This is a genomic window from Pseudomonas citrullilanati (assembly GCF_030580855.1).
GTDB lineage: Bacteria > Pseudomonadota > Gammaproteobacteria > Pseudomonadales > Pseudomonadaceae > Aquipseudomonas > Aquipseudomonas citrulli.
Genome location: NZ_JAUQOP010000029.1, coordinates 1 through 81,108, shown reverse-complemented (window position 1 = coordinate 81,108; position 81,108 = coordinate 1). Strand labels below are relative to the sequence as shown.

General features: G+C 63.0%; 70 protein-coding genes. 34 read left to right on the top strand and 36 right to left on the bottom strand.

All coding sequences use genetic code 11. From position 1 onward, the window contains the following. Positions 1-304: 304 nt before the first annotated feature. Positions 305-2,206 carry a sigma-54-dependent Fis family transcriptional regulator gene (locus Q6A48_RS18545; protein ID WP_304555660.1) on the bottom strand — a complete coding sequence of 634 codons (1,902 nt, stop codon included), beginning with the start codon at positions 2,204-2,206 and terminating at the stop codon, positions 305-307. Positions 2,207-2,834: 628 nt separating this feature from the next. On the opposite strand from Q6A48_RS18545, the gene exaC reads away from it, so the two are divergent. The 9 genes from exaC to Q6A48_RS18500 all read left to right on the top strand — a co-directional run bounded on the left by exaC (position 2,835) and on the right by Q6A48_RS18500 (position 12,497). Beyond that, positions 2,835-4,355, top strand: a complete 1,521-nt coding sequence (exaC, locus tag Q6A48_RS18540) for an acetaldehyde dehydrogenase ExaC (RefSeq protein ID WP_304555659.1) — start codon at positions 2,835-2,837, stop codon at positions 4,353-4,355. Between the two features lie 276 nt (positions 4,356-4,631). After that, the gene (gene eat / locus Q6A48_RS18535) at positions 4,632-6,002 is read left to right on the top strand and encodes an ethanolamine permease (protein WP_304555658.1); all 1,371 of its coding nucleotides are present in this window, start codon (positions 4,632-4,634) and stop codon (positions 6,000-6,002) included. Between the two features lie 272 nt (positions 6,003-6,274). Continuing rightward, positions 6,275-7,669: an ethanolamine ammonia-lyase subunit EutB gene (locus Q6A48_RS18530; RefSeq protein ID WP_304555657.1), complete on the top strand. Its 1,395-nt coding sequence runs from the start codon at positions 6,275-6,277 to the stop codon at positions 7,667-7,669. A gap of 11 nt (positions 7,670-7,680) precedes the next feature. Continuing rightward, positions 7,681-8,505: an ethanolamine ammonia-lyase subunit EutC gene (eutC, locus tag Q6A48_RS18525; RefSeq protein WP_304555656.1), complete on the top strand. Its 825-nt coding sequence runs from the start codon at positions 7,681-7,683 to the stop codon at positions 8,503-8,505. Positions 8,506-8,612: 107 nt separating this feature from the next. After that, positions 8,613-9,074, top strand: coding sequence for a GNAT family N-acetyltransferase (locus Q6A48_RS18520; protein WP_304555655.1), 462 nt, complete (start codon positions 8,613-8,615; stop codon positions 9,072-9,074). Positions 9,075-9,463: 389 nt separating this feature from the next. Further along, positions 9,464-10,111 carry a DedA family protein gene (locus tag Q6A48_RS18515; protein ID WP_304555653.1) on the top strand — a complete coding sequence of 216 codons (648 nt, stop codon included), beginning with the start codon at positions 9,464-9,466 and terminating at the stop codon, positions 10,109-10,111. Positions 10,112-10,117: 6 nt separating this feature from the next. Then, the gene (locus Q6A48_RS18510) at positions 10,118-10,930 is read left to right on the top strand and encodes a M90 family metallopeptidase (protein ID WP_304555651.1); all 813 of its coding nucleotides are present in this window, start codon (positions 10,118-10,120) and stop codon (positions 10,928-10,930) included. A gap of 111 nt (positions 10,931-11,041) precedes the next feature. Beyond that, the gene (gene ppa / locus Q6A48_RS18505; RefSeq protein ID WP_007990564.1) at positions 11,042-11,569 is read left to right on the top strand and encodes an inorganic diphosphatase; all 528 of its coding nucleotides are present in this window, start codon (positions 11,042-11,044) and stop codon (positions 11,567-11,569) included. A 196-nt stretch (positions 11,570-11,765) separates the two neighbouring features. Continuing rightward, positions 11,766-12,497 carry a LexA family transcriptional regulator gene (locus tag Q6A48_RS18500; protein ID WP_304555648.1) on the top strand — a complete coding sequence of 244 codons (732 nt, stop codon included), beginning with the start codon at positions 11,766-11,768 and terminating at the stop codon, positions 12,495-12,497. A 599-nt stretch (positions 12,498-13,096) separates the two neighbouring features. Here Q6A48_RS18500 and Q6A48_RS18495 read toward each other — a convergent pair. After that, positions 13,097-13,303, bottom strand: coding sequence for an AlpA family phage regulatory protein (locus Q6A48_RS18495; RefSeq protein ID WP_304555647.1), 207 nt, complete (start codon positions 13,301-13,303; stop codon positions 13,097-13,099). Positions 13,304-13,650: 347 nt separating this feature from the next. Between Q6A48_RS18495 and eruA the strand changes: the two genes are divergently transcribed. Continuing rightward, positions 13,651-17,667, top strand: a complete 4,017-nt coding sequence (eruA, locus tag Q6A48_RS18490) for an NACHT domain-containing antiphage protein EruA (protein WP_304555646.1) — start codon at positions 13,651-13,653, stop codon at positions 17,665-17,667. A 250-nt stretch (positions 17,668-17,917) separates the two neighbouring features. On the opposite strand, the gene Q6A48_RS18485 is transcribed toward eruA, so the two are convergent. Beyond that, a complete protein-coding gene (locus Q6A48_RS18485; protein WP_304555645.1) occupies positions 17,918-18,277 on the bottom strand; it encodes a DUF6124 family protein in 360 nt (119 codons plus the stop codon). 459 nt (positions 18,278-18,736) lie between these two features. Continuing rightward, positions 18,737-19,909: a hypothetical protein gene (locus Q6A48_RS18480; protein ID WP_304555644.1), complete on the bottom strand. Its 1,173-nt coding sequence runs from the start codon at positions 19,907-19,909 to the stop codon at positions 18,737-18,739. A 118-nt stretch (positions 19,910-20,027) separates the two neighbouring features. On the opposite strand from Q6A48_RS18480, the gene Q6A48_RS18475 reads away from it, so the two are divergent. The 6 genes from Q6A48_RS18475 to Q6A48_RS18450 all read left to right on the top strand — a co-directional run bounded on the left by Q6A48_RS18475 (position 20,028) and on the right by Q6A48_RS18450 (position 25,931). Beyond that, complete coding sequence (locus tag Q6A48_RS18475) at positions 20,028-20,651, top strand: CDP-alcohol phosphatidyltransferase family protein (protein ID WP_304555663.1); 624 nt, start codon at positions 20,028-20,030, stop codon at positions 20,649-20,651. Positions 20,652-20,662: 11 nt separating this feature from the next. Next, positions 20,663-22,420 carry a bifunctional alpha/beta hydrolase/class I SAM-dependent methyltransferase gene (locus tag Q6A48_RS18470; protein WP_304555643.1) on the top strand — a complete coding sequence of 586 codons (1,758 nt, stop codon included), beginning with the start codon at positions 20,663-20,665 and terminating at the stop codon, positions 22,418-22,420. Continuing rightward, positions 22,420-23,757 (top strand): phosphatase PAP2/dual specificity phosphatase family protein, encoded by a 1,338-nt coding sequence (locus tag Q6A48_RS18465; protein WP_304555642.1) that lies wholly within the window; start codon positions 22,420-22,422, stop codon positions 23,755-23,757. Before Q6A48_RS18470 ends, Q6A48_RS18465 begins: the two co-directional genes overlap by 1 nt. Then, positions 23,747-24,202, top strand: a complete 456-nt coding sequence (locus Q6A48_RS18460) for a hypothetical protein (protein WP_304555641.1) — start codon at positions 23,747-23,749, stop codon at positions 24,200-24,202. Before Q6A48_RS18465 ends, Q6A48_RS18460 begins: the two co-directional genes overlap by 11 nt. Positions 24,203-24,376: 174 nt before the next feature. After that, a complete protein-coding gene (locus tag Q6A48_RS18455; RefSeq protein WP_304555640.1) occupies positions 24,377-24,997 on the top strand; it encodes a lysophospholipid acyltransferase family protein in 621 nt (206 codons plus the stop codon). A 1-nt stretch (position 24,998) separates the two neighbouring features. After that, the gene (locus Q6A48_RS18450) at positions 24,999-25,931 is read left to right on the top strand and encodes a phosphatidate cytidylyltransferase (RefSeq protein ID WP_304555639.1); all 933 of its coding nucleotides are present in this window, start codon (positions 24,999-25,001) and stop codon (positions 25,929-25,931) included. A 152-nt stretch (positions 25,932-26,083) separates the two neighbouring features. Here Q6A48_RS18450 and Q6A48_RS18445 read toward each other — a convergent pair whose 3' ends face one another. From Q6A48_RS18445 to Q6A48_RS18385, 13 genes are all read right to left on the bottom strand, one after another. Beyond that, complete coding sequence (locus Q6A48_RS18445) at positions 26,084-27,241, bottom strand: glutathionylspermidine synthase family protein (RefSeq protein ID WP_304555638.1); 1,158 nt, start codon at positions 27,239-27,241, stop codon at positions 26,084-26,086. A gap of 11 nt (positions 27,242-27,252) precedes the next feature. Beyond that, positions 27,253-27,951 carry a DUF1190 domain-containing protein gene (locus tag Q6A48_RS18440; RefSeq protein ID WP_304555637.1) on the bottom strand — a complete coding sequence of 233 codons (699 nt, stop codon included), beginning with the start codon at positions 27,949-27,951 and terminating at the stop codon, positions 27,253-27,255. Between the two features lie 18 nt (positions 27,952-27,969). After that, positions 27,970-28,398, bottom strand: a complete 429-nt coding sequence (locus Q6A48_RS18435) for a DUF350 domain-containing protein (RefSeq protein WP_304555635.1) — start codon at positions 28,396-28,398, stop codon at positions 27,970-27,972. A 15-nt stretch (positions 28,399-28,413) separates the two neighbouring features. Next, a complete protein-coding gene (locus Q6A48_RS18430) occupies positions 28,414-29,079 on the bottom strand; it encodes a DUF2491 family protein (protein ID WP_304555634.1) in 666 nt (221 codons plus the stop codon). Next, on the bottom strand, positions 29,066-30,100 hold the full coding sequence (locus Q6A48_RS18425) for an ion channel (protein WP_304555633.1): 1,035 nt from the start codon (positions 30,098-30,100) through the stop codon (positions 29,066-29,068). The genes Q6A48_RS18430 and Q6A48_RS18425 overlap by 14 nt, the downstream gene beginning before the upstream one ends. Positions 30,101-30,444: 344 nt before the next feature. Next, the gene (locus tag Q6A48_RS18420; protein ID WP_304555632.1) at positions 30,445-31,143 is read right to left on the bottom strand and encodes a PspA/IM30 family protein; all 699 of its coding nucleotides are present in this window, start codon (positions 31,141-31,143) and stop codon (positions 30,445-30,447) included. 21 nt (positions 31,144-31,164) lie between these two features. Then, the gene (locus Q6A48_RS18415) at positions 31,165-31,746 is read right to left on the bottom strand and encodes a YjfI family protein (RefSeq protein WP_304555631.1); all 582 of its coding nucleotides are present in this window, start codon (positions 31,744-31,746) and stop codon (positions 31,165-31,167) included. Positions 31,747-32,144: 398 nt separating this feature from the next. Then, positions 32,145-32,990, bottom strand: a complete 846-nt coding sequence (locus tag Q6A48_RS18410) for a YfaP family protein (RefSeq protein ID WP_304555630.1) — start codon at positions 32,988-32,990, stop codon at positions 32,145-32,147. A 3-nt stretch (positions 32,991-32,993) separates the two neighbouring features. Continuing rightward, on the bottom strand, positions 32,994-34,613 hold the full coding sequence (locus Q6A48_RS18405; RefSeq protein WP_304555629.1) for a DUF2300 domain-containing protein: 1,620 nt from the start codon (positions 34,611-34,613) through the stop codon (positions 32,994-32,996). Position 34,614: 1 nt separating this feature from the next. After that, a complete protein-coding gene (locus Q6A48_RS18400; protein ID WP_304555628.1) occupies positions 34,615-39,183 on the bottom strand; it encodes an alpha-2-macroglobulin family protein in 4,569 nt (1,522 codons plus the stop codon). Beyond that, positions 39,180-39,818 (bottom strand): DUF1175 domain-containing protein, encoded by a 639-nt coding sequence (locus tag Q6A48_RS18395; RefSeq protein WP_304555627.1) that lies wholly within the window; start codon positions 39,816-39,818, stop codon positions 39,180-39,182. The genes Q6A48_RS18400 and Q6A48_RS18395 overlap by 4 nt, the downstream gene beginning before the upstream one ends. An 8-nt stretch (positions 39,819-39,826) precedes the next feature. Further along, entirely contained in the window at positions 39,827-41,536 is a 1,710-nt protein-coding gene (locus Q6A48_RS18390) for a DUF2138 domain-containing protein (protein WP_304555626.1), read from the bottom strand. Between the two features lie 33 nt (positions 41,537-41,569). After that, positions 41,570-42,358: a YfaP family protein gene (locus Q6A48_RS18385; RefSeq protein WP_304555625.1), complete on the bottom strand. Its 789-nt coding sequence runs from the start codon at positions 42,356-42,358 to the stop codon at positions 41,570-41,572. Between the two features lie 373 nt (positions 42,359-42,731). On the opposite strand from Q6A48_RS18385, the gene Q6A48_RS18380 reads away from it, so the two are divergent. The 4 genes from Q6A48_RS18380 to Q6A48_RS18365 all read left to right on the top strand — a co-directional run bounded on the left by Q6A48_RS18380 (position 42,732) and on the right by Q6A48_RS18365 (position 47,900). Continuing rightward, positions 42,732-42,974: an exodeoxyribonuclease VII small subunit gene (locus tag Q6A48_RS18380; RefSeq protein ID WP_304555624.1), complete on the top strand. Its 243-nt coding sequence runs from the start codon at positions 42,732-42,734 to the stop codon at positions 42,972-42,974. Next, positions 42,971-43,858 (top strand): polyprenyl synthetase family protein, encoded by an 888-nt coding sequence (locus tag Q6A48_RS18375; protein WP_304555623.1) that lies wholly within the window; start codon positions 42,971-42,973, stop codon positions 43,856-43,858. The genes Q6A48_RS18380 and Q6A48_RS18375 overlap by 4 nt, the downstream gene beginning before the upstream one ends. 113 nt (positions 43,859-43,971) lie before the next feature. Next, positions 43,972-45,870, top strand: coding sequence for a 1-deoxy-D-xylulose-5-phosphate synthase (gene dxs, locus Q6A48_RS18370; RefSeq protein ID WP_304555622.1), 1,899 nt, complete (start codon positions 43,972-43,974; stop codon positions 45,868-45,870). A 149-nt stretch (positions 45,871-46,019) separates the two neighbouring features. Beyond that, positions 46,020-47,900 carry a TonB-dependent receptor domain-containing protein gene (locus Q6A48_RS18365; protein WP_304555621.1) on the top strand — a complete coding sequence of 627 codons (1,881 nt, stop codon included), beginning with the start codon at positions 46,020-46,022 and terminating at the stop codon, positions 47,898-47,900. A gap of 147 nt (positions 47,901-48,047) precedes the next feature. Here Q6A48_RS18365 and Q6A48_RS18360 read toward each other — a convergent pair whose 3' ends face one another. The 12 genes from Q6A48_RS18360 to nrdR all read right to left on the bottom strand — a co-directional run bounded on the left by Q6A48_RS18360 (position 48,048) and on the right by nrdR (position 56,920). Further along, positions 48,048-48,833: a cobalamin-binding protein gene (locus Q6A48_RS18360; protein WP_304555620.1), complete on the bottom strand. Its 786-nt coding sequence runs from the start codon at positions 48,831-48,833 to the stop codon at positions 48,048-48,050. Continuing rightward, complete coding sequence (locus Q6A48_RS18355) at positions 48,833-49,252, bottom strand: MFS transporter (protein WP_304555619.1); 420 nt, start codon at positions 49,250-49,252, stop codon at positions 48,833-48,835. The genes Q6A48_RS18360 and Q6A48_RS18355 overlap by 1 nt, the downstream gene beginning before the upstream one ends. After that, positions 49,249-49,866 carry a GTP cyclohydrolase II gene (gene ribA, locus Q6A48_RS18350; RefSeq protein WP_304555618.1) on the bottom strand — a complete coding sequence of 206 codons (618 nt, stop codon included), beginning with the start codon at positions 49,864-49,866 and terminating at the stop codon, positions 49,249-49,251. Before ribA ends, Q6A48_RS18355 begins: the two co-directional genes overlap by 4 nt. A 109-nt stretch (positions 49,867-49,975) precedes the next feature. Then, positions 49,976-50,734, bottom strand: coding sequence for a substrate-binding periplasmic protein (locus Q6A48_RS18345; RefSeq protein ID WP_304555617.1), 759 nt, complete (start codon positions 50,732-50,734; stop codon positions 49,976-49,978). An 11-nt stretch (positions 50,735-50,745) separates the two neighbouring features. Next, positions 50,746-51,249 carry a phosphatidylglycerophosphatase A family protein gene (locus tag Q6A48_RS18340; protein WP_304555615.1) on the bottom strand — a complete coding sequence of 168 codons (504 nt, stop codon included), beginning with the start codon at positions 51,247-51,249 and terminating at the stop codon, positions 50,746-50,748. Further along, the gene (thiL, locus tag Q6A48_RS18335) at positions 51,246-52,211 is read right to left on the bottom strand and encodes a thiamine-phosphate kinase (protein ID WP_304555661.1); all 966 of its coding nucleotides are present in this window, start codon (positions 52,209-52,211) and stop codon (positions 51,246-51,248) included. The genes Q6A48_RS18340 and thiL overlap by 4 nt, the downstream gene beginning before the upstream one ends. Positions 52,212-52,290: 79 nt before the next feature. After that, a complete protein-coding gene (nusB, locus tag Q6A48_RS18330) occupies positions 52,291-52,791 on the bottom strand; it encodes a transcription antitermination factor NusB (RefSeq protein ID WP_042729444.1) in 501 nt (166 codons plus the stop codon). Next, positions 52,788-53,264, bottom strand: coding sequence for a 6,7-dimethyl-8-ribityllumazine synthase (ribH, locus tag Q6A48_RS18325; protein ID WP_003206025.1), 477 nt, complete (start codon positions 53,262-53,264; stop codon positions 52,788-52,790). Before ribH ends, nusB begins: the two co-directional genes overlap by 4 nt. A gap of 244 nt (positions 53,265-53,508) precedes the next feature. Continuing rightward, the gene (gene ribBA / locus Q6A48_RS18320; protein WP_304555611.1) at positions 53,509-54,600 is read right to left on the bottom strand and encodes a bifunctional 3,4-dihydroxy-2-butanone-4-phosphate synthase/GTP cyclohydrolase II; all 1,092 of its coding nucleotides are present in this window, start codon (positions 54,598-54,600) and stop codon (positions 53,509-53,511) included. A 16-nt stretch (positions 54,601-54,616) separates the two neighbouring features. Beyond that, entirely contained in the window at positions 54,617-55,279 is a 663-nt protein-coding gene (locus tag Q6A48_RS18315; RefSeq protein ID WP_304555610.1) for a riboflavin synthase, read from the bottom strand. Between the two features lie 46 nt (positions 55,280-55,325). Continuing rightward, positions 55,326-56,459 (bottom strand): bifunctional diaminohydroxyphosphoribosylaminopyrimidine deaminase/5-amino-6-(5-phosphoribosylamino)uracil reductase RibD, encoded by a 1,134-nt coding sequence (ribD, locus tag Q6A48_RS18310; RefSeq protein ID WP_304555609.1) that lies wholly within the window; start codon positions 56,457-56,459, stop codon positions 55,326-55,328. Then, on the bottom strand, positions 56,456-56,920 hold the full coding sequence (gene nrdR, locus Q6A48_RS18305; protein ID WP_024778359.1) for a transcriptional regulator NrdR: 465 nt from the start codon (positions 56,918-56,920) through the stop codon (positions 56,456-56,458). The genes ribD and nrdR overlap by 4 nt, the downstream gene beginning before the upstream one ends. Before the next feature lie 127 nt (positions 56,921-57,047). On the opposite strand from nrdR, the gene Q6A48_RS18300 reads away from it, so the two are divergent. From Q6A48_RS18300 to trxA, 3 genes are all read left to right on the top strand, one after another. Continuing rightward, positions 57,048-57,512, top strand: coding sequence for a YbaY family lipoprotein (locus Q6A48_RS18300; protein WP_042729448.1), 465 nt, complete (start codon positions 57,048-57,050; stop codon positions 57,510-57,512). Then, positions 57,509-58,165: a class I SAM-dependent methyltransferase gene (locus tag Q6A48_RS18295; RefSeq protein WP_304555608.1), complete on the top strand. Its 657-nt coding sequence runs from the start codon at positions 57,509-57,511 to the stop codon at positions 58,163-58,165. Before Q6A48_RS18300 ends, Q6A48_RS18295 begins: the two co-directional genes overlap by 4 nt. 204 nt (positions 58,166-58,369) lie before the next feature. Beyond that, a complete protein-coding gene (gene trxA / locus Q6A48_RS18290; protein ID WP_304555607.1) occupies positions 58,370-59,242 on the top strand; it encodes a thioredoxin in 873 nt (290 codons plus the stop codon). Here the strand turns inward: trxA and Q6A48_RS18285 are convergent. Next, a complete protein-coding gene (locus Q6A48_RS18285) occupies positions 59,239-59,592 on the bottom strand; it encodes a hypothetical protein (RefSeq protein WP_304555606.1) in 354 nt (117 codons plus the stop codon). The two genes, trxA and Q6A48_RS18285, sit on opposite strands and share 4 nt — an antisense overlap. Positions 59,593-59,713: 121 nt before the next feature. Between Q6A48_RS18285 and Q6A48_RS18280 the strand changes: the two genes are divergently transcribed. The 5 genes from Q6A48_RS18280 (at position 59,714) to Q6A48_RS18260 (ending at position 63,887) form a co-directional block, all read left to right on the top strand. Further along, entirely contained in the window at positions 59,714-60,289 is a 576-nt protein-coding gene (locus Q6A48_RS18280; protein ID WP_304555605.1) for a DUF2796 domain-containing protein, read from the top strand. A 163-nt stretch (positions 60,290-60,452) separates the two neighbouring features. Further along, positions 60,453-61,163: an ABC transporter ATP-binding protein gene (locus tag Q6A48_RS18275; RefSeq protein WP_304555604.1), complete on the top strand. Its 711-nt coding sequence runs from the start codon at positions 60,453-60,455 to the stop codon at positions 61,161-61,163. Position 61,164: 1 nt separating this feature from the next. Continuing rightward, complete coding sequence (locus Q6A48_RS18270) at positions 61,165-62,430, top strand: ABC transporter permease (RefSeq protein WP_304555603.1); 1,266 nt, start codon at positions 61,165-61,167, stop codon at positions 62,428-62,430. 11 nt (positions 62,431-62,441) lie between these two features. Next, entirely contained in the window at positions 62,442-62,960 is a 519-nt protein-coding gene (locus Q6A48_RS18265; RefSeq protein WP_369811713.1) for a DUF3299 domain-containing protein, read from the top strand. 228 nt (positions 62,961-63,188) lie between these two features. Beyond that, positions 63,189-63,887, top strand: a complete 699-nt coding sequence (locus tag Q6A48_RS18260) for an OmpW/AlkL family protein (RefSeq protein ID WP_304555601.1) — start codon at positions 63,189-63,191, stop codon at positions 63,885-63,887. Positions 63,888-64,023: 136 nt separating this feature from the next. On the opposite strand, the gene pgnE is transcribed toward Q6A48_RS18260, so the two are convergent. Both pgnE and Q6A48_RS18250 read right to left on the bottom strand, forming a co-directional pair. Further along, on the bottom strand, positions 64,024-64,953 hold the full coding sequence (gene pgnE / locus Q6A48_RS18255; RefSeq protein ID WP_304555600.1) for a UDP-N-acetylglucosamine epimerase PgnE: 930 nt from the start codon (positions 64,951-64,953) through the stop codon (positions 64,024-64,026). After that, positions 64,946-65,830: a sugar nucleotide-binding protein gene (locus tag Q6A48_RS18250; RefSeq protein WP_304555599.1), complete on the bottom strand. Its 885-nt coding sequence runs from the start codon at positions 65,828-65,830 to the stop codon at positions 64,946-64,948. Before Q6A48_RS18250 ends, pgnE begins: the two co-directional genes overlap by 8 nt. Before the next feature lie 448 nt (positions 65,831-66,278). Here Q6A48_RS18250 and Q6A48_RS18245 point away from each other — a divergent pair, with 448 nt between their 5' ends. Then, complete coding sequence (locus Q6A48_RS18245) at positions 66,279-70,592, top strand: DEAD/DEAH box helicase (protein WP_304555597.1); 4,314 nt, start codon at positions 66,279-66,281, stop codon at positions 70,590-70,592. Positions 70,593-70,728: 136 nt separating this feature from the next. On the opposite strand, the gene Q6A48_RS18240 is transcribed toward Q6A48_RS18245, so the two are convergent. Next, positions 70,729-72,816, bottom strand: coding sequence for a mechanosensitive ion channel family protein (locus Q6A48_RS18240; RefSeq protein WP_304555596.1), 2,088 nt, complete (start codon positions 72,814-72,816; stop codon positions 70,729-70,731). Between the two features lie 310 nt (positions 72,817-73,126). On the opposite strand from Q6A48_RS18240, the gene Q6A48_RS18235 reads away from it, so the two are divergent. The 4 genes from Q6A48_RS18235 to Q6A48_RS18220 are packed head-to-tail and all read left to right on the top strand — an operon-like array spanning position 73,127 to position 77,145. After that, positions 73,127-74,053, top strand: coding sequence for a DUF72 domain-containing protein (locus Q6A48_RS18235; protein ID WP_304555595.1), 927 nt, complete (start codon positions 73,127-73,129; stop codon positions 74,051-74,053). Next, positions 74,050-74,862, top strand: a complete 813-nt coding sequence (locus tag Q6A48_RS18230) for an endonuclease/exonuclease/phosphatase family protein (protein ID WP_304555594.1) — start codon at positions 74,050-74,052, stop codon at positions 74,860-74,862. Before Q6A48_RS18235 ends, Q6A48_RS18230 begins: the two co-directional genes overlap by 4 nt. Further along, positions 74,859-76,157 (top strand): cardiolipin synthase ClsB, encoded by a 1,299-nt coding sequence (clsB, locus tag Q6A48_RS18225; RefSeq protein WP_304555593.1) that lies wholly within the window; start codon positions 74,859-74,861, stop codon positions 76,155-76,157. Before Q6A48_RS18230 ends, clsB begins: the two co-directional genes overlap by 4 nt. Then, positions 76,144-77,145 (top strand): lysylphosphatidylglycerol synthase domain-containing protein, encoded by a 1,002-nt coding sequence (locus tag Q6A48_RS18220; protein ID WP_304555592.1) that lies wholly within the window; start codon positions 76,144-76,146, stop codon positions 77,143-77,145. Before clsB ends, Q6A48_RS18220 begins: the two co-directional genes overlap by 14 nt. A gap of 94 nt (positions 77,146-77,239) precedes the next feature. Here Q6A48_RS18220 and Q6A48_RS18215 read toward each other — a convergent pair whose 3' ends face one another. The 3 genes from Q6A48_RS18215 to Q6A48_RS18205 form a co-directional block, all read right to left on the bottom strand. Continuing rightward, complete coding sequence (locus tag Q6A48_RS18215; RefSeq protein ID WP_304555591.1) at positions 77,240-77,998, bottom strand: alpha/beta hydrolase family protein; 759 nt, start codon at positions 77,996-77,998, stop codon at positions 77,240-77,242. Next, entirely contained in the window at positions 77,988-79,097 is a 1,110-nt protein-coding gene (locus Q6A48_RS18210; protein ID WP_304555590.1) for a DUF3182 family protein, read from the bottom strand. Before Q6A48_RS18210 ends, Q6A48_RS18215 begins: the two co-directional genes overlap by 11 nt. A 213-nt stretch (positions 79,098-79,310) precedes the next feature. Beyond that, positions 79,311-80,306 carry a GlxA family transcriptional regulator gene (locus Q6A48_RS18205; RefSeq protein WP_304555589.1) on the bottom strand — a complete coding sequence of 332 codons (996 nt, stop codon included), beginning with the start codon at positions 80,304-80,306 and terminating at the stop codon, positions 79,311-79,313. A gap of 98 nt (positions 80,307-80,404) precedes the next feature. Between Q6A48_RS18205 and Q6A48_RS18200 the strand changes: the two genes are divergently transcribed. Continuing rightward, entirely contained in the window at positions 80,405-80,962 is a 558-nt protein-coding gene (locus Q6A48_RS18200) for a cysteine hydrolase family protein (protein WP_304555588.1), read from the top strand. Positions 80,963-81,108: the final 146 nt, after the last annotated feature.

Sequence of the window (81,108 nt, the reverse complement as noted above, 5' to 3'; positions counted from 1 at the left end):
GAGAGGCGCTTTGGCCTGGCTCATGCTTGTTGTTCGAGGGCGGAAACTCAGTCAACTGTTCGAGCTTTGAGCCAAAGCGGGAAGAGTGGACAGCAGCTTGGCTCCCACACGTGCTTAGGGCACCGCGCCCCGTCAGCTTGCTGTCCACCCCTCTCACCTTTGACTTTATCCTGTCTTAAGACACAAGCGAGCTTGCTCGCGATAGCGGTGGGTCAGTTTGCATTGATATTGAAGGTGTCGTCGCAATCGCGAGCAAGCTCGCTCCCACAGTTGATTGCGTTCTTCCTGAGCTTTCGCGACGCGCTCAGCGGGCAATCGCGTGCTTGCGCAGCTTCCGGTAAAGGGTATTGCGGCTGATGCCCAGTTGCTCGGCGGTGTGGGTCATGTGCCAGCGGGTCTGCTCCAGGGCGTTGAGCAACGCCAGCCGTTCGGCGTCTTCCAGCGGATGTTCGGGCGTGGGCGCCTCCTCGGGCCGCGCCTGGCGAATCATCGCCGGCAAGTCCTCCGTGCCGATCCGCCCGTCTTCGCACAACGCGACGAGGGTACGCAGTACGTTGCGCAACTGGCGCACATTGCCCGGCCAATCGAACCCCAGCAGCGCCTGGCGCGCCGGCTCGTCGAGGCTGACCGGCTCGGTGCCGCGTTCTTCGGCCAGGAGAAAGTCCAGCAACTGCGACTTGTCGCTGCGCTCACGCAACGCCGGCAACGGGATTTCCAGGCCGTTGAGGCGGTAGTACAAATCCTCGCGGAAGCTGCCGTCCTGCACCCGATCCAGCAACTGCCGGTGGGTGGCGCTGATGATGCGCACGTTCACCGCTTCGGGCTCACCGCCGATCGGCACCACCTGCCGGTCCTCCAGCACCCGCAGCAAGCGGGTCTGCAAGGCCAGGGGCATGTCGCCGATTTCATCCAGGAACAAGGTGCCGCCGTCAGCCTGTTGCAGCTTGCCGCGCATGCCTTCCTTGCGGGCGCCGGTGAAGCTGCCGCCGCGATAGCCGAACAGCTCGCTCTCGATCAGGCTTTCCGGGATGGCCGCGCAGTTGAGGGCGACGAAGTTTTTCCCGGCGCGCAGGCTGGCGTGGTGCACGGCCTTGGCGAAGGCTTCCTTGCCGGAGCCGGTTTCGCCGTGGATCAGCAAGGGCACGTCCCGTTCGAAGACCCGCAGCGCCTTGCGAAAATGCGTCTGCAACAGTGCATCCCCCAGACAGATGCCCGGCAGGCGCGCAGGCTCGCTAACCTTCGGCGCCGGGGCGAGCGGAGCCGGCACGCTGCGCGGCTGGCCGCGCAACACGGCAAACAGGTGCCGACCGTCGCGGGTGCGCAGCGGCCAACTGGCGCTGGCGTGGGCGCTGGCCCGGCCGAGCAACTCGTCCAGCGAGCAATCGAAAAACGCTTCCACCGGCTGGCCCAGCAAGCCGCCGCGTAGGTGCCCGAGCAGGTTCAACGCGCTCTGGTTCACCGCGCAGATCCGCCCTTCGCCATCGAATGCCAGCAGCCCTTCGCTGAACAGCCCCACGGACTCGGCCTGCAAATGAAAGCGCAGCAGCCATTGGTTGTCGAAGCAGCGCAGGAAATAGCAGCTCTCGATCATCTTGGCCGAGAGGTTGACCAGCGCCATGGTGTGGAACTGGCTCTGGCGCGACACGTCCGGCCGGGCCGAGGACACGTCGAGCACCGCCAGCAGTTCGCCATGGGGGTCGAAGACCGGGCTGGCCGAGCAGGTCAGGCCGGTGTGGCGGCCGCGAAAGTGTTCTTCCTGGTGGATGGTCAGGGCCTGGCGCTCCACCAGGCAGGTGCCGATGCCATTGGTGCCCTCGCAGGCTTCGCTCCAGTCGGCACCGAGCCAGAGGCCGGCCCGCTCGAAGATCTTGCGCTCGCTGGGGGCGGTGACGCAGTTGAGGATCACGCCGCGGGCGTCGGTCAGCAGCACCGCGTGGCCGGCGCCGGAGAGTTGCTGGTGCAGGCTGGTCATTTCGCTGCCGGCGATGTGCAGCACCTGCTGCAGGCGCTCGCGGCTTTCCAGCACCCGGCCATGTTCGAGCACCGTCGGCGCCAGGTTCTGGGCCGGGTCGAGGTGATAATCCTCGAGGCAGCGCAGCCAGGAACGGGCAATCGACGGATCGCTGCCAGGCCCCTGCAAATGGGCCTTGCCCTGGGTGACCGTCAGGACCTGCTGGGCATGGCGACTCAAATGGTTGCTGTGCATTTCTTATTATTCTCCCCGAAGGTAGCGGCCTTACTGGAGCAACTGTTTAACACTTAACCTGGGTTTGACACTTGACCTGGGTTTGACACTTGACCTGTGTTTGACACTTGACCTGGGTTTGACACTTGACCTGGGTTTGACACTTGACCTGGGTTTGACACTTAACCTGTGGCGAGGGGATTTATCCCCGCTGGGCTGCGAAGCAGCCCCCAAAGCAGCCAAGTCGATCAACCTGACACACCGCACTCTCAGGTTTTGGGGCTGCTTTGCAGCCCAGCGGGGATAAATCCCCTCGCCACAGATGAGTCCCTCTCATCACAGATAAATCCCTGGCCACAATTGTGTTCGGCCGACCCACTGACGAATGCCCCAGCATCCTCCAGCCCAACCACCTTTGCAATGCTGGCGCGACCTGGCAGTCACAGACTGTCTCGTCCATGGCACAAACTGTCACGCCCCCTGTATCGCAAACGTCACAGCACCGCTCCGCTCGTCCGACGGCCTCCTCCTAAAGTCTTGATTTCCGGGCCCTGCGAGGCGGTGGCCCGACCTTTGCTCTAGGCTTTATTACCGGCGCTCGATTTTGCGCGGCCTCCCGTATAAGCACAAAAGCCAAGGAGAACTCATCATGCGTTACGCTCACCCCGGTACTGAAGGCGCTATCGTTTCGTTCAAGAGCAAATACGGTAACTACATCGGCGGCGAGTTCGTCGCGCCGGTCAAAGGCCAGTACTTCACCAATACATCCCCGGTCAACGGCCAGCCCATTGCCGAATTCCCGCGCTCCACGGCCGAAGACATCGAAAAAGCCCTGGACGCCGCCCACGCCGCCGCCGATGCCTGGGGCGCCACCTCGGCCCAGGCGCGCTCGCTGATCCTGCTGAAAATCGCCGACCGCATCGAAGCCAACCTCGAAACCCTGGCGATCACCGAATCCTGGGACAACGGTAAGGCCGTGCGCGAAACCCTCAACGCCGACATCCCCCTGGCCGCCGACCACTTCCGCTACTTCGCCGGTTGCCTGCGGGCCCAGGAAGGCGCCGCCGCCGAGATCGATGGCAACACCGTGGCCTATCACATCCACGAACCACTGGGCGTGGTCGGGCAGATCATCCCGTGGAACTTCCCACTGCTGATGGCCGCCTGGAAACTCGCCCCGGCCCTCGCCGCCGGCAACTGCGTGGTGCTCAAGCCGGCCGAGCAGACCCCGCTGGGCATCTGCGTGCTGATGGAACTGATCGGCGACCTGCTGCCACCGGGCGTGCTGAACGTGGTGCAAGGCTTCGGCAAGGAAGCCGGTGAAGCCCTGGCCACCAGCAAGCGCATCGCCAAGATCGCCTTCACCGGCTCCACCCCGGTCGGCTCGCACATCATGAAATGCGCCGCCGAGAACATCATCCCGTCCACCGTGGAACTGGGCGGCAAGTCGCCGAACATCTTCTTCGAAGACATCATGCAGGCCGAGCCGAGCTTCATCGAAAAAGCCGCCGAAGGCCTGGTGCTGGCGTTCTTCAACCAGGGCGAAGTCTGCACCTGCCCATCCCGGGCGCTGGTGCAGGAGTCGATCTACGACGAATTCATGCAAGTGGTGATGAAGAAGATCGAGCAGATCAAGCGTGGCGACCCGCTGGACACCGACACCATGGTCGGCGCCCAGGCGTCCGAGCAGCAGTTCGACAAGATCCTGTCCTACCTGGAAATCGCCAAGGGCGAAGGCGCCCAGTTGCTGACTGGCGGTGCGGTGGAAAAACTCGAAGGCAACCTCTCCAGCGGGTACTACATCCAGCCGACCCTGCTCAAGGGCACCAACAAGATGCGCGTCTTCCAGGAAGAAATCTTCGGCCCGGTGGTGAGCATCACCACGTTCAAGGACGAAGCCGAAGCCCTGGCGATCGCCAACGACACCGAGTTCGGCCTCGGCGCCGGCCTGTGGACCCGCGACATCAACCGCGCCTACCGCATGGGCCGGGCCATCAAGGCCGGTCGCGTCTGGACCAACTGCTACCACCTGTACCCGGCGCACGCCGCGTTCGGTGGCTACAAGAAGTCCGGCGTGGGTCGTGAAACCCACAAGATGATGCTCGACCACTACCAGCAGACCAAGAACCTGCTGGTGAGCTACGACATCAATCCGCTGGGGTTCTTCTAACCCGGTAACGCCACAAAACCTGTGGGAGCGGGCTTGCCCGCGAAGACGGCGGCACATTCACTTTATCAGTGACTGAAAAACCGCTTTCGCGAGCAAGCCCGCTCCCACAGGATCTGTGAAAGGCGCTTCATTTCGGGTGACCCGACTTCCCGCGATAGCGCCCTCACTCTCACACAGAATCAATGCCACACCGCTCTGGCACGAGCCTTGCGTGCCTGCTCCACAACAAACCCGAAAGTCCAACAGATCGAACAATAAAAAAGACAGAGAGGACTTATGACGTCTACCACCCAACTCAAACCCACACTCGGCACCCTGCATTTATGGGGCATCGCCGTCGGCCTGGTGATTTCCGGCGAGTACTTCGGCTGGAGCTATGGCTGGGGCACCGCCGGCACCCTGGGCTTCCTCGTCACCGCGCTGATGGTCGCGCTGATGTACACCTGCTTCATCTTCAGTTTCACCGAGCTGACCACCGCCATTCCCCACGCGGGCGGGCCGTTCGCCTACAGCCGGCGGGCATTCGGCGAGAAAGGCGGGCTGATCGCCGGGATCGCCACGTTGATCGAATTCGTCTTCGCGCCCCCGGCCATCGCCATGGCCATTGGCGCCTACCTCAACGTGCAGTTTCCGGAACTGGACCCAAAAGTCGCGGCGGTCGGCGCGTATGCGGTGTTCATGACCCTGAACATCCTCGGCGTCAGCATCGCCGCGGCGTTCGAGCTGGTGGTCACGGTGCTGGCGGTGGCCGAACTGCTGGTGTTCATGGGCGTGGTCGCGCCGGGCTTCAGCTTCAGCAACTTCGTGCTCAACGGCTGGTCTGGTGCAAATGAGTTCAGCCTTGCCTCAATACCGGGCATTTTTGCGGCGATTCCGTTCGCGATCTGGTTCTTCCTCGCCATCGAAGGCGCGGCCATGGCCGCCGAAGAAGCCAAGGACCCTAAACGCACGATCCCCCGCGCCTACGTCAGCGGCATCCTGACCCTGGTCTTCCTGGCGATCGGCGTGATGATCATGGCCGGCGGCGTGGGCGATTGGCGCCAGCTGTCGAACATCAACGACCCGCTGCCCCAGGCGATGAAAGCCGTGGTCGGCAACAATTCAACGTGGATGCACATGTTGGTGTGGATCGGCCTGTTCGGCCTGGTGGCGAGTTTCCACGGGATCATCCTCGGCTATTCGCGGCAGTTCTTCGCCCTGGCCCGGGCCGGCTATCTGCCCCGGGGCCTGGCGAAACTGTCGCGCTTCCAGACTCCGCACCGGGCGATCCTGGCCGGCGGCGTGATCGGCATCGCGGCGATCTACAGCGACGGCCTGGTGAACCTGCAGGGCATGAGCCTGACGGCGGCGATGATCACCATGTCGGTGTTCGGCGCCATCGTGATGTACATCATCAGCATGCTCAGCCTGTTCCGGCTGCGTAAGGTCGAACCGGACCTGGAACGCACCTTCCGCGCCCCGGGCTACCCGGTCGTGCCGGGCATCGCGCTGTTCCTGGCGGTGGTCTGCCTGGTGGCGATGGCCTGGTTCAATACCGTGATCGGCCTGGTGTTCCTGGGCTTCATGGTGGTCGGCTACCTGTACTTCCAACTGACCGCCAAACAACGCTCCAGCGCCCCGGCGGACGCTATGCTCACAGGTATCTGAACTTGCATCGGCGCCGGGCCGAGGGTCCGGTGCCTGCCATTTAAAAGTGCACGCAGTTGCCTTCACCCTGTGAGGCGAGCCCTGTTTGAGAAATAACCCTCTGTGGGAGCAAAGCTTGCTCGCGATAGCGGTGTATCAGTTGAAAGATATTTCTGACATTCCGCCGTCGCGAGCAAGCTTTGCTCCCACAGGGTCTCTGCCACACAGGGGCTTCCCACCAGAGTTGGATCTGCGCTGCGTTTGAGTATTTAGATTCAGGAGGACACCGCCCCATGGCCGCATTCGCCCATTCCGTCGGCGCCCAGACCTATCGCTTCGACAGCCTCAAGGACCTGATGGCCAAGGCCAGCCCGGCGCGCTCCGGGGATTTTCTCGCTGGCGTCGCGGCGCTCAACGATGGTGAGCGGGTGGCCGCGCAAATGGCCCTGGCCGACCTGCCCCTCAGCCATTTCCTGCAAGAAATGCTGATTCCTTACGAAGCCGACGAAGTCACCCGGCTGATCGTCGACACCCACGACAAACACGCCTTCGCCCCCGTCAGCCACCTCACCGTCGGCGGCTTTCGCGACTGGCTGCTCAGCGACGCCGCCGACGAGCACAGCCTGCGGGCCCTGGCCCCGGGCCTGACGCCGGAAATGGTCGCCGCCGTGTCGAAGATCATGCGCGTGCAAGACCTGGTACTGGTGGCGCAAAAAATCCGCGTGGTGACGAAGTTCCGCGGCACCCTCGGCCTGCGCGGGCGCCTGTCCACGCGCCTGCAACCCAACCACCCCACCGACGAACCCGCCGGGATCGCCGCGAGCATCCTCGACGGCCTGCTCTTCGGCAACGGCGACGCCATGATCGGCATCAACCCGGCCACCGACAGCACGGCCTCGATCTGCGCCATGCTGGAAATGCTCGACGCCATCATCCAGCGCTACGACATCCCGACCCAAGGCTGCGTGCTGACCCACGTCACCACGTCCATCGAGGCGGCCAACCGCGGCGTGCCCCTGGACCTGGTGTTCCAGTCCATCGCCGGCACCGAAGCGGCCAACGCCAGTTTCGGCATCAACCTGAACGTGTTGCAGGAAGGCTACGACGCCGGGCTCAGCCTGAATCGCGGCACCCTGGGCAAGAACCTGATGTACTTCGAAACCGGCCAAGGCAGCGCGCTGTCAGCCAACGCCCACCACGGCGTGGATCAACAAACCTGCGAAACCCGGGCCTACGCCGTGGCCCGACATTTCAACCCGTTTTTGGTCAACACGGTTGTAGGATTCATCGGCCCGGAATACCTGTACAACGGCAAGCAGATCATCCGCGCCGGCCTCGAAGACCACTTCTGCGGCAAGCTGCTGGGCGTGCCCATGGGCTGCGACATCTGCTACACCAACCACGCCGAAGCCGACCAGGACGACATGGACACCCTGCTGACCCTGCTGGGCGTGGCCGGGATCAACTTCATCATGGGCATCCCCGGTTCCGACGACATCATGCTCAACTACCAGACCACCTCGTTCCACGATGCCCTCTACGCCCGCCAGACCCTGGGCCTGAAACCGGCGCCGGAGTTCGAGCAGTGGCTGGCGAACATGGGCATCTTCACCCAGGCCGATGGCCGGGTGCGGTTCGGCGACAACCTGCCGCCGGCGTTTCGTCACGCCCTGGCACATTTGCGATAAGTGAGCGACCGATGGACAAGACACCTGTCGATTCGTCAAACCCCTGGCTGGACCTGCGCCGCCTGACCCCGGCGCGCATTGCCCTGGGCCGTACCGGCACCAGCCTGCCGACCCAGGCGCAACTGGACTTCCAGTACGCCCACGCCCAGGCCCGCGATGCCGTGCACCTGGCATTCGACCACCAGGGCCTTCGCGCACAACTGGCCGAGCGCGGCCGCGAAAGCCTGCTGCTGCACAGCGCCGCCAGCGACCGCAACAGCTACCTGCAGCGACCGGACCTGGGTCGCCGGCTGGATGAAGCCTCGGCGCAAGCACTGGACGACTACGCCGCTGCCCATCCCGGCGGCATGGACCTGGCCATCGTCGTGGCCGACGGCCTGTCGGCGCTGGCGGTGCATCGCCATACCCTGCCCTTCCTGGCGCGGCTGGAAGAACAGATCGCCGCCGACGGCTGGTCGGTCTCGCCCATCATCCTGGTGGAACAGGGCCGCGTCGCGGTGGCCGATGAAGTGGCCGAGCGCCTCGGCGCGAAAATGTCGGTGATCCTCATCGGCGAACGCCCCGGCCTCAGCTCGCCCGACAGCCTGGGGTTGTACTTCACCTACAACCCCAAGGTCGGCCTGACGGATGCCTACCGCAACTGCATCTCCAACGTCAGGCTCGAAGGCCTGAGCTACGGCATGGCGGCCCATCGCCTGGTCTACCTGATGCGCGAGGCCTGCCGCAGACAGCTCTCGGGGGTCAATCTGAAGGATGAAGCGCAGGTACACACTCTAGACTCGGAAAATACCGCCGATATGAAAGGTAATTTCCTACTGATGCCGCCCCGAAGCTGATCCGTACCGCCAATTGCGTTTTTGATCCGATTTCAGGCAGCATCAAAAGCACGGCAGAACGCCGTTGTTGTCAGACTCCATGTCGACCTTTGTAAACGAGACCTGCCATGCGGATTATTCAAGCGACCCTGGAACACCTGGACCTGCTGACCCCATTGTTCGTCAAATACCGGGAGTTCTATGGCTCGCTGCCCTACCCGGACTCGTCCCGGGCCTTCCTCGAAAAGCGCCTGCGTCGCAAGGAGTCGGTGATCTACCTGGCCCTGCCCGATGACGACGACAGCAAACTGCTGGGCTTCTGCCAGCTCTACCCGAGTTTCTCGTCGCTGTCGCTCAAGCGCGTGTGGATCCTCAACGACATCTACGTCGCCGAAGACGCCCGCCGCCAACTGGTGGCCGACCACCTGATCCGCACCGCGAAGAAAATGGCCAAGGAAACCCACGCCGTGCGCATGCGCGTCTCCACCAGCAGCAACAACGAAGTGGCGCAGAAGACCTACGAGTCCATCGGCTTCAAGGAAGACACCGAGTTCAAGAACTACGTGCTGCCGATCAGCGACGATCTCTGAACCACTCTGGCCAGGTGAACAGCCTGTGGCGAGGGAGCTTGCACCCGCTGGGGCATGCAGCAACCCCCTGACACACCACCCTGTGGCGAGGGGATTTATCCCCGCTGGGCTGCGCAGCAGCCCCAAAAACCTGACCATGTGATGCATCAGGACGACTGGGTTGGCTGCTATTGGGACCGCTTCGCGCTCCAGCGGGGATAAACCCCCTCGCCACAAGGTGTCTGCCCTACCTCGAAACCCCCAGCAACAAACTCAACACGCCCATCACATTCCACCCCGTATAATCCCGCTCTTCCGAGCTTGTAAGAAAAAGCTACACACTCCGTAGCCATACTCAAAAGCCAGACCCTCCAGCCTGCCGAGCCGGGCCGCCACCACAGGTGCTTTACATGGATTTCAACCCCCTCGACCTCATCCTGCATCTCGACGTGTACCTCGACATGCTGGTGACGAACTACGGCACCTGGGTCTACGCCATCCTGTTCCTGGTGATCTTCTGTGAAACCGGCCTGGTGGTGATGCCCTTCCTGCCCGGGGACTCGCTGCTGTTCATCGCCGGCGCCGTGGCCGCCGGGGGTGCCATGGACCCGCTGCTGCTGGCCGGCCTGCTGATGCTGGCGGCGATCCTCGGCGACAGCACCAACTACCTCATCGGGCGCACCGCCGGCGAGAAACTGTTCAGCAACCCGAACTCGAAAATCTTCCGCCGCGACTACCTGCAACAAACCCACGACTTCTACGACAAGCACGGCGGCAAGACCGTGACCCTGGCGCGCTTCCTGCCGATCATCCGCACCTTCGCGCCCTTCGTCGCCGGCGTGGGGAAAATGAACTACCTGCGCTTCCTCGGCTTCAGCGTACTGGGCACGGTCTTGTGGGTCGGCGGCCTGGTCACCCTCGGCTTCTTCTTCGGCAACGTCCCCTTCATCAAGCAGAACCTGTCGCTGCTGGTGGTGGGCATCATCCTGCTGTCGCTGTTGCCGATGATCATCAGCCTGGTGCGCAGCAAAATGAGCCAGCGCGCCTCGAAAGCCTGATCAGCCATGTGGTCCCTGAGCAACTGGCGTCGCCAACGCACCCTGGCCAAGCACCCCGTGGCCGAGGACACCTGGCAGCGTGTGCGACATCAACTGAGCTTCCTCGACGGCATCAGCGCCGCCGAGGACCAATGGCTGCGGGAAGCCTGCGTGCTGTTCCTGCATGACAAGCACCTCACCGCCCTGCCCGGCGTCGAACTGCACCAGGAGCAGCGCCTGCTGCTCGCCGCCCAGGCCCAATTGCCGCTGATGCACCTGGGCGAGCTGAACTGGTACCAGGGCTTCCACGAAATCGTCCTCTACCCCGACGACTTCCTCAGCCCCCAGCGCCACCGCGACGCCAGCGGCATCGAACACGAATGGGACGGCGAACACAGCGGCGAAGCCTGGCCCCAGGGCCCGATCATCCTCGCCTGGGACGGCGTGCTCGCCAGCGGTGGCTGGGACGGCTACAACCTGGTGATCCACGAACTGGCGCACAAACTCGACATGCTCAACGGCGACGCCAACGGCCTGCCACCGCTGCACGCCGACATGCGCGTCAGCGACTGGGCCGAGGCCATGCAGCAAGCCTTCGACGACCTCAATCGCCAACTGGACAAGGACCCGGACGCCGAAACCGTCATCGACCCCTACGCGGCGGAAAACCCGGCGGAGTTCTTCGCCGTCACCAGCGAATACTTCTTCAGCGCCCCGGACCTGCTGCACCAGGCCTACCCCAAGGTCTACGAACAGCTCAGGGCGTTCTACCGCCAGGACCCGTTCGCCCGGCTGCGGCAACTTCAGGCCGAGGATCCGGTCTATCAGCCGTCATACTAAGGTCTCTAAGACCCTGGATACGTGGCATCGACGGCCGAATATGCCTATAATCGCCGCCACTTTTTGGTCAATCCGACCAGTCATCTGGTCAATTAACGGGGGCACCGCCCAATGAGCTACAGCAAGATTCCGGCTGGCAAAGACCTGCCGAACGACATCTACGTCGCGATCGAAATCCCGGCCAACCACGCCCCGATCAAATACGAAATCGACAAAGACAGCGATTGCCTGTTCGTTGACCGTTTCATGGCCACCCCGATGTTCTACCCGGCCAACTACGGTTACATCCCCAACACCCTGGCCGACGACGGCGACCCCCTCGACGTGCTGGTCGTGACCCCTTACCCAGTGGCTCCAGGCTCGGTCATCCGCGCCCGTCCGGTCGGCATCCTGAACATGACCGACGACGGCGGCGGCGATGCCAAAGTCATCGCCGTACCCCACGACAAACTGTCGCAACTGTACGTCGACGTGAAGGAATACACCGACCTGCCAGCCCTGCTGATCCAGCAGATCGAGCACTTCTTCGCGAACTACAAAGACCTCGAAAAAGGCAAGTGGGTCAAGATCGAAGGCTGGGCCGGCGCAGACGCCGCCCGCGAAGCCATCACCAAGTCGGTTGCCGCCTACAAAGGCTGACACTGAACTTGCAGAAGAACCCCGGTTTGCACCGGGGTTTTTTTATGTCTTAATGCAGCTTAATACTTTTCCGTATTAATACTGTTTAACTGCGTTTAGCCCACCGCTTTCAAATCCCGCAAACGGAAAGATCGTCTTATAAATCTGCACGACATGTTTATTGCCGAAAACACGCTCGCCCCTAAACTTTCCGTTTATGAAAATAATCTCCAGTGGCGACCGCTTCAGAGCCCTTCTCAAAGAAGCCAATATCCGTTCCGCCGACTTCGCGAAGTTGTACGGCGTGAAATCCCAGCACGTGAACAACTGGTTCAACCGTGGCATCCCGCCCGGCCGCATCCACGCCATCGCCGGCCTGCTGACCGTCAGCCCCCAATGGCTCGCCACCGGCGAAGGCCCGCAAACCCCACTGGGCCTGGGCCCCGGCACCACCTATGAAGCCGCCGAAAACCAGGGCGTCTACAGCGTGCCGGAAACCCAGGACATCGAACTGCCCCTCTACACCGAAGCCCCTGTGAGCCCGGGCAGCAGCAAGACCCACATCATCGAAGTCCCCGGCCAGACCATCCGCCTGCCCCGCAGCCACCTCGAAACCCTGGAAATCGACCCCAGCGACGCCATCTGCACCACCATGGTCGGCGACAGCATGGCCGAACGCATCGAAGACGGCTCCCTCCTCGCCATCGACCGCGGCCTCACCCACATCGTCGACGGCCAGATCTACGCCCTCGAACACGACGGCATGCTGCGCATCAAATACCTGCACCGCATCCCCGGCAACCGCCTACGCCTGCGCAGCCACAACAGCGCCGCCTACCCCGACGAAGTCTTCAGCGCTGAACAGATCGACGCACAGAACATCCGGGTGATTGGCTGGGTCTTCTGGTGGTCCACGCTCAACAAGCAACGACCGCAGGTGTTCGATTGACCCACCCAAGAGCAGGAACGATGGTAGGCGCGCCAGTGGTAATGGCTCTGTTGCAAGAAGCTCCTGTAATGAGAGACCTCTGTGGCGAGGGGATTCATCCCCGCTGGGCTGCGCAGCAGCCCCTGCTCTTTATCTGAATGCCCCTAACCCAATGATTCCACACCACTTACCCCTAGGCTTCCAACCAAAACCCGCGTATCCTGCGCCCCACATTTGCGAGCCCACGCCTCGCACCGACAAGGCAGATCACTTTCTGACCAAGTCCCACAGCCGGCCGCAAGAGCCGGATGTACGTTTTGAAGGCTGGTGAGGTTTGTCAAAAACGAACTGAGTTAGTCAACGAGAAGCCGGCCATAAGCCGGCTTTTTATTTGTCCGAAGAAATCCCCACCAGTCCAAAAAGGAAAAGAAAGCGTACGCCTAAAAACTAAACTGATTAGCTGTGAGCTTCACTGCCTAGGCCGACCTTTCCCAGAATGCCCTTTAGGCATACGGCCCTTTCCTAACGCCCTTTCGCCGCCAGCCAAATTCGGGCGTATCAGCATGTCTGCCTTTGCAAGATAACCTGCCGCTCTTTTGAGATTATTTACTTTCTCGAAGTCACGCTCGCTTAGCTATCCACTCATCAATGCCGCCTTCGAGCCAACCTACAGCTGATAGCCCGATCTTAAAGGGCCTAGGAAACGAGTTATCGAACCTAGTCGACCGTGGGTTAAGTCGGTCATAAATCGTAGACCGACCAAGACCAGTCTTCTCTTGGACCTGTTTCAAGCGCAACACACGATCTGAGCTGTTAACTATTACCATGGCTTCCTCCGCCTTCACCGAACGAGAACAAGCCTACCCAGGTGGGACTGCCAACAAAACCACAGTGCCGTGGCACCTGTAGATTTTAGTTCCGACGAAGCCCAAAAATTTGGTTCCCAACTCCTACAAATTGGTTCTTCGCTGCGTTTTTTGGGCAGCCCTCAGCCCAAGCTCGCTGCTACCGGCTGGAAGCCTAGCACCTCCACATTGACCAGAGATTGTGCTTACCGTCGCTGTGGATCTCCCCTCGAACAGCGAAATGTCGTAGGATTTCTGAAGGGCGGGCCTATCTGGACTCAGGCCCAGAATCTATCCGGCAAGACCGGGCAAATACAAGATGGATTCTTATGAATTCTAATTTCTATCTGCCACGCAAATTATCCAACAACAATGACTTATTCACCGAAGACGCACTCTTAACAACCTCAAAATTTGTCGTAATCCTAGCTGAGCCGGGCGCTGGCAAAACGGTACTCATGGAGAGTATCGCGCAGAAATTAGACACGGTCGTTCTGACGGCCAATCGTTTCAAGCACTCCCCCTTAATAAAAGAAAACTCCCCATTAGTAATTGATGCATTCGATGAACTCGCCAAGGTTGATTCTTCAGGAATCTACGCGCTACTAAGCAAAGCGGAATCGTCGAAGCCAACACACGTCTATCTGTCCAGTAGATCAAGCGAGTGGGGAAACGCTAACAACGTTGCTTTTAAAGAGTTTTTTGGCTGCGAGCCATTCATTGTAAGACTCTGTGAGTTCACGGAGTCAGAGCAGAAACTAATTTTTGAAAATCACTCACCTGAAGAAAGCTTTTTGAACTTCAGCTCCGAAGTTTCTAGATTTGATTTACAAGACCTACTTCCGAACCCTCAATTTTTAAAGCTCTTCGCAGATGCTTATATTGAAAGCAATCGACACTTCCCAGATAAGAAGTCTATTTTCTCTTTAGCAGTGGAGCGCCTAGCAAAAGAGGTAAATTCTGGCGCAGCTAGAACAACAGATACATTTAGCACCAGTAAAAAAATAGACCTAGCCTCAGAAGTGTTCGCAAAACTACTTCTAGCGGGCTCCGAGGGTGTATGCATAAGCGAATCTACCGAAGAGCGAATGTATCCGGCATTAGACACCTTATTTATTCACCCGGAGTCAAACAGCAGCATATTAGCAACCCAACTATTTAAACCTGGCGATTGCGTGGATCATCACCGGTCTGTACACAAAATCGTCGCAGAGTATTGCGCCGCCGATTACTTTACCAAGCGAATAATAGATCCAAGCGACTCCTTAAATTTGGCAAAGTGCCTTCCTATTATCGCACCGAACTCAGTTGTGAGGGATGAACTTCGCGGCCTTCTTGGCTGGATGGCTGCCTTGGGTGATAAGCCAACTCAAGAAAAAATAATTGAACTAGATCCGTACTCAGTACTGGCGAACGGTGACCCTTCACAGCTATTGAACTCATCAAAAAAACTGCTCATTAATAAGCTTGTCGAAATCGAGGCAACCGACCCATATTTCCGAAGAAATGACTTCTGGCGGAGATTTAGCGTTGCAGGATTCTTTACGCGAGAAATAATTGAGGACGTAAGATTATTACTAAAGACAAAAAGCGATGGCCATTTACGAAATCTTATACTTGAGCTTCTGACAGGTTCCTCCGCAGCTAACCTCTTAACAAAAGAGCTTCGCTACTTGCTGCTGACACCCGAGGAAAGCCAAAACACTCGAATATTAGCAATTAAATGTCTGCTTGAAATTTCCGACTATGACTATCTTGAGGACTTGCGAGTTCTAATATTCGAAGCCACTAACATCTCGCTTAACCTTGCAGCCAAAATAATTGAAAAGCTGCTTCCTTCATCAATCACTCCCTCTTATATCGCTTCTTTCCTGAGAGTTTGTGCTCACCTTTATCCCGATACTGAGTATCGTGAGCGAACCATAGGCTCTCGATACTTCATAAAAGATCTTATCTCGCAACTTAGCCTAGAAACCACTGAAATTGTCCTAGACACGTTAACCGAATCCTTGGCATGCACTTGCAGAAAAAAATCTTTTGAATGCAGATGCCGCAACGGCCTTAGTAAAATTATAGGCTCTCTTCTAGACCGGTATTTTGAGCTTGCTGATTCGCCATTTGACTCCATCAGGATTTGGAGGTGGGTCAAAAACTTAAAGTTCAACAACCAGCATGGCGCAAACGAAAGCATAGCAGTCAATGTTCTCCAAAAAGACCTAAAACTGCGATATGAAATAATTACGCATGTATTTTCAAGCATTACCAACAGAGAAGAAATATTTCAAACCCAGCTTCATCATTTCAACCTATACTCACATTCTGGTCTTTTGTTAACAGCCAAAGATCATAGATTTATAATTGACCTAGCTTTTTTGATAGATAATCCACAGCTATGGATCAGTTTTATAGCGCACCACCATCTTTATAGAACCGGCAGCGATCGTGGGCCTGACGACTTGCGTAGCCACATGCGCGAGCAAGCAAACATCAAACCTGCATTCATGCGTGAGTGGGCTAAATCAAACCGTGCAGCAATTCACCATGCCCGTGAGCATAACACCTCTCGTTTTTTGCAAAGCAGAAGATTTAAACGCCGCAAGAATAGAGAAAAAAATATCCATGCCCAGAACATTGAATACATCAAAAACAACCGTGAACTAATAGAGAACGGGCGCCATTGGAGTCTACTAGTTCGTTTCGCAGAACTTACCCTAATGCAACCTGAAAAAATTAGGGAAGAATTCGAAGACGACGCTTTAGTGCGAAAATCATTACGAAACTGCTTTGGCTTCATATCATCCACTGTACCTAGTCTCGAGGAGCTTTCAGAGCTTCATGGCGCATCAAAGTATAATCAATCTGAAGTCATACTCTACGCTGCATGCTTAGAAACTCTTAGAGACCAAGGCCATCTCGAAAATGTTGAGCACGGTTTGTTGCAGTCTCTTCGCGCGGGCATAGACATGCATTACAGCTCAGTAGCCAGCGAAGAGCGAGACGCGTTAAAAACAGAAGTAGACAGACTCCTTTTCATCGATGCTGAGAGCGCGAAAAACTTCCTGATAAAATACGTTGAACCTCAGCTTTCTTCTCGGTCCTCTCGTGCGAAAGTCTGGCTACTAAAACATGAGGAGGCATTCAGCAACTTCCGTCATGAGCTTTCTTTTGAATGGCTAAAAAAATACTGCGATATAGCTTTAGAGCCACTCGAAGCTCTATTTGACATCGTTATCGAAAAAGCCGATCCTGACGAGTTAAATGACTTAATTTTACAACGATGTTCAGGCCTAATGCCTGAGCATTTTATCACCGTGGATAGCCAGGAAACCATACATAAGCGTGCTTTCTGGCTTTTACGCGCTTGGTATTTCCTTGAAAACCCTCCAGAAGAATACTGGAACTGGCTTCAGTCTGACAGAAATATTGTTCATGTGTTTAGTAGCCGATCTGGAAATATGAGTCGCCATGACAATACTCATTGGCCCAAACTAAACTCTATAAAAATTGAAAAGATCTTAGGAGCATTTATCGAACAATGGCCAAAAGTTGATCTGCCTACCCAATGGGGGACTGACAGCCCTGCCGGTGAAAAGGCATATCGCTTCCTGAACGAGATTTCATGGTCAATAAGCTCAGATTCTCCAGCTAGAGCAATTCCTGTTTTAAATCGACTCCTCTCAGACGAAAGGTTTCACGATGCACACGCAGACTTGAAGAGCATACATGCAGCACAAGTACGTAAAAAATCTCTGGAAGCATTCGAACCGCCCTCAACACGAGATATAGTTAACACACTTGATCGTGACTCCATAGTTACCGTAGAAGGTCTACGGCAACTCATCATCCAAGAACTACAGGAATATCAGAAATACATTTTTGGAGGCGAATATAACTCGGTAGATCGATTCTATAGCAATGGAGCAAGACTTGGAGAAGAGTCATGCACCGAGATAATTGCTGAAAGGCTTAGCCTAATTCTTAGGCATCAAAATATCATCATAACTCCTGAACACCATCTCAAATCAGAAAAACGAAGTGATTTCACCGTCGCAAAAATAATCAATGGGAAACGACGACTGCTTGTGACCGAAGTGAAAGGACAATGGCACAGAGAGCTCTATAGCGCAGCTTCAACACAGCTTTTCGAGCGCTACGCCATTCATCCAGAGGCGGAGGAACAGGGTATATACCTCATACTTTGGTTCGGCGAGACGGAATCAGTCGCCGAACGTAAGAATCATGGTATTACATCTGCTCAGGCTCTAAAAAATAGCGTTGAGGAAATGCTGCCACAAGATCTTAAGGGACTAATAGACATATTTGTACTAGATTTATCAAAAAAATAGTATAATTTAAACCACTGCCTCTGCAGCTTGGCATGAGCTGGAGCAATTCCAGCTCATGCCAAGCTGCAGAGGTGGCGTTTTTCAGTGGTTTTTTAACTCCACCCAACCCAAAAAATGTCCTGCTGACGTAGACAATTATCCAACAGGTTGTTGGACAATTTGGGCGCTCGTCGTTTCGGGACTCTCGCATACGAAAAGGTCTTGCCAAGCAAGACCCTTTTTTCATACCAGGGGTAAGCGATACCCCTTGCTACCTCACCTCAACAATATCCAAAGCCCGATTCGCCAACAATTCACTCACCTCAATCACCTGCAAAATCCCCATCGCAACACGCCGTCGCGATCCCTCAAGATCAAACGCCAAATCACTGATCATGGCATTGGCCGAAGCCAAGTTTTCACTGAGGTTGGCCAGCAGACATTCCGAATCAATATCCGGCGCGATACGGAAAATGGTGTTGGGCTTGTCAGACGTTTCGCTCTTCGGCGTAGGCTTCAGGTAGTAATCCAACGCCCGGTTGGCAGCTTCATCAAGCTTATTGTTACGAGCAGACTGAGCGCGAGATACATGCTCATCTGCGGTTGGGGGGTTTGGTGTAATTTTTGCCATCGACTTAGGTTCCTGTAAGTGATGCTGCAACCACCTCGCGACTAAACGAGAGGGCGGCAGCTGTGCGCAGGTTAGTCGACCGGTGAACCTAAGAATCCCGGCGCGCCCGAGGGCGCCCTGCGCACAGCCACCATCAATACAGGAACAGAACAGCCTGTCCGACGGGGACCTGGTACGCCTTAGGTTGAGACGGGCGACTAAACCCGATCACTGATGCTCAGTGACAGGACTCAAACTACCGACGCGGCCAAAGACGCACAAGCCGGCGGATTCTGGCGTAGTTGTAGGCAATGGCGCAAGGCGATGTCGGTCGGGGCTGGTTTCGTGGTATCACGATAAACAGCTGGCCGGAGGTGGCTGATGAGCCGCTATCGCGAGCAGGCTCGCTCCCACAGCGTGGGGTGCGGATGTCTGCTATGGCGGTGAATCTGTTGGTTGATGGGCGTGATCCGGCTCGGTCTACGCAATCGCGCAAACAAAACTCCTGGCGCCCCCGGCTGCAACGCCCATCAAGTTTACGGGTCTTTGATCGATGGCTTGGAGTCGAACCAAATCCATGCCTTCACGTCGGTACACTGAGCTGCCATTCGAATCAGCGTGAACGACATACCCTCCGAGCTTTACACCCACGCGTTTTTTGTCGAGCGCGATGCTGGCCGAGACCAGGACATGAAAATCCAGTACGTTGTTCTTATGCAGGATCGTTGCGCCCACAAAGTGTTCTGCGCATATTTCCAAAGCAACTTGCAGCCCATGAACAGCAGGGGTTTCTCGATAACCGCCCGGCATGAATATCTTGTCGAACCATAACTCCGCCCCATACAACTCCTCCAGCCCTTCGTCTCCTATGTTGGGGTAGCGTTTATGCTGATAAAAAACGTTTCCTTGCCAGATGATGAAGCCGGTATTCCTGACGATTCCATGTGCGGCCCTCGCGCCTCTTGATGCCATGTTGGTGATGACCGTTTTCGTAGACCGTGCGTAATCGCCATAAATCCCCTTGTTCAGGCGGTCCCCCTGCGGTATTTCGTCCACCACCGCGTCCATTTCCTCACCATATTTATCCTTGTTGATATCCCTGGCCTGCCCCAAGGGTTTCAACTCCCCCGTCTCCCTTTTCAACATCCTGGAATCGGGTCGCACCATTGATTTGGACCACAGTGTCGTACCGGGGACCAGTATCAGCGTCGGGTTTCTATTTGAGACATCCACCCATGTAGCCCGGATGATTTCCTTTTCTTCTTCCGAAAGAAACGAAACAGGTTTTTCCTTGGAAAAGAAGTATTCGGGGGCGACGGCCAGACAGTAATCCAATTGATGCTGGACGACATTAGCGGCGAATACTGTTGTCGCCATGTGCTCCAGGGCTCTAATCCTGTTGTGTATGTGGACAAGGCTATCCCTGACCGGGATTCGTAATCTGCGCGTATCGAAGTCCCAGATCACCACGAGCACGTTTGGCATCCTTTCCTCCCCCTGGCTGCTGAGCGGTGCCGCAAGCCGGATGGCCGCATGGTGCGTTAAGGCACTTGGCGCATGTCCAGGAAAATTCAGCTTAGGTGAGCCAACGCATTCAAACAAACCACGTCGACTGGATGACATCTCATGCACCACCGAAATCTGGCGACTCATTGCGTCTTGAATGCCTACCCGCGCTCATTCTCAAGAAATACCCGCCAGCAAACCCTCAACCTATCGTAATCTCGCACCTGTAAAAGCCCAGCCCCGCAACCGGCGAGACCTCACCCCGATGCCCTCCATCTACCAACTCAAACCCGCTTTCCAAAACCTGCTGCGCCCCTTGGTTCAACGCCTTTACGACAACGGCGTCACCGCCAACCAGGTCACGGTGCTCGCCGGCGTCGTTTCGGTGCTGGTCGGCGTGGTGATCGCATGGTTCGCCAGCCATCCGTGGATCTTCGTGCTGGTGCCGATCTGGATGTTCCTGCGCATGGCGTTGAATGCCGTGGATGGCATGCTGGCGCGGGAGTTTGGCCAGCAATCGCATCTGGGCGCCTACCTCAATGAGCTATGCGATATCATCGCCGACGCTGCCCTGATCCTGCCTTTCGCCCTGCTACCCGATGCCAGCCTGTTGCTGGTGTTGTCGGTCACGCTGTTGGCGTTGTTCAGTGAATACGCCGGCGTGCTGGGGGCGATGGTCGGGGCTTCGCGGCGCTATGACGGGCCCATGGGGAAAAGCGACCGGGCCTTTGTGCTGGGCGTGCTGGCGACCGGCATTGCGCTGGGCTGGCTCGGCGCGGCGTGGGTCAATGGTGTGATGGCGGTGGTTGCCGCCCTGCTGGTTTATACCTTGGTCAATCGGGTTCGTCATGGCCTGGACCAAGTGAAGGAAAACGCTCCCTCAGCATAAAGGAACTTGCAATGCGCGAAGCTCAAGACCGGACATTCACCACCCACGACGGCGTGGAATTGTTCTACCGGCACTGGCCGGCCGTGGCCGCGGAACCGGGTGAACCCCGCAAGGCCGTGCTGTTGTTCCACCGCGGGCATGAACACTCCGGGCGCATCGCGCACCTGGTGGATGAGCTGGACCTGCCCGGCTTCGAGTTTTTCGCCTGGGACGCACGGGGCCACGGCCAGTCGCCCGGCGCCCGGGGCGACAGCCCGAGCTTCGCCACCAGCGCGCGGGATGTGCAGACCTTCTGCGACCACATCGGCGCGACGCACCAGATCGACGAGCAGAACATTGCCGTGGTCGCCCAGAGCGTCGGTGCGGTGATCGCGTCCACCTGGGTCCACGACTACGCGCCGCGCATTCGTTCGCTGGTGCTGGCCTCGCCGGCGTTCAAGGTCAAGCTCTACGTGCCGTTCGCCCGTCCGGGGCTGGCGCTGATGCGCAAGTTTCGCGGCAACTTCTTCGTTAACAGCTACGTCAAGGCCAAGTTCCTCAGCCATGACCCGGAGCGGGTGGCGTCCTACGACAGCGATCCGCTGATCACCAAGGCGATTTCGGTGAACGTGCTGCTGGGCCTGTACGAAGCCGCCGACCGCGTGGTGGCCGACGCCCAGGCGATCCAGGTGCCGACGCAGTTGCTGATCTCCGGTTCCGACTTCGTGGTGCACCGCAAACCCCAGGAGCAGTTCTTCGAACGGCTGGGCACCGTGCACAAGGAAAAACACATCCTGCCGGGGTTCTTCCACGACACCCTGGGCGAGAAAAACCGTGCGCCCGCCATTGCCAGCGCGCGCCGCTTCATCCTGCAGAATTTCGCCCGTGCCCTGGACCGCCCGTCCCTGCTGGACGCCGATCGCCTGGGCGCGACCTGCGCCGAGTCCGAAGCCTTGGCGACGCCCCTGCCCCACAACTCGCCACGCGACCTGTACTGGCGCATGACCCGCGCCAGCATGCGCTTGGGCAGCAAGCTGTCGGCCGGGGTGAAGCTGGGCTTCGACACCGGGTTCGACTCCGGCAGCACCCTGGACTACGTGTACCGCAATCGTCCGACCGGCACCTCGCCGATCGGCCGGATGATCGACCAGAACTACCTGAACTCCATCGGCTGGCGCGGCATTCGCCAGCGCAAGTTGCACGTCGAGGAGTTGCTGCGCCTGGCGATGGGCAAGTTGCGCGAGGCACAACGCGACGTGCGCATCGTCGACATCGCCGCCGGCCATGGCCGCTACATCCTCGAAGCGCTGCGAGGCGTCGACCCGTTGCCGGAATCGATCCTGCTGCGCGACTACAGCGACATCAACGTGCGCGACGGCAATGCGCTGATCGTTGAGAAGGGCCTGGGCGACATCGCCCGATTCGTCAAGGGCGATGCCTTCGACCGCCAGGACCTGGCCGCGCTGGAACCGAAACCGACCCTTGCCGTGGTGTCCGGGCTGTACGAGCTGTTTGCCGACAACCAGCTGGTCGGCGGTTCGCTCGCCGGCCTGGCCGAGGCGGTGGAGCCCGGTGGTTTCCTGGTCTACACCGGCCAGCCGTGGCACCCGCAATTGGAACTGATCGCCCGCGCCCTCACCAGCCACCGCGCCGGCCAGGCCTGGGTGATGCGTCGGCGCAGCCAGGCCGAGATGGACCAATTGGTGGAAGCGGCGGGTTTCCGCAAGATCACCCTGCGGGTCGATGAGTGGGGCATCTTCAGCGTTTCGCTGGCTCAGCGCGTGCAGTGATGAGCGCCGTCATCGCCCCGCCCCGCGAGCCCGCCCTGCTGAAACCGGCGGTGTGCTGGCTGCTGTTGCTCGCCCCGCTGTTCTTCAGCACGTACGGCTTCGCCACCTGGGTGACCTCCCAGCGTGACGACGTCGGCAGCCTGGTGTTCGGCTGGGAAAGCCACATGCCGTTCCTGGCCTGGACCATCGTGCCCTATTGGTCGATCGACCTGCTTTACGGCGTGTCGCTGTTGCTGCCCACCAGCCGCGCCGAACTCAAGCGCCACGCCTTGCGCCTGCTCACGGCGCAGGCGATCGCCGTCAGTTGCTTTCTGATCTGGCCGTTGCGTTTCACCTTCCCCCGGCCGGAAATGGACGGGGTGTTCGGCTGGCTGTTCGACGTGCTGGCCGGTTTCGACAAGCCGTTCAACCAGGCGCCATCGCTGCACATCGCCTTGCTGGTGATTCTCTGGGTCTGCTACCAGCGGCACTTGCAGGGTGCCTGGCGTTGGCTGATGCACGGCTGGTTCGCGTTGATCGGCGTGTCGGTGCTGACCACTTACCAGCATCACTTCGTCGACGTGCCCACGGGCGCATTGGCCGGCTGGCTGTGTGTCTGGCTGTGGCCGCTGGACCGGCCGAGCCCGCTGCAAAGCGCGCGGCTGACGAGCGACCCGGCGCGCCGACGCTTGGCCTTGCGTTATGGCGTGGGTGCGGCGGCGCTGTTCGTCCCGGCGTTCGCCTGGGGTGGGGCATGGCTGTGGCTGGTCTGGCCGGCGGTGGCGCTGTTGATGGTGGCGCTGAATTACCTGCTGTTCGGCGCCGACGGTTTCCAGAAGCGCGCCGATGGCCGCTTGAGCCCGGCGGTGCGCTGGTTGCTGGCGCCTTACCTGGCGGCGGCATGGGTCAATTCCCGTGGGTGGACGCGCCAGCATCCGCAGCCGGACCACGTGACCGACAACGTCTGGCTGGGGCGCATCCCTACCCCCTTGGAATTGCAGGACAGCGCGTTTGCCGGGGTGCTCGACCTGTGCGCCGAATTGTCCATGGACAGCCACGCCATCGCCTATCGCTCGCTGCCGGTGCTCGACCTCACGGCGCCGACCACCGAACAATGCCTGGAGGCCGCGCAGGCCATCGACAGCCTGCGCCGGCACGGGCCTGTGCTGGTCTGCTGCGCCCTGGGTTATTCGCGCAGCGCCACGGCGGTGATCGCCTGGTTGCTGCACAGCGGCCGCGCGGCCAACGTGGACGCCGCGATCGTGCAGCTCCAGCGCGTTCGCCCGCACATCGTGCTGCATCAGGCGCACCGCCAGGCGCTGGAGCCGCTACGCAAAGGCGCCGCCCATGAGCAGTGACCTGCAATTGCACACCGTGGCGAGCCTGCTGCGCCGGGGTCATTGCCTGGACCAATTCTCCACCGGGCTGACCCTGTTGGCCGCGCTGCTGGGGCTGGGGCAATGGCTGCTGGGCACCGTCAACCCGTGGCTGCTGCTGTTCAGCATCGCGCTGTTCAGCCTCGGCGTGTTGCAAAAATACTGGGCATTGCGCGTGGCGTTCGATGCCGATCTGTTCCAACGCGTGGCCGACGACCGTCAACCGTTGGCCGAACGCACCCAGGCGCTGGACCAGGCGCTCGAATCCCTCGGCCTGCAACCGCCGGCGCGTGCTGGACGGCCCTGGGACGAACGCAGCCTCGGCGCCCTGCGGTTGCTGCGCAGGCAATCGCTGCTGCTGGCCGTGCAAGTGGTCTTGGTGCTGGGCTTCATCCTGGCCAGTCCCTGGCTAGCTTCAAGCCTCTAGATCGTTTTTTGTGGCGAGGGGATTTATCCCCGCTGGGCTGCGCAGCAGCCCTAAAGCAGTTCACTCAATCTTCCTGGCACACCGAGTTGCCTGGTTTGGGGCTGCTACGCAGCCCAGCGGGGATAAATCCCCTCGCCACCGTTATGCTTATGTTTCTCAGGACAAGGAATCCTCATGTTCGAACCCGTGGTCGCCAACCTCATCACCTCCGCCGCCCGGATGGTCACCGGCGCCCGCAGCCTGTGGCTCGGCAGCGCGCCGCGGCCGGTGCAGCGGATCTACTTCGCCAACCACAGCAGCCACGGCGATTTCGTGCTGCTCTGGGCCTCCCTGCCGCCGGCGCTGCGCCAGCTCACCCGGCCCGTGGCCGGTTCCGACTACTGGCAGAAAAGCCCATTGCGCCGCTACATCATCAACCGGGTGTTCAACGGCGTGCTGGTGGACCGCGAGCGCAAGGACCCGTCCTACAACCCCTTGCAGCCGATGCTCGAAGCCCTGGAGAACGGCGACTCGCTGATCATCTTTCCCGAAGGCACCCGCAACCCGGAGGAAGGCTTGCTGCCCTTCAAGAGCGGCATCTACCACTTGATGAAAAGCCATCCCGAGGTCGAGGTGATCCCGGTCTGGATCGCCAACCTCAACCGGGTCATGCCCAAGGGCCGGATGCTGCCGCTGCCGCTGTTGTGCACCACCAGTTTCGGTGCGCCGCTGAGCATCGAAGAAGGTGAAAGCAAGGAACAATTTCTTGAACGCAGCCGTGCCGCCCTGCTGGCACTGGCCCCGGAGCACGTCTGACATGGATCGATACACCGTGATGTTGTTCAGCGGGATTGGCGCCATCCTGGTGCTGGCTTCGCTGATCGGTTTCATTCTCAAGCTGCGGACCCGAGGCGCGCCGAACTCGGTCATCGACAACCTCAATGCGCGGATCAACGCCTGGTGGATCATGGTGCTGGTGATCGGCATTGCGTTCTGGCTCGGCAATGCGGCAGTGATCCTGTTGTTCTACGCCGTGTCGTTCTACGCCCTGCGCGAGTTCCTCACCCTCACGCCAACCCGGCGCAGCGATTATCCGGCGCTGGTGGCCGCGTTCTACCTGGCGCTGCCGTTGCAATACCTGCTGATCTACTACGACTGGTACGGGCTGTTCTCGATCTTCATCCCGGTGTATGTGTTCCTGCTGCTGCCGATCCTGGCGTCGTTGGGCGGCGACAGCACGCACTTCCTGGAGCGCGCCTCCAAGGTGCAGTGGGGGTTGATGATCGCGGTGTTCTGCATCTCGTTCGTGCCGGCACTGCTGACCCTGGACATCGCCGGCTTCGAAGGCCGCAACCTGTTGCTGATTGCGTACCTGGTGATCGTGGTGCAACTGTCGGATGTGTTGCAGTACGTGTGCGGCAAGTTGTTCGGCAAGCACAAGATCGCCCCCAACCTGTCACCCTCGAAAACCGTCGAAGGCTTTGCCGGCGGGATTTTCCTCGCTTCGCTGATCGGCGGCGCGCTGTGGTGGATCACGCCGTTCAACCCTTGGCAGTCGTTCCTGATCGCGTTGCTGATCAACCTGCTGGGGTTCGCCGGCGGCATCGTCATGTCGGCGATCAAGCGCGACCGCGGGGTCAAGGATTGGGGCCACATGATCGAAGGCCACGGCGGCATGCTCGATCGGCTGGACTCGGTGTGTTTCGCCGCGCCGATCTTCTTTCATTTGGTGCGGTACTGGTGGACCTGAGGAAAGTCCTCGGCGAACACCCAACCTGTGGGAGCGAGCTTGCTCGCGATAGGGCCAGGTCAGTCAACATCGATGTTGGCTGATCGACCGCTATCGCGAGCAAGCTCGCTCCCACAGGGGGGCGGTGTTTAATCCACAGGTGTGCAGGCCAATCAATCCAGAATCAAATGCGGCAAGAACCGGCTCGAATCCTTGGTGATCAGGCTGTTGTCTTCCCGCACGCCAATGCCGGCCGCCTGGTCGCCGATGACCCAGGAACCGATCAGCGTGTAGCTGTCGCCGAAGCGCGGCAGCGGCGCGAGTCGCTGGAGGATGAACGGCGCGTCGGTGTAGGGGCCATCTTCTTTTACCATCAGGCCATCGGCGGTTTGCAGTTCGATGTTGGCACCTTCCCGGGAGAAGAACGGCTTGCGCACCCAGCCCTTGGGCACCGCTTTGCTCGTGTCGGTATCCAGGTGGGCTTCGAGCAGGTTCGGGTGGCCTTTGTTGAATTCCCATAGCAACGGCAGGATACCCTTGTTGGAGATGATCGATTTCCAGGCCGGTTCGAAGAACTGCGTGTCGCTCTGGGCAATCGCTTCGCCGAAGGGCTCGTGGAAGATGAACTCCCAGGCGTGCAGCTTGAACAGGTGGGGAATCCAGCGTTCTTGCAGGTCGACGAAACGGCCCTCGCTGTTCAGGCCGATGTCCTCGATGTCGATGTGCCGCGACTCGATGCCGACGGTTTCCGCGATCAGGCGCAAGTAATCGGTGGTGCCTTTGTCTTCGACCGAATCCTTCATCGAGGCGAAGTAGAACGGCTGCGTGAGCTGCAACTGGGCAAACGCCTGGTGCAGCTTGGTGTCGATGCTGTTGAACTGGTCGACATGCCCGGGCAGCAGGCCGCGCTCGATGCACTGTTCCAGCCAGCCCCATTGGAACGCCGCCGCTTCGTAGAGGCTGGTGGGCGTGTCGTAGTTGAGTTCCAGCAGCTTGGCCGGGCCCTTGCCGTCGTAGGAAAAATCCATGCGCCCGTACAGGTGCGGATGGCCTTCGAGCCATGAGGTGCGGACCAGGTCGAAATAAGCCGGGGGAATGCTCAGGCGTTCGAGCATTTCCTCGCTCTGCACCACGCGGGCGACGAGGTCCATGCACAGGTCATGGAGCTCGGTGGTGGGGTCTTCGAGATCGTTCTCGATCTGCTTGAGCGTGAACTGGTAGTACGCGCTCTCGTCCCAGTAGGGTTCGCCGTCGATGGTGTGGAACAGAAAGCCGAGGCGCTCGGCCGTCTGTCTCCAGTCATGCCGCTCGGCGCAATGGATTTTCTTCATGGCCCTCGCCCTCAGCCGCCGGAACTCGAACCGCCCCAACCGCTGCGGGCGCTGGCCTTGCTGCCGAAGCCGCCACGGGAGGTGGATGAGGCCACGGAAATCGGCTTGCTGTTGCGGATCGAATCGGTGTAGCTGCCGTAGCGCGCCTGGTTGGACTTGGTGAAGGTCGAGCCTTTCGACACCCGCTGGGCCAGGGTCGAGGACCCGTAGTCGCCACGATCGTCGCGGTAGCGGTAAACCGGTTCGGAGTAGTAGCTGTTGCGGTTGCTGCTCAGCATGTTGCCGATCAGCAGGCCGGTGAGCAGGTTGCTGAAGCCCGAGCCACCGCTGTTCGCTTCCGAGGCCGGCAATTGGGCCCTGGCCGCATCCACCTGGGATTGCGTGACCTCGCCATCGGCGCTCAACTCGAAACCGCCCAGCTTGGGGATGAACTTGCCGTTGGAGTCCAGCTGGCACCAGTCGGCGACGAAGTCGGCATCACAATCGGCGCGGTTGTCGTACACCGGCGCAATGCGGCGATGCTCGGCCATGGCGTTCATGAACGCGTCGGAGCAGACATCCACCGGCAGCTTTTCATCGACGCATTGCTGCACCGACTGGAAGTTGTACTTTTTCTGCAACTGATAGGTTTTTTCCGTGGGCCCGCAACCGGAGATCGCCATGGCGACCGACGCGGCCAGCGAAAGCTGAACGTACTTGCTTCGTTTCATCGGGGTCTCCTGGCGCGATCAGTTCGGGGAAGGCGTCATGCACGCGGCGTTCAACATGCCGACGCCGATGGCCACCGCCGCGATGTAGATACCCGCGGCGATTTCACCCTGCTGGATGCGCGCCGAAGCGCCCCTGAGCACCAGGCTGGTCACCAGGAAGGCCAGCAACTGGACGACCGCGGCGATCACCGCCCACACGACGAAGTCCAGCAGGCTGACCGAGTAGGCAATCACGTTGCTGGCCGGGATGGCGAAGCCGATGATCGCGCCGCCCAGGGCGATGGCGGCGGCCACGTTGCCCGAACGGATCAGTTCGAATTCCTTGTGCGGGGTGACGTGGATGTAGATGAACTGGAACAGCGCGAACAACACGGCGGCGCCGAGGATGTACAGAACGAAGCCGAACACGGCGGCCTTGTTCAGAGAAATGGAGAGTGCTTCAAACATGGACGTGTTCCTTATTCAAATGGTGTGCAGGTCGGTGGTGTACAGCGAGATGCCCAGCGAAGTACTCAGGCTGACCGTTCCTTCGGCGTCCTCCTCGACGGAGAACAGCAGGAACTCGCGACGATCCGTCAGGCCGGTGTCGCGGGCGTACAGCATCGAACGGTGCTCGACGGTGTAGGACTCTTGCGGATTGCTCACGCGCTCGCTCAACCCCACCAGTTCGGTCTGGCCGTCCTCGGTGCCCCATCCGCGGGTGTATTCGACGCCGTCATGGGTGTAGGTCGGCAGGCCGATCGAGCTCTGGGGGCCGGCCAGCCGGCGCAGTTCCGCTTCGCTGCTGACGGTGACGTAGCTCAGGTAGTTGAACAGGATCACCGATTCGACCTGCCCGTCCACCGCGCCACTGGTGTGCACTTGCAGCCAGTAGTCCTCGTCGTTCATGTAGAAGCGCGCCAGCCAGTTGGACTGGCCCAGGTCGACGACGCCCATGCTCCAGATTTCCTGCGAGCCGGGGATGATCACGGCGCTGTTGCCGTCGAGCAGCAACTTCAGCGAACTGTCGAACATGACGCCCTTGCCGGAGGCCAGGCCCAGCGGCCCGTTGGCCGGCAGGCTCGCACCGGCAGGGCTGTTCTTTGCGTTAGGGGCTTCGAGCCCCATCAACTGTTTAAACCATCCCATTGGAGATGTCCTTGAGACGTGTGGAGGCAATGTAGAAGAGTTCGCCGCCCTCGACGCGCGTGGTGCCCGGCGGGTTGATCGACGGGTGCTGGGCACCGATGGCGCGATAACCGATCAGCGTAGCGTTATGTTGCTCTTTCATCCGCGTGTACAGCTCGCCAAAGGTGGCTTCAAAGCGTTCGGGCAGCTTCATCAGGTACTGGGTGGCGCCTTGGCCCACGCACAGCAGCTCATTGATGATCACCGAGGAGCCCGGATCCTGGGAGGCGCGCACCAGCATCTCGATCGCCATGCTCGACGTGCATTCCAGGCTCGGCGCGTAGGCGCTGGCGAGGGCGGCGATTTCGCTGTCGTTGAAGTGAGCGACCACATGCCCGGCCGGGCCCAGTTGGTTGACCGCCAGCACGGTGGCGAGGGTCAGGTCGTCAGAGTGGGTCCGCACCAGGACACGCTCGGCACCGGGCACGCCGGCGCGCCGCAACAGCGCGACGGAGGACAGGCTCTCACCCTTGATGAACGCCGCCTGGCCGGGCATGGGGTTTTCTTCGAGGTCGCAATCGCAGATGACGATCAGGTTGTCGTTGGACGTTTCGTCCTGCAACAGCAACTCGATGACCCGCTCGCTGGAGGCCCCTTCCCAACCGATGAGCACCGTGTGCCCGACCGTACCGGTGTAATCGCCCTTGCCCTTCATGCCTTTTCTCCATACATCAATGACGCTGCTGGTGGTCTTGCCGATGGCTGCCGTGAGCAGCGCAATGCCGCCGAGCATGATCCAGGCCGCCACGAAAATTCGCCCGGCGGATGTCTGTGGCAACAGGTCGCCATAGCCGACGGTGAGCGTGGTGGTGAGATAGAAGTAGATAAACGTGGCGGCGGCGATGAGGTGTTGCTCGCCCAAGAGCACCAGGCCGATCCAGGCCGTGGCGAGGTGCACGCCCAGGGCGATGACCAGTCCGGCCCAGCCGAAGCGGTGGAAGAAGGACGACGCGTAGGCGCGCAACAAGAGGAAAATCGACATCGTGTCCCTGACTCCGTGGGGCTTGGTTCCTGGCGACGTCATCGCGCTGGGGGCTTTCGCGCGGTTACCGGGCAGCATTAAACCTGCTGCGGGGCATGGAAAACAGTACTTGGGTGACAATAAATCCTGGAGTTGCCAGGAAACAGCACACAACTTGAAGCCAGACACAAACCCTGTGGCGAGGGGATTTATCCCCGCTGGGGCGCGAAGCGCACCCTGAAACCTGACACCTCGGTGTGTCAATTGGGTTAGCTCGCTGCTATTGGGGCTGCTTCGCAGCCCAGCGGGGATAAATCCCCTCGCCACAGGATCTGTGCCTGGCTGATTTGATCAGCCTGAGCAGATCACTCAGCCGATTTTTTCTTCAGCCGTTCCAGGATCGCGTTGGCGCTACCCTCGTTCGGCGTGATGCCGGCTTCGCGAAGCTTGCGCTCAAGGTCGGTGCCGCTGGAGGCGTCGGCCAGTTCGTCCTGGGCCTGCAGCTCTGCCGCCCGCTGCTGTTGCTTGGCTTGCAGGCGGTTCAGCGTACCGACGGCGGTTTCCAGCTTGCCATTGGCGCCACCGCTGGCGATGGACGCGCTGACCTGGGCCTTCTGCACGCTTTCGCGAGCCTTGGCCATGTCCACTTGCTGGCGCAGGCTCTTGATCCGGCTCTCGGCCTTGGTGATGTCCTTGCGCATGTTCTCGGCGTAGCCACCGAATTCGGTCGCCTGCTTCTGCTCGACTTCCAGTTCGCTGGTCAGGGTCGAGATGGCCTCGGCCACTTCCAGCGCCAGGTCTTCGCGGTTGGCCTGGATCGCGGCCAGGGCCTTGGATTCCAGGTCCTTGATCTTGGCGTTGTATTCGCCGACACGGTCGGTCGACAGCTTGTGCTTGGCCATGATGGTGACCAGCTCGCGCCGGGCGTTGGCCAGCGCGGTGTCGGCGTCGCGGATTTCCTGGTCGAGGATGCGCAAGGCCTGTTGATCGACGATCGATTCGCCGACTTCGTTGGCACCGCCACGCAGCGCGGTGAACAATTTGCTCCAGATGGACTGAGTCATTGGATGGTTCCTGTCGGCGAATTAGATGAAGAAGCGTTCGAAGGCTTCGCTGGCACGCTGGACGTTGTCGACCAGGGTCTTGACCTCGGTGACGACGTTGGTCAGGTTGGACCCCGCGCTCAACGCACCGAACATGTTGTAGACGACCTGCCCGTTGGGCATGGTCTCGATGCCGATCGAGGACAGCGGGAACATCTCCCGGCTGCGCAGGACCGCGTCGTTGAAGGCCGGCACGTCGTTGATCGACTCGATGTCCACCAGGACGGTATCGACGATGATCTGGTCGCCCACCACCGCGATGTAGATAGGCAGGCCGCCAAAGTCGTTCATCTCCAGCTTGATGCTGGACTCGGAGCCCTGGACGAGGGAGAGGGTGATTTCGTTGGCAACCACTTCGTCCAGTGCCTGCAAGGCGCTGTAGAGGCGATCGATGTTCCAGTTGTTACCTGCGCTCATGTAATCCTCCGACATGATTGAACCGGCCAGAATCGGCTGGCGTAGCTGTTTCTCCATCTGCTTGAGCAGGCTCCGGTTTTCAGGAAGCACCCAAGTTTCGTGTTTCACATACCCGGCGGCACTCAGGCCCGCACGCATCTGCTTCATGTAGAAGCTCGAGGGTTTCTTCGCGGCAGGCTTGGAGCGCTCAGCGTCGCGGCTCGCCGGTTCTGCTGGAGAGCTGTCTGGCATGGTACTGACCCCACTGTGAAAAACTCACGCGTGAGAAACACTACAGGTAACTCTCACAACGCTCAATAGCTCACGCGTGAGATTTTTTTTGGTGCAACGGATGAACCTGTGGGAGCGAGCCTGCTCGCGATAGCGGTGGTCAGTCATCATCGATGGTGTCTGGAAGGGCCCCTTCGCGAGCAGGCTCGCTCCCACAGGGTTTTGATCAATTTCCGAAATGGCCTACCACAAATGATCTACCCAGCCCGGCCATCATCGTGGCGAGGGCGCTTGCTCCCGCTGGGCTGCGAAGCCGCACCTCCAGGCCCGCGGCCTTACGGATAACTGAAGCTCTTGACCAACGTCAGCTCGCCCACCGCCCTCATCGGCACCACGAACGTCTCCATCTTTTCGTTCGGCGTGCCTTCTTCGGTGATCACCGTCACTTGCGCGGTGGTCAGGGCTTGCACCGCTTCATCCGCCCCGCTTTCCCCACCCTCTTCGCCTTCATCCTCGTCGGCGACCTGGCGATAACCACCGCCGTAGTAATTCACGTAGACCAGGTACTGGCCCTTGATCGGCGCGGGCATCGAGAAGATTTCCGGGCCGTAGCCGGTGGTGACGTCGATGTCGAGGGCCGCGCCATTGGGGGCAACGCGGTCGCCGTACCAGATGTGGGCGCCGTCCGGGGTGACGAGGTGCAGGTCCAGGTCGGTGCCGTCGCTGTCCCAGGTCAACAGCACCCGCAGCTTGGCCGGGCTGGCGCCGCCACTGGTGTGGAGGAACTGCGTGCGATGGCGGTGCTGGCCGTCGGGGCTGCGCACTTCGACGCTGTTGCTGCCATTGGGGAACGAGAACGGCCGGTCGAAGCGACCTTCCTCATCGAGTTTGAGCGGCATGCTCACGCCGTTGACGATGAGCTTGCCCGGCTCGCCGTTACCCTTGGGCGTGGCGCTGATCTGGCCGGTGACGCGTGCGGTGGCAGCCTGCCCCTGGGGCGTATTGACCGACGAGGCCGGGTAATTGACGACCTGGCTGTAATTCTCGCCTTCGCCGCCCGGCGCACCGCTGCGCCAGCCGCCGATCGGGGTGTCGAGCTTGACGGGGTCGGCGGCATTGGCCGATGGCAACGCGGTCAGGGCGCAAAGCAACAGCAGGACCTGTGGATAACGGAGTGTCATGGTCTATTCCAGCAAGAGGTGACGGGCGAGCCCTTCGATATAGTCTTCGTCCTGGCCATTGGGATGAGCTTCAAAGGCCAGGTGCAGGTATTCATGTGTCAGGTCGAGGCGGTCTTGCAGCGACAGCACGCCGCGCACATAGATGCGCTGGCGCTCGCGATCGACGTAGGGCCGGCCGAACGCGACGCGGCAGACGGCGAACGTGCCGATTTCGTTGTAGCCAACTTCACTTTCCAGCCGTGTGCGCCAGCCCCGCCGCTGTTTCAGCAACCAGTCCTGGGCGGCGGGCAGCGCCTCGCAGGACGCCACCGGATTGTCCCAGCGGCTGAGGCTGGCGCGGGGGTAGGCGTGCAGCAGGATGGCGTCGTAGCGCTGGCCGGCGGTGGCCTGCTCGACGGCTTGCAGCCAGGACAACTTGTCCGGGCCGGCTTGGTCCGAGTGGTAGGTGACATCGGTACCGGCCAGCACCAGATCGCTGGTCCAGGCTGCGATCGCCCGGGTTTGCGGCGCCGCCGGCCGTGGCGCGACCCGCTGGCGGTGACTGCTGTCGTCGATGCTCAAGCAATCGCCGTGACGCTGGGCGTTCTGCAACAGGTAGGTGCGGATCGCCACGGCCAATGCCTTGGCGGCTTCGGCGGGCTCGGCCTTGGCTTCGCGTTGCAGGACCCGGGCGACGTATTCCTCCCGATCCAGTCGCGCCACCAGCTTGCCGGACGTCAGGAACAGCTCGCCGTCGCTGTGGATATCCAACTGATTGCCGTTGGCGAACTCGACCCGGTAGTCGCCCCGCAATTGACCCGGCGTGGCCGGGCGGTCGCCGGACAGCACTCGCTGCAACGGATAACGGGCAAACAGCCCCACCTCCACGCAGCGCCCGGTTTCAGCCGGCCAGCGTGACGGCAGCGCCGCCGCCAAGCCCGCGCCATAGACCTTCAGGACCTGTTGGCTGGTGCCGCGGCCGCCGGCCCAGACGGGCGTGCCGTCCACCAGCCAACCGGCAAAACCGCCCTGGCGCGACGCCGGTCCCTGGTCGCCCAGCCAGCTCCAGGTCTTGACCCGCAGGCGACTGCCCAGCTCGCCCACCAATCGCCCGTCCGCCGCATTGAGCACCACGTCCAGCAGCACCCGGCGCGCCTGGTCCTGGGCCGGCAGCGTCGCCAGCGCCTTGAGCAGTTCGGCGACCGGCACCTGGGTTTGCGGTTGCAGGGACGGCAAGTCCAGCAGCCAGGCCGGCGCCTGGCGCGACTGCCAATAGTCACGCCAATGGGCGGCGGAAAGCCCGAGCCGCTGCGGCTCGAAGTACAAGCCGCAGGACTTCACCAGGGCCTGGTCGCGACCGATGCTCTGCCCGGCGCTGCAGCAATAGACTTCTTCCTTCGATTCGCCGCGACAGGCATAGGCCGGCTCGCGGGCATCGGTGTCCACCAGCCAGGCGTAGACAAACAGTTTCCACAGGCTGCCCAACGGTGCCTGCAAGGTGTCGGGCAGCGGTTGGCGATCCAGCACCTGTGCCTGGCTGACCCGCAGCAACTCGCCATCGAAGGCCAGGCGCAACGGCTCGTCCTGCGCTGTCGCCAGCGCAGGAATCAAGCACAACAGGCACCAGGCCAGCCGCCTGCGCATGTCAGTTGACCGTAACCTGACCGAGCGCCGGCTTCTGTTCCCGCGCCTGATTCTGCGGTGCGTAGACCTGGGTGAAGCGCACCGGCGGCAGGTTGAACTGGCCCTTCTGGGAGAAGCGCACCAGATGACGCAGGCGCAGTTCGCCGCTGAGGGCATCCACCGGCACCGCGTAGGCCATCTGGCCCGGTTCGAAGCGCGCTTTCTCCAGGGACGTCGGCTCGCTGTCGGCCTTGCCCTCCAACTGGATGCCCCAGGTGGTGCGCTCCACATCGGCGCCCGGCGGCAGCGGCACTTCGAGCATGCCGTAGCGCAGCGGCGTCGGTGCCTTGCTGTTAATGATCACTTCATCCAGGTACAGGCTGTCGCTGGACAACGGCTTGTTGCCCACCGGTTCGAGCTTGAAGGTGAACGCTTCGTCGCCCGGCACCAGGCGCGACAGGCGCCGGGTGATCGAGACGGCCATCGACGCCACGGGCGCTTGCTGGCTCTGGAAGCTCAGGGCCGCTTGCAGCGGACGCTCCTGAGCGCCGTTGAGGGTTAGCTGGGTCGGAACCTGCGCGCCCTGCCACTGCCAGTAGGTTTCACCGGTGGCGCCTTGGCGGGCTTTCCAACCGTCGCCCGGCGTCAGGGTGACCGCTGGCGCGGCCTGTTCGATGCTGCGTTGCAGCCAGCTCAAGGCCAGGGCCCGTTCCAGGGTCGACTGTTGCGGCAGCACACGCTCCAGCAGCGCCTTGGCGCGAGCCGGGTCGAACGCTTGCTGCGACAGGACCAGTGCTTCGGCAAACGGCGTGGAACTGACCGCCAGTTGCTGTTGCGCGGCTTCTGCCTGGCGACTGAACGCCTCTGGCAACGGCATCTTCAGTTGCTTGGCCAGGGATGCGGCCAATACCCGGGCGCTCGCCAGGCCCAGGGCCGAGTCCGGTGCGTTCATCACCAGGCTGTCTTCATCGCTGTCCATCACACTGTCGGCGCCAGCGCCGCTGGCTTTGGCCAGGTCGTCCATGAGGCCGCTGAGCAGGGTGTTCACCGGCAGTTGCATCTGCTTGGCGAACGACAGGATCAAGGCTCGCTGCAGCAGCGGCGTATCACCGGCCTGCTTGGCGTAGACGTCCAGCACGCGCTGCCAGTGTTCCGGCGGCAGGCTGATGTCCAGGGCCTTGCTGGCGTACCAGTCGGCGTAATAGGCGTAGGCGGTCAGGAACGCATCCGGCTCGCCGTCCAGGCCCCACCAGGTGAAGCTCGCCGACGGGCCGGCCATCTGCACCAGGCGTAGGCGACTGTTCTGCATGATCAGGCGCAAGCGGTCACGGGTCTGGGGACTCGACGCCAGGCTCGGGTAGGCGATGCTCAACGGCAGCAATTGGCTGGCCGTCTGTTCGACGCCGCCATAGGGGTAGCCCAACAGGTCGTCCAGGGCCGAACGGAACAGCGCTTGCGGGCTGTCGTCCAGGCGCAGGCGGATATCGCTGGCGTCGGCCGGCAGGTTCAGCGGGGTATCGCCGCTCGCCACGTCGACACGCTGGCTCTGGGTCACTTGCCAACCGCTGCCCGTGGCATTCAGGCGCACGGCCAGGGCGTCTTGCGTCTCGCCGTTCAATTGCAGCTGGACGCTCAGTTCGCCGTTGCCCAGTTCCATGGCCGGCAGCGCCACGTAGTTGATGCCTTTCTTGAGCTCCGCCGCCAGCCGTTGTTCAGCACCGGCGTAACGGATCAGCAGTTCGGCTTTCAACGGTTTCTCCGCCTGGCTGAAGGCGAACAGCCCCAGTTGCGGCTTGTCGCCCGTACGGAAGCGGGTCGGGCCGCTCCATTTCAGGTACAGCGGTTTTTCCGAGGCGATGAATTGCTTCTTCTGGCCGACCTGGCCGCCGTCGGAGATGGCCCGGGCGGTGATGCGCCAGCGGGTCAGGGAGTCCGGCATCTTGAAGGTGAAGCGCGCCTTGCCGCTGGCATCGGTGACCAACTCAGGCTGCCAGGCGGCGGTGTCGACGTCTTCACGACGCGGCCGTTCCAGCACTTTGACGCCCCGCTCGCTGCGGTTGGCCTTGCCCGGTGCGCCAGGGCTGCCCGGCAACGCCACGTCGTAGCTGATGAACGACAGGCTGGCGCTGGTGCGCACGTTGTTGCGACGCGGGTGGTAGAAGAACTGGTCGATGGTCGGCGCCACTTCCGGTTGCAGGGCGTAGACCATTTCGTCCACCACGCTGACGGTCAGGTGCGCCGGGATCGCCTTGCCGGCGAACTGGGTGCTCAGGTCCACGGTGACCGTGTCGCCAGGCCGGTAGCTGGCCTTGTCGGTGCTCACGGCAACGTCGATCTGTGGCGTGGCCACCTTGAGGCCGGCGTTCTGGAAGCTGTACTGGCCGCCCTTGGTGTAGAGCACCGAGAACGTCATGTTCGGCGCGAAGGCCTCCTTGACCGGGATGCGCGCGCGATATTGGGTCTCGCTGAGCTTTTCCATCTTCAGCCAGTCGCCGCCCTTGGACAGCAGCGCCGTGGCCTCGACCTTGTCCCGCTCCAGGGACAGCAGTGCATCGCTGACCGGTTCAGGGAAGGTGATCAGCGCCAGAGCTTCGTCGCCGGTCTTGTACTCGGCTTTATCGAGGACGATTTCGACGGTGCCCGGCACCGCCTTGATGCCGTCGCCCGTGACCGCATGGGCGGTGGCGCCGATGACCCGGCCGTGGTCGTCCTTGAGCGTCAGGTTGTAGGTGCCGGGCCGGTCGAAGGTCAGGCTGAAGCCTTTGTCCTTGGCCGTCAGCTTGCCGTCGCCAGTGCTCTGGTCTTCCAGGCGCACCCAGGCATAGCTGCCCGGCGTCACGGCCTTGCTTTGCTCGCTGCCACCCACATTGGCGTAGCTGAACGCGACTTTCTCGCCGACGGCGCTGAAGCGCTGGCGAGCGCCCAGGCTGAAGTTGGCGGCGCCACGGTCGATCAGGATTTCCTTGGTGGTCTTGACCCGATAGGCCGCGCCATCGCTGGCGAACACCGTGAGGGTGTAGCGGCTCGGCTTGTCGGCGGCCGGCAGGTCGAGGGTCGCGTTGCCCTTGTCATCGGTGGTGACTTCGCTGCTGGTCAGTTCCACCGGGAATTGCCCCAGGTATTGCAGTTCGTTGTCCACCATCGACAGTTGCTGGGCCCGCAGGCTCAGGCTGACCTTGGCATTGACCACCGGCTTGCCGTCCGGGTAGAGCAACACGAGGTTGCCCTTGACCGGTTCGCCCGTGCGGTAGTCTTGCTTGGCCAGGTTCAGGGCGATCTCGAAATGCGGCTTGATGTATTCGGCTACGCGGAAAGCACTGCTGTAGAGCTGGTCCTTGTAGCTGAAGCGCAGTTCATAGCCGCCGGCGACAGCGTTTTCCGGCAGTTGGAAACGGCCCTGGGTACCGGCCTTGGAATCGAGTTTCAGGGCCAGGGTCTGCAGCGCGGTGCCGGTGGCGTCCAGCACGCTGACGTTGACGTCGGCGGCCGTCGGTTGCACCGAATCACGGGCGTTCTTGAATTCACGGCCAACGATTTTCAGCGACACCCAATCCCCCGGCCGGTACAGCGGCCGGTCGGTGAAGGCATAGAGCTTGGTGTCGTAGATTTCGCTGTCGTAGTAGAAGTTTTCCGAAACGAAGACCCCGCCCTCCTCGTCCTCGCCAATGACGAACGAACGTTCCGGGCTCACGTGCTTGAGGCGCAGCAGGCCATCCTCATCGGTGGCGCCGCTGCTCATCACGCCCAGGCCATCGGTCCACAGCACGTTGACCTTGGGCACCGAGCGCCCTTCATGCTTGCGTGCGGCCCAGACCAGCAACTCGTCGCCGGCGATCTTGCTCACCGCCACGGTGTTGGAGACGAAGACCATGGTGGTTGCCCGGTACTTGCCGATCAGCGCTTCCACCAGGTACAGGCCCGGCTTCAACTGGCCCAGCGGCACGTAGACGTTGCCCGGGGCGACGCTGACGAACTCACTGGACGAGCCGGCCAGGTTGACGCCGGCAGGCGGCTGGATCGGCTTGGCTTGCCACAGCGGGTAACGGAACTGGCTGACCACCGGCAGGCCCGGGATCAAGGCGAACTGCGCCGGGGCGTCGTACGGCGTCGGCGCGACCAGGGCGTCGCCGATCTTCAGCTCCGGCACTTCCTCGGTCACTTGCTGGCGAGACTCGTAGGAGAACGCCCGCTGCATCACCCGACGGGACTTGCGATACCAGTTGTCCCACAGGTACGCGAGGGTGTTCGACAGGCCTTCGCCCTTGAACTGGCCGTCGCTGACCACACGGTGCAGGTTCTTCTGGCGCTTGAGGAAGTCCAGTGGCTTGTCGATGCGATAGACGCGGATGTCGGCGCCGCCATAGGGCTCCATGCGGAACCGGCGATAGTCGCGGCCCGGCGCTTCGAGGCGAACCATGGCCTGTTCATCGCTGGCGAAACTGCTGTCGGCCAGCAGGAAGAAGCTCTCGCCGGCCACGGGCGTGTAGCCGCTGGGCTCCACCGTGTCTTCGGCATTGACGACAGGTGCCAGCAACAAGGCAAACAGCAGGGGTAGTTTCGAACACAAGCGCAGCATGCGGGCACCGGTCATTGGGAGAGAAAGTTGAGTCGATAGACGCCGATGAAGTTGGGGTTGGCTGCGTCGGGTATCCATCGGGTGTCCTTCCAGTTCATGAGTTGTTGCAGGCTTGCGGAGCGCATGCCGTTGTCGGTAGGGGTTGTGGTGCCGGTGTGATAGGCGATGTAGCGGCCCATCCAGATCATCAGGTGCTGGTCATCGCCCTGGTCGAAGAACATCAGGTCGCCGGGGCGGGCCCGGGCGACATCGCGGCCCACCAGGCGACTGTTGAACTGGATCAGCTTGATGGCGTTGACGTAGGGCCCGACCTTGCCGCCGCCCTGCTGCCATTGCTGGGCGAGACGGCGCTGGGCATCGCTCAACGGCAGTTCCGGCGGCAGGTAGCGGTTGGACAGGCCATTGCTGCGCAGCCACTTGTCGTCGTGGACCTTCAGCGCCTCGTTGGCGGCGAAGCGCACCAGCCCGGCACAGTCCTGCTGGTACCAGCGCGGGCTCGGGCCCCGGGTCAACTGCTCCTGGGCGATACGCACGAACCAGGCGCGAAAGACCTTGGACTGTTCCACATCCAGCGCCGGCGCCTCGACGGCAAGCGCCCGGCCAGCCAGCAGCAGCGCCAGCAGCAATGTCCAGGCGCGGGGATTGCGCATCCGTGCTGTCACAGCGCTTTCCATTCCAGCGGCAGCCACTGCCAGTGACCGTCAGGCTCGCTGCCGGCCGGCAACGTCAGGGCGTACTTGCCGTAGCCGCCGAGGGTGCGCAGTTTCGGGATCAGGTAGGTCTGCGCGGCGTTGTAGAACACCGGTTCCATGTCCTGGGGCAGGCTGTCGAGGGTTTCGTGCTGCATCAACTGCGCGATCGAGTCCGGGCCGAAGTAGATCGGCATCAGCAGGTCCTTGGGCACCACGTCGGCCATCGGCGGGAAGCGCTTGTCGAGGGTGCCGAGGGCCTTGTCCACGAGTTTGTCGTCGAGGGAAAACAGCAGGGTCGAACCGTGGCGCGCCAGGCTGACCCGCATGAACGCCTTGCCGGTGATGGACTCCGGCTGCAGCGAATCCTTGGCCAGGTACGGACCGAAGTTGGAACTCACCTGCCGCTGCCATTGGTGCATCGAACCTTCCTGCTTTTCGACCACCGGGAAGGCGTGTTCGGCGACGTTGTTTTCGTAGGCACCGACCATCGAGCCGAACAGGTTGCCCAGGTCGGCGTCGAGCTTGCCGTCGTCTTCGTTCAGGCTCGCCACCAGCAGGGGCGTGTACAGCCGCGAATCGGCGTACCAGCACAGGCCGGCCGCGCCGGTCACGTGGCCGACCATGGCCTGGGCGGTTTTTTCCTCGGCGCCGAGTTTCACCAGCAGCGGTTTCTGCGCTGCCGCCGCCAGGGGCAAGGCCACGCAGGCGCTGGCGCCCATGGGCATGGCCTGCCAGATCGGCTTGAAGTCGAAGTCCGGTTGGTTTTCCTGCTCGTCCAGGGCCAGGAAGCTGTGCCAGCCCTTGTCGTCCATGTCGAAGCGCAGCCCGGCGAAGTTCGGGATGAATCGCTGGTAGCCCATGGCAAGCACGCTGGCGTTGACCGAAATGCGTTGCTTGACCTCCGGCGCCTTGGGCGGCAGGCCGAAGGCTTCGGGGAACAGCTTGTCGCCGTTGAGCAGCGCCGCCAGCGCCGTGGTCGATACGCTGCCATGTTCTTGCGAGGGGCCGTTGGCCGGGTCGTAGAGCTTGGACGGGTTGGATAGCACCACCAGCTTGTCGCCATGGGAAGCGAACACCAGGGATTTGCTGGCGTTGTAGGACAGCTGGTAGAGCGCGACATCGTCGCCACCGACCCGCAGGTCGCTGAGCTTGCTCAATTGCATATCGTCCAGGGCGACCTTGGCCAGCGGTTCGAGCACCTTGGCCAGGCCGCCGCGATCCATCACCAGCAGGAAGTCCTTGAGGCGACCATCGGCACCGCGCCACAACGCGACATCGGTGGGTTGGTCGAACAGCTCCTCGATCAGGCTGTCCTGCAGCTTGAGGTCATGTTCGTAGATGATCCGGCGCAGGCTGCCGATCAGCCCGAGGCGGTCGGCGTGGGCCTCGTAATAGAAGACGAAGTCCTCGGTGAGCGTGGCCTTGAGGAACGGCACCGCCAGCAGGTCCTTGGGCAACTGGCTCAGGGAATGGGCCTCGAGCAAGCCGTCGGGACGATCCAGGCCGAGTTTCTCCAGGGCCAGCGCCGTGGGCGGTGCCTTGGGCTTGTGCATGAACCAGCCCAACCCGGCGGCTACACCGGCCACCAGGCACAGCCCGATCAGCAACGCCGGCCAGCGACGCGCAGGTTTGGCGACAGCTGTCGCAGTGGTCGGGGAAGCAGTGTTGTCGCTCATATTCACAAGGGCCTGTTCATCCGTGGAGCGGAATCAGTAGTTGAAAGTCTTGACCAGCAATAGATCGCCAATGGCGCGCAGGGGCACGACAAAGGTCTCGCGTTTTTCATCGACGGTGTTTTCGTTGAGCACCAGGTTGATCTGCGAGGTAATCACCTCGTTCTGGTTGCTGCCTTCGTCGAAGTTGTAGCCTTCGCTGCCGTAGTTGCCCCAGTAGTTCACGTAGACCAGGTAGGTGCCATGCATCGGCGCGGTCATGGTGAACATTTCCGGGCCGGGGCCATCGACGCCGTCCGGGTCCAGGCCGCCACCATTGCTCAGCGCAGGCTGGCCGAAGAACGCATGTTGGCCGTCCGGTGTGACGATATGCAGGTCCAGCTCGGCCTTGGGGTCGTCCCAGCCCAGCACGACGCGGATCTGCGCCGGCGTGCGCAGGTGGTTGGCTTCGTAGAACTGCACCCGCTTGAGGGACTTGCCCTCGGAGCTGCGCACCTCGACGCTGTTGGAACCGGCGCCGAACGCATACGGCCGGGCGAAACGCCCCTCGTCGTCGGTGTAGAGGTTCAGGGGATTGCCGTTGACCGCCAGGCTGTGGGGCTGGCGCATCGTGCCCATGGCCTTGATCTGGCCTTCGATCATCGTGCGGTTGCGCTGTACGCCCCGGTCGATGGGGGGCGTGGGGTAGGCGACCTGGGGGTTTTCGGTGCGGTCGAGCAGGCCACTGTAGCGCCAGCCGCCCACCGGCTCGGACATCTGCGCCGAAGGCTCCGCCCACGCCAGGGGCGCGACCACCAACGCGATCAACAGTGAAAGGGAACGCATGTATGCCTCCTGCCATGCACAACGCAACCTGGCGCCCTTCCCCGGCGCATTTTTCGTCATTTATCAGGTTTCGTCCGAACGCCCGCCATACGGGGGCTGTAGATGGCGCGAAGGTTAGCGATTCGGCCAATAATTCACAATCGGGGAACGCGCGATTCTGTGTGGGAAATCACGTACTGAGGCGTGCGTGAGCCGAATTGAGGGTTTATTCGGCTCACCCAATGAGCCGAATACGAAAACTGACTTGAATTTGGCGCAATCCCGTGGCGACGGAGCTTGCTCCCTCGCCACGAGAGCGGCAGGTCCTGATTTGCCCCAACCCCCCATGTCTGCTAGTGTCGCGCCGGTTTAACAGTCAACCGGAATAGCCGCCATGGCCCGCAAAAAAGCTGCACTGGATTTCGAACAATCTCTGGCCGACCTGCAAACGCTGGTCGAACGGCTGGAGAACGGCGAACTGTCGCTGGAAGACTCGCTGGCCGCCTTCGAGCAGGGCATCGGCTTGACTCGCGACTGCCAGGCGGCGCTGGCCCAGGCCGAGCAGAAGGTGCAACTGCTGCTCGAGCGCGACGGTGAACTGACCGAAGAGCCTTTCGACGCGGAACAGCCTGAATGATCGCCGCCTATCAGGCCAGCAGCCAGGCCCGGGTCAATGCTGCATTGGACACCTTGTTCAACGCCCCGGGCCCGGAGCTGGCGCGGTTGTACGAGGCCATGCGCTACAGCGTGATGAACGGCGGCAAGCGTGTCCGCCCGCTGCTGGCCTATGCCGCCTGCGAGGCCTTGGGCGGCCAGGCTTCACAGGCCAATGGCGCGGCGTGCGCGGTGGAACTGATCCACGCCTACTCGCTGGTCCACGATGACCTGCCGGCCATGGACGACGACGACCTGCGTCGCGGCCAGCCCACCACCCACAAGCAATTCGACGAAGCCTGCGCAATCCTCGCCGGCGACGGCTTGCAGAGCCTGGCCTTCAGTGCCCTGCTCGACCCCGCCTTGAGCGATTGCCCCGCGCAGATCCGCCTGGACATGGTCAGTGCCCTGGCGCTGGCGGCTGGCCCGGCCGGGATGGTCGGCGGCCAGGCCATCGACCTCGGCTCGGTCGGCCTGAAGCTGGACCAGGGTGCGCTGGAATACATGCACCGGCACAAGACCGGCGCCCTGATCGAGGCCAGCGTCAAGTTGGGCGCCCTCGCCAGCGGCCGGGCCACGCCGGAGCAGTTGCAGGCCTTGCAAGCCTACGCCCGGGCCATTGGCCTGGCGTTCCAGGTGCAGGACGACATCCTCGACGTCGAAAGCGATACCCAGACCCTCGGCAAGCGCCAGGGCGCCGACATCGCCCGCGACAAGCCGACCTACCCGGCCCTGCTCGGCCTCGACGCCGCCAAGGCCTACGCCCTGGAACTGCGCGACCAGGCCCTGGCCGCGCTGCGACCCTTTGACGCGGCGGCCGAGCCGTTGCGTGACCTGGCGCGCTATATCGTCGAACGACGCAGCTGACACGGGGTCAACCCTTCAGACTGCGTATCGGCCAAGTTCCGGCCAACGCGTGGGCAGCTTGCGATGCATAAGGTAAACTGCCGCCTCTTTCTATACCTATAACGATTCGCCTGATGCCCACGACGTTTCAAGAGATTCCCCGCAAACGCCCGACCACGCCCCTGCTGGACCGCGCCAACACGCCGGACGGCCTGCGTCGGTTGGGTGAAGCCGAGCTGGAAACCCTGGCCGATGAATTGCGCCTGGAACTGCTCTACACGGTCGGCCAGACCGGTGGGCACTTCGGAGCCGGCCTGGGCGTCATCGAGCTGACGATCGCCTTGCACTACGTGTTCGACACCCCGGACGACCGGTTGGTGTGGGACGTCGGTCACCAGGCTTACCCGCACAAGATCCTCACCGGTCGCCGCGAGCGCATGGGCACCTTGCGCCAGAAGGACGGCGTGGCGGCCTTCCCGCGCCGCTCCGAGAGCGAATACGACACCTTCGGCGTCGGCCACTCCAGCACCTCCATCAGCGCCGCCCTGGGCATGGCGATTGCCGCCCGCCTGCAGAACAGCGACCGCAAGGCCATTGCCGTGATCGGTGACGGCGCGCTGACGGCCGGCATGGCGTTCGAGGCGCTGAACCATGCGCCGGAAGTCAACGCCAACATGCTGGTGATCCTCAACGACAACGACATGTCGATCTCGCGCAACGTCGGCGGCCTGTCCAACTACCTGGCGAAGATCCTCTCCAGCCGCACCTACGCCAGCATGCGCGAAGGCAGCAAGAAGGTCCTGTCGCGCCTGCCCGGCGCCTGGGAAATCGCCCGTCGCACCGAGGAATACGCCAAGGGCATGCTGGTGCCCGGCACGCTGTTCGAGGAACTGGGCTGGAACTACATCGGCCCCATCGACGGCCACGACCTGCCTACGCTGATCGCCACCCTGCGCAACATGCGTGACCTCAAGGGCCCGCAGTTCCTGCACGTGGTCACCAAGAAGGGCAAGGGCTTCGCCCCGGCGGAAGTCGACCCGATCGGCTACCACGCCATCACCAAGCTCGAACCCCTGGACGCCCCGGCCGCCGCTCCGAAAAAGGCCGGCGGGCCGAAGTACTCCGGCGTGTTCGGACAATGGCTGTGCGACATGGCCGCCGCCGACCCGCGTCTGGTGGGCATTACCCCGGCGATGAAGGAAGGCTCGGACCTGGTGGCCTTCAGCGAACGCTACCCGCAGCGCTATTTCGACGTGGCGATTGCCGAGCAGCACGCCGTGACCCTCGCCGCCGGCATGGCCTGCGAAGGCGCGAAACCGGTGGTGGCGATCTATTCGACCTTCCTGCAACGCGGCTACGACCAGTTGGTGCATGACGTGGCGGTGCAGAACCTCGACGTGCTGTTCGCCATCGACCGCGCCGGCCTGGTGGGCGAAGACGGCCCGACCCACGCCGGCAGCTTCGACCTGTCGTTCCTGCGCTGCATCCCTGGCATGCTGGTGATGACCCCGAGCGATGAGAACGAGCTGCGCAAGATGCTCACCACCGGCCACCTGTTCAACGGCCCGGCGGCGGTGCGCTATCCCCGCGGCACCGGCCCGAACGCGACCATCGAGGCCAACCTCGACCCCATCGAGATCGGCAAGGGCGTGATTCGCCGCCAAGGCAAGCAGACGGCCCTGCTGGTGTTCGGCGTACAACTGGCCGACGCCCTCAAGGTCGCGCAAACCCTGGACGCCACGGTGGTGGACATGCGCTTCGTCAAACCGCTGGATGAAGCCCTGGTGCGCGAGATGGCAGCCCAGCACGAGCTGTTGGTGACCATCGAGGAAAACGCCATCATGGGCGGTGCCGGCGCGGCGGTCAGCGAGTTCCTGGCCCGGGAAAACCTGCTCAAGCCGGTCCTGCACCTGGGCCTGCCGGACATCTACGTCGAGCACGCCAAGCCTGCCCAGATGCTCGCCGAATGCGGCCTGGACGAAGCCGGGATCGAAGCGGCGGTGCGCCAGCGGTTGCAGTTGCTGGGCCGCTGATTTTTCAAGCACCGCGGCCCCCTTGTGGGAGCGGGCTTGCTCGCGAAGGCGCTGTGTCAGTCAATATTAATGTTGGCTGATACACCGCCTTCGCGAGCAAGCCCGCTCCCACATTGGTTTTGTGTGGATCAAATAGTCACGGAACACCCATGAAACTGCGCCTCGCCCTCACCCTTTCCCTGCTGCCCACCCCTGACCTGCTGGCCGACACCTTCGAGCGTGAGCAGGCGCTGAAGCTGCCCGACATCGTGATCAGCGCCAACCGCCAGGTCGAGGCGCGCAATGACAGCAGCGCCGCCAACACGATCTTCACCCGCGACGACATCGAGCGCCTGCAACCGGCCAGTGTCAGCGACCTGCTCAGCCGCGTGCCGGGGGTGCAAGTCGCGCCGCTGGGGGGACGCGGCAGCCTGCCGGGGATTTACATTCGCGGCACCAAGTCGGCCCAGAGCCTGGTGCTGGTGGACGGCCAGCGCATCGGCAACGCGACCTCCGGCGACAGCAACCTGCAACGCCTGAACATCAATCAGATCGAACGGGTGGAAGTGCTGCGCGGTTCGCGCTCGGTGCTCTATGGCGCCGATGCGGTGGGTGGGGTCATCCAGATCTTTACCCGTCGCGGCCATGACCAGGGCCTGCAACCGCGCGTGCACCTGGGGGTTGGCAGCCACCAGACCTGGGAGCGCAGCCTGGGCCTGTCGGGCGGCGATGAACAGACCCGATTCAACCTCGGCGCCAGCCTGGATGAGTCCGCGGGTGCCAATCGGACCCACGCGTCCTACCCCAGCGACCGCGACGACGATGCCAACCGCAACCAGTCGCTGAGCTTGAGCCTGAGCCATGCCCTGGCCGACGACCTGGAGGTCGGCCTGAACCTGCTGGATAACCGGGGCAAGAGCGAGTACGACAATCCATTCGGCCGCTTCGACCCGGCCACGTTCGAATCACTGCCCCAGCAGCCGTACAGCGAGTTTGCCGTAAGCAGTTTCAGCGGCTACGTGGATGGACGGATCAACGACGCCTGGACATCCCGCCTCGAATGGGGCCACAGCGAGAATCGCGAAAAGACCTTCGACAAGCTCAGCGACGTCCGCGAAGTGTTCAACACCTACCGCGACTCCGTGACCTGGCAGAACGACGTGACGCTGGATGACCACAACAGCCTGATCGTTGGCGGCGACGGCTACGTGGATCGGGTCAACAGCAGCACACCGTTCGACGAGGACAGTCGCTGGAACCGTGCCGCGTTTGTCCAACACCGCTACCAGGCCGAGGCGTTTTCCACCGAACTGGGCCTGCGCCGCGACCAGAACCAGCAGTTCGGCGGCCAGAACAGTTGGAGCGGCACCCTCGCCCTGCCGGTATCGCCGGACAACGACCTGCTGCTGACCTACAGCGAAAGTTTTCGCGCACCGACGTTCAACGACCTGTATTACCCGGACTACAGCAACCCGGACCTCACTCCCGAGGCCGCCAAGAGCTATGAACTGCAATGGCGCAGCCAACTGAGCGAGGACTCCCGCCTGGAGACCTCGCTGTACCGCACCGACCTGGAGGACGCGATCATTTTTGGCAGCCAGTCACGCCCGCAGAACGTGGCTTCGGCGCGGATCAACGGTTTCGAGATGAGCCTGATGCAAGCACTGTTTGGCTGGCAAGGCAACCTGGCCCTGGCCGTCATCGACCCACGGGACCGAGACAGCGGCCACACCCTGGCCCGCCGCGCCCGAAGGACCATGAGCCTGGACCTGGACCGGCAATTCGACCGGCTGAGCCTTGGTGCGACCTGGCAAGCGGTGAGTGGCAGCTACGACGATGAAAACAACCGACATGCGCTGGGCGGCTATGCCCTCCTGGGCTTGCGCAGCAGCTGGGCGCTGAGCCGGGAAGTGAAGCTGGACATGAAGGTGGATAACCTGCTGGACAAGGGCTACAGCCGGGCGCTGTACAACCATGAAGGGGTCGACCATGGGTATCGGGAGGAAGGCCGGACCTGGTTGTTCGGGGTGACTTGGACGCCGGGGCTTTGACCCACAATCGGTAGCGCTTGGCCGGACTCTTCGCGAGCAGGCTCGCTCCCACAGGGTACGCATTCCACCTGTGGGAGCGAGCCCCCTCCCACCGGGTACGCCTTCCATCTGTGGGAGCGAGCCTGCTCGCGAAGGGCGCGCCGCGGTCTATCGGTCCGGCGCAATCAACGCGCACAACCTGGCGGTCGCCTCGATCATCTGCCCACTGGGCCGCTCCAGTCCTTTGTCGGCCACCAGCAACAACCGCCCCTGCGCCACCGGCCAGGCCTTCCAGGCATCGAGCTGCGCCTGTTCCGTGGCCAGGATGGCCTGCGGCTTGCGCTGCAACACCGATTCCACGCTCACTTGCGGCGCCGGCAGGCTGAGGTCGGCGAAGATATTGCGGGCGCCGCACGCGGCCAGGGCATCGCTGATGATCTGCCCACCGCCGACGGTGTACAACGGCCGATCCCAGACCTGATAGAACACCGGCAACGGCGGATCGCGCCGGTAGCGTTGGCGCAGGCCCGCCAGACGCTCGCGCAACTGCGCCGCCCGCCGCACGCCGCGTTCCGGACGGCCAAGCTGCGCGGCGATGGTTTCGATCTGCGCGATCAATTGGTCAAGGTCGTGGGGGTCGGCGACATGGACGGTCATGCCCAGGCCCTTCAGCTGTTCGCGCTGGGCCGGCCCGACACTGCCGGGCCAGAGCAGGAGCAGATCGGGCTTGAGGCTGAGCAGGCGCTCCATGTCCAACTGCCCGTAACGGCCTACCGAAGGCAGGCTCGCCAGCGCGGCGGGACGCTCACCGCCGTCCAGCACCCCCACCAGCAGGTCGGCGGAGTCCAGCTCGACCATGATTTCCGATAATGAAGGCGCCAGGCTGACCACCCGCTGGGCCGCCGGCGTGGAAGCGCTGGCGGCCAGCAGCAGGATCGCCAGCCAGCGACGCATCAGCCGAGCTGGCGCGGGATGCGGTACAGGTAGAACAGCACGGCGGTGGACAACGCCAGCAGCATCAACGGTACCGCTTCGAGGCCGACGAACACCGCCAGCGCCCCGACCCAGGCCGGGAGCGCGGCGACCAGCAGCGCAGCACGCCGACGGGCCGCCAGGGCAATCCAGGCCTGGGGCTCATCCGCCGTGTCGAGGGCCTTCTGGGTGGCGATCAAGGCGTTCTTGTAGGGGCCGAAGAAGCGCAGGCTGACAAACATCGACGCCACGCCCGCGATGAACAGCGGCATCGCCAGCACCGGCAGGATCGCCTCGCCCTGGCCGAAGACCGCATTGATCACGAACAACGGCAGCAAAGCCAGGGCCAGGTACTGCCACCAACTGACGGACAGCCGCCGCCGGACCTGACCCCGCGTCACGCCCGGTCGACCTCGCCCTGGTGCTCGTTGCCCATCATGTGGTCGAGCTTGCTGGCCTTGGTCGCCAGGTACAGTTTGTTGTGGGGGTTATGACCGGTGTGCAGCGGCACGCGCTCGGCCACCACGATGCCCATGTCGGTCAACGCCTTGACCTTGCGCGGGTTGTTGGTCATCAACCGCAGGGAGGTGACGCCCAGGTGTTCGAGCATCGGCTGGCAGATGCTGTAGTCACGCAGGTCGGCGGCGAAGCCGAGGCGCTCGTTGGCCTCGACGGTGTCCGCGCCGCCGTCTTGCAGCTCATAGGCGCGGATCTTGTTCAGCAAGCCAATGCCTCGCCCTTCCTGGCGCAGGTAGAGCAATACGCCACGGCCTTCGCGGGCAATCGCCTGCAAGGCCGCCTCGAGTTGCGAACCGCAATCGCAGCGCTGGCTGAACAAGGCGTCGCCCGTCAGGCATTCGGAATGCAGGCGGCCGAGCACCGGCGCGCCATCGGCGAAATCACCCAGGCTCAGCACGACGTGCTCGCGGCCGGTGGCTTCATCGAGAAAACCATGCATGGTGAATTGCGCAAAGGGCGTTGGCAGCTTGGAAGCGGCAACAAAAACGACAGGCACCGGTGTGCTCCTGATCTAGTACTGGAGTTTCGCAGAGGCGGGCATTGTAACAGCACGTCAAGACGGACGCTTAGGCTGAATTGTCGGGCATCACCATCGAAAAGTTTGATCAAGGTTTCGGTGGGTTGCCATTCTCGTCGAACGGATAGGGTTGTTTCCAACGTTCGAAAATCGGTTTCAACTTGCCGCTCTTGACCAGCACCTCCATGCGCCGGTCGTACAGCGCGCGCAAGGCCCGCCCGCTCTCGGTGTCGGCGAAGCCCAGGTAGAGCGGCAGGTTGATCAGCGGCGAAAGCTTGTACTGCTGGGGATTGTCGGCCTTGGCGAGCACCTGCTGGATCTCCATCAGCGCATCGATATAGAAATCGGCACGGTCATGGGCCAGCATTGGCAGGATTCCCACCGCCCGGTGGATTTCATTGAAGCGGCGGATATTGGGCAGGTAGCTGTTGTATCCGTAGCCACGCATCCACACCAGGCGGTAGTTACCAATGGTCGTCAGCGTGGGTGACGGCTTGGAGGCCAGCCCCAGGGCATAGATGTGATCGACGTCGTAGTGCCAATGGGGGTAGAGCAAGCCTTCGGATTCGTCGCGGTAGGCGCCCACCTGCGCGTCGACTTCACCGCGCTGCACCAACCCGATCGAGCGGGTGTACGGTACGCTGCGGACCTCCAGCTTGACGCCTTCCGGCTCGAAGACCTCGCGCAGGATGTCCCAGGCCATGCCCTGGCCATCGGCCTGGGTGTAATTGGCCCACTCCTCGCTGGCCGTGCGGATCTTGCCCGGCAGCGGCGCCAGGTCGGCCGCCCGCACACCGAGGCAGGCCCCCAGACACAGCAACAGCAGTAGTGCGCGGCTTACGCCCATTCCTGGTTCCCTCAGGTGAAACACCACACCAATCCTTGCATTGCCAGCCAGGCGAAGACCCCGGCCAGGACATCGTCGAGCATGATACCGACCCCTCCGTGTACATGCCGGTCGATCCAGCGGATCGGCCACGGCTTGAGGATATCGAAGAAGCGAAACACCAGGAAACCCGCTACCAGCCAGTACCAGCCTTCCGGCACCAGCCAGAGGGTGATCCACATGCCGACCATTTCGTCCCAGACGATGCCTTCATGATCGTGCACCCGCAGGTCATCCGCCACTTTGCCACAGAGCCAGAAGCCAAACAGCATGGTGATGCCCAGCATCAGCCAGTAGCCCCAGTCCGGCAACATCTGCCACAACGGTATGAAGGGTAGCGCAACCAGCGAGCCCCAGGTGCCCGGAGCCTTGGGCAAGGTACCCGAACCGAAGCCGAATGCCATGAAATGCCAGGGATTGCGCCAGACCGACGGCGGAACGAACTCGGCCGGGACCTGGTTGGGATGATCTGTCACGGTGTCTCCCGAAAATGTTGGTAGCCCCGGACCTGCGGGGTGATGTCTTGTCCGTGGGGGTCGACCAGCGCCACCCCCTGGCCCGCCGCGACGCTGCCGATCACATGGATCGGCCAGCCTTCGGCTTGCAGCGCCGGCAACTCGGTCGGTGGCAGCGTAAACAGCAGCACGTAATCGTCGCCACCACTGAGGGCCGCCTGCGCCGCGTGCGGTGCGCCAAGCAACGCCACTAAAGCCTTGGACAACGGCAGGCGCGCCTGTTCAACCTGAATGGCCACGGCGGAGGCCAGGGCAATATGCCCGCAATCGGCCAGCAGGCCATCGGAGATGTCCATCGCCGCACGGGCCTTGCCCCGCAGCGCCTGGCCCAGCTCGAGTTGCGGCCGGGGTGACCAGTAGTGCGCCAACAGGGGCTCGGCGACAGCGGGATCGGCCGTGCGCTCGCCGAGCACCAGCGGCAAGGCGCCAGCGGCATTGCCCAGTTCGCCGCCGACACAGAGCAGATCGCCTGGCTGCGCGCCACCACGGGTCAGGGCCTGGCCGTTGGGCACCCGGCCAAACACCGTCAGGGTCAGGCTCAACGGCCCCCGCGTGGTGTCGCCGCCCACCAGCGCCACGCCACAGGCCTGGGCCATCTGGTTCAAGCCGCGGGCATAGGCCAGCAGCCAATCGGCGGTCACCGTCGGCAGGGTCAGGGCAAGGGTAAAGGCAACGGGGGTGGCGCCCATGGCGGCCAGGTCGCTGACCGCCACGGCCAGCGAGCGCTGGCCGAGCAGGAACGGGTCGCAAGGGTCTGGAAAATGCACACCGGCCACCAGGGTGTCGGTGGACACCGCCAACTGTTCCCCGGAAGGAACGGCCAGCAAGGCGCAGTCGTCGCCAATCCCCAGCGCAACGCCTTCGCCGCCTTGCGCGCAGGGCGCGGCGGCGAAGTAATTACGGATCAGCTCAAACTCGCCCATCGGGTGCCCTGTCTCACCAACGCTGTTCATTTTCTGGCGGCGCCTGCTGGCGAGACCGGACACGCGGCACAAGCGCCAATCAGCGCTTGAACGCCTTCACTTCAGCTTCACGCAGGCGCGGGGCCAGCTTGTCGAGGACGCCGTTGACGAACTTGTGGCCGTCGGTGGAACCGAAGACCTTCGCCAGCTCGATCCCCTCGTTGATCACCACGCGGTACGGAACGTCGACGCGCTTGAGCAGTTCCCAGGTGGACAGGCGCAAGACCGCCAGTTCGACCGGGTCCAGCTCTTCGATGGTCAGGTCCAGGCACGGCGCGAGCGCGGTGTCGATTTCGGTCTTGAACTGCGGCACCCCGTGGAGGATTTCACGGAAGTAGGCGCCATCGACATCACTGAAATCGTTGTCGACCCGGAACTGCGCTTCGATCTCGTTCAGCGACTGCTTGGCCATGTGCCATTGATACAGCGCCTGGGTCGCGAGCTGACGGGCTTCGCGGCGCTTGGCGCTTTTCGACGGCTTGCCGGCATCGGCGGGCTTGGGATCGCGCGGGTTGAAACGATCGCTTTCGTCGCTAATCACTTGGCCTCCAACTGCGCCAGCAGGCTGACCATTTCCAGGGCGGACAGGGCCGCTTCGGCACCTTTGTTACCGGCCTTGGTGCCGGAACGCTCGATGGCTTGCTCGATGGAATCGACCGTCAGCACGCCGAAGGCGACGGGCACGCCGAACTCCATGGACACCTGGGCCAGCCCCTTGGTGCATTCGCCGGCCACGTATTCGAAGTGCGGGGTACCGCCACGAATGACCGCGCCCAGGGCGATGATCGCTGCATATTCGCCTTTCTGGGCGACTTTCTGCGCAACCAGCGGAATTTCGAAGGCGCCAGGCGCACGGATGATGGTGATGTCGCTTTCGCTCACGCCATGGCGAACCAGGGCATCGACCGCACCGCCAACCAGGCTTTCAACCACGAAGCTGTTGAAACGACCGACTACCAGAGCATAGCGGCCTTTAGGGGCGATGAAGGTACCTTCGATGGTCTTCAGGGTCATTCGTCAGTTCTCTTAAAGAGCCGGAGCGCGTTTGGTACGCGCTCCTCAATGATATTTAGCCACGAATACTGCACCGCAAATCCCGGCATATCGTTCACTTGCACATCTTCTGTGGCGAGGGGATTTATCCCCGTGGGGCTGCAAAGCAGCCCTTTTTTGGGACTGCTGCGCAGTCCAGCGGGGATAAATCCCCTCGCCACGATGATCTGACAAGCCTGAACAATAATGCCGAATCCGCGGGCCATTATTCGGAGGGCACGTATTCTACAACTTCCAGATCGAAACCGGATATCGCATTGAACTTCATCGGTGCGCTCATCAGGCGCATTTTACGCACGCCCAGGTCGCGAAGGATCTGCGAGCCGGCGCCGACGATGCTGTAGGTGGTCGGTTTTTTCACCGCCGTCTGGTCGCCGGTTTCGCGGATGTGCGCCAGCAGCACATCACCATCGAGCGGGTGCCCGAGCAGCAGCACCACCCCGCTGCCAGCCTCGGCCACCGCCGCCATGGCGGCCCGCAGGCTCCAGCGGCCGGGCTGCTTGACCATCAACAGGTCGCGCAGCGGGTCCATGTTGTGTACCCGCACCAGGGTCGGCTCGTCGGCGCAGACGGTGCCCAGGGTCAGGGCCATGTGCACGTCGCCTTCCACCGAATCACGGTAGGTCACCAGGTTGAACTGGCCCAGTTCGCTGTCCAGTGGCTGCTCGGCAATCCGCTGAACGGTACGTTCGTGGATCATCCGGTAGTGGATCAGGTCGGCGATGGTGCCGATCTTGATGTCGTGCTCGGCGGCGAACGCCTCCAGCTCGGCACGACGGGACATGGTGCCGTCGTCGTTCATCACTTCGCAGATCACGCCGCTGGGCTCGAAACCGGCCATGCGCGCCAGGTCGCAAGCCGCTTCGGTGTGGCCGGCGCGGGCCAGGGTGCCGCCGGCCTGGGCCATCAGCGGGAAGATGTGGCCGGGGCTGACGATGTCTTCGGCCTTGGCGTCCCGCGCGGCGGCGGCCTGCACGGTGCGCGCACGGTCGGCGGCGGAGATCCCGGTGGTCACGCCCTCGGCGGCCTCGATGGACACGGTGAACTTGGTGCCGAAGCCGGAACCGTTGCGTGGTGCCATCAGCGGCAGCTTCAGCAATTCGCAGCGCTCGCGGGTCATCGGCATGCAGATCAGGCCACGGGCGTGCTTGGCCATGAAGTTGATGTGCTCGGCCTTGCAGCATTCGGCGGCCATGATCAGGTCGCCTTCGTTCTCGCGGTCTTCGTCATCCATGAGGATGACCATCTTGCCTTGGCGGATGTCTTCGACCAGTTCTTCGATGCTATTGAGCGCCACGCGGCACCCCCTTGGGTCAGGATTTGAGGTAGCCGTTGGCGGCCAGGAAGCTTTCGGTGATGTTGCCGGCCGAGGGCTGTGCGGCCTTGTCGCCCAACAGCAGGCGCTCCAGGTAACGGGCCAGCAAGTCGACTTCCAGGTTGACCCGGCGACCTGGCCGGTACGAGGCCATGATGGTTTCGCTCAGGGTATGGGGAATGATCGTCAGCAGGAATTCGGCGCCATCCACCGCGTTGACCGTCAGGCTGGTGCCGTCGACGGTGATCGAGCCCTTGTGGGCAATGTACTTGGCCAGTTCCTTCGGCGCGCGGATGCGAAATTCCACGGCCCGGGCGTTATCCGTGCGCGAGACCACTTCACCGACGCCGTCCACGTGGCCGCTGACCAGGTGCCCGCCCAAGCGAGTGGTGGGGGTCAGGGCTTTTTCCAGGTTGACCGGGCTGCCGCTCTTGAGGTCGTTCATGGCCGTGCAGTCGAGGGTTTCGCGGCTGACGTCCGCCAGGAAACCGTTGCCTGGCAATTCGACGGCGGTCAGGCACACGCCGTTGACCGCGATGCTGTCGCCCAACTTGACGTCGCCCAGGTCGAGCTTGCCGGTTTCGACATGGACCCGCACATCGCCGCCCTTGGGGGTGAGTGCACGGATACTGCCGATGGATTCGATGATGCCGGTAAACATGGGGTCCTCCTCGAGAACGGGCCGCCGCTTGCGCGAAAGCCGGGAATTATACGCTGGCCGGGGACGCGGGGATGGCGATGACTCGCCAGTCATCGCCCACGGCGCGGATTTCAGTGATGTTCAGTTCCGGGGCGTCCTTCATCTGCGCCAGCGGCCAGTCCAGCAGCGGTCGCGCGCAAGAGCCCAGGAACTTGCCGGCGATGAAAATCTGGAATTCGTCGACCAACCCTTGCCGGGCGAAGGCCCCCGCCAGGCGCGGGCCGGCTTCCACCAGCACTTCGTTGACGCCACGGGCGGCCAGCGCCACCAACAGGCGATGCAAGTCGACCTGGCCATCATCGCCCGCCACGATCATGCATTCGGGACCGTTGGCGTATTGTTCCTCGACCGCCATGCAGGTCGCCACCAACGCCGGGCCAGCCTTGAAAAACGCCGCATCCAATGGCACCCGCAGGCGCCCGTCCACCAGCACCCGCAACGGCGGACGGCTCATGGCCAGCGCGGTCTGCTCGGCATCGAGCCCCAGCTCATCGGCGCGCACGGTCAGCCGGGCGTTGTCCGCCAGCACCGTGTCGGCGCCGGTCAGCACCACGCTGGCCTGGGCCCGCAGGCGCTGAACCGCCGAGCGGGCGGCCGGGCCGGTGATCCACTGGCTCTCGCCACTTTCCATGGCGGTGCGGCCATCGAGGCTCATGGCGAGCTTGACCCGCACGAATGGCAGGCCGTGCTCCATGCGCTTGAGAAAACCTTCATTGAGCTTGCGCGCCTCGCCCTCCAGCACGCCGCTCTCGATAGCGATGCCAGCCTGGGCCAGCCGTTGCAGGCCGCGCCCGGCGACTTCCGGGTTGGGGTCCTGCATCGCCGCGACCACCCGGGCCACGCCGGCGTTCACCAGCGCGTCGGCACACGGCGGTGTACGCCCATGGTGGCTGCACGGTTCGAGGGTCACGTAGGCGGTGGCGCCCCGGGCCAATTCACCGGCGGCGCGCAAGGCATGGACTTCGGCGTGGGGTTCGCCGGCGCGGATGTGCCAGCCCTCGCCGACCACCTGCCCATCCCGCACGATCACGCACCCGACCCGGGGATTGGGGTGGGTGGTGTAGCGACCGCGCCGCGCCAACTCCAGGGCGCGGGCCATGTAGTGGGCGTCGAGGACGGCCTGCTGCGCCGCGCCGGTCATTCCTTCACCGGTTCGCGGGCCAGGCGGTCGATTTCCTCGCGGAACTCGTTCAGGTCCTGGAAGCGCCGGTACACCGAGGCGAAACGGATGTAGGCGACTTCGTCGAGCTTTTGCAGCTCGGCCATCACCAGTTCACCCACCACCAGGGATTTGACCTCGCGCTCGCCCGTGGCTCGCAGCTTGTGCTTGATGTGCACCAGCGCCGCTTCCAGGCGCTCGACGCTCACCGGGCGTTTTTCCAGGGCGCGCTGCATGCCGGCGCGCAGTTTGTCTTCGTCGAACGGCTGGCGACTGCCGTCGGTTTTGATCAGGCGCGGCAACACCAGTTCAGCGGTCTCGAACGTGGTGAAACGTTCGCCGCAGGCCAGGCATTCGCGCCGGCGGCGGACCTGTTCGCCCTCGGCGACCAGTCGCGAGTCGATGACCTTGGTGTCGTTGGCACCGCAGAAGGGACAGTGCATGGTGGCAGGCAACAAAAAAAGGGAGGGCCATGGTAGCGCATCCCACTGGCAAGACAAGCCATAGGGTTTACGGTATACAGACGGGCTTACCGTCTGATCCATGGAATTTACCTTGCTGGAGCCACACATGCCGCTACGATCGCTCGTTTTGCTCAGTCTTTTCAGCCTGCTGATGGCGTGCAGCAGCGATGCCCCCAAACCCGCCGCACCCGCCCCGGCCCCCGCGCCGAAACAGGCCCAGGAAAAGGCCCGCCAGGCCGCCGAGCTGGGCCCGCTGCCCGCCTACCAGCGTGAGTTGAGCGGCACCTTGCAAGGCGTGCCGGCCGGTGCCGAAGTCGAACTGGCGCTGCTGGTGATCGATGACAAGGACCGCCCACAACAATTGCTCGCCAGCTCCAGCCTGATCGGCACCAACCAGGCCCTGCCCTTCCACCTGCGCTTCAACCCGGAAGCGTTTCCGGTCGGTGCCCGCGTGGAACTGCGCGGGCGCGCCAGCCAGTCGGGCCAGTTGATCCTGCATTTGCCGGAACAACGCATTACCCAGCCGACCACCCAGGCCTTGGGCGCCTTGCAATTTGTCAAAGCGCCATGACGGCACCGCAGGACCTGCAGCACGCATTGGCGGGGCTGCTGGGCGATGCGCGCCTGGTGGCCTGCCCGTTGCCCGGCACAGACTTGAAACTGTGGCTGATCGACGGCGACAACATGGACCGCGCCTTCAGCCCGGAAGAAACCCGGCGCATCCTCCACGAACCGCCCTATTGGAGTTTCTGCTGGGCCAGTGGCCTGGCGCTGGCCCGTTACCTGGCCGAGCGACCGCAGTGGGTCGCGGGCAAGCGCGTGCTGGACTTTGGCGCCGGCTCCGGCGTGGCCGGCATCGCGGCGGTCAAGGCAGGGGCGCTGGAGGTGGTGGCCTGCGACCTGGACCCACTGGCGCTTGCGGCGTGCCGGGCCAATGCCCAGCTCAATGGGGTGACGCTGGCCTATTCCGCCGACTTTTTTGCCGAAGCGGATCGCTTTGACCTGGTCCTGGTGGCCGATGTGCTCTACGACCGCAGCAACCTGCCGTTGCTCGATCATTTCCTCAGCCGTGGCCGCGAAGCCCTGGTGGCCGACTCCCGGGTCCGGGATTTCCAGCATCCGCTGTACCGGCGCATCGAAATGCTGGAAGCCATGACGTTGCCGGACTTGGCTGAGCCGGAAGAGTTTCGGCATGTGAGCCTGTACCACGCGCGGCGCAGCTAGATAAAAAGCTTCGCGAGCAAGCCCGCTCCCACAGTCGATCTCCTGTGGGTGCAAAATTCGTGTTCACCACAAATCCCATGTGGGAGCGGGCTTGCTCGCGAAAGCGTCCTGCCAGACACCACAAGACGAAAGACCTCCCCGGCTTTCAGCCACCCCCCACCAAGCCTTATAGTTGCCCCATTCAAGCGCTCTACGAGATTGCCCATGACTCAGGAAACGCCCTACATCTTCGACGCCACCACCGCCGATTTCGACCAGTCGGTGATCGCCAACTCTTTCCACAAACCGGTACTGGTGGATTTCTGGGCCGAGTGGTGTGCGCCGTGCAAGGCCCTGATGCCGATGCTGCAAACCATTGCCGAGAGTTACCAGGGTGGACTGCTGCTGGCCAAGGTCAACTGCGACATCGAGCAGGACATCGTCGCCCGCTTCGGCATTCGCAGCCTGCCGACGGTGGTGCTGTTCAAGGATGGCCAGCCCGTGGATGGCTTTGCCGGGGCCCAACCGGAATCCGCCGTGCGGGCGATGCTCGAACCTCACGTGCAGATGCCACCGCCGGCCGCCGCCGATCCGTTCGAACAGGCCCAGGCGCTGTTCGACGACGGTCGTTTCGCCGACGCCGAAGCCCTGCTCACGGTGTTGCTGGGCGAAGACAACACCAACGCCAAGGCGCTGATCCTCTATGCCCGCTGCCTGACCGAGCGCGGCGAACTGGGCGAAGCGCAGACCGTGCTCGACGCGGTGAAAAGCGACGAGCACAAGGCCGCCCTCGCTGGCGCCAAGGCGCAGATCCAGTTCCTCGGCCTGGCCAGGAACCTGCCGGACGCCGCCGACCTCAAGGCCCGCCTGGCGAAGGACCCGCAGGACGACGAAGCGGTGTACCAACTGGCGATCCAGCAACTGGCGCGCCAGCAGTACGAACCGGCCCTCGATGCGTTGCTCAAGTTGTTCATGCGCAACCGCAGCTACAGCGAAGGCCTGCCGCACAAGACACTGCTGCAGGTGTTCGAACTGCTGGGCAACGATCATCCGCTGGTGACCACCTACCGCCGCAAACTGTTTGCCGCGTTGTATTAAGCCTCAGGCCCGGCCCAGCGATAGAGCGGTGTATCGCCGCCGCTCAGTACCTTGACCTCGGCACAATGGCGCAACCGCACCAACAGGCGCTTGCCCGCCGAGGCGCTGCCGGTCAGGCCTTCAAGCTGTTCCAGCAGGTCCGGGCCGCTCAGTTGCCCGGCGTTGCGCAACAGTTCCTTGGCGACCTGCCACTGGGCATCGTCCTGATTGGCCGGCTTGGCCGGCACTGGCGCCGCCTCGGCGGGCTTGATCGCCTGCAACTGCGCGCCGAGCTGCGCCCAATCGCCCTCATCCATGTCGATCGCCAGGTCCACCGGCCAGTCACCGACCGTTCCGCGTATCCGCAACATCACTGTGCTCCTGAATATTTCATGTGCCCATGCTCCCATGGGCCTTGCGCGACGCCAAGCAGCCGGTCAAACTCTGCGCACTTTCGTTATAAGATTACATAACTTTTCACGGAGACTCGTCATGCGCCGTCTGCTTCTCGCTTTGCCGTTCGCCCTGCTGCCATTGGCTGTCGCTCATGGGGCGGTGGAACATGATCATGACCATGAGCACGGCAGCCTCGGTGCCCACGAACACGGGGTCGCCCGCCTCAACGCCTCGCTGGACGGCCAGACCCTGGAGTTGGAACTCGACAGCCCGGCGATGAACCTGGTGGGCTTCGAACACGCCGCCACCAGCGATGCCGACAAGGCCAAGGTGGCCGCTGTCCGGGCGAAGTTGGAAAAGCCCGCGGCGCTGATCAATCTGGCCGATGCCAAATGCACCTTGGAGCAGCAGGAACTGGAAAGCCCGCTGTTCGGCGACGAACCGGACCACGAAGAGCATGCCGATGATGATGACGACGAGCACCACGAACATAGTGAAATCCACGCCCACTACCAATTCCGTTGCGTCGCGCCTGGTGCCTTGACCCATCTGGACCTGGCCCCCTTGTTCAAGACCTTCCCGGCCACCCAGAAAATCCTGGTGCAACTGATCGGCCCGAGCGGCCAGCAAGGTGGGGAAGTGACAGCCAAGGCGCCCGCCTTGAAATTCTGATTCACCGCAACACTCAATGTGGGAACAAGCCTCGTGGGAGCAAAGCTTGCTCGCGATAGCGGTCCGACTGTCGACATCCAGGCTGAATGTTACGGCCTCATCGCGAGCAAGCTGTGCTCCCACAGATATTCCACAGGTGTTCCATTACCTTGAAGCGGCAAACATGACCCAAGCACTCATCGAACTGTCCGACCTGGGTTTCAGCTGGCCCGGGCATCCGCTGCTGCTGGATATCCCGGCGTTTCGCCTGGAGGGCGGCGAGACGGTATTCCTCAAGGGCCCGAGCGGCAGCGGCAAGACCACCCTGCTGGGCTTGCTCGGCGGCGTGCAGACACCGGACCGCGGCTGCATCCGCCTGCTCGGCCAGGACCTCAGCGAACTGGGCGCGGGGAGCCGCGACCGGTTTCGCGTGGACCACACCGGCTATATCTTCCAACAGTTCAACCTGCTGCCGTTTCTTTCGGTGCGGGAAAACGTCGAGCTGCCCTGCCACTTTTCCAAACTGCGCGCGCAGAGGGCCATCCAGCGCCATGGCAGCGTCGATCAAGCCGCCGCCACGCTGCTGGCCCACCTGGGCTTGACCGATCCGAACCTGTTGGAGCGCCGCGCCGACTCGCTGTCCATCGGCCAGCAACAACGGGTCGCCGCCGCCCGGGCGTTGATCGGCCAACCGGAGCTGGTGATCGCCGACGAACCCACCTCGGCCCTGGATTACGACGCCCGGGAAAACTTCCTGCGGTTGTTGTTCGCCGAATGCCGCGAAGCCGGCTCCAGCCTGTTGTTCGTCAGCCACGACCAGAGCCTGGCGCCGCTGTTCGACCGCAACCTCTCGCTGGCCGATCTCAATCGTGCCGCCACGCCTGTCGAGGTCTGAGATGTATTTGTTCCGTCTTGCCATGGCCAGCCTGGCGAACCGCCGCTTCACCGCGATCCTCACCGCCTTCGCCATCGCCCTGTCCGTTTGTCTGCTGCTGGCGGTGGAGCGGGTGCGCACCGAGGCGCGGGCCAGTTTTGCCAGCACCATCAGCGGCACCGACCTGATCGTCGGCGCCCGTTCCGGCTCGGTGAACCTGTTGCTGTACTCGGTGTTTCGCATCGGCAACGCCACCAACAACATCCGCTGGGACAGCTTCGAACACTTCGCCAACAACCCGAAGGTGAAGTGGGCGATCCCCATGTCCCTCGGCGACTCCCATCGCGGCTACCGGGTGATGGGCACCACCGAGGCCTACTTCGAGCATTACCAGTACGGCCGCCAGCAACACCTGGAACTGGCCGATGGTCGTCCCTTCGCCACGGATCCTTTCGAAGTGGTGCTCGGCGCCGAAGTGGCCGAGGCGCTGCACTACGCCCTCGGTGACAAACTGGTGCTGGCCCACGGCGTCGCCGCGATCAGCCTGGTCAAGCATGACGACAAGCCCTTCACCGTGGTGGGCATCCTCAAGCGCACCGGCACCCCGGTGGACCGCACGCTGCACATCAGCCTCGGCGGCATGGAGGCCATCCACATCGACTGGAAGAACGGCGCGCCGGCCCAGGGCAACGGCCGCATCAGCGCCGACCAGGCGCGCAACATGGACCTTACACCGCAAGCCATCACCGCGTTCATGCTCGGCCTCAACAGCAAGATCTCCACCTTTGCCTTGCAGCGCGAGATCAATGAGTTCCGTGGCGAGCCCTTGCTGGCGATCCTGCCCGGCGTGGCCCTGCAGGAATTGTGGAGCCTGATGGGCACGGCGGAAAAAGCCTTGTTCGTGATTTCGCTGTTCGTGGTCCTGACCGGGTTGATCGGCATGCTCACGGCGATCCTCACCAGCCTCAACGAGCGGCGCCGGGAGATGGCGATCCTGCGCTCGGTGGGCGCGCGGCCCTGGCACATCGCGAGCCTGCTGGTGCTCGAAGCCTTCGCCCTGGCCCTGGCCGGGGTCGCCGCCGGGCTGGCCCTGCTGTACATCGGCATCGGCGTCGCCCAGGGTTACGTCCAGTCGGCCTATGGCCTGTATCTGCCGTTGGGCTGGCCGAGCGAATATGAATGGACGCTCATGGCTGGCATTCTGGTCGCCGCGCTGCTGATGGGCAGCGTGCCAGCCTGGCGCGCCTATCGCCAATCGCTGGCCGATGGCTTGTCGATCCGTTTATGAGGACCGTGAAGATGCCCCGCGCCCTGTTTGCGCTATTGATGATGGTCGCCCTGCCCCTGTGGGCGGCCGAGCCGAGGGACCTGGCCTGGACCGAAATGATCCCGCCGGGGGCACCGCCGGAAGTGCCGAACATGACCCCGCTGCATGACCTGTCGCAGATGGGCGATGCCCTGTCCGCCGAATCCGCGCCAGCCGCCAAGCAGGACCTGCCCAACGCCCCGGTAGTCAAGGAACTCGATGGCCAGCGGATTCGCCTGCCGGGCTACATCGTGCCGCTGGAAGTCAGCGAGGAAGGCCGCACCACGGACTTCCTGCTGGTGCCGTACTTCGGCGCCTGCATCCACGTGCCGCCCCCGCCGTCCAACCAGATCGTGCACGTGAAAAGCGAAGTCGGGGTGAAACTCGATGAGCTGTACCAGCCGTACTGGGTCGAAGGAGCGATGCAGGTCAAGCCGTCCACCAGCGAACTGGCCGATGCCGGGTATCAAATGGAGGCGGAAAAGATTTATATGTATGAACTGCCGGAGTGAATCCGGCTACCTGGTTGTTGCCTGTCAGATGGCTTTCGCGAGCAAGCCCGCTCCCACACTTTGTCCGTATTCCCTCTGAAGAAACTCGGTCTAGTGTGGGAGCGGGCTTGCTCGCGAAAGGGCCCTATCGGGCTGGCGCATCATCATTTCATTGAGCTGAGTCAAAAGACCCGACCGGAGCGCTTCGTACCATAGGACATCCCTTTTGAAATGTCCTCTGGAGCCCCCATGCACAAGTCCTTGCTCAGCGCGTCCCTCCTCGCCCTCGCGCTCGCCGCCCCGCTCGCCCAGGCCCATACCGCCGGCGACATCATCGTTCGCGCCGGCGCCATCACCGTCAATCCGGATGCCGACACCTCCAGCGTCAAGGTCGACCGGGGCCCGCTGGCCGGAGCCGATCTGGGCGGCAAGGCGACCATGAGCAGCGACACGCAACTGGGCCTGAACTTCGCCTACATGATCACCGATAACCTCGGCATCGAACTGCTCGCCGCCTCGCCGTTCGAGCACGACGTGAAGATCAAGGGCACCGCCCTGGGCGCAGCCAACAACAAGCTCGGCACGCTCAAGCACCTGCCACCGACCCTGAGCCTGGTCTACTACCCGCTCGACGCCAAGTCGGCATTCCAGCCTTACGTCGGCGCCGGCATCAACTACACCTGGATCTATGACGAGCACGTCGGCAGCGAAGCCAGCGCCAACGGCTTCAGCAACTTCCGCGCGAGCAACAGCTGGGGCATGGCCTGGCAAGTGGGCGCCGACTACATGCTCACCGACAACATCATGATCAACGGCCAGGTGCGCTACATCGACATCGACACCACGGCCTACGTCGACAACAACGCCGTGGCCGGCGGGACCCGGGCCAAGGTGAATGTCGACGTGGACCCATGGATCTACATGGTGGGCTTGGGCTACAAGTTCTAAGCCGAACCTGAAGATACGATAATCCCTGTGGGAGCGAGCTTGCTCGCGATGACGGTGGCTCAGTCAATAATGATGTTGACTGACCTACCGCTATCGCGAGCAAGCTCGCTCCCACAGGTTTTTGGTGGCTGGAAACTCAGCGGCCCAGCAACCGCGCCAGCCCCACGTTCATAGGGGTTTGCGGTGGGAAGCTGAAGCGCTGCAACAACCGCTGGTTGTCGGCCCGCGAATGGCGGATGTCACCAGAGCGCGCCGGGCCATAGCTGACCGGCGGCAGGTCGCCGACCACCGCTGCCAGCGCCTGGAGCAATTGATTGAGGGTCGTCGCCTGGTTCCAGCCGACGTTCACAGCGCCCACCGCCACGTCCGGTTTCTCGATGGCTTGCACCAGCAAGTCCACCAGGTCTTCGACGTAGACGAAATCCCGGGTCTGCTCGCCGTCGCCGAACACGGTGATCGGCAGGCCTTTCTGCGCCCGTTCGCTGAAAATGCTGATGACCCCGGAATACGGCGAGGACGGATCCTGGCGCGGGCCATAGATGTTGAAGAAACGGAACACCACCGGCTCCAGCGCGTGCTGGCGGCGGTAGAAATCGAAGTAGAACTCGCTGGCCAGCTTGTCCGAGGCGTACGGGGTCAATGGGGCCTTGGGCGTGTCCTCGTCGATGGACTGGCCTTCGCCGTTGTTGCCGTAGACCGCGGCGCTGGAGGCGAACAGCACCCGCTTCACCCCGGCCTGGCGCATGGCTTCGCAGACATTCAGGGTGCCGATGAAGTTGCTCTGGTGCGTGCGCACCGGGTCGTCCACCGAGGCTTGCACCGACGCCACCGCGGCCAGGTGCGCCACGGCGCTGCAACCGAGCATCGCCCGGGCCACCAGGGCGGCATCGGCGACGTCGCCTTCGATCAATTCGACTGCCGGGTTATCCAGCGGCAGGTTGCTGCGCTTGCCGGTGGACAGGTCATCGAGGATGCGCACCGAATGTCCCTTGGCGAGCAAGGCGTCGGTCAGGTGCGAACCAATGAAACCCGCACCGCCGGTGATTAATACAGGGCCGTCAGCCATGGCGATAGAACCTATCCAGTAAGCCCGGGAGGGCCGCGCGCCAGGCGCGGGGCTTGATCCCGAAGGTGTGCAGAATTTTCTTGCAGGCCAGCACCGCGTGTTGCGGTTCCTCCGCGGCGTCCGGGCGCGCGGCGTGGGCCTGGGCCGTGGGCGACTCGATCGCCAGCGGATGCAGGGCCCGGGCTTCGGTCAGGATCGCCTGGCCCAGCGCCAGCGGCGTGGTCGCCTCATGCCCGGCGTAATGATAGGTGCCCCACAGCGGCGCTGCGCAATCGAGTTGCTTGAGCACCGAAATGATCACCCGCGCCGCATCGTCCACCGGCGTCGGATTGCCTCGACGGTCGTCGGCCAGCAGCAGTTCCTCGGGCTGTTCGGCCCGGGCCAGGAAACGGCCGAGGATGCCGTCGGCGCTGTCATCGAGCAGCCAGCCGAAACGCAGCAGCACGTGTTGCGGGCACGTGGCGCGCACGCTTTGCTCGATCCGCCACAATGCCTGGCCGCGCAGGCCCAGAGGCACCGGCTCGTCCTTTTCGCTGTAGGCCGTCGCGCGCGAACCGTCGAACACCCGATAGCTCGACGGTTGCAGCAAGATGATGTTGTGGTGCTGGCACAGCTCGGCCAGGCGCTCGACGGCGCGTTCCTGGCTGGCCAGGCGCTGCTCGCTGACGGCCTCGGCCTGGAACCAGTCGAAGTAGTACGCCAGGTTGATCAAGGCGTCCGGCCGGGTGTCGTCGAGCAGTTGTGTCAGGCTCGCGGCATCCCATCCGTCTTCAGGTGGGCGGGGGGCAAGAAAACCGATGTCTTCTTCTGCACCGAGGCGAATCAGCGCCTGCCCAAGGGCATTTCCGCCGCCCAGTAACATAAGGCGCATTCGCATAAAGTCAGCAGGCCCAGTCTGTTGGCACAAGAATTTGGTCGACAACGCCCGCAGGCGTCGCCGGAATCGTTGCATTTTGCGGGTTTAGTGCGCAACCGTCATCCGTAAAGTGCAGATCGCCGGGTTTGACAAGCTTTCAAGGCCGGTCGCCGACTTGTGGCGAGGGGATTTATCCCCGCTGGGCTGCGCAGCAGCCCCCTCAATCGCCGCCTGGGTGAGTCAGATCCAGTTCATTTGCCTTTTTTGGGGCTGCTGCGCAGCCCAACGGGGATAAATCCCCTCGCCACAGAGGACAGTGTCGGCTTCAAGTTCTTTGCTTCCACAGAGGATCCCCAGTGCGCATCCGGTCCCTGTGGGAGCGAGCCTGCTCGCGATGACGGCCTGACAAGCAATGAAGATCCCAAGCGGTACTTGCACCTCCCCCGCCCCACCCGCCTAAACTGCCCACATGAATCTGCCCCTCGCAGCCGACCACGCCATGGCGGGCTTCCACCCTGCCGTCCGCGCCTGGTTCAGCCAGACATTCCCGGCGGTCACGGCCGCCCAGGCCCAGGCGTGGCCGTTGATCAGCCAGCGCCGCTCGACCCTGGTGGCCGCGCCCACCGGCTCGGGCAAGACCCTGACGGCGTTTCTCGCGGTGCTTGACGACCTGGTGCACCGCGGCCTCGAACAGGGCGGCTTGCCGGACCAGACCCTGGTGGTCTATGTCTCGCCACTCAAGGCATTGAGCAACGACATCCAGATCAACCTGCAGAATCCCCTGGCCGGCATCACCGAGCAACTGCACCAGATGGGCCTGCCGCGCCTGCAAATCACCACCGCCGTGCGCACTGGCGACACGCCGCAGAAAGAACGCACGGCGATGCGCAAGACCGCGCCGCATATCCTGGTGACCACCCCCGAATCCCTCTACGTGCTGCTCGGTTCCGACTCCGGCCGGCAGATGCTCGGCAGCACGCGCACGGTCATCGTCGACGAGATCCACGCCATCGCCGCCAGCAAGCGCGGCAGCCACCTGGCCCTGAGCCTGGAACGCCTGCAAGCCCTGTGCGCCGAGCCGCTGGTGCGCATCGGCCTGTCCGCCACGCAAAAACCCATCGAGGCGGTGTCGCGTTTTCTCGTGGGCCACGGGCGCCACTGCGACATCGTCGACATCGGCCACGCCCGCCCCCGGGACCTGGACATCGAGGTGCCGCCGGTGCCGCTCTCGGCAGTGATGGCCAACGACGTCTGGGAGCTGGTCTACAACCGCCTCGCCGAACTGGCGCGGGAACACCGCACCACCCTGGTGTTCGTCAACACCCGTCGCCTGGCCGAACGCCTGAGCCGGCATTTGAGCGAGCGCCTGGGCAAGGACGCCGTGGCGGCCCACCACGGCAGCCTGGCCAAGGAGTTCCGCCTCGACGCCGAGCAACGCCTCAAGCGCGGCGAATTGCAGGTGTTGATCGCCACCGCGTCCCTGGAACTGGGCATCGACATCGGCGACGTCGACCTGGTGTGCCAGATCGCCTCGCCCCGGTCGATCTCGGCGTTCCTGCAACGGGTCGGCCGCTCCGGGCACCACGTCGGCGGCACGCCCAAGGGTCGCCTGTTCGCCACCACCCGCGACGACCTCATCGAGTGCGTCGCCCTGCTCGACTGCGTGCGCCGCGGTGAACTGGACATCCTGCACATCCCCCAGGCGCCGCTGGACGTGCTGGCCCAGCAGATCGTCGCCGAGGTCAGTTGCCAGGAATGGCCGGAACAGGCGCTGCTGGACACGTTTCGCCGCGCCTCGCCCTACGCGGCGCTGGACGATGGCCACTACCAGGCCCTGCTGCAAATGCTCGCCGAAGGCCTCAATGGCCGCCAGGGCGTGCGCAGCGCCTACCTGCACCGCGACGCCGTCACGCGGACCCTGCGCGGGCGCCGGGGCAGCAAACTGACCGCCGTGACCAGCGGCGGCACCATCCCCGACAACGCCGACTACAGCGTCCTGCTCGAACCCCAGGGCCTGAACATCGGCAGCGTCAACGAAGACTTCGCGGCGGAGAGCATCGCTGGCGATGTGTTCCAGCTGGGCAATACCTCGTACCGCATCATTCGCGTCGAGGCCGGTCGGGTGCGAGTCGAGGACGCCCAGGGCCAGCCGCCGACCATTCCGTTCTGGCTCGGCGAAGCGCCGGGGCGCAGCGCTGAACTGTCCCTGGCCGTGGCGCGCCTGCAAGCGCGGCTGGATGAATTGCTCGGCGCCACGCCGGGCAACCTGCAACCGGCCCTCGACTGGCTCACCGGCACCTTGCAACTGAACCTGGCCAGCGCCGAGCAACTGCTGGACTACCTGGCCCCGGCCCGGCTGGCCTTCGGCGCGTTGCCGTCCCAGGACACGCTGTTGATGGAACGCTTCTTCGACGAGTCCGGCGGCACGCAGTTGATCATCCACACGCCGTTCGGCAGCCGCATCAACCGCGCCTGGGGCCTGGCCCTGCGCAAGCGCTTCTGCCGCACGTTCAATTTCGAGTTGCAGGCCGCCGCCAGCGAAGACGCCATCGTGCTGTCGCTGTCCACCAGCCACAGCTTCGAGCTGGACGAGGTCTGGCGCTACCTCAACAGCCACAGTGCCGAGCAGATCCTCGTCCAGGCCGTCCTGGACGCGCCGCTGTTCGGCGTGCGCTGGCGCTGGAACGCCGGCGTGGCCCTGGCCTTGCCGCGCTACACCGGCGGGCGGAAAGTCGCGCCGCAGATCCAGCGGATGAAAAGCGAGGACCTGATCGCCAGCGTGTTCCCCGACCAGATCGCCTGCCTGGAGAATCTCGCCGGCGAACGGGAAATCCCCCAGCACCCGCTGGTGGAGCAGACCCTCGACGATTGCCTGCACGAAGCCATGGACAGCGAAGGCTGGCTAACGCTGTTGCGGCGCATGGAAGCCGGCGCGGTGCGGCTGATCAGCCGGGACCTGCCCGCGCCGTCGCCCCTGGCGGCGGAAATCCTCAGCGCCCGGCCCTACACCTTCCTCGACGATGCGCCGCTGGAAGAACGCCGCACCCAGGCCGTGATCAACCGGCGCTGGAGCGACCCTAACGCCACCGATGACCTCGGCGCACTGGACGCCGAGGCCATCCAGTCGGTGCGCGAAGAGGCCTGGCCGACCCCGACCCATCTCGATGAGATGCACGAAGCGCTAATGAGCCTGGCCGCCATCGCCGACAGCGAAGCCCGCGCCCACCCGACCTGGCTGGATTGGTTGCAGACCCTGGCCGAACGCGGGCGCGCCAGCCATGTACAGATCAGCGCCGAACGTGGCCTGTGGGTGGCGCTGGAACGGCTGACCTGCCTGCAAGCGGTTTATCCACAGGCCCGCTGGCAACCACCGCTCACCCCCGTGGCCGGCTTCGACGAAAGCTGGGCCCCCGACGACGCCGTGGTGGAGGTGCTCCGCGCCCGGCTCAGCGCCTTCGGCCCGCTGCCGCTGACGGCCATCGCCTACCCACTGGGACTGTCGACGTCCCAGGCCACCCAGGCCCTGGCGCACCTGGAACAGCAAGGCTACGTACTGCGCGGTCGGTTCACGCCGGGGACCGGCCAGGAAGAATGGTGCGAACGGCATCTGCTGGCGCGTATCCATCGCTACACGGTCAAACGCCTGCGCCGGGAAATCGAACCGGTCATGCTGCAAGACTTCATGCGCTTCCTGTTCGACTGGCAACACTTGTCGCCGACGACCCAAGGCCGGGGCGGCGCGGTGCTGCCGTCCATCGTCAGCCAGTTCGAAGGCTACCCCGCGGCCGCATCGGCCTGGGACAGCGACCTGTTGCCCGCGCGGATCAAGGATTATTCGCCGAGCTGGCTCGATGATTTGTGCCGCAGCGGCAAGCTGGTCTGGACCCGCTTGAGTGCGCGGCAAAAGCTCTCGGCCAGCGCCTTGCGCAGCACGCCGGTGGTGTTGCTGCCACGCAGCCAGGTGGCGTTATGGAGCAGCCTGGCCGAGCAGACGCCCTTCAGCGAGCTGTCGCCCAAGACGCAAAAGGTCCACCAGGCCCTCAGCGATCACGGCGCCCTGTTTTTCGATGAGTTGCTGCACGAGGCTCATCTGTTGCGCACCGAACTGGAAACGGCCTTGCAGGAACTGGTGGGCGCCGGGCTGGTGAATGCCGACAGTTTCGCCGGCTTGCGCGCGTTGATCACCCCCGCCAGCAAGCGCCAGGCTCGCAGCAGCCGGCGCGGGCGTGGGGCGTTTGTCGGCGGCATGGACGATGCCGGTCGCTGGGCCCTGTTGCGCCGCAGCCAGCCAGCGCCCACACAAGGCAACCGCCCCGCACCGACACCGCCCGAGACCCTGGAACACATCGCCATGACCCTGCTGCGGCGCTACGGCGTGGTGTTCTGGCGTTTGCTGGAGCGGGAAGCCGACTGGCTGCCGAGCTGGCGCGAGTTGCTGCGCACCTTTCATCGCCTGGAAGCGCGGGGGGATATCCGTGGCGGACGGTTCGTCAGCGGCCTGGCCGGCGAACAATTCGCCCTGCCCGAAGCCATCCCGCTGCTGCGCGAAGCCCGCCGCCGCCCCGGCGACGGCAGCCTGGTGGCGGTGTGCGGCGTCGACCCGCTGAACCTCGCCGGTACCTTGCTGCCGGGGGCGAAGGTCCCGGCGCTGGCGAGCAATCGGTTGGTGTATCGCGATGGGTTGCCGGTGGCGGCGCTGATTGCTGGCAAGCAGCATCTGTGGGTGGAGTTGGATGGGCAGGGGGCGGCGGAAGTGAAGAGCAAACTTATTCAGAGAAGTTGAGGGTGTCTGGGCTTGCCTCTTCGCGAGCAAGCCCGCTCCCACAGTCGACCACATTGCTTCTGAAGGAATTCGATCAAAGGTGGGAGCGGGCTTGCTCGCGAAAGGGCCATCAGCCCCTAACGCAAAATCTCATTGACTATTGAGGCTGCCCCGGCACCTCCTCCCCCTCTTTCACCTCCGCCACCAACCGCTTCGGCAACATCACCTGCTGTGGATAAGTCTGGGCGAAATGCACCGCCGGATCGTTATCCACAAGCTTCTTCAAGCGCTGGTTGAACGCCCGGCTCACCGCGTACTGCCCACCGGACACCGTGCGGAACTGGGCGGTGAGGACCACGCCGTTGAGGTCCATCCGGTCGACGCCGAACACGTCCAGCGGCCCTTGCAGGTTGAACTTGAGGAACGGGTCTTCAGAGATCGAGCGGCCGGCTTCGCGAATCAGCTCGATGGCCTGGTCGACGTCGGTGTCGTAGGTGAACTGCACGGAGAAGAACGCGAAGGCGAATTGCCGCGATTGATTGGTCACGGCCTTGATCTGGCCGAACGGCACCGAATGCACGAAGCCCTTGCCGTCGCGCAGGCGCAGCGTGCGGATGGTCAGGCCCTCGACGGTGCCGGCGTGTCCGGAGTCGAGCACCACCCAGTCGCCGATGGACAGCGTGTCCTCGATGATGATGAACAGCCCGGTGATGACGTCCTGCACCAATTGCTGTGAACCGAAGCCGATCGCCAGCCCCACCACCCCGGCACCGGCCAGCAACGGGGCGACATTGATGCCCAGGTTGGCCATGGTGGTGATCGCGCAGATCACCACCAGGATGATTTTCGCCGCGTTGCGCAACAGCGGCAGGATGGTCTTGATCCGCGTGCTGGGCTGGCGGGCGCCGCGCTTGTTCAAGGGTGGCTTGAGGGCTTCCTGGATCGCCGTATCGAGCACCACCCACATCAGCCAGGTCACCAGGAAGATCAGGCCGATGCGGCTCAACGAATCGCTGATCGCCCGCCCCACGGCATTGCGCGAGGCGAACTCGAACAGCGAGATCCCCCAGATCCGCCCGAGGACTTCAATGAACACCACCGCCAGGACAATCCGCAGCAACGCATGCAGCAGGCTCAGCAGCCGGCCCTTGTAGGCGCTGTTGCGCTGGATGGCCTCGGCCTTGGGCGACTTGAAGACGTGCTGGAACACCGTGCTGAGAAACACCGTGGCAATCAGCAGGATCGTGGTGAACAACGCGCAGCGCAGGGCTTTCTGGTTGTCCTCGCCGACGCCGATCAGGCTCACCGCCGACACCAGCACCATCAGCAGGATCGGCCAGTACCAGAGCCCGGAAAAAATCCGCAGCGACTCCTGCAAGGCCGGTTGCTTCAAGCGCTGGGCCAGCGATCGGTTGCGGATCAAGTGCGCCACCGGGCGCCGCAGGCGAATCACCAGCCAGCCAAAGATCATCGACGCCAGCAAGCCGGTGAACACCGCGACGCTGCTGGTGATGTTGCCACCCAGTTGCCGGGCGATCTGCGGGCTGGTCAGGGCATCGCTGAGGGCCGCGAGAAAGCCGATCATGAACAGCGGCCTGGGGCTCACCTGTCGGATGATCGCCACCGCCCGGCGTTTGTGGCCGGCGTTGAACATCACGATCACGCACAGCAGCACCGACGTGGAGAAAATCCCGCTGCTGGTGGCATAGGCGAAGCACAGGGCCAGGGCACGACCGACCGACACCTGCAGGAAATGGCTGACGTACAAGGTCAATGGCAGGCAGGCCAAGGCCGGGAGGGTGTAGGGCAACGCGTAGCCGAGCACATCGCGCAGCCGCTGGCGGGTGCGCAACCAGCGGCCCTGGCCCAGACGCCGCACCAGCAACCGCGCGCCCGACCAGAGCAAGGCAAACGCGCCGATCCAGACCCCGGACAGCAACAGGAAATCCCCCGTCACCCGCCAGGATGAACGGGCCGTCTGGTCCACCAGCCGATCCACCTCGTCCGCCGCCCGATCCGCCCGCAGGCGCCAGGCATCCACCAGGTTCTGGTTGAGGTCGAGCTTGTCCTGGACGTCATCGATGCTCGAACTGATGGCACCGAGCAGGCCGCCCTGCACCAGCGGCTCGGGTTCGGCAGGGGCTTCACTGGGCGCCGACGTGCCAGGCACGGCGGCTGCGGCCAGGGCGAGATTGCCGGTCAACGTCAGCAGGACCAGCAGCAAGGCAGTGCTCAATCGAGACAAAACGCAGGGCTCCTTCGTAGGGTTCGGTAAGGAACTGATCAATAACGGGCGGGCAAGTTCGCTTGGAAGATCAATACATCCCCTGTGGCGAGGGGATTTATCCCCGCTGGGCTGCGCAGCGGCCCCCAACAAGCACGTCAGGTGAATCTGATCCACCAAGGTGACGGTTCAGGGACTGCTTCGCAGTCCAGCGGGGATAAATCCCCTCGCCACAGGACTTCACCGTCGGTAAGCCCATCGAAACTTTCCAGGCCGCACAACAGTCATCACAAAACAGAGGCGGTACGAGGTCACGGGCACGGGAGGACACATGACGGCGATCCACATTGGTATTTCCGGTTGGCGCTACACGCCCTGGCGGGGGGATTTCTACCCCAAGGGGCTGACTCAGAAGCGGGAACTGCAATTCGCCTCGCGCGCGGTCAACAGCATCGAAATCAATGGATCGTTCTACGCCCTGCAACGCCCCGAGCGGTATGCCCAGTGGTATGCCGAGACGCCGTCCGGCTTCGTGTTCAGCGTCAAGGCGCCGCGCTTCATCACCCACATCAAGCGCCTGCGCGATGTGCACAAGCCGCTGGCCAACTTCATGGCCTCCGGTGTGCTGGAGCTCAAGGAGAAGCTCGGCCCGATCCTCTGGCAGTTTCCGCCGAGCTTCAAATTCGACCCCGAGTTGTTCGAAGACTTCCTCAAGCAACTGCCCCACGACACCCAAGGCGCGGCGGCCCTCGCCCGCGAGCACGAACCGCGCCTGGACGGCCACGCCAGCACCACCGTGGACAAGAAACGACCGTTGCGCCACGCCGTCGAGATTCGCCACGAGAGCTTTATCGACGAGCGATTCATCACCTTGCTCAGGCGCTATGACATCGCCCTGGTGATCGCCGACACCGCCGGCAAATGGCCCTATCGCGAAGACGTCACCAGCGACTTCGTCTACCTGCGCCTGCACGGCGCCGAAGAGCTGTACGCCAGTGGCTACACCGACGCGGCGTTGAAACGCTGGGGCGACCGGATCGAAGCCTGGAGCCACGGCACGCAGCCGGACGACGCCCACCTGATCGATCCGCAGAAGAAACCCCGGGCCCGCAAGAGCCGCGAGGTGTTCTGCTATTTCGACAATGACATCAAGGTCCGTGCGCCCTACGACGCCCGCCACCTGCTGGAGCGCTTCGACCTGGACAAAGACCTGGCCGTCGCGCCCGGCGTAATGCCGGACGAGGGGGTGTTGCCATGAACATTCCCGAATCCGGCGAAGCGACCCGCGACCCGACCCGGGACACCCGCCGGGACCTGGTCCCCACCCACCGCTTCACTGTGCTCACGGTCAACACCCATAAAGGCTTCACGGCCCTGAACCGGCGCTTCATCTTGCCGGAGTTGCGCGAAGCGGTGCGCAGCGTGTCCGCCGACGTGGTGTTCCTGCAGGAAGTCCACGGCACCCACGAACACCATCCCCAGCGTTTCGCCAACTGGCCGAGCATGCCCCAGTACGAATTCCTCGCCGACAGCCTCTGGCCGCAGTTCGCCTATGGGCGCAACGCGGTGTACCCGGCGGGCGACCACGGCAACGCGCTGCTGTCGAAATTCCAGATCGTGCGCCACGAAAACCTGGACGTGTCCATCAGCGGCCATGAAAACCGCGGCATGCTCCACAGCGTGCTGCGCCTGCCCGGCGGCGACGGTCCGCAGATCCATGCCATCTGCGTGCACCTGGGGTTGCGCGAAAGCCATCGGGTCGAGCAGTTGAAGCTGCTGTGCCAACGCTTGGGCGAACTGCCGTCCGACGCCCCGGTCATCGTCGCCGGCGACTTCAACGACTGGCGCGGCAAGGCCAGTGACCTGCTCGAACCCAGCGGCCTGCGCGAAGTGTTCACCGAACAGTGGGGCAAGCCGGCCCGCAGCTTCCCGGCGCGCCTGCCGCTGCTGCGCCTGGACCGCATCTACGTGCGCAACCTCAAGGCCCGTCACGCCCAGGTGCTGAATGTCAGGCCCTGGTCACACCTTTCAGACCACGCACCGTTGTCGGTGGAGATCGAACTATGAGCGCGACGATGAACAAGGCGACGGTGGAACAGATCGACGCCCCGCCCAGCGAGCGCAACCCGGCGCTGGTGGACGTCGAATACGGCTGGCATGGCAATAACCGCGTGACGTTGCTGGAGAACGGCGAGGCGTATTTCCCAAGGGTGTTCGAGGCCATTCGCCGGGCCGAGAAGGAAATCCTCATCGAGACCTTCATCCTGTTCGAGGACAAGGTCGGCAACGAATTGCGCGACGTGCTGGTGGAGGCCGCCCAGCGCGGCGTGCGCGTGACCCTCAGCCTGGACGGCTTCGGCTGCGGCGAGTTGACGCCCGACTTCCTCGCGTCGTTGAGCGATGCCGGCGTGCGCCTGCAAATGTTCGACCCCGCGCCCCTTCACCTGGGCATCCGCACCAACTGGTTCCGCCGCCTGCACCGCAAGGTGGTGGTGATCGACGGGGTGATCGCGTTCATCGGCGGGATCAACTTTTCCGCCGACCACCTGGGGGATTTCGGCCCCGAGGCCAAGCAGGATTATTCGGTGGAAATCAAAGGCCCGGCGGTGGTCGACATCCATCACTTCGCCTTGATGCAGAGCGGACGTCCGGCCCGGGCCAAATACTGGTGGCAACGGCGCCGCAGCCGACGCAACGAGTTGGCCTTCAGCGATCATGACGGCCAGGTACGGTTGGTCTATCGCGATAACCACGAGCACCAGACCGACATCGAAGAGGTCTACCTGCAAGTGTTGCGCAGCGCCAAGCGCCGCGTGGTGATCGCCAATGCCTACTTCTTCCCCGGCTACCGATTGTTGCGCGAGATACGCAATGCCGCACGGCGGGGTGTGGACGTGCGGCTGATCCTGCAGGGCCAGCCGGACATGATGATCGCCAAGCTCGCGGCGCGGATGCTCTACAGCTACCTGCTCAAGGCCGGCGTGGAGATCTACGAATATTGCGAAAGACCGCTGCACGGCAAGGTTGCGCTGGTGGATGAGGATTGGAGCACCGTGGGTTCGAGCAATCTCGACCCCTTGAGCCTGTCGCTGAACCTGGAAGCCAATGTGCTGATTCGCGACCGGGCCTTCAACCGCGAGCTGTACGAGCGCCTCGACTACCTGGGCCGCAACCACTGCACCGTCATGCCCAAGGACCACGCCCCGCGAGGCCTGCTGTGGCGCATGACCATCGGGTTCATGGTGTTCCACTTCCTGCGCCATTTTCCGTCCTGGGCCGGCTGGTTGCCGGCCCATAAACCCCGCCTGAAACCTTTCTCGCCGCCGACGGCGGTTCGGAGCGAACCCCATGAACCACTCTGAGGCGCACACCGCGCCACCTGCCGCCCAGGCCCGCGACGAGTACACGCCCAAGTCGCGCTGGAGCCGCTGGAAACGGCCACTGACCCTGGCGTTCTTCCTGCTGCTGATCGTATTGTTCACCGCCCTGGCCCGGCGCATCGACTGGTCCGAAGTGTTCGACACCCTGGCCGACTTCAAGGTGCGGACACTGATCATCGCCGCCGCGCTGACCATCACCAGCTTCATCACCTACGCCTGCTTCGACCTGATCGGTCGCACCTACATCCGCCAGAAACTCGGTTGGCGGCAGATTCTGCCGGTGGGGGTGATCAGCTACGCCTTCAACCTCAACCTCAGTGCCTGGGTCGGCGGCATCGCCATGCGCTACCGGCTGTATTCGCGGCTGGGGGTCAGCACGGGCAACATCGCCAAGATCCTCGGGTTGAGCCTGGCGACGAACTGGTTCGGCTACATGACCCTGGCGGGCGTGGTGTTCAGCAGCGGCCTGGTGACCATGCCGCCGGGCTGGAAGCTGAGCAGCACGGCGTTGCAAGGCGTCGGCGCGCTGTTGCTGCTGGCGAGCGCCGGTTACCTGCTGGCCTGCCGGTTCTCCAAGCGCCGGGCCTGGACGATCCGCGGCATGGAAATCAACCTGCCGTCGCTGCGCATGGCCGTGCTGCAATTGGCGCTGGGGGCATTGAACTGGTCGTTGATGGCGGCGGTGATCTTCACCCTGTTGCCGAGCAAGCTGGATTACCCGGTGGTGCTTGGCGTGCTGCTGATCAGCAGCATCGCCGGGGTCATCACCCACATTCCGGCGGGGTTGGGCGTGCTGGAAGCGGTGTTCATCGCGCTGCTGCAACACGAAGTGTCACGAGGCAGCCTGCTGGCGGGTCTGATTGCCTACCGGGCGATCTATTTCATCCTGCCGTTGTTGATCACGGTGGTGATGTACCTGGTGATCGAGGCGAAGGCCAAGGCGTTGCGGGTCAAGCCGGGGGTCAAGTGATGCCTTCGCGAGCAAGCTCGCTCCCACAGGATTCCTGTCGAAAGGGGCTCCGCTGTGGGAGCGAGCCTGCTCGCGAAAGACCCGCCCGCTCACCTCACCGCTCCTGGATAATACTCAACCGCTCTCCCACCACCATTTCCGTGATCCAGTCCACCAGGATCGAGGTGTAGGCCTGTTGTGACACGGGGTCGCTCAAGGCATGGTCGGCGCCGTCGATGATCCGGTGCGTCAGCGAGTGGGTCTGCTGGCAGGCGGCCCGGTAACTCATGATGGTGGCATGGGGCACGTGGTCGTCGGTCTCGGATTCCACCAGCAGCACGTCGCCGGTGAACTGCGAGCAGGCCTGCAACGCGCGGTTGGTGCTGGCGTGCACCAGGGTACTGCGGTAATCCAGCAGGTCGCTTTTGTCCAGGTCGCGCTTGGGCGTGTGCCATTGCTCGTCGCGGTACAGCGCCGGCACCCGCAGGGCCAGCCAGCGCACCGGTCGCAACGACGTCAGGATCGAGGCCAGGTAACCGCCATAACTGGTGCCCACCACGGCGATCGCCGACGTGTCCAGGGCCGGGTGCGCCAGCAGACGATCGTAGGCGGCGAGCAAATCCCGCAGGTTGTCTTCCCGGGTGACCCGGGACAGGGGAATCCCCGCCCCGCCGGTATGCCCGCGCAAGTCGAAGGTCAGGCATACGCAGCCCAGGCCGGCGATGCCCTTGGCCCGTTCCAGGTCGCGCTCCTGGCTGCCGCCCCAACCGTGCACGAACAACACGCCGGGGACTTTCGATTTGGGACTGAGGAAGGTCCCGTTCATCCGCTCATCGTCGATTTCGATCTGAATGGTTTCGCTTCTAGCCGTCATAGGATTGAACCGTCACGTATTTGAGAAGGAAGTCGCCATTGTGCGCCGGGCCGCGATACACCTCCCGGGCGCCGGCTGGCAGCGGTTGGTCGAGGTAGGTTTCCACCGAAGACACTTTCACGGCGCTGGTGGCCGGCTCGTTGACGAACACCTCCAGCGCCGCCAGCTCGGCGCTGCTGGCCCCGCCCATGCGCCAGGATTGTTCCAGCACGCCGCCACGGGGCTGGCCGGCGGCGTCGAGGCCCTGGGCGATGTCGTAGTTGCGCCGCGAAGCGAAGAAGTTCGGGTACGCCTGGTTGGCCGCATCGTCGAACACCTGCGCCAGGCGCACCGCTTCGCGTACGTCATCGGGCAGCTCCAGCTTGAGCAACTCGATGTAGCCGCCCTGCGCCACCAGCAAGTCCGAACCGCCGTATACCTCCAGCCCCTGGCTGTCGTGGGTCAGGTGTTGCACACCGCAGTAGCTCAGGACCTTGCCATTGATGAAGCTCTGGCCGACGCTCTGGGTCTTGACCTCGCCCAGGTTCTGCTCCAGCACCACGCCGTCGCGAAACAAGGCCTGGGCCTCGGGGCTGGCGGCGATCTCATCGAACTGCGCCAGGTGCTTGACCACCCGCTGGTCGCGCCCGGCGCAAGCATGGATCGGCTTCAGGCGAATCGGCCCGGTGTACAGCAAATGCTCGGCGGCCGGGCGCGCATCCCGGAGGGAAAACACGGTCACGCCATCCAACACGACACCTCGGGTCAGCTTGGAGAACAACGGCGACCAGCCCTGGGGCGCGACCGCCTCCTTGTTCAACAGACCGTGGGCAATCGCCTTGGTGCAAATGAAATCATGCTCGACAAAGCCGCCCCACAGGTCGTCCGGTCCCTTGACGCCCAAGCGCTGCGCGGCGTCGCTGCCGATCAGGGTTTGCGTAGGCAGCAGGTACAGGTCCTGTCCGCCGGGTTGCTGCGCGTCATGATCGCCGCCGTATTCGACGCCGAGGATCTGCGCCAGCCATTTGGCCAGCGCACGATTGGTCTCGACTTCATGGCGCGGCGCTTGTGGATTGACCGAATAGGCCACTACCCGCTTGTTACGATTGACTGGTGTCATGCGTTGCCCTTTTTCCTGCGCTCGATGGCTTTAGACAAGGGCAGGTGCAGAGATCAGGCCAACGATGGCATCGGCCATGGGGTTCAGCGAAGCGGGCGTATTGCGCGCAACTGATAGCACCGGGCCTGTTTCATTCTGCACGACAGACAGCCAGTACCTCGCAAATTGCACGATGGCCGGCTACAGATAAAGCGCCCTCGCCACGGGCCAATGTCAGCCTTTGGGGGCCCCCGGCGGGCTCACCCCGAACCGCGCCCGATAATCACTCGGCGCCAGGCCGGTGATCTTCCTGAACGTCGATCGAAAAGCCCCCGGATCCTGATAGCCGACGGTCCAGGCGATGTGGTCGATGGTGCCGTTGGTGAATTCGAGCATTTCCCGGGCCTTGCCGACCCGCAGGTGCTGGCAGTATTCGGTGGGCTTGAGCCCGGTCGCGTTGCGAAAGCGGCGCTGGAACGTGCGCTCTTCCAGGCCGGCCTGTTCCGCCATCGCGGCCAGCGAGACGTCCACCGCGCCGCTGCCCTGCAGCCAGTGCTGGACCTTGAGGATCGCCGCGTCGCCATGTCCGAGGATGGGCGCGAAATGGCTGCCGCACTCGCTGGCGCTGTCGCTGTGCTCGATCACCAGGAACTGCGCCGTGCGCGTCGCGATACTCGGGCCCAGCAAGCGGTTCACCAGGCGCAAGCCCAACTCCGACCAGGCCATCAGCCCGGCAGTGGTGATCAGGTCGCCGTCGTCGACGATCGGTTTGTCGGCGTCGAGCTTGATCCTCGGGTAACGCTCGCCAAAGGTCTTGGCCGATGTCCAATGGGTGGTGGCGCTGCGCCCGTCGAGCAAACCGCTTTCGGCCAGCAGGATCGAACCCACGCACACCCCGCCCAGCACCGTGCCGCCGGCATGCTGCGCCCGCAGCCAATCCATCAGCGCCGGGCAGACCAGCCCTTCTTTGAAACCGGCAAGGGAAGGCGGGATCAACAGCGCCGCCAGCTTGCCCGCAACGCCGCTCTCAGTGTCGAACACCCGCTGCGGCATCTCGCCGTCCTGCGTGCGCCAATGGCTCACCCGCAGCCGCGGCAACTGCGCGGCGGACTGTTCGGCCGCGATCCGCTGCGCCACCGCAAACAGATCGGTCAAACCGTGCACCGCCGCCAATTGGGCCCCTGGGTAGATCAGCACCCCCAGCTCGGCGACCGCCCTTTCCTGCGCCATTGTCAGTTTTCCCTCGCTTATTGTCGTTGCGGCCAATCCTCGAACCGGGGGTAAAAGCCAATACTGGCTCAACCGCTCATTGATCAAGGAAACCCCTCATGCCCAAGCAAGCGCTCATCGTAGTCGATATCCAGAACGACTACTTCCCCCAGGGGAAATGGCCATTGGTCGGTGCCGATACCGCCGCCGACAACGCCGCGCGGCTGATCGAAGCCTTCCGCCAGGCCGGGGATCGCGTGGTGCACATCCGCCACGAGTTCACCTCCGAAGACGCGCCCTTCTTCACCCCCGGCTCCGAAGGCGCACAATTGCACCCCAAGGTCCGCAATCACGCCGATGAACCGGCGGTGCTCAAGCACTTCGTCAACGCATTCCGCGACACCGAACTGCAAGCCATCCTCGAACGCGACGGGATCGAGCAACTGGTCATCGTCGGCAGCATGAGCCACATGTGCATCGATGGTGTCGCCCGGGCGGCAGCGGACCTGGGCTATGGCGTCACGGTGATCCACGACGCCTGCGCCACCCTGGACTTGGAATTCAACGGCGTCCTCGTCCCCGCTGCCCAGGTGCACGCGGCGTTCATGGCGGCGTTGGGGTTTGCCTATGCCAGCGTGGTGGGCACCGAGCAGTTCCTGGCAGGCGATCGGCCTTGAACCTGCGGCCATAAAAAAAGGTTCTTCACGGAATCCCGGGAAACACAGAAACAAGAACGCCGATTTGGTTGATGATGTTCGTGCGAGCAAACACATCTAACAAACCGGCGTTCTTATGCGCGATATTAATACTTTCCTTCCTTTTT

Bases quoted from the DNA above. Each gene is read 5' to 3' on its own strand.
- thiL (WP_304555661.1), bottom strand. From the start codon at position 52,211: ATGGGCGAGTTTGAGCTGATCCGTAATTACTTCGCCGCCGCGCCCTGC.
- Q6A48_RS18520 (WP_304555655.1), top strand. From the start codon at position 8,613: ATGCGGATTATTCAAGCGACCCTGGAACACCTGGACCTGCTGACCCCA.
- Q6A48_RS18395 (WP_304555627.1), bottom strand. From the start codon at position 39,818: ATGCGCAATCCCCGCGCCTGGACATTGCTGCTGGCGCTGCTGCTGGCT.
- Q6A48_RS18300 (WP_042729448.1), top strand. From the start codon at position 57,048: ATGCCGCTACGATCGCTCGTTTTGCTCAGTCTTTTCAGCCTGCTGATG.
- Q6A48_RS18455 (WP_304555640.1), top strand. From the start codon at position 24,377: ATGTTCGAACCCGTGGTCGCCAACCTCATCACCTCCGCCGCCCGGATG.
- Q6A48_RS18380 (WP_304555624.1), top strand. From the start codon at position 42,732: ATGGCCCGCAAAAAAGCTGCACTGGATTTCGAACAATCTCTGGCCGAC.
- ppa (WP_007990564.1), top strand. From the start codon at position 11,042: ATGAGCTACAGCAAGATTCCGGCTGGCAAAGACCTGCCGAACGACATC.
- Q6A48_RS18260 (WP_304555601.1), top strand. From the start codon at position 63,189: ATGCACAAGTCCTTGCTCAGCGCGTCCCTCCTCGCCCTCGCGCTCGCC.
- Q6A48_RS18400 (WP_304555628.1), bottom strand. From the start codon at position 39,183: ATGACCGGTGCCCGCATGCTGCGCTTGTGTTCGAAACTACCCCTGCTG.
- Q6A48_RS18360 (WP_304555620.1), bottom strand. From the start codon at position 48,833: ATGCGTCGCTGGCTGGCGATCCTGCTGCTGGCCGCCAGCGCTTCCACG.
- Q6A48_RS18345 (WP_304555617.1), bottom strand. From the start codon at position 50,734: ATGGGCGTAAGCCGCGCACTACTGCTGTTGCTGTGTCTGGGGGCCTGC.
- Q6A48_RS18430 (WP_304555634.1), bottom strand. From the start codon at position 29,079: ATGGGATGGTTTAAACAGTTGATGGGGCTCGAAGCCCCTAACGCAAAG.
- eat (WP_304555658.1), top strand. From the start codon at position 4,632: ATGACGTCTACCACCCAACTCAAACCCACACTCGGCACCCTGCATTTA.
- Q6A48_RS18450 (WP_304555639.1), top strand. From the start codon at position 24,999: ATGGATCGATACACCGTGATGTTGTTCAGCGGGATTGGCGCCATCCTG.
- Q6A48_RS18230 (WP_304555594.1), top strand. From the start codon at position 74,050: ATGAACATTCCCGAATCCGGCGAAGCGACCCGCGACCCGACCCGGGAC.
- Q6A48_RS18445 (WP_304555638.1), bottom strand. From the start codon at position 27,241: ATGAAGAAAATCCATTGCGCCGAGCGGCATGACTGGAGACAGACGGCC.
- Q6A48_RS18530 (WP_304555657.1), top strand. From the start codon at position 6,275: ATGGCCGCATTCGCCCATTCCGTCGGCGCCCAGACCTATCGCTTCGAC.
- trxA (WP_304555607.1), top strand. From the start codon at position 58,370: ATGACTCAGGAAACGCCCTACATCTTCGACGCCACCACCGCCGATTTC.
- Q6A48_RS18390 (WP_304555626.1), bottom strand. From the start codon at position 41,536: ATGAGCGACAACACTGCTTCCCCGACCACTGCGACAGCTGTCGCCAAA.
- Q6A48_RS18265 (WP_369811713.1), top strand. From the start codon at position 62,442: ATGCCCCGCGCCCTGTTTGCGCTATTGATGATGGTCGCCCTGCCCCTG.
- Q6A48_RS18415 (WP_304555631.1), bottom strand. From the start codon at position 31,746: ATGAAGCAGATGCGTGCGGGCCTGAGTGCCGCCGGGTATGTGAAACAC.
- Q6A48_RS18420 (WP_304555632.1), bottom strand. From the start codon at position 31,143: ATGACTCAGTCCATCTGGAGCAAATTGTTCACCGCGCTGCGTGGCGGT.
- nrdR (WP_024778359.1), bottom strand. From the start codon at position 56,920: ATGCACTGTCCCTTCTGCGGTGCCAACGACACCAAGGTCATCGACTCG.
- Q6A48_RS18485 (WP_304555645.1), bottom strand. From the start codon at position 18,277: ATGGCAAAAATTACACCAAACCCCCCAACCGCAGATGAGCATGTATCT.
- Q6A48_RS18480 (WP_304555644.1), bottom strand. From the start codon at position 19,909: ATGAGTCGCCAGATTTCGGTGGTGCATGAGATGTCATCCAGTCGACGT.
- Q6A48_RS18285 (WP_304555606.1), bottom strand. From the start codon at position 59,592: ATGTTGCGGATACGCGGAACGGTCGGTGACTGGCCGGTGGACCTGGCG.
- pgnE (WP_304555600.1), bottom strand. From the start codon at position 64,953: ATGGCTGACGGCCCTGTATTAATCACCGGCGGTGCGGGTTTCATTGGT.
- Q6A48_RS18365 (WP_304555621.1), top strand. From the start codon at position 46,020: ATGAAACTGCGCCTCGCCCTCACCCTTTCCCTGCTGCCCACCCCTGAC.
- Q6A48_RS18375 (WP_304555623.1), top strand. From the start codon at position 42,971: ATGATCGCCGCCTATCAGGCCAGCAGCCAGGCCCGGGTCAATGCTGCA.
- Q6A48_RS18405 (WP_304555629.1), bottom strand. From the start codon at position 34,613: ATGCGCAGGCGGCTGGCCTGGTGCCTGTTGTGCTTGATTCCTGCGCTG.
- dxs (WP_304555622.1), top strand. From the start codon at position 43,972: ATGCCCACGACGTTTCAAGAGATTCCCCGCAAACGCCCGACCACGCCC.
- Q6A48_RS18425 (WP_304555633.1), bottom strand. From the start codon at position 30,100: ATGTCGATTTTCCTCTTGTTGCGCGCCTACGCGTCGTCCTTCTTCCAC.
- ribD (WP_304555609.1), bottom strand. From the start codon at position 56,459: ATGACCGGCGCGGCGCAGCAGGCCGTCCTCGACGCCCACTACATGGCC.
- Q6A48_RS18295 (WP_304555608.1), top strand. From the start codon at position 57,509: ATGACGGCACCGCAGGACCTGCAGCACGCATTGGCGGGGCTGCTGGGC.
- Q6A48_RS18510 (WP_304555651.1), top strand. From the start codon at position 10,118: ATGTGGTCCCTGAGCAACTGGCGTCGCCAACGCACCCTGGCCAAGCAC.
- exaC (WP_304555659.1), top strand. From the start codon at position 2,835: ATGCGTTACGCTCACCCCGGTACTGAAGGCGCTATCGTTTCGTTCAAG.
- ribH (WP_003206025.1), bottom strand. From the start codon at position 53,264: ATGACCCTGAAGACCATCGAAGGTACCTTCATCGCCCCTAAAGGCCGC.
- Q6A48_RS18275 (WP_304555604.1), top strand. From the start codon at position 60,453: ATGACCCAAGCACTCATCGAACTGTCCGACCTGGGTTTCAGCTGGCCC.
- Q6A48_RS18545 (WP_304555660.1), bottom strand. From the start codon at position 2,206: ATGCACAGCAACCATTTGAGTCGCCATGCCCAGCAGGTCCTGACGGTC.
- eutC (WP_304555656.1), top strand. From the start codon at position 7,681: ATGGACAAGACACCTGTCGATTCGTCAAACCCCTGGCTGGACCTGCGC.
- Q6A48_RS18465 (WP_304555642.1), top strand. From the start codon at position 22,420: ATGAGCGCCGTCATCGCCCCGCCCCGCGAGCCCGCCCTGCTGAAACCG.
- Q6A48_RS18245 (WP_304555597.1), top strand. From the start codon at position 66,279: ATGAATCTGCCCCTCGCAGCCGACCACGCCATGGCGGGCTTCCACCCT.
- Q6A48_RS18500 (WP_304555648.1), top strand. From the start codon at position 11,766: ATGAAAATAATCTCCAGTGGCGACCGCTTCAGAGCCCTTCTCAAAGAA.
- Q6A48_RS18235 (WP_304555595.1), top strand. From the start codon at position 73,127: ATGACGGCGATCCACATTGGTATTTCCGGTTGGCGCTACACGCCCTGG.
- Q6A48_RS18220 (WP_304555592.1), top strand. From the start codon at position 76,144: ATGAACCACTCTGAGGCGCACACCGCGCCACCTGCCGCCCAGGCCCGC.
- Q6A48_RS18250 (WP_304555599.1), bottom strand. From the start codon at position 65,830: ATGCGAATGCGCCTTATGTTACTGGGCGGCGGAAATGCCCTTGGGCAG.
- Q6A48_RS18440 (WP_304555637.1), bottom strand. From the start codon at position 27,951: ATGAAACGAAGCAAGTACGTTCAGCTTTCGCTGGCCGCGTCGGTCGCC.
- Q6A48_RS18270 (WP_304555603.1), top strand. From the start codon at position 61,165: ATGTATTTGTTCCGTCTTGCCATGGCCAGCCTGGCGAACCGCCGCTTC.
- Q6A48_RS18475 (WP_304555663.1), top strand. From the start codon at position 20,028: ATGCCCTCCATCTACCAACTCAAACCCGCTTTCCAAAACCTGCTGCGC.
- Q6A48_RS18515 (WP_304555653.1), top strand. From the start codon at position 9,464: ATGGATTTCAACCCCCTCGACCTCATCCTGCATCTCGACGTGTACCTC.
- eruA (WP_304555646.1), top strand. From the start codon at position 13,651: ATGAATTCTAATTTCTATCTGCCACGCAAATTATCCAACAACAATGAC.
- Q6A48_RS18315 (WP_304555610.1), bottom strand. From the start codon at position 55,279: ATGTTTACCGGCATCATCGAATCCATCGGCAGTATCCGTGCACTCACC.
- Q6A48_RS18205 (WP_304555589.1), bottom strand. From the start codon at position 80,306: ATGGCGCAGGAAAGGGCGGTCGCCGAGCTGGGGGTGCTGATCTACCCA.
- Q6A48_RS18215 (WP_304555591.1), bottom strand. From the start codon at position 77,998: ATGACGGCTAGAAGCGAAACCATTCAGATCGAAATCGACGATGAGCGG.
- Q6A48_RS18470 (WP_304555643.1), top strand. From the start codon at position 20,663: ATGCGCGAAGCTCAAGACCGGACATTCACCACCCACGACGGCGTGGAA.
- Q6A48_RS18280 (WP_304555605.1), top strand. From the start codon at position 59,714: ATGCGCCGTCTGCTTCTCGCTTTGCCGTTCGCCCTGCTGCCATTGGCT.
- clsB (WP_304555593.1), top strand. From the start codon at position 74,859: ATGAGCGCGACGATGAACAAGGCGACGGTGGAACAGATCGACGCCCCG.
- Q6A48_RS18410 (WP_304555630.1), bottom strand. From the start codon at position 32,990: ATGACACTCCGTTATCCACAGGTCCTGCTGTTGCTTTGCGCCCTGACC.
- Q6A48_RS18460 (WP_304555641.1), top strand. From the start codon at position 23,747: ATGAGCAGTGACCTGCAATTGCACACCGTGGCGAGCCTGCTGCGCCGG.
- Q6A48_RS18210 (WP_304555590.1), bottom strand. From the start codon at position 79,097: ATGACACCAGTCAATCGTAACAAGCGGGTAGTGGCCTATTCGGTCAAT.
- Q6A48_RS18200 (WP_304555588.1), top strand. From the start codon at position 80,405: ATGCCCAAGCAAGCGCTCATCGTAGTCGATATCCAGAACGACTACTTC.
- Q6A48_RS18495 (WP_304555647.1), bottom strand. From the start codon at position 13,303: ATGGTAATAGTTAACAGCTCAGATCGTGTGTTGCGCTTGAAACAGGTC.
- Q6A48_RS18385 (WP_304555625.1), bottom strand. From the start codon at position 42,358: ATGCGTTCCCTTTCACTGTTGATCGCGTTGGTGGTCGCGCCCCTGGCG.
- Q6A48_RS18435 (WP_304555635.1), bottom strand. From the start codon at position 28,398: ATGTTTGAAGCACTCTCCATTTCTCTGAACAAGGCCGCCGTGTTCGGC.